This window comes from Acinetobacter sp. Res13-Abat-PEC15-P4-01 (assembly GCF_015676285.1).
Lineage (GTDB): Bacteria > Pseudomonadota > Gammaproteobacteria > Pseudomonadales > Moraxellaceae > Acinetobacter > Acinetobacter nematophilus.
Genome location: NZ_JADAIN010000006.1, coordinates 1 through 115,343, shown reverse-complemented (window position 1 = coordinate 115,343; position 115,343 = coordinate 1). Strand labels below are relative to the sequence as shown.

Here is a 115,343-nt window from a genome sequence, read left to right as displayed (position 1 = left end):
ACATTTTCACCTTTCCAACGGAAAGTATCTCCCAGACGATCAACAAACTGAGCATGACGGAAACCGATATCACGGACCAAATCGCCAGTGATAAAATAAGCATCGCCTTGTTTAAAGACATCCTTCATGATCACGGATTTGTTCTTTTCTGGGTCTGTATAGCCATCAAAAGGAGAACGTTTGGTAATTTTACCGATCAATAAGCCCACTTCGCCTTTTTTGACTTTTCGGCAGTAGCCATCTGCATCACGTACTGCTTCATTACTTTCTTTATCAAACTGTACAATGGCATAGGGAGTAGGGGAAAAACCAACAGTGTTATCAAAGTTGAAGATATTGCTGAAACCCACATTGCCTTCACTTGAGGCGTACAATTCAAGTATTTCTTCAATCCCAAAGCGCTGTTTAAACTTGTTCCAGATATTTGGACGCATGCCATTACCGATCATTTTGGTGACTCGGTGTGAATGATCAAGTTCGGATGGTGCTGCATCCATGAGATAGCGACAGAGTTCTCCCACGTATCCAATTGCAGAAGCGTTGAACTTTTTAACATCTGACCAAAATGCAGAGGTTGAAAATTTACGGCGGATAGCCAAAGCCGAGCCACCTGCAATGACACCGCACCAACACACCACCATACCTGTTGCATGATAAAGCGGTAAAGTACAGTACATTACGTCATCTTCACCTAAATTTAAGATGTGACCATATGTCCCATAGGCAAGCGTCCAACGACTATTGGTAAATACAACAGCTTTAGGCAACCCCGTTGTTCCTGAGGTATAGATGTAAAATAGTCCATCTTTGCCTTTAACATTGTGGGTTGTTGCAGGATTGAATTTAGGAAATGCATCAATTTTTTGTGCAAGATTGATATAGCCTTGCGGTGCGTTACCAGATTCTTTCAGGGTATCTTGATCTGCAAACCAGTGCAGGCGATCTGAAGCGATATTTAAATCTTGACGAACTTCATCCACAGCAGCACGACATTCCTCTCCAACCACAATTGCCACGGGATTAACGAGGTTGACACTGTGTGTGAGTACTTTGCCTGTTTGTGAGGTATTTACAAGTGCGGAGGTCACACCAATTTTTGCTAAAGCAATCACTGTCGCAATCAACTCTGGACGATTTTCGATCATCACGGTGATCACATCGCCTTTTTTTATACCAAGAGAAAGATAGAAATGCGCAATTTGATTTGCCCAAGCATTCAGCTCTTTATAGCTGTAGCGTTGATTTTCAAATAATAACGCATCTCCATATGGATTACGCTTGACCGCTCGTTCAAAAGCTAGACCTAGCCCGGCAGGGGTATTGGGCGTTCTGATATAAGCTTGTTTAAGTCCAGTCAGGATATTTGGAAGCTTATTGATGAGCTGTGGTAAGCGCTCGGCTACATCAGCAAATCCGATGAGATCGGTCTGTGTTGTTTGACTCATATCAATCCTATTTTTTTTTCGTAATCCAATACAATTTCTTAGCGTGTCATTGAGCTGCATAAGGTACGTATCAAATTTCATGTCATGTCTGTGTTGAAGTAAACATGTATAAATGATCAGTAGATACTATTTTCAGTTCCAGATCCAAGCATCAGAGCGGAAATAAAAATCACCTTATCGTTTAGACATTTGTCTTTTTAATCGTTTAAGACTAGTGCAATCAACCTAATCTGACAAATGTCTTTAAAATCTATTCAAAATAGCAAAAAAACCTAGCCATCGAAATGACTAGGTTTTCTTTAATCGCTACATTTTAAGCAAATTTACTTGATTACTCAGCAGCTGGCGGTGTCGCTTTTTTAGGTGGACGTCCACGAGGGCGACGAGGGCGGGCAGGCTTATCTTCTGTCGCAGCAACGTCTGCCTTGGATGTTGCTGTCTCATCAGAAGCTGCTGCTGTATCTAAAGCCAAAGCTTGCTGTGCTTTTTGCGCTTTTTCCGTTGCAGCTGTTGCGCTTTTTGACGGTTTCGCCGCTACTGTTTCAGTTGCTGTAGTTGATTTAGCAGCAACAGGTGCCACTGTGGTTTCCACAGTGTTTTCTGTCTGTGCTTTTTCTTCAACAGTTTCCGGTGCAGAAACCTCTCCAGTTGCTGTCTCTTCAGCTTTAGCTTCCGCTGGCGCTGCAGGTTTTGCTTGTTCTTGATTTTGCTCAAGTTCAGCTTGATGTGCTTGCTTTGCCTGCACCGCAGCTTGTTTGGCTAAACGACGACGTTCGCGAGGATCATTTGCTACACGGCGGTCATTTTCAGGTTTTGGCGGTGTTAAATCTAACACTTCTGCGGGTTGTGCTTCTGGCGCTGCTTTTGTAACAGCAACATCACGTGTCACAGGTTGTTTCGCTGGTTCAACAGTTTCTTGAACTGTTAAGGTTGCAGAATACTCTTCTGTGAATTTAAGCAACGCACGATTGAATGTTGGAATTAAACCAAATTGTTCAATCAGTACCGCGCAATCATCACCATAGACATGGCGAATCAAAGAACCCACAGAGTACTGATTTAACATCGGTACTTGAGAAGGTCTGATCTTAGGTGCGGCAGCTTTTGCTTGTGCTGCTTCACGCTGTTGACGGCGTTTTTGACGAGGATCATTGCTCGCACGTTGAACAGGCTGCTGTACTTCAGTTGTCTCCACGCTGAGTTGTGGCTCAGCCTGTACGCTCTGATTTTCTTCAGCAGGTATAGCCACAGGTTGAGTTTCAGCAGAGCGAGGTGCTTTTGCTACGGTTTCGCCTTTTTCATGACGATCATGTTTCTTCGCTTTCGCAGGTACTGTGGCTTGTTGCGGTGTCAATGCAACAATTTCACTTTGGGCCTGATCCAGATTAACCACCAATGCAGTGGTCATCGATGCATGTTGAGGTGCATCAATAACTTCAACTTTGGGTTGTTTGTCTTGCGGTTGAGCTAACTCTACAGACGCGTTGTGAGATGCAGCTTGTTGCTCATCATTAAATACGCTGTTGTCGCGGTGACGATTCGGACGATTTGGACGCTGTTGATGATTGCGATCACGGCGCGGAACAGCCTGTTCATTATTTGCCTCTGCATGTTGATCATGCTGTGGGCGTTGCTGCTTTTGTTGACGGCGTTGATCACGTTGCTCCTGACGCTGTTCTTGGCGTTGCTCTTGACGAGTCACCTGAACCACTTCTTCGATCACTTGATGTTGATCATTCGCCTGTTCACGAGACTCTTTGTGCTTGTTGCGATTTTTGTTTTTATTATTACGTTGAGATTTTTCTTCTTTCTCAACATGCTTTTCATATTCACGCGGTTCTGATTTTTGAACTGGTGTATGTGAAAGATAAGCATTGGTTTCAGGAACAATCTGAGCTTCAATTGCTGCTGTTGAAGCATGCTGATTGATCTGACCAAACTGACCACGGCTGACAGCACCGCCATTAATCATTTGTTCAATCGCTGCTGCTGCATTGTTTGCAGTACGTGATTGGTCAATGGTTGCGGCTTGTTTTTGTACAAACAAGTTTTCTAACCATGCGCACGGACTTGATGATGTTTGAGCAATTTGTGCCTGAACCGCTTTTTGAGCTTGAGCAGGTTGCTGCTTTCTATTTTGTTTATTGTTTTGGGCTTGGGCAGGTGCAGTATTTTGCTGAGTCTGTTCTTCTTCCAAATGCCATTCAGAAGATTGATAACCCAGTTCTTTTTCACTTGAACGTGTTGCTTCTGTACGCTCATAGCTTGTTGGCGCAAAACCTTCCGGATTATATGAAATTTCGTAATGCGGTGTTTCTAAATGCGGGTGAGGGAGTACAGTCACGCGCACATTTGAGGTCTGCTCTAAGTAAACTAGGCTGTGACGTTTCTCATTCAACAAGAATGCCGCGATTTCAACAGGAACTTCAACTTGAACTTCACCATGACGTTCACGAAGCGCGATTTCTTCAACCTTACGCATGATTGAAAGAGAAAGTGAACGTAAGTCGCGAACCATACCTGTACCATGACAGCGCGGGCATACATAACCTGTTGCTTCTTCCAGTGATGGGCGTAAACGCTGGCGGCTCATTTCCATTAAACCAAAACGTGACAATTGACCAAACTGGATACGTGCACGATCACTTTGTGTTGCTTCACGAAGTTTGGCTTCGACCATACGTTGGTTACGTTCTTTGGTCATATCGATAAAGTCGATCACAACCAAACCGCCGATATCACGTAAACGTAATTGGCGAGCAATTTCTTCTGCAGCTTCTAAGTTGGTGCTTAACGCAGTTTCTTCTACGTCGTGACCACGCGTTGATTTTGCTGAGTTGATATCAATTGAAACCAAAGCTTCAGTTTGGTCAATGACAATCGAACCACCTGAAGGAAGCTTGACTTCACGTTCATAAGCCGTTTGAATTTGGCTTTCAATACCAAAGTGAGCAAACAATGGTTCATTTAAGGTATAGGTTTTGAGTTTATCCAATTGATTTGGCATCACCGCTTTAACAAAGTTGTAGGCTTCGTTATATGCTTGCTCTGAATCAATTAAAATTTCTGCTACATCATCACGTAAGTAATCACGAATGGCACGGGTAACCACACCTGCTTCTTGATGGACAAGCATTGGTGATGGACCTGAGTTGGCCGAGTTTTGGATTTGAGCCCAAAGATCCAATAAATGCTGCAGGTCGAGTTGCAGTTCTTCTTGTGAACGACCAATCCCCGCGGTACGAACAATGACACTCATGCCACGTGGTGTGTTTAATGAAGCCAACATCTCTTTCAATTCTTCACGAACTGATCCAGAAATTTGACGACTGATACCGCCACCTTTTGGATTGTTTGGCATAAGCACCAAATAACGACCCGCCAGAGAAATATAAGTTGAAAGTGCGGCACCTTTATTGCCACGTTCTTCTTTTTCAACTTGCACTAAAAGTTCAGTGCCTTCTGTAATCAACTCACGGATATTTGAAGTTTGGCGAGGATCTGCTTTGTAGTAACTATTTGCAATTTCGCGCATCGACAGGAAACCTTGACGACCTGCACCATATTCTACAAATACAGCTTCTAAAGAGGGTTCTACGCGAGTGACATGCCCTTTATAAATATTGGCTTTCTTTTGCTCACGGGTACGATTTTCTAAGTCGAAATCATAAAGACGGTGACCAGTGATGAGTGCAACGCGAACTTCTTCTGCATGTGTTGCATTAATCAACATACGTTTCATGGGTGTAACACCTAATAGTGATTCACACCAACAACTCGCTATCTGTTTAAGTGAAGCGAACATCTGAATATTGGATCAAAACTCAAACCATCAGTACATCTATATGATTTCAGTAATGAACCCACTTGTTTTGAGCAAGCTTGGGCTTTTGATACCTGTATTGATGCTGCAATACTTCTTTAATCTTTGCACAATTAAAGTTTTTGAGGCTTTCACTGGTACTGAAAGTGGTGCATTGGATGACTGATTTGTTTCGTCTTTCACTGTCACATTGCTCGAAGAGCATCTCAACTTTGGTGAGAGCGTCTTGATACGGAATGATCATCGTATCTTTACAAATTGTGCAGTTCCAATGCCTCAAACACTTATGTCCTGAAAAACACTCTAAAGCGACTTGTCTGATGTGTATCAGTTTATGTTTAAAAACCAACGTCTGGGTTGGCGACATATATTTTTAAACAAACCGATTTCTGTACTTAAAGTACAATTAAACGCAACAGTTTGTCTTTTTGCCGATATAATAAAGCCTTCGGCGTCGGCATATTCTTTTGGGACCTTTCCGTATCTGTCGTGAAGTTTACCTTTTATATTCCATTTTCAATGGGTGAAAGGAACATAATAAACTTCACTTACGGTGGTATCCGTGCGCTGACTATAGCAAACCTTGAATCATCTGCCTATGGGCTATACACTTATTTTGTATGAAATGTATAGTCTAAATGATCAGTTTTTAATCAAATTTTAGTTTTTTATTGGATCACGTAACTGTATGAATTCTACGCAACAATGGCAAAGTGTCACTTGGTTTGAAGTGGACGAACATCAAGAAGGTCAACGCATAGATAATTTCTTGTTTACGCGTCTTAAAGGTGTGCCAAAAAGTCGGATCTATCGCTTAATTCGTGAAGGACAGGTACGCGTCAATAAAAAACGCATCAAGGCTGAAACCAAGTTGGCTATTGGTGATCAAATCCGTGTTGCACCTATTCGATTTGAACAGAAAGACGAAACCGATGCTCCAGTGTCTGATAAAGTCGCCCAGAGTTTACTCAGCCGAGTGATTTATGAAGATGAAGGGCTGATGGTGGTCAATAAGCCCTCTGGAATTGCTGTACATGGCGGGAGTGGCGTCGCATATGGCTTGATCGAAGGCTTGCGTGCAGCAACAGGCAAAAAATATTTAGAGCTGATTCACCGTATTGACCGTGATACTTCAGGCTTGGTGATGGTGAGTAAAAAACGCAGTACTTTGAAAACGCTGCAAGATTTATTACGTGAACATAAAATCCAAAAAACTTATGCCGCAATCGTGAAAGGGCAGGTCAGTCTTGACCGTCAGCTTATTGACCAACCATTGTTGCGTTATGAGTTATCCAATGGTGAACGCCGCGTACGTGTGTCAAAAGAAGGTAAAGAATCCAAGACGCAATGGAATGTCGCTGAACGTTTTATGCATGCCACCTTGGTCTATGCTTCGCCGCTTTCAGGACGTACCCATCAGATTCGTGTGCATGGTTTAAGTATCGGTCATCCTTTGGTTGGGGATGAAAAATATGGTCATGAAACAGAATATCGGGGACCGAATCCGCGTCGATTGTGTTTACATGCCATGCGTTTGGAAATCCCGGGCTATCCTGTGATTGAAGCACCTTTACCGGAAGATATGCAAAGTTTGGTGGCGCAATTAAGAGCACAAAAGAAAGACTAGTTGAACCCTGTTCTTTCACTTTTTAACATGTGGAGATCTGATGGTCGAAATTTCCACATGTTTGGCATGAGTGATGACGTTAACAAGCAAGGATGAAAATAAATCAATATCACCTCTCATGGTCTGTGATACGGTAATCTCTATCGGGGAGACTTAAAACCCCGAATCAACGCAACACATATTGGAAGTAATTCATGCAAAAGCCTGTAGAACTGATTGTCTTTGACTGGGATGGAACATTATTTGATTCAGTTGGGCAAATTGTTGAAAGTTTAATGTTTGCTGCGAAAGTTTATGATCAGCCCTTAACACCTGAGGCGGCTAAAAGCATTATTGGTTTAGGCTTGCCTGAAGTGGCTCAAGTGCTGTTTCCTCAAGTTCCAGCCTTACATGAAGATATTTTGAAGTGCTATGGCGATCATTATGTTGAACACTCTAAAGATGATCAGTGGTTCGCTGGTGTTTCCGAGATGCTGTACGATTTAAAAAATCAGAATATCAAATTGGCTGTGGCAACAGGAAAAAGCCGTCGTGGTCTGGATCGGGTCTTGGCTCAAACACAAAGCCTTGAATTATTTGAAGTCACACGTGCAGCCAATGAGACTAAATCTAAACCAGATCCTTTGATGTTGACTGAAATTTTAAATTACACGGGGATTCATGCTGAGCAAGCGATTATGGTGGGAGATACCTCATATGATTTGGAAATGGCACAAAGAATTGCGATGCCGCGTGTGGGCGTGAGTTATGGCGTACATCGCATTGATGTGCTCAAGGCATTTAATCCATTGATGATTGCCAACAATGTGACAGTTTTACATGAATTTTTAAAGACACAAATCAATACTTCAGAGGTTGCTTAGCTGGCGATATACGTTGTTTGCTTTTGGCAAACAACGTCAGCTTATTTAAAACGTATATAACAAGAAAATTTCCTATGAGCCGTTCTATTCGATTATTGACACTGTTACAGCTTTTACGTGAACAGCGTTACCCGATTACTGCACAACACTTGTCCACACATCTAGATATTAGCGTAAGAAGTGTGTATCGGGATATTGAGAGTTTACGAGATCAAGGGGTTCATATCGAGGGCAGTGCCGGATTAGGATTTCAGCTCAAGGAAAACTTTTTGCTTCCTCCGATGAGTCTGGATGAAACAGAGATTGAAGCCGTGTTTTTGGCCTTGCATTGGTTAAAATCCGTTCCTGATCCCGCATTAAAAAATGCCTCACACTCGGTTTTAACTAAACTCAATGCAGTACTGCCGAAAAATAAACAAGAATTGATGAATGAAACCATGTTGCGTTCAGTGAGCTATTGGCTTGAAGTCGATGAGAAAATTGTTGAACAGGTACGCTTGGCAATCCGATATCAGGTCAAAATTGAAGTGAACTATCTCGATGAAAAACACAATATTTCTACGCGAGTAGTCTGGCCATTTGTGTTGGGATATTTTAACGACAAAATGTTGTTGGCTGCATGGTGTGAGTTACGGGAAGATTTTCGTAATTTTCGTTTAGACCGCATACAGGAAATGAAAGTGACTGACACTATTTATCCTGAGTTTAAGCGCCATCTTTTTCACGCTTGGTGGCAAAAAGAATTACAAAAGCAATCAATGATGAAAAGCTCCTGACAAAAACTGACAATGCCCACGCTTATATTACAAGAACCACAATAAAGGAATGGAAAAAATGGGCTTAAAACTATATAGCAACGCACAGTCTAGAGGTCTTGTTGTTGAGTGGCTATTGATAGAACTCGGTGCTGAATTTGAAAAAATTGAGTTGGCTTTTCATACTGAGATGAAATCAGAATCTTATCTGAAAATTAATCCATTTGGCAAAGTACCTACTTTGGTTGATGGAGATGTCGTGATTTATGAAATGGCTGCAATTTGTGCTTATTTGGCAGATAAATTTTTTGATCAAGGACTTGCGCCTGCATTGGATGATCCGAAGCGTGGTTTATATTTCCGTTGGTTGTTTTTTGCTGCTGGCCCGTGGGATGCAGCGAATACCGATCGCGCATTCAACATTGAGATCGGCGATGAACAAAAAATGCATATTGGCTATGGAAATTTTCAGGACACTTATACGGCTTTAATTCAAGGCTTGGAACAGGCTCAGCCTTATTTGTGTGGTGAGCAATTTACCGCGGCAGATGTCTTTGTCGGTTCCATGTTGTTTTGGCAATTGAAAATGGCGTTGATTGAAAGTCACCCTGTCATTGAACAATATATTGATACAATCAAAAATCGGAAAAACTTGAGAAACCCGCAAGCGCTTTTTGTGGATTGATGCTTACAAGAGCCAAACTCAGTGTGGAATCATGCTGGGTTTGCTGCTTTTATCTTTGATTTACAGGAGAGTAATCTGATCGTCATGATCTTAAATTTAAAAAAAAAGAAGAAACATTTATAGGTTGTAGCTATTGTCATAAATAAAATAAGTATTGGCATCGCAATGCCATTTTCCCTGATGCTTAAACTGTTTAAAAAAGTACACGTTTTAAAAAGAGTAGTGACCAGATGCAGTAAAACTGCACCGATTGATCTGGCTCATTAAAAGCACAATCTCCAATTGATTGGATGTGAGATTTAGTCCTCTAAAACGGTATGAAGTCCAATTTTGCAGTTTAAGGAAACATGATGTCGAACGCTGTTGAAACATGCATTGAATCTGTTGCTTTGGCTTTAAGAGAAGCGGAGTTGCTCAAGGTAGCAATTGCACCCGTGCTTCCTCAATTAGGTGACCAAAGTGCTGATGTCGATATTGCATACGCTGTACAGGAAGTAAATACACAACGGGCACTCAAAGAAGGACGCCGTTTGGTGGGACGGAAGATAGGCTTGACCTCAAAAGTTGTGCAGGCTCAATTAGGTGTAGATCAACCTGATTTTGGAATGCTATTTGCGGATATGGCATATGGTGATGGTGAGGCTATTCCTGCCGGTCGTTTGATCCAACCCAAGGTTGAAGCTGAAATCGCCTTGATTATTGATCGAGATCTGACTCAAGAAAAACATACCTATGCAGATATTATCAGTGCAACACGATATGCCTTACCTGCGATTGAAGTGGTTGATAGCCGAATCGAAAATTGGAAAATCTCATTAATCGATACTGTCGCAGACAATGCCTCTTCTGCCGCTTATGTTTTAGGTTCACGCCCCGTTCCACTCGATAATTTAGATTTAGTCAACTGCAAAATGACCATGACACGGGCGGATGAAGTCGTGTCTCAAGGACAAGGCAAAGCCTGTTTAGCCAATCCACTGAATGCAGCAGTCTGGCTTGCGGATGAAATGGTTCGCCGTGGGCGTCCATTATTGGCTGGAGACATTATTTTAACGGGTGCATTGGGTCCGATGGTGGTTGCCCACCCGGGTGATGAGTTCCATGTTGAAATTGAAGGCTTTGGTGCAGTCACTGCCGTTTTCGCTGCTGAATAAAGTGCTTAAGCGCGTTTTAAAGAGAATGAGTGTATGAAAAAGATTAAATGTGCATTGATTGGTCCGGGCAATATCGGTACGGATCTGCTTTATAAATTACAGCGTAGTGAATTTCTAGAGCCTGTATGGATGGTGGGAATTGATCCTGCATCAGAGGGTTTAGCACGTGCTGCAAAAATGGGCATAAAAACCACCGCAGAAGGAGTGGATGGATTACTGCCTCATGTGATTGATGATGAGATTAAAATTGCTTTTGATGCGACTTCCGCCTATGTACATGCGGAAAATAGCCGTAAGTTAAATGAACTTGGGGTGTTGATGATTGACTTGACTCCAGCGGCAATCGGTCCTTTCTGTGTGCCACCTGTCAATCTTGACGTGTTGTTAGATGCTGGCGCGGTACCCAATGTCAATATGGTGACGTGTGGTGGTCAGGCAACAATTCCGATGGTGGCTGCAATTTCACGTGTGCAGCCCGTTCAGTACGGTGAAATCATTGCTACAGTTTCTACCAAATCTGTAGGACCAGGAACACGTAAAAATATTGACGAGTTTACCCGAACCACAGCAGGCGCAATTGAAAAAGTAGGTGGCGCTCAAGCAGGCAAAGCGATCATAATCATCAATCCTGCTGAACCTCCATTGATGATGCGGGATACGGTTCACTGTTTGGTTGAGGGCGAGCCAGATCAGGCAGCAATTACCGCATCTGTACATGCAATGATCAAGGACGTACAAAAGTATGTGCCTGGTTATACTTTAGTCAATGGTCCTGTCTTTGATGGTCAGCGTGTATCTATATTCTTGGAGGTTCAAGGTTTGGGAGATTACCTGCCTAAGTATGCAGGTAACTTGGATATCATGACGGCAGCAGCTGCGCGTACAGCAGAAATGTTTGCAGAACGAATTCTTGCAAAAAATACCCCTACCCTCGAAGCATAAGGAGTGCAACCATGTCTAAGTTGATGATTCACGATATGACCCTACGTGATGGTATGCATCCAATGCGCCATCAAACCTCGATTGAACAAATGATTGCCATATCAACCGCATTGGATGAGGCAGGTGTACCTTTAATTGAGGTAACCCATGGCGATGGTTTGGGAGGTAATTCAGTGAATTATGGCTTTGCAGCAGCAACTGATGAAGCCTATTTGAAAGCTGTGATTCCACAGTTAAAACAAGCAAAAGTTTCAGCACTTTTACTTCCCGGGATCGGTACTGTTGATCATTTAAAAATGGCACATGATGTTGGTGTTTCTACAATCCGTGTGGCAACCCATTCCACAGAAGCTGATGTATCAGAGCAACATATAACCGCGGCACGTAAATTAGGCTTGGATACGGTTGGCTTTCTGATGATGGCACACATGGCATCTCCAGAGAAACTGCTCGAAGAAGCGCAAAAAATGGTGTCTTATGGTGCAAATTGTATTTATGTGACTGACTCTGCTGGTTATATGCTGCCTCAAGATGTCACAGATCGAGTAGGGCTTTTGCGTGCCAACTTAGCTGCTGAAATCGAACTGGGCTTTCATGGTCATCATAACTTAGGCATGGGGGTTGCCAATACAGTCGCCGCAGTAGATGCTGGCGCAATCCGTGTAGATTTGGCTGCAGCAGGTTTAGGCGCTGGTGCTGGAAATACGCCACTGGAGTTATTTGTGGCTGTTGCCAATCGTATGGGGCTGGAGACAGGTGTAGATTTATTTAAAGTACAGGATATTGCTGAAGAGTTGGTTATTCCGATGATGCTTCAGCCGATTCGTGCAGATCGTGACGCAGCTACTTTAGGATATGCAGGGGTATATTCATCGTTCTTGTTATTTGCAAAACGTGCTGAAGCAAAATATGGCGTGTCGGCTCGAGAAATCTTATTGGAACTCGGTCGCCGTGGTACAGTCGGTGGTCAAGAAGATATGATCGAAGATTTGGCATTAACCATGTCAAAAGCAAAACATGCCAGTGCATAAGCCTCTTTGGACAATAAAAAACGCCCAGATCGGGCGTTTTTTATTGTCAATCATCAGCAAAACTTTTTGATGATGTAGTGAAAGGAATAAAACATCAAAATAATGCTTGTCTGACTGGATTGGTTTGCTGTTTTAAATATCGTTTATTTATTTAATATAAACGCTATTTCTTATAAATAAGTAGATGAAAACCAGTATTTTAAAATTCGTGTTAAACATAAAAACACTAATGAATTTTATATTTTAAGAATATGTCTGGATTTTAACGATAAATGAAAGATTATTTTTAGTTTAAAATCATTAAATGCAATATGGTCTTTAGCTGGCTTATTGCTAAAAAGTATTAAAAAAAGTGCCTGAAAATAATTAAACCCGCAACTGATGATTAAATGTCGAATTCATCATACTGTAGTCTGATTTTTTCCATACATGGAGTTGCGCAAGATGGCGGAATGAATTTTGTTTGAATGGAAAACAATCATGCGTCGTCAATCATTATGGATAGCAATATGTACTGTAACAACAGTATTAGGGACGTCTGTAGCTTATGCAGACTTTATTGATGATCGTCAAGTTCAGCTTAAATTTCGAAATTTCTTTTTGGATCGTCAATTAGATCAGCCCAATAGCAGCAAACCACAGGACTTTGGCAGTTGGTCGCAAGCAGTCACACTTGATGCTAAATCGGGTTATGCAGAGCTGGGTCCTTTAAAAGTTGGGGTTGATGTTTTAGCCCAATATGCACTCCGTTTGAGTGGAGATCGAGGTGATAACGATTATGTCATGCCGTTTGATTACCATGATAGGCATCAAGCACGCGATAATGCTAAGTTTGGGGCAACACTGAAAGCCAAAATCAGCCAAACTGAATTAAAGATAGGTGAAATCCTGCCCGTGTCTCCTGTTGTACATTTTGATCCATCCCGTCAGTTACTCACCACATTTGAAGGGGCTTGGTTGGAATCAAAAGAACTTAAAGATAGCAAACTCACCTTAGCCTATTTAAATGGTGTCAATGCACGCTATGAAAATCAGGTGCATGACTTTGGTTTATGGCCAAATGAGTTGAACACCGATCAAGGCAAAGTGCATTCGGGTACAAGTAAAGGAATGTGGATTGCAGGGATTGATTATCAATTTCGCCCTGATCTCACTGCGAGTTATTTCTATGCTGATGTTGAGAATATTTATCGCCAGCATTATCTCGGCATTGCTGTAAATAAACAGATCAATGAACAGCATAAACTTGCAGCACATGTCCGCTATTTTGATCACCAGGACTCAGGGGATGCGATTTATGGTGCAATCGATAATCAGGCACTTTCACTCAAAGGCGCTTGGACATTTGATCAGCACAGTGTTGATGTCGGCTATCAACAAATCTTTGGCGAGACGGGCAATGTGAATGCAATGTTTCCGACCCTTTCCGGCTGGGTGCCACAACCTTATTTGGTCAATTGGTCAGTTGCCAGTTTTATCCGCAAAGATGAACGTTCTTGGAGTCTCGGGTATACCTATGATTTTAAAGACACCATTGCTCAAGGTTTAACTGTGACTGCTCGCCACTATGATGGTTCAAACATTAAAAATAACAATGGAACCCGGGGCAAAGAGCAGGAAGATAATCTTATTGTAAATTATGTAATTCCTGAGGGAAAACTGAAAGGTCTGGGTTTTCAATGGATGTACATCAATGTGAATTATGCCAATGTTCCTGGATTTGTCGATTTGCAGGAGCATCGTGTAGCAACCAGTTATAGCTATCGTTTTTAATGATCTCCAATGTAAAGGAGGGTTGCATAAGTAGCACTCCTTTAACTTGGTATAATTTAAATAAATTTTTTAAAAACAAATGTTTAAATTATCGTTTTTTTGTTGATTGTCATCGTTATTAAGTATCAATTTTAGCTTCATAGACAGGTAAGATTAAGTTTTAGAGCAAACTTTTGAATCTGTATAGATGCGTTTTTAGATGGATTCAGCCCATAGATCAGGTTGTATGAGGAAGTAGTGATGAGCACTGTACAAATCCCGAATTATCAAACAGATACTTTTTTTGGTTTAGAGGATAAATGGATTGAAACAGCCGATGGTGAATTAACTCACTATCACGAAGTGGGTAAGGGTACACCGATACTTTTTTTACATGGTTCAGGTACAGGTGTTTCAGCCGCAGCCAATTGGTGGTTGAACCTTCCTCAGATTGGTGAACAGGCACGTTGTATTGCCATTGATTCCATTGGATACGGACAGACCGTTGTTGCGCCCAATACAGCTTATGGTATTCGCGCTTGGGTAGATCATGCGATACGTACTCTAGATGCATTGGGCATTGAAAAAACATGGTTGGTTGGAAACTCTTTAGGGGGATGGTTGGCTTTTCAAATGGTCTTGGATTATCCAGAACGTGTGCTTGGAATTGTTTCAATGGGGACGGGTGGAGCTCAACAAACTGCCGCATTGAAGGCCCATGCCAATCCAGTTCTGAGTGAAGAAGGGATCAAAAATACGTTGTCGATGTTTGTGGTGGATAAATCATTAATCACTGATGAATTGGTAAAGGTTCGTTTTGAAGCAGCAAAAAATGATTATGCTTCTGCTCGCTTAATGGATGTGGTGGCTGCACGTGACCGTGATCGTTTTGAATTTCCTTTGGACTTTGAAAAAATGAAAGACATTACTGTGCCTGTGTTATTGATACATGGAGTACAGGATGTGGTGATTCCAGTATCACGTTCCTGGGATATTTTAAACACGGTTCCCCATGCAGATGCGCACATTTTTAGTCAGTGTGGACATTGGTCACAAGTTGAAAAAGCAGAAGAGTTCAATACAGTCATTAAAGATTATTTGGCTGCACGCGGCATCAAGTAATTTGACCAATTGTAGTATTTAATCCACAGTTATTGTATTTGCCTAAAAAAATGTAAAGTGTGATTTTCTTAAAACGCCTGATGACATACATCAGGCGTTTTATGTGGAAATGCTAGATCCCCGTCCATGAACAATTAAATCAAACTTGCAGCAACATTGATACAGATGGCTAAAATGGTGGTATTGAATCCATATGCCAGCAGGATATGTAAAATATTTAAAACACGCATTGGGCGAGATGTAATCGACACATCTGCAGTTTGTGCAGAAGTACCAATCACATAACTAAAATATAAAAAATCAGGATAAGTTGGTTCAGGAGTTTGGGGAAAGTCCAACCCTCCTTGTTGATGTTTTGCTACTGCTAAATAATAGTCATGGGCATAATGAATTGCAAAAACTGTGTGCATAAATAACCACGCAGAAATAATGGTTAAGATTGCCAAAACCAAATGCCCAAATTTAGATAAAGTATGATGTGGCATATGGGTAAGTTCAATCACGATGGCAATAAAGCACATGACCAAAGCAAAAATAACTAAAAGTAAAATGATCCACTTACTGGCATCTTGTTGCTGTGCTCGTTTGAGAATATGTGCTTGAGAGGTCGACCACAGTGTTTTCAGGGTAAGCAGCAGATAGATCATGACTGCAATGTTCCAACTGGATAACAGTCGTGTTGACCAAGACCAATCTGTAATAAAACCAAATACAACATACAACATCATGGTGAAGAGAAAAGCGATAAAGAAGTAGGGGCGAGATCGAATACCAGAACGAATATGGTGAAATGTTGATAGAGCCACAGTATTCAACCTCTGGGAGTATTGTTGTGATATTCAGCAGTATCTTAGCTGAAACCTGATCAGATGATTAGACTTAAGTTGTAGTCTGGCTATCTGACTGTAGCATGATCAACCGCCAAAGAGACTTTTCCCAAGTACTCTCTTAGCATTTAAAATGAGGGTAAAAGGACTGTATCGGATAACTTGGTGAGGATCTGGGTTTTAGATTCGCCACCATTATTCGGGGAAGAAATAATGGTGTGGCAAGGGGTATTTACAGCCGACTTAAAAACAGCGGATTTCATTAAGGCTTAAGCATCCGAACGGTTAATGTCGAGATAAAACACTTTGGTGAGTAAGGCGATAAATTTTTGTACTGCTACAGCACTGCCGTTTTTTCTATAACTGACATACAAGTCCAAATAGGGGAGTTCAACATCTAAAGGTCGAATGATGGTGTTACTCATGGTTAAGGGGGCGATATAGCCTGGCAGAATGGTACAGCCCAATCCCATTCCAATCGAGTTGATATTAAATAGAATATTATCTGCTTTTTGAACAATGTTGAATTCAATATGATGCTGTTTGGCAAAATCCAGAATCGTATTGTGTAAAGTACCTGACTGTTCTTCTGCCGGGATAATAAAATCAATCCCATTTAAAGCTTTCACTGGAATGCGTTCATATTTTGCCAATGGGTGGTCTTTAGGTAAAATAAAAATCAGTGGTTCACGTAATACGAACTTGCTTTCAATTTCATCATTATGAAAGTTATGACGGGTAAAGCTGATATCTAACTCACCCTTTTTAATAGCGCGCATCTGTTCAAGATTATTTAAACTCAACAACTCAATTTTTAAGTCAGGATTTTGCACCCTTAAATTGGGTAGGACATAAGGAAAAACTTTCATCTCAGCAACGGGAACAAAGCCGATACGTAGTAATTGTTGTTTCGCCTTGGATACTTGTCTTGCCATAGCAACAGCTTTGTCTGCTTGTGCCAAAGTCAGCCGCGCTTGCTCAAGAAAAACAGCACCTTCTTCAGTCAATTCAACTTTTCTTTTTGTCCGATGTAAAAGCTTTACACCCACATCTTCTTCAAGATCTTTGATCTGCTGGCTGAGTGAGGGTTGTGCGGTATAAAGTCTCAATGCTGCTTTACTGAAGTTAAGTTCTTCAGCCACAGTAATGAAATATCTTAGGTGTCGTAATTCCATATAACTCGTCCAAAGAATAATCCAAAAAATGTCTTACTAAGATTTCGCAAGAGTATAATCTATAAACAATGATGAGGTGAAGATGATTGTAGTATTTAGAAAATAAATGAACTATTAAAACCCATTGCTATTTTAATATAGAAAATCATCTGAGGAATAATTCATAAAACATATTAATTAAAACAAAATAAATATTTCCCTAAAGCTCATTTCAACAGCGATGATTTGTGCAAAGTTGAGTCAATTTATGTATGACCCCACGTTTGTCGCAGGAGAGCTTTCATGAGTGGAAAAATTGATGTGCGTGAAATCGACGCTTTAGTCGATGCACAAAATGGACGTATCTCGCCATCGATCTATACAGATCCAGAACTATACGAACTCGAACTTGAACGAATATTCGGTCGTACTTGGTTATTCCTTTGCCATGAAAGCCAAATTCCTAAAGCAGGTGATTTTTTCAATACTTACATGGGTGAAGACCCGATTATTGTCGTCCGTCAAAAAGATGGCTCAATCAAAGCACTTTTGAATCAATGCCGTCACCGTTCAATGCGCGTTAGCTTTGCTGACTGTGGTAACACACGTGCATTTACTTGTCCTTATCATGGTTGGTCTTACGGGGTAGACGGTTCACTTAAAGATATTCCTTTAGAAGACCGTGCTTTTCCTCAAGGCGCCTGTAAGGAACATTGGGGGTTGATTGAAGTAAATCGTGTTGAATCCTACAAAGGCTTGATTTTTGGCTGCTGGGATGAATCTACTCCCGATTTAATTGATTACATGGGGGATATTGCCTGGTATTTGGATGGCGTGATTGACCGTCGTCCAGGGGGAACAGAAATCATCGGTGGCGTACACAAATGGGAAATCGAATGTAATTGGAAATTTGCCGCAGAACAGTTTGCATCTGATCAATACCATGCATTGTTTTCTCATGCTTCTGCAATCCAAGTTCTTGGAGCAAAACCAGATGATGATGCATCTAAGCAATTGGGGACTGCGCAAACGGCTCGTCCAGTCTGGGAAACCGCAAAAGATGCGATTCAATATGGCTCAAGAGGACATGGTTCAGGATTCTTCTTTACTGAAAAGCCCGATGCAAACGTATGGGTCGATGGCGAAGTAGCGAACTATTTTCGTGAAACCTTTGAAGAAGTTAAAGCACGTTTAGGCGAGGTTCGAGCTTTACGTCTGGCAGGTCACAATACCATGTTCCCAACCATGTCTTGGTTAAACGGAACCGCGACACTTCGAGTATGGCATCCAAGAGGACCGAATAAAACTGAAGTTTGGGCATTTTGTATTGCTGATGCGGAGGCTTCTCAAGAAGTCAAAGAAGCATTTGAACGTTCTGCAACACGGGCGTTTGGTCCAGCAGGTTTTCTGGAACAGGATGACTCTGAAAACTGGATTGAGATTCAGAAAGTATTGCGCGGTTATAAAGCGCGTAACAACCGTTTGATCATGGAAATGGGACTCGGCAATGAAAAAGTCCGAGAAGATGGTATTCCAGGCATCACCAATTATATTTTTTCAGAAACCGCAGCACGTGGAATGTATCGACGTTGGGCAGATTTACTGATTCATGAAAAATGGGAAGACGTTGAAGCTGCTGCAGATGCTTATGAACAGGAGCTTATCAAATGAGTCTAGTGAGCTTGGAGCTTCAACATCAAATCAGCCAATTTTTATATCGTGAAGCCAAATTACTTGATGATTGGAAATTTAGGGATTGGTTGGCAATTTTTGCCGAAGATGTTTCTTATACCTTAAGAACCACACCGAACGCACAAACCCGTGATCGTCGCCGTTCAGTCGAACCGCCAACCACTTGGGTTTTCAATGACAATAAACATTTATTGGAGCGTCGCATAGCACGGCTTGAAACCGGTATGGCTTGGGCTGAGGAACCTCCATCAAGAACTACCCATATGGTTTCTAATATTATTGTTGAGCCTACAGATGTTGTTGATGAATATGACGTATACGTGACATATCTACTCTATCGTACTCAGAAAGAAAAAGATGTGACGATCTATTGCGGTAAGCGCCATGACAAGCTTCGGAAGGTTTCCGGTGGTTTGGGATTCCAAATTTTTAATCGCAAGATCACCTTAGACCAAGTGACTTATAACTCTCACAACTTGAGTGTATTTTTCTAATGAACAAGATTTTTGTATGCCAAATTGATGAATTGGATGAGGGTGAAGCGCTTAAAGTCGCTTGCCATGTCAATGGAATCGAGGCGCTGGCAGTCTTCAATAATGGAGGGGAGTTTTTTGCCATGAATGACCGTTGCTCACATGGCAATGCCTCAATGTCAGAAGGCTATTTAGAAGATGATGGAACCGTGGAATGTCCATTGCATTCAGCTCGATTCTGTTTAAAAACAGGTCAAGCCTTGTGTTTGCCTGCAACTGATGCGATTCAAGTTTTTCCCGTAGTGATTGAAGACGGTGCAGTATATGTAGAGATGGCTGGAGCTTAGATATGGGATGGCTTGAAGGTGAAGTCGCCCTGATCACGGGCGGAGGTTCTGGTTTGGGCTTAGCACTGGTTGAGCGCTTTTTGGCGGAAGGTGCAAAAGTTGCGGTACTCCAACGTTCCCAAGCAAAAGTAGATCTTTTAAAGCAACGCTTTGGTGATCAGGTTGAAACGATTGTGGGCGATGTTGCGCTGTTTGCAGATAACGTTCGTGCAGTTGAAGCCACAGTGGCGCGTTTTGGTAAATTGGATTGTTTCATTGGGAATGCGGGCATCTGGGATCATTATGCAGATATCGTGCATATGAGTGGTGCACAGCTAGAAACCGCTTTTGATGAAATTATGGGAATTAACACCAAATCGCTGATTTTAGGCGCTAAAGCTGCTTTAGATGAACTGGTCAAATCCGAGGGTTCGATCATCTTTACCTTATCAAATTCAGCCCTCTATTCGGCTGGTGGTGGTCCGATTTATACCGCTTCCAAACATGCAGGGGTGGGCGTAATGAAAGAATTGGCTTATGAACTTGCGCCCAAAATCCGAGTTAACGCAGTTGCACCTTCTGGTATGAATGTAAATATCAAAGGTGCTGCGTCTTTAGGACAAGAAAATTTAGGACTCTTGGACGCACGTGATCCAGAAAAAATTGCACGAGGCATGCCTTTAAATTTCTTGCCTGAACCTGAAGACATGACGGGAAGTTATGTACTGCTCGCCTCACGCTCCAATAATCGTCCATTGACTGGGGTGTTAATCAATGCTGAATGTGGTCTGGGAATCCGTGGGTTACGTCAACCTCGCGCAGGTTTTTTTGACCACTGATTTAAAGGATGAAAAAGGCAACTGGCATTTCAGTACAGCCTTCTGTTTCGGAGTTAAACATGAGCGTTAAACTTATTTGTGCTTCGCATAGTCCACTTATGGAGTTTGCATCGCCTGCCGACAAGCGCCAAGAGGATGCTGTTCGATCAACTTTTGAAAAGTTGGCTCAGGATGTGGAAGCCTATCAGCCTACATTGATCATTAGTTTTGGGCCTGATCACTTTAACGGTTTTTTCTATGATCTGATGCCTTCTTTTTGTGTTGGAATTCGTGCGACTGCTGCGGGTGACTGGGATTATGGTAAAGGCAATCTCAAACTGAATGTACCTGAACATACGGCAGTAGAGTTAGTGCGAAAAGTATTGGATGAGGGGGTAGACATTGCATATTCTTATCGCATGCAGGCAGACCATGGGGTCACACAGCCTTTGCATTTTCTCTGTCAAGGGCAACTGGATCGTTACCCCACGATCCCCATCTTTGTCAATGGTGCAGCAGCACCTATGCCAACAACCCAACGAACGCTCGCATTAGGGCGTGCTGTAGGGCAATTTATTCAATCGTTAAATCTTGAAAATGAACGTGTACTCATCTTAGGTACAGGTGGGCTTTCACATGATCCACCGACACCACAAATGGGATCTGTATCCGCTGAGGTTGAAGAGTTTTTGATTTGTGGGCGTTATCCAACTCAAGCAGCCCGTGATGCACGTCAGGCGAAAATCATTTCAGTAGGACAGCGGCTGGCAGCAGGTGATCAATCAATCTCTGTTCCTTTAAATCCTGAATGGGATATGCATTTGCTTGAGTTATTTAAAAATGCTGATTTTAAAGCAATAGAAAAAATGACTGAAGCAGATATTCGTCAACAGGGCGGACGTGGAGGTCAGGAAATTCGATCATGGATTGCCGCATTTGCAGCACTTTCTGAATTAGGAGGTTATGACATGTGCGTTCACTGTTATGAACCGATCAGTGAGTGGATTGCTGGATTCGGTATTGTTTCAGCAGAATTAATCAAGTAATAAGGAAAAAACCTATGAATCATGAGTCTGTTCAGACAGTGGTTATTGTCGGAGCTGGCCAGGCAGGTGCAAATGCTGTCCTTGAACTTCGATCTCACCAATATCAGGGTAGAATAATTCTGATTGGAGATGAACCCCATTTGCCTTATGAACGTCCTCCTTTATCTAAAGATGTCATTCTGAAGCCTGAACAAACCAAGATTGAAATCCTTTCCGAAGAAAAATTGGCAGCACTGAATGTCGAGATCATTCGGGGGAATGGCGTCGTTAAAATTCACCCTGAAGCACATACTGTAGCGTTAAAAAATGGTGATGTAATCACATATGACAAACTGTTACTTGCAACAGGGGGGGCTGCACGTCGTTTACCTGGTTTTGATGCACTGGGACAACATGTCTACACCTTACGTAATCTTGAAGATTCACAAGCTTTGGTTCCAGTACTGCAACCTGGACGCCGTATCATTCTGATTGGCGGGGGGGTCATTGGATTGGAGTTAGCGTCATCAGCTCGTTCTAAAGACTGCCAAGTGACAGTGATAGAAATGGGACCGATGGTTATGGGACGCTGTTCGCCTCAAATATTGAGCGAATTTTTATTGTCCCAACATCGTCAAAATGGTGTAGATGTACAGCTTGAAACTCAAATTACGGACTGTCGACTTGAACGCACAGTGGATGGTGAAGAGGTCGTGGTAAATCTTGCAAATGGTCAAGAGCTGCGCGCTGATGCGGTGATTTATGGTATTGGAATTGTGCCAAATGCCCAACTGGCAATCGATGCGGGTTTACAGGTTGATTCTGCAATTCAAGTCAATGAACATTGTCAAAGCTCGCAGCCTGATATTTATGCAGCCGGAGATGTTGCGACTCAACTGCGTGCCAATGGAACATATCAGCGCATTGAAACCTGGGAAAATGCCAATATACAAGCGGCTATCTTTGCGCGCCATATCATGGGTATTGAACATCCGGTACCGAATCCTGCATGGTTTTGGACCGATCAGTTCAACATTAATTTTCAGTTTGCCGGTGATATGACTGCAACTGAGTGGCATATTCGTGGTGAAATGGATCAACATAAAACCGCAGAGCACTGTTTTGTAATGTTTGGCGTGAAAGAGGGCAAAATCGTGGCAGGTATTACGGTCAATGCAGCTAAAGAAATGCGCCATTTGAAAAAAATGATTGCGAAAAAAGCACTGTTTTCTACGACCAATCATCTCGATTTAACGCAGGATTTGAAAAAGCTGGTAGCTTAATTCAACAAAGCTTCTAAATGGTGATGTGTGAAAAATCAATTAAGATGACGTTGGTTCTGTTCAACGTCATCTATTCATGATTTGGTTACTCGGTTGAATGGATTACTTTCGCAGTTTCAAATGCAAAATTGGAAAGGGATTACCTTCCGCATCAAGTTCAGAGCGCGCCACCTGTTGAAAATTATGCTTAAGATAAAAGTCCAAGGCTCGAGTATTTTGTTGATTGACATCCACTTCATCTGCACCTAATTCAAAAGCTTTTTGAATCAACAGTGAGCCAATACCTTGATCAAAAAAAATAGGGTTTACAAATAACATTTCAATTTTTTGATAAGCAAGCCCCATAAAACCTGCTATTTGCTGTTCGCGTTCCACATGAAACAATTTTACATGATCAAAGTAATGGTGCTGAATGATTAATGCTTTGATTTGTAGAATATGCTGTTCATTTAAAAAGTCATGCGTTGCACGTACAGATGCCTCCCAAATTTCTAATAATTGTGGATAGTGCTTTGAATGCGTCATTAGAATAGGGTTTAAATCAGATTGCATAAAAAGATTCACTCAATTGTGAAAAGCAACAAAAAATAAAAATAAATCACAAGTTGTTTGGTTAATATGAGGCAAGATAGATATAAAAATCAAATTGATGTATTTGATGATAAAAAGCAGGACAATAAATGTCAGATTCCAACAAAATTGTTGTATATGCAGCACTTTTGGGCAATTTAGCAATTGCTTTGGTAAAGTTCATAGCCGCTTATATCACCAATAGTTCGGCTATGTTGAGTGAGGCTGTTCATTCTGTCGTCGATACACTCAATGAAATTCTATTATTGTATGGCTTAAAGAAATCTCAGCAACCTGCCAACTACAAGCATCCTTTTGGCTATGGTCGAGAGTTATATTTTTGGGCATTTATTGTTGCTTTGTTGGTGTTTGCGTTAGGTGCAATGGTTTCAATTTATCAGGGTATTCAACATATTCGTCATCCAGAAGTTATAGAATCACCGTTGGTGAATTATGTTGTACTCGGATTTGCAATGTTGTGTGAAGGTACTTCGTGGTTTATTGCCTTAAAAAGTTTTAAGAAAATGAAAGGGAAAATGGGCTATTTTGAAAGTTTTCGGCGTAGTAAAGATCCCACTACATTTACGGTGCTTTTTGAGGATTCCGCAGCATTGATTGGATTGATCATTGCCTTTATTGGCATATTCTGCGCGCAACAGTTCAATTTACCCATATTGGATGGCGTTGCTTCAGTATTGATCGGTGTGGTTCTTGCAATCTCTGCTTTACTTTTAGCCAGAGAGACTAAAGGACTACTGATGGGTGAAACTGCGGATCCAAAACTACGTCATAATATATTGGAAGTTGCTCAGCAAGACCCAGCAGTCTATTCAGCAAATGGTGTATTGACTGAACAGATGGGGGCTCATCAGGTGATTGCATCATTAAGCTTAGAGTTTAAAGATGATTTAACCTCAGATGAGATTGAAGCCTGTGTCAACCGAATTGAAGTAAAGATTAAAAGTATTCATCCCGAAATCGTGGCATTATTTATCAAGCCACAAACACAACAAGTTTGGCTTGAAAGAATGAAAGGGCGTTTAGAGTAATCATGTCGAAACAAGAGCCAATTATCCGTTTGGACGATAAAACGGTACAAGACCATACAATGCAAGAGAAGACAATTCAATCTGAGCATATAGAGCAATTGCATTATCGAATTGATACTGAAAATTGTTTGTCACATACCTGGTATAAACCCGTGTTTAGTGTAATTGGTTCTAAGCAGCACAATGGTGAACGGTTCTTTAATGAAATACGTAAACCACAAGGACGTAGCCGTTGGGATCTTATGAAATGGCTGGGAACACGTAAATCCTATACCTGGAATGTAGACACTCAAAAAGAAGCCACAGAATTTTATGCAACTAAGCGCCTGCTTCCACAGAATCGACCAGAAGTCGATGATCACGATTGGCAAGTCTGGTTTGTGAGTCATGCCACGGTACTGGTACAAATAGGTCCTTATAATTTCCTGACGGATCCTGTCTGGGCAGATTATGTCAGTCCAAAACATGGACGTGGTCCAAAACGCGTTATTCCTGCTGGGATTGCTTTAGAGCAACTACCTGAAATCCATGCTGTTTTGTTAAGTCATAACCACTATGACCATATGGATTTAGCAACATTAAGATGGTTGCATAATAAATTTGCAATGCCGATTTACACGGGTTTAGGCAATGCGTGTTATTTACCTAAAGAATTCCATGTGATTGAAATGGATTGGTGGCAGTCTGCACTATTTAAAAACTTAAAAATCGTTTATACACCAGCACAACATGGTTCTGGTCGTGGTTTACGCGATCAGAACATTGCCTTGTGGGGGGGATTCTCAGTGCTGTCTGAACATGGTCATTTGTTCTTTGCAGGTGATACTGGCTATGGACCACATTTTAAAGAAATTCAGAAACGCTTAGGTGTACCACGTATTGCATTATTGCCAATTGGCGCATACGAGCCACGTGCGCTGATGAAATATATGCATATGAACCCCCAGGATGCATTTCAGGCGCATTTGGATTTGCAAGCCAAACGTTCTTTGGCGATTCATTACCGTACTTTTCAATTGACTGATGAGCATCGTGATCAGCCCGAACTTGATTTACAAAAAGCCATGAAGAATTCATCAAAAATGGTTAATCCCTTTTACTGTATTCGTGAAGGACGGAAATTGGTCGTCTAGTCTATATCTATGATTGAGATAAAAATAGCTTTAAGTGCAATCGTGCTGAGCCTAATGTTCACTTCAGTTGCGGCCAAACCTGTAAAACTTGCAGCAACTGACGCAACAGATTGTGTTTCAGATGAGCTGTGTGCTGTTGCGGAGCAGTTGACGATGGCAACATCTGAAGCCGGTTCATCATCGAATGACGCTGAACGGATCAAGCCTCTTCATGAAAAATATGATTTGGATACAGGGGATGAATGGAAATTGATTCACCAGCATGCAGATACTCAGTTTTTTGAAAGTATCACCACCATATCCGATGGTAATCAACTGATCCAGGCTTGGGTGAAAAGTGTGAATCCGAAAAAACAATATACAATTAATTATTATCAACTATTATGTAAGGATCGGACATTCACCCGACTTGAACAATTTAAAAGTCGAGATGATCAGGATTATAAACGGGTTAAGCGAGTAGAGCATTACCGTCAAACACAGTCTTTTGATCAGGCAGGTGAATTACTTCCAGTTTTAGAAAAGTTATGTTTGTAGATTAAAATAATATTTATTCCTGATTAAAAATGAGGGAGTTGAATAATGAATAGAATTCAAGGTTTCGTGCTGTCACTGGCACTATCTGGCACTGCTTTTGCAGAGAACCAAAATATCAAGATTAATCAAACTGCATTTGAATTGAAAAGCGTATCAAATCAAGATGATGATGGCTATATACGCAATGATATTGAACTCTATCGAAAAGGCAAAAAACTTTTAACACACACCTTGGATGCAGCATCTGGCGACTGTAGTATTACTCAAATTGAACTGGGGGATTATGCAGTTAAAGATAATCAGCTCATTTTTTATAGTTACTGGGCTGCCGCAGATCGACAGGGGATATGGACCTATCCCTATGGCGTACGTAAGCAAACCTATGCTGTGGACGCACAGGGGAATGTCAAATTGATAGATGCTGTGCTTTATATTGAGGATGTTATCGGTGATCCACTCAGTACAAATCCGGATGAAGAATATCTGCAATTTTTACATCGCTCTCCAAAAAACAGACAACAGCAACGTACCTTGAATGATTATATCCAGACCATGCAAACCCAATATCGGGGGCGTTTTGTACATGGACAAGAGCGAACGTTGCTGATCAAGGAAGTCAAAACACAATTAGCGAAACACATTGCGCGTGAAACGCAGGGGTGGAAACAAGAGTTTGGTCGCAATGTCCGTATGTAAATCTATAAATCTTTAGGGATATTCAAAAGCTGTAATGCAACGATGGACAGTGCAGCCATGGCTGTATTCATTATGAAAGGATTAAAACCTTGGACAAAGTAGTGAGGATAGACAACTGCAACCACGACAATAAAGAACAGCATTGCCACGATATTTAAATAATGGAGCATCTTTGATTGCCTAAAAATTAGAAAGAGTACACCAAAGATGATTTCGCCAATTCCAGAGAGTTCGATCAATCTGGGAATCGATAGAAATTGAATCCCCGTAAATTGCCAAAACTGCTGTTCTTCAATAACCTTAAAAATGAGTTTAGGTACCAGACCTTGATAAATCCACAATACAGCTAAAGTGATGTGGATACTCAACAAGGCGCGATTAATTGTCTGAAGTGGATTCATAAACAACATGTTCCAAAAAATGATGTTGATGATGTGAAGAAACGAATTGACATTGATCTGTTGTACCGAATAGACGATAGCGATTGAAAGCAATTTGGCGATACATAAAGTCTCGGATAAACTTTGGAATTAGATAACCAATTTTTAAACCAGAAAACGGAAGCCCTAATTCTTCGATGACTTTTAAAAATGCTGTAGACTCGCTGATTGCCTGTCCATTTTTAATCACCAACATGGTGTCAAAGTGTTCAGTCGGCATTTGATAATATTTTAAGATGGCTTGACCCAGTGGAGATTGAACGGAAGCCAATTTAAATCTTGCTTGAGTATCGTGCTGAATTAAAAACTTTGCCCAAGCATTGCACAGCACACAAACTTCATCAAATAAGATCATGTCATATTGTTGAATGATATCTTCAATTTTCAGTTGCATGCTTTCACTCTCGATTGGAGTTTCTTTCAATATAGTTGATTTATAGACAATGAAAAACCACCCGACAGGTGGTTTTTCATGTTTCGGTCAATTATAGGAAACCAGGATGCCCTTTGGCTGGGTCGCTGTCTCTAGCAGCTTGTGCATCAGCAACGGTGAGCCCCAATGCTTTTGCAACGCCTTCGCCATATGCAGGGTCACAAGCATAACAGTTACGGATATGACGATACTTGATGAAGTCTAGGGCATCGCCCATCGCACCCGCTGTATTATCAAACAATGCTTGTTTTTGTGTATCATTCATTAAATTGAACAAGGCACGAGGTTGGCTGAAATAGTCTGCATCATCCTGACGGAAATCCCAATAATCGGCATCACCACTGATTTTCAACGGTGGCTCTTTAAACTCAGCCTGTTCTTGCCATTGACCAAAACTATTCGGTTCATAGTGCGGTAAGCCGCCATAGTTGGCATCTACACGACCTTGACCATCACGATGATTGGAGTGAACAGGACAGCGTGCGGCATTGACCGGAATCTGTTGATAGTTCACACCAAGACGATAACGTTGTGCATCTGCATAGTTAAAAAGTCGTGCCTGTAACATACGGTCAGGTGAAACGCTGATTCCTGGGACTAAATTACTTGGTGCAAATGCTGATTGCTCAACATCCAAAAAGAAGTTTTCAGGATTTTTATTGAGCTCAAATTCACCGACATCAATCAATGGATAATCTGCGTGGGGCCAAACTTTAGTCAGGTCAAATGGATGATATGGAACTTTCTCTGCATCTGTTTCTGGCATGATTTGAACTTGAAGTTTCCATTTTGGAAAGTTTCCATTTTCAATCGAATCGAATAGATCACGTTGATTACTTTCACGGTCTTTTGCCACGACTGCTTCAGCTTCGGCATCAGTTAGATTTTCAATACCCTGTTGTGTACGGAAATGAAATTTCACCCAAAAGCGTTCATTGTTAGCATTGATGAAGCTATAAGTATGACTGCCAAAACCATGCATATGACGGAAACTTTTTGGAATCCCACGGTCAGACATCACAATCGTAACCTGGTGTAGTGCTTCTGGCAGTAAGGTCCAAAAATCCCAGTTGTTGGTTGCACTGCGGAGGTTGGTTTTTGGATCACGTTTTACCGCTTTATTTAAGTCAGGGAATTTACGCGGATCACGCATGAAAAATACCGGAGTGTTATTTCCAACAAGATCCCAGTTACCTTCTTCAGTGTAGAACTTTAATGCAAAACCACGAATGTCTCGTTCTGCATCTGCTGCACCGCGTTCACCTGCAACCGTGGTGAATCGGGCAAACATTTCTGTTTTCTTACCAATGTGTGAAAATATTTTAGCGCGTGTGTACTGTGTGATGTCATGAGTGACGGTAAATGTACCAAAAGCACCAGAACCTTTGGCATGCATTCGACGCTCAGGAATCACCTCACGGACAAAGTTAGCGAGCTTTTCATTTAACCATAAATCTTGTGCAAGCAGAGGACCTCGTGCGCCTGCCGTCAAACTATTCTGGTTGTCTACAACAGGCGCACCAAAAGCAGTTGTCAGGTGGGTCACAGGGCATTTTTTTGAGTCTTGGCTCATTCTATTTCTCCATTTTTAATTAATCATGTATTCATTTTTGAATAGATGGAATAGATAAAGAATATTCGCTATTACATGACATTAACTGTATTTGAAAAACCAATATAGTGAACAATTGTTAAATCTATTTGTCCTTAAATTAAATGATTAATCTTTTAATTTAAGGCACAGTACAGTGTTGGGTATCTGCTTTAAGTAGACAGCTTCTATACGAAGCATTGCGTGCTTTTAAAAGAGATAGCTATACTTTAAGTTGAACTTTATTATTTGTAAAATTGATAAAAATATTTTATTTGATTTGTTTTTGCGATTGTTTGTGTTTGGTCTCTAAAAATGACTTTATCAATATTTAATCAATGTTAGTCATGCTGAGTAAATAATGTAGTATTGTTATAGATATCTCATTTTTACCTTTTAAATCCCATCATAACTTAGCGATTTTCCTTATTTGAAATGACACCAAGATGTTGAAGGATTTCATTTTCTAAAGTTCCCCAGGCGTTAAATTCAGGTTCAATCAGCAGTGTTTGCGAGACAAAACCATAGCAAATTCGTTGTACATTTAGGCTGATCTGTTTAAGTTGTTCATCATCCTGAATAAAAGGCATCAATATGTTTTGCCACATCTCTACCATCATGGCATAGCTTTTTTGATAGGTTTCTATACTTGAAACCTGCCGTTCTAATAAAAAAGACTGCGCCCATAAAAACTGTTGGGATTGAATCTGCTCAAGTTGAAAGTGAATGATGTGCGTTAAATAGTCAGAAAAACTCAAATCTGTGGATAAGTCGTATCGGCTTTGTGCATAACTTTTAATAGACTCAGCATTGCTTTTGACATGCTGATAAATGGTTAATGCAATCAAATCTTGTTTTTTAGAAAAATACTCATAAAAGGTACCTAAACCAACACCGGCAATGTCTGTGATTTCTCGAATGGTAATTTTATGGGCAGGACGTTCATGCAAAAGCCGAACAAAGCTTTCAATCAACGCTTCTTGCGTGATACGGGCCCTTGATTGGCGAGGTTTACGACGTACATTGATTGCAGGTAAAGCCATAAAAATAATCCGAACGTCCTTGAAGATATTTTCTTCTATACTGAATGTAATTGGTTAAAACAACAAGACAGGATTTTCAGGATGAACACACTACAGAATTGGCAAACCCATGAAATCAGTAACCAGTTTGATGAGTTGCAGACTTACAATCTATTTGAAACGGATTTGGTTTTGCAGGAAATACTGCAACGGTATGGCAGTACTGATCAGCAAAATCTCAGCAAACTTGCTCAAATTGTGGGTTCTACTGAGTATTATCAATATGCCGATTTAGCCAATCGTCATACACCTGAACTACATACATTTGACGCTCGCGGTCGCCGCATAGATTTTTTGGAATTTCATCCTGCATGGCATCGATGGATGAAGCTCAATCGTCAATTTAATACTCATGCCCATCCATTTAACCGTTCGCAATCCAACAGCAAATGGGTAGATTGGGCAGCACGTTTCTTTCTCAGTGGGCAAGTCGAGTGCGGCAACTTATGCCCAAATTCAATGACTTTAGGCAGTATTCCACTGATCCAGAATGAGCCTGAATTGTGGGCAAAAGTCGGTGAGAAACTACTATCTACTGAATATGATGAACGAGATTTGCCGATTGCCCAAAAAAAGTCAATTTGGTTGGGTATGGGGATGACTGAGAAGCAAGGCGGTTCAGATGTTCGGGCCAATCAAACTGTCGCTGTGCCTGTTGCTGAATCAGGTCGTGGACAGGCTTATTTATTGACGGGGCACAAGTGGTTCTTTTCAGCTCCCATGTGTGATGCACATTTGGTGGTTGCGAAAACTGAACGAGATGGCTTGGCTTGTTTTTTTGTGCCTCGTTGGTTGGAAGATGGCACGAAAAACAACATCCATGTGCAACGTTTAAAAGACAAAGTGGGTAATCGCAGTAACTCAAGTTCAGAGGTCGAATTTAAAAATGCTTGGGGCATCATGATCGGAGAAGCAGGGCGCGGTATTCCAACCATTATTGAAATGGCAAATTATACCCGTTTAACCTGCTCAGTGGGTTCAAGTGCGATGTTAAGACAAGCATTGGTACAATGTATTGCCTACACACGGCAACGTAAAGCTTTTGGTAAACATCTGGCAGAACAACCTTTGATGCAAGCGGTGTTGGCCGATTTAGCCCTGGAAACTGAAGCCGCTATGCAACTGAGTTTCCATCTTGCACATTGTTATGAAAGTGATGATGAATTATCAGTCGCTTGGAAACGCATTATGACCCCTGCTTCGAAATTCTGGATATGCAAGCGTACAGTTGAGTTGACTGGCGAGATGATGGAGGTTTTTGGTGGCAATGGTTATGTCGATACAGGAATTATGGCGCGTATTTTTAAAGAAGCACCCGTAAATACAATTTGGGAAGGTTCAGGTAATGTGATGTGTTTAGATGTGTTGCGTGCCATTCAACGTGATCGCGAATCAATCGAGACATTATTTGAGTCTTTTGCAAAAGTAACATCCCTGAATTCTATTTTACAGGCAGAGTTGCAGGATTTATTTCAATTATTCAGTACACTACAGGCAGACGATTTACAGTTTTCTGCACGTGGTTTGGTCAGCCGTTTAGTGATTTTGGCACAGGCTATTCTACTTAAGCAATATGCACCTGATTTTGTCACTGATGCTTTTATAGCAACGCGTTATCGTCCGTTCTATGGGAGAGTCGTGGGCATGATTGATGCAAAATCAGTAGATGTGGAAAGATTATTGGATAGGGCTTTGGCTTAATTTATTTGGACATGTAAAAAGGGCATTATATAAATAATGCCCTTTCTTTTAGGCGACTTTCATTAAAGCTCAAGCATGAAATGAATCATTGAAATTACTTCTGTTTTTTCAGCTTTTTCTTGAGCTTTTTCAATTTACCTTCGTGTTTAGAGATTTTTTCCAAACGTGCTTTGATTTTCTGCTTTAAAGATTTAACTTGCTTAGACATCATGTTACTCCTTCGTTTGAGTATCCGTTGGCTGATGTTTTTTGATAAAACTACGGATAAATTTTCTTAACTCACGTGCTGCGCTGGTATCCATTGTTTCACAGAGCTGTAAAAACTGATCGCGTTCAGCACTGTTTATGCGAATTAAGAGTTGACCATCTTTTTTATTCACCTTTGTCTTTTTGGGTAATTCAGCCATGACGTATTCATCCCCAAAGGCGATAATCAAAAATGTATATACAAAGTATATGCTTTTCAGGAATTAAGCAAATTTATATTGTTGAAAATATTTAATATTTTGTTTTTTATTGAAAGTTGTTGTAATTGAAATTTTATTTCAGTAAGTAAGTCACTGTTATCGCAGTTGATATCTTTAAATTCAAAATGATGTGTAAAAGCGCAAATCAACAGTGGATTACAAATGGATGGACATAAAGTTCCAGCAGGTTATTTAACCCGTGATTTGGTGAGTTTAGACAGCGCCTTGCTGAGTGTATGGTATATGCAAGGAATAGATTTTAGACCAAACCCATTGATCTAAAATGGGGTTGGTGAATGGAGGGAATTCAACATTTCATCAAGACGGTGAATGAGATTTAATCAGCTCAACTCGGCGATTTAAAGCTTTACCGTTTTCTGTTGAGTTTTCTGCAACCGGTTGAGTATCACCAAAACCTTTTGCAGTTAATCGATTTTGTTGAATCCCAGTATTAGCGGTGAGTGCTTTAACAACAGCATTTGCGCGTTGTTCCGACAGGATTTGATTGTGTTTGGCATCACCTGAACCATCGGTATGACCGTGAATACTTAATTTGAGTTCAGGATTATTTTTTAACAGTTGAATCACTTGTGCTATCTGAGGCTGCGATTGAGGCAGAATATTGGCTTGATCCGTGGCAAAGTTGACCTCGATATTGACCTTACTGTCTTTATCTAAAGCTGTCTTTAATTGATCTGAATTTAATACTTTTGCTGTAATTTCAACAGGTTTTGTTTCAGCCACCAATAAACCGGCATTTCCATTTCCTGTTTGAGTAAGTTGAAACCAGATATTCTTATTCGCTTGGCGGACGACGAAAGTCTGTGTTGGATTGTTGAAAATATCACCTAAGCCAGCAACATAATCCACTTGGAATTTTTGTGGAAGCTTGTCCAATTCTTGTTGAGGAATTTTACTCACTGTAATTTGCTTGCCCCCCAATTGTTGAATTACATTTTCCAGATTACGTTGTAATTCTAAAAAGCTGCCTTCTTTGTAATCCTCATTTTGTTGAATGGCCGCGCTATACAATTTCCCTTCAATGTTTTCAATGTGCTGACCGGTCCAAAACGGTATTCTTTCAAAATTTACCGTGGTTGCATCATGAAACTGATAACCATTTGGCAAAGAAATATATGGAAACTGCCCAAGTGTAATATTTGAAATTGGAATCTGTGAAAGATCAAAAGTATTCTCAATCGATTCGGTTTTTACTGTTTCAGGAGTGACAGAACTTGCACTTGATGCGGCTGTTATGACTTCAGCTTTCTCAGGTTTACTACATCCGATTAAGCCCAATGTTGGAAACACCAACAACAGTAGAAAGCTTGATAATTTTTTCTGCTTGAGCACATTATTCTCCATTTTAACTTATGAGCCGATATTGTATTGAGTATGTTTATATTCAAATTTATCTGCATACTATAGAGAACAGAGCTCAAGAGTTGTACGTGATTTTTAATTTGATTTGTAAAACTTTAATTAAGCTCAAGATATCTGTTGAAGATTAAAATCATGTTTCAGCTCAATCCAAAACATGACTTTGATAGGATCTATAAAAGCAACAGCTATAAAAATAGTGACAAAGTTGATTAATTTAAATACTTGTATTCTGCATAAAAAAGCGTAATATCACACTCCCACTGATGATGTGGTGAACCATAAAATAGGTAAATAAAATGGCAAAGAAGAAACTCATGCCAGAGGTTGTGATTCACAACTTTGTGGCAAAACACATGCATGAAGTCAACAAGAGCCAAGTGTTTGTAGATCGTAAAAAAAATGCAAAACGTGGTTATGAAAAACACAAAAAGGGTCGATATTCTGATGATTATCGACTTTTTTTATGGACTGTGATTTTTGCCTAAACTCAAGAAAATAGAATAAAAACTAAATATTCACTAAACGATTAGATTTTACCATGTCAGCTAAGCCATGATGTTTAAAGTAATACTCCATCCAACTTTTCACCATCAAGGGATTATTCATCGCCACGACTTCTTCGAGTAGCTTTTGCGCATCACTCATTGAAACGTGACAAATCGCTTTACGCACACGCAAGATATTGCTTGAACTCATTGATAACGTATTGAAGCCCATTGCCATCAGTAGAATTGCAGACAATGGATCTCCGGCCATTTCTCCACAGATACTGATCGGCTTTTCGTATTTATGGCACTCTTGAACCAAGCGTGTTAAAGCACGCAGGATAGAAGGGTGGAAATGAGAGTAAACACTTGATACACGTGGGTTATTCCGGTCAACTGCAAGCAAGTACTGGATCAAATCGTTTGAACCCACCGAGAAGAAATCCACCAATTCAGCAAATTCACCAATTTGTAGAAGTACACTTGGCACTTCAACCATGATGCCAATTTTAGGCTTGGTAATCTTAACCTGTTCTTCTTCTTGAACTGCTATCCAGTCACGCTCAAGTAAATAGAGGGCTTCTTCAACTTCACTGACACTGGTGACCATCGGCAGTAAAATATGAAGATTATTCAAGCCAATGCTGGCTTTAAGCATGGCACGAATTTGCGAAGAAAAAATTTCAGGGTGGTCAAGGGTAAAGCGAATGCCTCGCCAACCCAGAGCTGAGTTTTCTTCTTCAATTTGGAAGTAAGGTAAGTCTTTGTCAGCGCCAATATCCAGCGTACGCATCACTACGGGCTTATTGGCAAAGTGACTCAACTGCTGACGATAAATGGCACGTTGTTCTTCTTCGCCAGGAAAGCGCTCGCGTAACATAAACGGAATTTCAGAACGATAGAGCCCGACCCCTTTGGCACCACGTTGAACACCACGAACCACGTCAATCATCAAACCAGTATTGACATAAAGCTTTACAGCCACACCATCAGGCGTTATGGCATCTTTGGTTTCGTATTGCTTTAAATCTTTGGCAATTTGTTCTTCTTCTTTTTGAATCTCTTTGTATCGTGTACGTAAACGGCGTGGCGGATTAACAAAAACACGTCCTTGATATGCATCCACAATCATTTCAACATCATCAAGCGTATTTACAGGTAATTCAGTTACACCCACTACTGTTGGGATACCGAGTGCACGTGCGACAATCACCATATGTGAGTTGGCTGCACCTTCGGAGGTAACGATTGCTGCAATCTTATCGACAGGAAGCTCAACCAATGCTGCCGTGCTGATCTCATCTCCAATCAGAATACTTTCAGAGGTGATTTCCTTATGACTGGTATCACCTTCTTGTAAGGCAGCTAAAATTCGACGCCCAAGATCTTTAAGATCGGAAACACGTTCACGTAAATAATCATCTTCCATTTGGGCAAATAGCGCGACATGACGGTCAATCACATGCTTTACTGCTCCTTGTGCCCAACTTCCATCGCGAATAATCTCTTTGATTTCTGCAGGCAAAGCATTCTCATCCAGCATGCGTAAAAACACACTAAACAATGCCCGTTCTTCAGCCATCAATGAGTCTTGCATTTTGTCATCAAGAGATTGAATTTCTTCACGTACAGAAGCAATTGCATGATCTAAAAGCTTGAGTTCTTCACTGATGTCATCGGCATCACGATCTGGAACAGCGGCAAGGTCCGCAGGAGGATAGAGAATAATGGCACGACCCAGTGCAATTCCACCTGCACCCGATGACCCTTGGAAAGTTTTATAATTAGATGAGTTGCTCGGCTTACGGAATACATCAATATTCCCAACAGCATGAGCATGGGCAATAACACCTGACAGCTGTGCACACAAAGTCACTAAAAAAGATTCCGCCGCCTCGCTAAAGTCTTGAGGTTCAGTATTCTGAACCACCATGACACCCATCACTTTACGGCGATACATGACGGGTACACCCAGGAACGAATTATAAATTTCTTCCCCAGTTTCAGGGAAGTAGGCAAACCGCTCGTGTTTGAATGCATTGTCCAAATTGACAATTTCTTCACGTTGACCGACTAAGCCAACAAGACCTTCCCCTAATTGCAGGGAAACATTGCCCACAGACTCTTGGTTTAAGCCTTTGGTCGCCATGAGTACATAGCGTTGATTTCGTTCATCTAACAGATAAATGGAACAAACATCTACATGCATTGCTTCAGAAACTTGATTGACCATGATTTCTAAAGACTCATGCAAACTGACCGATGCATTGATCTCTTGTACAATGCGTCTTAAAGTGTCCAGTTGCATGTTCGACATAGATCTATGCTCCTAATCTAAGCTATGGTTTAAAGCGTTTTCATCAGTATTATTTATAACAGCACTACTTTGAAAAATCATTCACATTTTTGAAGAAATTTCAGGGGTGTAGTGTGGCATTTGCATACATAACTCCATCATCGCCTTTCGATAAACATCACGTTTAAAATTCACCACTTGACCAAGCGGATACCAATAACTGACCCATTGCCATTGATCAAATTCTGGCGGATCAGAGAGATTCAACTGAATATGTTTCGTTGAAGCTGTGAGTTTGAGTAAAAACCATTTCTGCTTTTGTCCAATACAAATCGGATCGGAGTCCGAACGAATGTATCGAAGTGGCAAACGATAATGCAACCAGTCGTCTGTCTGGGCAATTATTTGGACGTGCTCGGGTAAGAGCCCAACTTCTTCACGTAGTTCTCTAAAAAGAGCTTGCTCAGGAGTCTCTCCAAATTGGATACCTCCTTGAGGAAATTGCCATGCATTGTGCCCAATGCGCTTTGCCCATAAAACTTGTCCAATATCATTTGCCAAAATGATCCCGACGTTGGGTCGGAAACCTTCTGAGTCGATCATTTGGCTACCTAAAATTTGTTAATTTCATCTGACTTTATATATGGGGACTGACACTCTTTTGTCCAACTCGATAAAGTCAAAGTAATAATGTTGTAAAATTGCTATGATCTTAACGAATTTCTATCGACTAGCGGTGATAGATTTACAATTTTTTTCTTAAATTTCAGTTTAAACGAGTATTTTCATGAAATTGGCGCTGTTTGACTTAGATCACACCTTATTAAATACAGATTCGGACCATTCTTGGGGAGAGTTTTTGGTCAATGAAGGCTTGGTTGATCCTGTTCACCATCGTGCGATGAATGATCAGTTTTATGAAGATTATAAAGCAGGACAACTTGATCCGATTGCCTACAATGAATTTGTTTTTGAGTTTTTAACTCAACATGACAATGACTATTTAACTGAATTACATCAGTTGTTTATGAAAAAAGTCATTCGTGCCCAGATGCGTCCGAAAGGTTTTGCTACGATTCAAAAGCACAAAGATTTAGGACATGCCTTAGTGGGGATTACCGCTACTTCTGATTTTATCACTGCACCTATTTTTCGTGAATTTGGAATTACTGAAATTATTGCCACCAATGCAGAAATTAAAGATGGACAATATACGGGTAAAGTAACCAATGTCCCATGTTATCAAAAAGGCAAATTGGTACGTCTGGACCAATGGCTTGAGGGACGTAATGTGACTGAATCTTGGGCATATTCAGACTCGATCAATGATCGCTTTTTGCTGGAGTACGCAGATCATGCGATTGCCGTAAATCCGGATGATCGTCTGGAAGCCTTAGCCAAACAACAAGGCTGGGACATTCAGGATTGGTCGATCTAATCGGGTTTGTCGGTCGATAACAGCACTTCGGTGCTGTTTTTTTATGACTCTCTAAAACTTTGATATAAACCATCCCGCAGAATGTTCTGTCCTTCAAAACCACCGCAGCAATAAAAATCCAGTATGGTTCAGGATAAAAAGACACCTTTATTTATGGATAGAGATACATGTGTATGCTGGAGTGATTCAATCCGTGTTTTAGCTTAAATTTTGCTCATGTCAATGAGTTGAAAATGCTGAATTGGATGTTAAATTTGATCTGTTCATTAATTGTAAATATTTTTACAAATGAATATTTTGTACTTCATTTTCAGTGTAAAAATGCTATGTTGATCTGAGAATTTTTCAAAACTGATGGAGATTATATAATGAGCCAGACACGTCCAAGAATGACCAATTTATTTGAACAACTTGGCTTAGATTCTAGCGAAGAAGCAATTCAAGATTTTATTGAAAATCATCAGTTAGATGCAGACACATTTTTGACTAAAGCTGACTTCTGGACTGAGGCACAACGCCAGTTTTTAGATGAAAAATTGAGTTCTGATGGGGAGTGGGCGACTATTGTTGATCAGTTAAATGAGTCTTTACATGAAGATTCAGTCAAATAAGACTAAGGACATTCTCAGCTTCTTCAAGCGCTCATTACTCATATAATGAGCGCTTTATTTTTGCTTATTTCATCATTTCAATTAATTCCTGAACGGCTCTGGATTGAGTACGAGCAGGATGCCAAACCATTCCCAACTGACGGTTCATCTCGAAATGAAGGTCTAACTGTTGCAAGTCTTGATTGAGCAGGGTCTTTGGCAAAACAGACCAACCTAAACCGATTGAAACCAGCATTCGAATAGACTCTAAAGGGTTATTGCTCATGGTGATTTTAGGTTTTAAGCCTTTCTTTTCAAATTCAGCTAGGGTGATCTGGCTGGTATAGGTCTGTGCGGCAGGCAATAAACTTGGGTATTCAATTAAATCTTGAAGTTTAAGATTTCTTTTTTGTGCCAACGGATGAAAAGGAGCCACAACGAAAACCAAAGGATCATTCCAGATGGTGATATAACTTAAACGTTCATCCCCCTGCGGTGGAAGGGTTAAAAAAGCAAGTTCCAAGTCACCTGCCAACACTTGTTCATGCGCTTGTTCAGAATCGACAAAATGTACGTCCAGTTTAACTTCTGGAAAGTGCTGTACATATTTCTTTAAATGCTGTGGTAAATGATGTAAACCAATGTGGTGACTGGTTCCAATTTTGAGTTTTCCTCGTACTTCACCTTGTTCATGACTGAGAGTATGGTGAATATCGCCCAATTCATTCAACCAGTTTTTTACCTTGGGCAATAGCGAATGTGCGGCATGAGTTGCTTGAACACCACGTCCTGCAGATTCAAATAATTTGACGCCGAAATATTCTTCTAAACTATGTATTCGTTTGGTCACGGCAGGCTGGGTAATAAACAGATGTTCTGCTGCCATCGAAATAGAACCAGTTTCCATAACTTTGACAAAAGCTTCAAAAGCAGCGAGATTCATAATATTTCCATCCATAAAGAATTTTTATGTTTAATTCATTATTGAGAAATTTTAAGAATTAATCAAAGTAATTTTCACTTTTTTTCAATTTGGGTGATTTGTGTCTTCACTTGCTTACCATGATAAAACTTTCATACAGGTTTAAGCTGTACACAGCTGAGTCGACTGATTTATAGTGTGGGAATAAAAATAACCAAGGAAATATTATTTGAATCCATCTCCTCGAATCACCCTTGACGACTTTCAACAACGCACTCGTGACACATTGCCAATATCTTGGATAAGATTTCTTGTCATTATGCTGATTCTCGGAGCAATCAGTTTATTATTTTTATACTTCTTCCAGATTTATTTTCTGGTCATTCTTGTGGGAATGATCGGTATATTCTGGTCGAGAGCGCGTTTGAGAAGACTGCGAAAAGTCCGGACATGGAATAACTTTAAAATTCCTGCCGAAGTCTGGCGGGTATTTGGACAGCGACATCCCAATATTTCGACATCATCCTATCCTTATATTGAAGAGGGTTTTAAAGATTATTTAGCAATTCATCTTTTACGTAAAGATGCCTATGCCATGCCTTCTCATTCTGTAGATGCCCTATGGCATATATTGATTGAGGAGTTTGATGCATTTTATCAAACAATGTGTATGAACTTTTTAGGGTATGAGTTGATTCATCAACCCCATGATCCCTTACCGACCGAAAAACAAAGAGCAGCACAGAAGCAGCAATTGCTCAATACATGGCAAAGTACGTGCCATTTACATGGTTTAAATCCAGAAAAAACGCAAATTTTACCGAGATTATTTCAGATAGACGGACATATTCGTTGGGAAAAAGGGCTGATTTTCAGTTTGCCTTTTATGATTGGAATGTATAGCCAAATGATGAGCTCAACATCAGATGCTTCTTCTACGGCAACCACATCGTCTTGCTCATCCTCAACCTCGTCATGTTCTTCAAGTTCCTGCTCTGGTTCGAGTTCTTCACATGATTCTGGGCATTCACATGGTAGTGGTTCGGATTCTTCATCTTCCTGTAGTAGTTGTAGTAGCTGTGGAGGAGGTGGTGGTGACTAGGACCTCTTGCCACAGTCAATTTATCTAGACTTTAACTTCTGCTCTTTGAGCAACTTTTTGATCTCTTTTATTCCAGACCTTTTCATGGAAAAAGAATGCAAAGGCTTGAACCGTAGGTTCGAGTAAACTTAATGTCACAGCCATCCAAAAGTTACCTGTCACCACATAAGCCACCAGCATTGCAACAGTGATATGCATAATGTAGTAGCTTAATGTTTTCTTGAAAACGCGTTGATTGTTTTGTAAGAAGTTTTGGATATTTGCCATCAGATTCACCACTTATTGATTCATTATTTAAATAATAATCATTATCAATTGTAATGTAAAAAGGTTTTTTTGACTCAAGCTGATTGGATTTATAAATAAACATAAAGAATAATTGAAAAGAATTTACCAACAACCTAGATTAATCTGTAACAGAGCGGTGATTACTTTTATCATTGCTTTCAAATGCTCTGAAAAAATTGAAAGCTGAGTTACTGTAGCATTGATGATCAAGCAGATTGATTTTATGAGAGATTCAGGGGCTGACGAGCAATAAATTTTTAACTTCATTGCGGTTATCTAAAATGAATCTTGAATTTTGGCCAGGCTCTTCATTTCAAGATATGATTTTTTGAACCGTATGAATAGAGCATGATTTCAAGTCATTTATCTGGCAAAAAAATGGTATGGAAATGGCTGCAAAGGATTCCAAAAAGTTTTTAAACTGATAAAAATGATAAATTAGATTTATGTAAAAACGTGGTTATAATCGACATTAATGAAAGAATTACCCAGTCCAGTGGAGCACATCGACATGGCAGGCGAAAACCAAAAAGCAAAAACCTTATATGATAAATTATGGGATGACCATCTAGTAAAACAACGAGATGATGGCTCTGCATTGCTTTATATCGATCGTCATTTATTACATGAAGTAACCTCTCCTCAAGCATTTGAAGGTTTACAGCTTGCTGGCCGTAAACCTTGGCGTTTAAGCGCCAATGTTGCAACACCTGACCATAATGTACCGACTTCAACCAAAGAGCGTTCGGAAGGAATTGCTGGAATTGAAGATGATACGTCACGTATCCAAGTGCAGACTTTGGATGATAATTGCAAAACCTTCAATGTGGTGCAATTTGACATCAATGATGTTCGCCAAGGGATTGCGCATGTGGTTGGACCGGAACAAGGTTTAACTTTACCAGGAATGACAGTGGTATGCGGCGACTCGCATACGGCTACACATGGCGCATTTGGCTGCTTGGCACATGGAATCGGGACTTCGGAGGTTGAGCATGTTTTGGCAACCCAGTGCTTAGTGCAAAAGAAAATGAAAAATATGCTGGTCCGTGTCGATGGTACATTGGGTCAAGGCGTGACACCGAAAGATGTGGTTTTGGCCATTATCGGTAAGATCGGGACTGCTGGTGGTACAGGTCATGCCATCGAATTTGGTGGTCAAGTCTTCCGCGATATGTCGATTGAAGGTCGTATGACTGTTTGCAATATGGCAATCGAAGGTGGTGCGCGTGTCGGTATGGTTGCCGTTGATGAGAAAACCATTGCGTACGTAAAAGATCGACCTTATGCACCACAAGGTGAGCAATGGGATGCAGCGGTAGCGTATTGGAATACTTTGCATTCTGATGATGATGCACACTTTGATACGGTTGTCGTTTTAAATGGTGCAGAAATTGAGCCACAAGTATCTTGGGGAACTTCGCCTGAAATGGTGATTCCTGTTTCTCAAGCGGTTCCAACGTTAGAACAGGCCAAAGATGACGTGCAACGCAATGACTGGACTCGTGCTTATCAATATATGGGTTTAAATGCAGGTCAGGCATTGGCAGATATTCAATTGGATCGTGTCTTCATTGGTTCATGCACCAACTCTCGTATAGAAGATATCCGTGCCGCCGCTGCTGTAGCCAAAGGTAAAAAAGTGGCTTCAAGTATCAAGCAAGCGATGGTGGTGCCGGGTTCTGGTTTGGTGAAACAGCAAGCAGAAGCTGAAGGTTTAGATAAAATCTTGATCGAGGCCGGATTTGAATGGCGTGAACCGGGTTGCTCTATGTGTTTGGCAATGAATGCGGATAAATTACAGCCTGGTGAACACTGTGCATCGACTTCAAACCGTAACTTTGAAGGTCGTCAGGGGAATGGGGGGCGCACTCATCTTGTGAGTCCGGCAATGGCAGCAGCTGCGGCGATTGCAGGGCACTTTGTCGATGTTCGTTCATTCTAAGCTGGGTTAAGGAGCAAATTATGAAAACTTATACCGTTGAACAAGGTATTGTTGCACCATTAGACCGTGCCAATGTAGATACAGATTTAATTATTCCAAAACAGTTTTTAAAATCGATTAAACGTACGGGTTTCGGTGACAATTTATTTGATGAATTGCGTTATTTGGATGAGGGTTATCCGGGGCAGGATAATTCTAAGCGTCCTAAGAATCCGGATTTTGTTTTAAACCAGCCACGTTATCAAGGTGCATCCGTTTTAATTTCTCGCGCAAACTTTGGTTGTGGTTCAAGTCGCGAGCATGCGCCTTGGGCGTTAGAAGAGTTTGGTTTTCGTACCGTGATCGCACCAAGTTATGCAGATATCTTTTTCAACAACAGTTTTAAAAATGGCATGTTGCCGGTCATTTTGTCTGAAGAGATTGTTGATCAATTATTTAAAGAGTGTGCTGCTACTGATGGTTATCAGCTCACGATAGATTTGGAAGCACAGGAAGTACGCACACCAAGTGGTGAAGCATTCAAATTTGAAGTAGACCCATTTCGTAAGCATTGCTTATTGAATGGTTTGGATGATATCGGCTTGACTTTACAGGCAGCAGATGAAATTCGTGCCTATGAAGAAAAAACTAAACAATCGCGACCTTGGGTATTTGCTGAAATTCAAGCCTGATTTTCGGTGAACATTTTACACGTAGCGTGAATCCCCAACTCTTGATAACATGCAGTGCATAACAAAATGAATGTTGGCTCGGGAATGCAAGGTTGGGGTTGAGCGATGACTAAGTTTTTAGGTCGTGGTGTTTTAATCAGTTTGACAGGTTTAATCCTGAGTGCATGCCAATCAGCACAAATGGTTGATTTGGTCCGTATTAAACAAGCTGAAAAAAATCAGATGAGCCAAAATACAGTTTCAGTTTATTGCTCAGGCGCAGAGCATTGTGAATTTGCGCGATTAAATGATTTGATTATCATGCAGGAAAATACACAGCGTGTGAATCGTAAAGCCATTGATAAGGGTTATCTAAGATTAACAGGTAAGCCTTTGGATCAAATTGGTGTGTATTTAACGATTCCACCGCAGCAATATGAAATGGTGGTTAGATTCTATCCGATTACCAAAGACCATGCTGAAGTTTTCCATGTGATTCATGATTTTAAAGCAAATCAAAAATATACATTTAAAATGTATCGCCAAAGATCACAGGGTACAGGAAGCTTATTGAATGTTTCCTCACCCACGCCGCTTTGTGTCGACATGCTTCAAGAAACTCGAACAATTCGCCGTTTCTGTCGTCCTCATAATGCAGTGACAGGTGTAAGCGAATTTGTTGAACAAAAAATTTAATCTCAAATCAGTAGAGATACTGAATATAAATGGAACTGCAAATGTCTAAACAAATTTTGATTTTGGCAGGTGATGGTATCGGTCCAGAGATCGTTGCCGCTGCTGAAAAAGTACTTACGCGTGTCAATGAAAAATTTAATTTAGGTTTAACATGGGAACATGGTTTATTGGGCGGTGCTGCAATTGATGCACATGGCGAACCTTATCCAGCAGTGACAGCAGACCAAGCAAAAAAAGCAGATGCAATTTTACTCGGTGCAGTGGGTGGTCCAAAATGGGACACGATTGAACGCTCAATCCGCCCTGAACGTGGGTTATTGAAAATCCGTAGTGAATTAAACCTATTTGCAAACTTACGTCCTGCAATTCTCTATCCACAGTTGGCGGATGCTTCAAGCCTTAAGCCTGAAATTGTAGCTGGCCTGGATATTTTAATTGTTCGTGAACTCACAGGGGGCATCTATTTTGGTCAGCCACGGGGTATTCGTGAGCTTGAAAATGGTGAGAAGCAGGGGTTTAACACCGACGTCTATGCAGAGTCAGAAATCAAGCGTATTGCTAAAGTTGCTTTTGAAATGGCGAATTTACGGGGGGGTAAAGTCTGCTCGGTGGATAAAGCCAATGTTCTTGAAGTCACTGAGCTTTGGAAACAAACGGTTACAGCATTAAAAGAAGCGGAATATCCGAATATCAATCTTTCGCATATGTATGTAGACAATGCAGCTATGCAATTGGTACGTGCACCAAAGCAATTTGACGTGATTGTCACAGGCAATTTGTTTGGTGATATTCTTTCAGATGAAGCTGCGATGCTCACAGGTTCGATTGGTATGCTTCCATCTGCATCTCTGGATGAAAACGGCAAGGGAATGTATGAGCCGTGCCATGGTTCTGCACCTGATATTGCAGGACAAAACGTAGCCAATCCGTTGGCAACAATCCTTTCTGTTGCCATGATGCTTCGCTATACCTTCCGTGAAGAAACAGCTGCAAAAGCAATTGAAGATGCTGTAGGACAAGTTTTAGATCAAGGCTTGCGCACTGGCGACATTATGTCTGAAGGAATGACCAAAGTTGGAACAACCGAGATGGGTTCAGCGGTAGTCACTGCAATAGGTTAATTGTTTGTTCTCAATGTTCTTCCAAAACACAGCCTAGGCTGTGTTTTTTATACGTAAAATTGCCCAGTAAAATTAACATGCACGCCCCGTATATTGAACAGATTCGGCAATAGCATTGTTTAATTTAAAGGTGACTCTGCAATTAAAGTTGATGTCATAACTGGGTGTACCTGCCGTGTCATAGCGAATGACAGGCATTCCCATCGCATTTGAACCCACAGTTGCATTGCTTCCTGTCATAGGGATATTGATAGGACGAAGGATGGTATACGTTAATGTGTCAGTGGTGGTTTGGATGTGATCACTGACTTGATAACCTAAAGCTTTAAAGTTTAGCTCGGCTTGTATTTCACTGCTTGATTTACCAATAAACTGCTGTAAATATTGATCTAAATTTTCAGGTCGGGTGTCGACACTCTGACAGCCTGCAATGCTGAAAGTAATCGACACACACGCATAGACGTATAAATATTTTTTCATCAGCTTCACCCAATCAAGTGAGAGTTTGATTTGAAAGACTCAATGCAATGAGTTTAATCAATATATGGATCAGTGTCTGTAGACAGATTGCGAAATCGGATTTACTCCCAAAAACTTAAATTTGTAATCGTATCCAGTAAAAAAGCCGAAAATATTGAAAACAGAGCAATAAAAATTACACGAGCGCAAAAATACGTGCCTTGTACAGGATTATAAGTAGATTAAATTTGAGGTATGTTGGTCGCGATGTATATTCAGGAACAGATTTTAGCGTCAACGACGCAATAACTAGACAATAACAATGTATCGTAAGCCAGATGATATATTTTATAGATATTGAAAAAGCCACCTCATAGTGGCTTTTGCTTACACTAAAACTTAGCGTGCACGATAAGTAATACGACCCTTAGTTAAGTCATAAGGTGTCATTTCTACTTTTACATTATCGCCAGTTAAAATACGAATATAGTGTTTACGCATTTTACCAGAAATGTGAGCAATCACTTCGTGACCGTTTTCTAAACGTACACGGAACATAGTATTAGGAAGCGTTTCGGTGACAACGCCTTCGAACTCGATAAGTTCCTCTTTATTGGCCATAGCCTACCTGATGATCAAATTGGAAAGGCGCAAATTATAGGCAATTTTTTATAGAAAAACAAGATTATTCGGTATGGGAAGGTGGCAGATGACTTGAAAATAAGCGAACATCTTGTTAAACAATTTCTACAAAAAATAGCGGATAAATATTGTCAGTTCGGTCAATCGACGGTAATCTAAATCAAAGGTTTTAAGTATAAATGAATAACATACAAGGAAGGGCACTGCGTGAGCCAGCTAACTGATGCTTCGGTTGTTTTACGATTAGGCTATCAAGCGATCCGTCGTGCAGGATTGCCGACAGAAGAAATATTATCAAAGGCAGGTGTGGCATTGGGTCAGGTTGATCAAAATGCACGAACACCATTAAATGCACAATTTGCGTTTTGGGTGGCTGCTGAGGAAGTCAGTAACGATCCAGATATTGGTTTACATCTCGGAGAACATTTACCCCTTTACCGTGGACAGGTGATTGAACATTTATTCATTTCAAGTGAAAACTTTGGTGAAGGACTCAAACGGGCACTCGCATATCAACGTCTGATCAGTGATGCTTTCCATGCGAAGCTGGTGGTTGATGATAATGGACGATGTTATTTAACCAATGGTGAACAGCCTTGGGGCGAAAATATTGTCAATCGTCATTTTTCTGAGTGCGCCATTTCGGGCATTTTACGCTTCTTTAAATTCATTACTGAAGGACGTTTTGAACCGATCTATATCGATTTCAACTTTTCTCAAGGTGCCTCTGATGGAGAGTACTATCGTGTTTATGGCTGTCCTGTGAGTTTAGGGCAGAAAGAAACGCGTTTGTATTTTGACCCTGCCATTTTAGACTATCCATTGTGGCAAGCTGAACCCGAACTTTTACAGTTACATGAGCAGTTAGCGATTGAAAAGCTTCAAGAACTGGCGCGTTATGATTTGGTCGGTGAGGTTCGCCGGGCAATTGGTTCAACTTTGGAGAGCGGTGAAACAACTTTAGAAACAGTGGCTGCTCAATTGAGTATCACTCCTCGTCGTTTGCGTACCCAGCTGTCGGAAGCCAATACCAGTTTTCAGCAAATTCTTTCAGATTACCGCTGTCGTTTGGCCAAAAAACTCTTGGCCAATACCAATGAAAGTGTTGAACGTATTGTATATCTCACAGGTTTTTCTGAGCCAAGTACTTTCTACCGAGCGTTTAAACGTTGGACCAATGAAACACCTGTTGAATATAGAAAGCGTAAACAACGTTAAAGAATGGCTTTCAATGACTGAAAGGCTTGGTATTGTTTAATATTCAAAAAAATCCTTCACTAGAGAAGGATTTTTTATGCCTAAACGAAAAGATTATTCAGGCATATTTAACCAATGAGGTCCTAGAGGGGGGCGGGGCAATTCAAACTGTTCAGGATAATCTGCATGAATGAAATATAAACCATCAGGAGGGGCGGTAATTCCAGCTGCTTTACGGTCCTGTGCTGCAAAAATCTGGTCAATGTGATCAATTTCATACATGCCCTGACCAATTTCAAGCAGGCAGCCCATAATATTGCGGACCATGTGATGCAAGAAGCCATCAGCCTGAATATCCAGAACCAGATAATTGCCATGGCGAATTAAACGACAGTGCTTGACATGGCGTACAGGCTGATTGGACTGACATGCTGCAGCACGGAAACTTTCGAAATTATGCGTTCCTTCAAATTTTGCAGCCGCTGCAATCATTTTATCCACATCAAGTGGGTAATAAGCGTGGGTTACTTGTTTATGCAATAAGGCGGGGCGATTTGCCGACTGATATACAACATAGCGATAACGGCGTGCTTGAGCTTTAAAACGCGCATGGAAATCCATATCCATTTCTTTAATCCATTGGATGGAAATATCCTTGGGTAATTGGCTATTAGATCCCATTAACCAGCCACGCATGGGACGAATTGCATTGGTATCAAAATGAGCAACCATATTGGTGGCATGAACACCTGCGTCGGTACGTCCGGCACCATGTAAGATAATCGGTTCGTCAGCGATGGTGCTCAGTACTTTTTCCATTGTCTCCTGAATACTACGTACGCCAGGCTGTTGAGTTTGCCAACCTTTATATCGAATGCCACAAAACTCAATACCAATTGCAAAGCGTTGCATAAATACCTCTATTCAGGATGATCATACCAATGGTTATGCCATTGTTGCGAAGTCGGGTATTGTAAATAAATTTTCAGAATTTTGGCATAAAGATCTGCTTGACTGAGCGCATCACTGACTAAAATTTTTGAGTCCTGAATCCATTGGCTAATTGCATAGCGTTGATCCATGCCGCCTAGAGGAACTTGAGTGGATAAAATAATTTGGCAACCTTTGGTCTGTAAGTTTTTAAAACTTTGAATAATGCCTGTATCAACAGCCAAATTTCCAACCCCATAAGCTTGGATAATTAAAAAGTGCGGTGGATGTTGAGCGAGGGTGTTGAGATTATTTTTAAACTGTAATAATTCAGTCGGCACCATCATCCAATTTACAATATTCAATAATCCGGCTTTTTCAATATGTGATGGTTGGATTTGAAGAATAGACGAGTCCTGATGAATAGGCTCTTCTGCTTTTAAGCCTCTGAATGCATCCAAAGCAGTACTATGGGTTTTTAGCGCAGTCTGGGCATGAATCACTTGATGGAAGAATGCAAGATAAACACCTACAGGTAATTTGGTGACGGCATCAAGTGCTGTATTTAAATTATCAATTGCATCGGTAAACTCACGTGTGTCATTGCCTTGAAGATTGAGTAAGGGGTATTGGCTCCCTGTAATAATGACATGACATGATTGAGCTAGAAAACGAGATAAAGTCGCCGCAGCATAGCTGAGGGTATCGGTCCCATGAATCACAACAAAATGCTCGAAACTTTGTCGTTGCAAGCTTTGAATTTGTTGAACCAGCATTAACCAATCAAGAGCAGTACATGCACTACTGTCTTTAATACTGGCTGCTTTAAAGCATTCAATTTTCAGTTGAGGCGGGAGAATCCGTTTGAGCTGTGGAATGAATTCATGTTCAGACATGGGAGCTAACGGCTCGCCAATGCATCCAAAAGTTCCACCCATGTAAATTAAAGCAATTTTTTTGTTCATAATAAAAAGCAGCCATGAATGACTGCTTTATCTTAAATCGCTGAACGATGTCTGACAATTCGTATTATCAAATTAAAACAGACCATAACTTCATGAAGCAATTTGGCTCAGTAAATTCTGCGATTGTTGGCGTTGCTCAGCCGTATATACAGACTCATCCTGCGACAGTAATGCACGTGCTGAAGCATAAGCACCGAGTTGGATATATTGTTGGGCTAGATCCAAATTGAGTTGAATTTCATTAACTTGGGCAAGTTCTGGAAATGAAGCTAATAGAGGATCAGTTGTTTCAACAGGCGTAACTGCTTCAACTTGATCCGGGACTTCTAAATTCAGTTGGGAAGCAAATGATTCAGGTTCAGACGTTTGTGATTCTGCTTCTAGATCAAAATGGAAAGCAGGCTGTGTCTCAACAGACGTTTCAGCTTCTGTTGGTGTCAATTTAAATTCAAATGCCTGAGGCGCTTCAGTCTGTTCCTTTTCAGGCGTTGCAACCGGTTCAGCAAAATCCAGTTTAAATTCAGGTGCAATTTCAACTTCGACTGGTTTTTCAACAGGCGCAACAGTGGGCTCATTAGCTGTAAAGCTAAATTCCAAAGGTGTTATTGTTTCTTTTGCAGTCTCAGTTGTTGGTTCAACTGTTTCGAAAGAAAACTCTACCGTAGGCTGTGCCTGTGGAGTTGAATCTAAATTAAATTCCAGTGGTTGTACTGGCGGCTTTTCTTCTGATTTTTCTTGAGCGACTGACGCATTGAATTCAAGTGTCTCAACATCATCGCGAATAGGCGTTTCTGAGTTTGCAGCAGCTGGTGTTGCTGGAGTTGTTTCTATATTGCCAATCAAGGCATCAAATGCAGCAGTATTTTTGACTTCTGGAACCACAGGATCTGGTGTGGGTGGAACAAAAGCAATCGACTCAATCGGACTTTCAGTCTGAGTTGCTTTTTTCTTTTCTTCAGCCTGGGCAACAATATCGTCAAGACCCAAGGAGCGAATATGGTTAATCAATTGATTCACTGCAAATTCGTCTTTTTGTGCTAAATGCACATCCAGAAGATAGAGATATAACTCATGCTGCGCATTATCTTGATTGAGTGCTTGATTGATTTTAGCTTCAGCCGAAAAATAGTTTTTTGCAGCAATCAGTTTTTCGATACTATTTTTTAGTTCAGGACTTAATGGTTTTGTTGCTTGCTGCACCACCACTTCATTTTCAACAACAGCCGTACGTTGTTTTTGTGAGGTACGTGCAGTACGTGCTACATTCTTTTTTGACGATTTTTTATTATTGGTCTTTTTGCTCGCCGTATTGGTATTTTCTTTGTTGGCATCTTCTCGTTTCTTTAAAACGATGGCAACCACCAACAGTAAAACAAATGGAATCACATACAACAACATTTTATTTCCCCTTCATTGAGCACAATGAATCAATTTCCTTAATATATCCTAACTATTTGGCTTCTTTACATTTTGCTGTTGTAATTGCTGTTGCAATTGAGCAAGCCGAGCATTTAATAATTGAATTCGCTGATTCTTTTCTTGTAAAGCCGATGCAAGTTGGGTCACATTCTTCTGTAATTTAACTGTTTTTTCACGAGATGTCATAACTTTTGTGGATAATTCAGCAGTAGTCTGATTCACCTGTGTATTTTGTTTTGCAGAACCTTGCGCAGAAGACTGTTCATTATCTGCTACTAAACTCATCTCCGCCTGATCTAAACGGTATTTGGCAGAACCAGACTGCTTTTTGGCAATCTGAGGCGCCACAGGTGGAACTTTAGATTGAATTTGCGGAACTTGTTGATAGCTTGCAGCTAAATTCAGTGCAACACCTCGACGGATACGATTGATGTCACCTTGAATAAAGGCATCTGCATTATTCTCTTTGATTTGACGCATCACTTCCGGAACACTCTGGTGGGTTTCTGCTGCGATACGAGATGCAATCTTCCAAAGTGATTCGTTGGCTCGCACAACATGTCTTGGCGCTTTGTCTAAATTCTTATTGGCTGTCGGTTTATTTTGTTTGAGTGCTTTTTGAGTGTCCGTTTTAGGCTTGACCGCATTGGCTTTTTCAGATTTATGTTCAGCAGGTGCTTTTTTGGGTTCCGCTTTTGGTGTTTGGAACTGGGCTGTTTGAGTCTGTTGGGGTGGTTTTTCAGGCTGTCCAATAGGCTTGGATGGAATCACGACTTGTGGATTTGCAACAGCAGTAGCGTGAGTTTCATCTTTATTGATCGCTACAGGTGGGGTGTTTGGCGAAATTTCACTATGGTTCACCGCAGTTTTTTGTTCAATCTTCAATGCAGGAGGTGCAATAACACTGATTGCCAATGCTTGTTGGTTATCCGGTGCTATATTGGATTTTTTGCTTGTTGGCGGCGTTACTGTCTGTGGTGTGGAGACTTGATATTGAGTGCTGGTTGGCAAATTCAATGCGATGTCTTTTTCACTCACAATAATTTGAGGATTAAGCGGTTTTTCTTTGGTATTGGCATTCACCATCGGTGCGGGAATGTTGTTGCGTCCACGTGTTAAAGGTGTTCTTACTTGCTGGATATGTGTAGCACTGCCTTCTTTAACCTTAAGTAAGATATTCAGTTCAGATTCAATGATGGGACGAGAAGAAGTAATGACGATAACCCCAGTCCCGTCGCCAGAACGACGCGTATAAAAGTTTAAATGTCCGGGCGCCTGTGTGGTCATTCCAATATGTTGGATGTCGTCTGCATCTGCCAGACCCACTTCTATTTTTTCATTGGGATTGGCATTGCTGAATTTCATTTCTGCGTACAGAAGATCCCCAGACCCCGATTGAACTTGAATCGGATCTATCGTAATCGCACTGATTGTTTGCGACGTCATGATGGCTAAAATGGCAATTTTTAATTTGTTATATACAGTCATCTCTATCCATTGCTCTGACAAAGTTCAAGGCATCTCAATGATACAATATTTCGCTGTAGTCTATATGTAAATTATTAACATTAGAGTTACACAAATATAGTTACATAAAAAAGCCGATCAAGATAGATCGGCTTTTTCAATGTTTAAGGCTTTTTTGTGACTTTAAGCATTTTTATAGTCAATTAGAATACGTAACATACGACGTAAAGGTTCAGCTGCACCCCAAAGTAATTGATCACCTACGGTAAATGCACCTAAATATTCTTTACCCATATTTAACTTGCGCAGACGACCAACAGGAACAGAGAGCGTTCCTGTGACTGCTACAGGAGTAAGATCGTTCATTGATGCTTCACGTGTATTGGGTACGACTTTTGCCCATGGGTTAGACTGACGAATCATATCTTCAATTTCATCAAGCGGAACATCTTTCTTCAATTTCAGGGTCAAGGCTTGTGAGTGACAACGCATTGCACCAATACGTACACAGTGACCATCAATTGGAACAATTTGAGCGTTGCCTAAGATTTTGTTGGTTTCAACTTGACCTTTCCACTCTTCTTTTGACTGACCACTTTCAAGCTGTTTGTCAATATAAGGAATCAAAGAGCCTGCTAAAGGTACGCCAAAGTTGGCTTTGGGAAAGCCTTCCCCCCGTTGTAATTCAGCAATTTTACTGTCGATATCTAAAATTGCAGAACGAGGGTCATCCAACAGGTCTTGAGTATTGTTATATAAGTAACCCATGCCTGTAATCAATTCACGCATATTCTGCGCGCCAGCTCCAGAGGCTGCTTGATAGGTCATCGCGGTCATCCATTCCACCAAGTTGTGTTGGAACAATGAACCCATGCCCATCAACATCAATGAAACCGTACAATTCCCACCGACAAAGGTTTTGATGCCATTGACCAAACCATCTTTAATGACATTTAAGTTCACTGGGTCAAGGACAATGATTGCTTCATCATCCATACGCAGTGTAGATGCGGCATCAATCCAGTAGCCTGACCAACCTTCAGCCTTAAGCTTTGGGAAAACTTCAGAAGTATAATCGCCACCTTGGCAGGTAATAATGACATCCATTTGCTTCAGACTGGTAATGTCCGTCGCTTCCATAAGTGCTGGAGCAGTTTTACCACCAAAAGCAGGGGCTTCACCACCTGCATTACTGGTAGAGAAATAGAACGGCTCAAAATGAGCAAAATCATTCTCTTCAACCATACGTTGCATAAGGACAGAACCAACCATCCCGCGCCAACCGACCAGACCTACTTTCATGTCACTTTGCCTCGGTGCGTTAAAAAATTAAAAGGGGTTTGAGTGTATCAAAAGGACGTGTAACTGCAATAGCATACACAATGAAAACACAACTATATTGTGCAATATATCTTGTTTATGATACATGCAAAATTGATATTAATTTATGAATCATTCAAAAATTAAGAATATAAGAGTGACAAAATATGATTTGGATAGAAATCCTTGCCGTGATCGTGATTTGGCTCAGCTTCTGGTCACTGATTCCACGTGATGAATGGTGGTTTAGGGGGGCTGATTTTCCACGACTACAGATTCTATGTGTGGGTTTGACTGCTTTGGTGTTGTTGCTATTTTGGAATGCACCTTGGGACCTGACGCGTGAGATTATTTTAGTATTATTGATTGCTGCTTTGGCTTTTCAACTAAAAATGGTTTTGCCCTATACCTTTATCTGGAAAAAACAGGTTGAACAGGTACAGCAAGACCAATTGAATCCAGAGCAGCAAATTTCAGTTATTGTTTCAAATGTACTTACACCCAATCAGCAATATCATCTGCTGATTGAGCAAATCGAAAAACATCAGCCTGATCTTGTCCTTACGCTCGAGACTGATCGGACATGGCAAAATGAGTTGGCGAAGATTGAAAAAGACTATCCTTATCGTGTTCCTGTTCCATTAGATAATTTGTATGGAATGCATCTCTATAGCAAGTTAAAACTGGTCGATAGTGAAGTTAAATTTATTCTGAGCAATGAAATTCCTTCAATCCATACCACAGTCATTTTACCTTCCGGGCAAGCTGTACAATTATATTGTCTGCATCCAAAGCCACCCAGCCCAACAGAAGCCAAAGACTCAACTTTACGAGATGCTGAACTATTGATTGTTGGCGATCAAATCAAGGATTTAGATGAAAGCTGTATCGTGATGGGGGATTTAAATGATGTGGCTTGGTCTCGAACCACACGTTTGTTTCAACGCATCAGTGGGTTGCTTGATCCTCGTGTGGGGCGTAGATATATCAATACCTTTCATGCCGACTATAAGTTTTTAAGGTGGTCATTGGATCACTTATTTCACAGTACAGATTTTGCCTTGGTCCATATGGAGCGGTTGCCGCATATTGGTTCAGATCATTTCCCAATCTATGTGGTGTTACAGTCAAGTCATATTTTTGAACAAAGCCAAGAGGAGTTGGAACAAACGGACTCTGATGAGCAGGAAGCACAAGAAGCTATTCAGGAAGGTGTTGAAAAAGCAGAAAAAGAAGAGAAAAAAGTGACTGATGAATTGGCTCAAGACTATAAAATGGACATGTCATTGTCTAACAAGAAATCTTGAAAATGGCGATTTTTTGTAAGCAATTTCTTACGTGGATTTAGTCTCTAAGCGGGTAGTATCTGAACACGATTCGTTTTAATCTTTACTCATCGACACAGGGAATGAGAACGGAAAATCTCACTAAGGAAGACGAAGTCGATGGAGCAATCATCAAGGATTTGATGTTGGAATGGATAACCACAGTAAAATAACAATAAGATTTGAAAGCACAACCTCATAAACCCGAGTTTTGCAGGATGCAGAACTCGGGTTATGCTTTATTTATGGTATATAATTTGCGACAGACAAGATCGAAAATAAAAATTGAGTCCTTATGTTGCTATCAAAAATCCAAGAATTTGCACTGAGTCTTAAACATTTTACAGGCTTAAGTAGTGATGCTTTGTTTGTCTATGCAGGTTTAATCATCTACTTTATTGTTGCTGCAATTCATAAACGCCAACTGAAATCCAATATTGCTATGATCATCACTGTCATTCTGGCTTTTAGTATTGAGATTTTTAATGCGCGAGCAGATATTTTTGGTAAGGGGTATTGGCGAATTTGGAGCAGTATTCACAATATCGTCAATATGATTTTTTGGCCCTATGTGATTTGGGCAATGGCTCGCTTTAGAATATGGAAAGGTTGATAAGTTCGATCTAAAAAGTATATGTATTGATTTTCAAATTTTTAAATACCTGACCGGAATGTTGAAACAGAATCAAATGAAAAAAATAATGGTGGTTTTTTACTTGAATTTAATTTTAGCAGGCTGTGAAAAGCAGAGTGTTGAGATTAAACAGCCTCAAGAAATTGAACAGCGCCAAGAGGACAATCAGAATTTAAATGATTTACAATCCAGCGAGATTTGGGAGCTTCTCAAACACCGTATTTATCGTTGTGAGCAACCTTGTTCACGCAAAGATTTGACTGAAATCAGTTTTTCTCAAGCTCCGTCTTATTATTTGCTCATCACTCAAGATCAAACAGGATTTATCGAAGCATTGAACTCAACTCAAGATGGCATACAAATGAGCATTCTATGGGATGATGGTTCAGGCAAGTCAAAAAAAGAAGATTTAGAAATCATATCACTGGATAAGCAACAGCTCAAAATGAGAGACCAATATAGCCATATCAATACATATCAATTTGTGAAATTTGATGATGATTGAATCGGCTATATTGGTTAGCCCATGTTTGAAACGATATTGCAGGATATTTAACTTTGCTTTTCGATTTTAAAATTCGAGTCAAATAAAAGTAAGAACTTAGTAAATTTTCTCATAACCTTTTGGACGTGTTTTAAAACGACGATGGAACCACATATATTGTGTTGGTGCGATCCGAAGTTGGTTCTCGATGATTTTATTGACACGAATGGCGTCATCCAATTCATCTTCACTCGGTAAGGGCTCGACAGCAGGTTCAATCAAGACATGATATTTGGGGTTTTTAATATCACCATGACGATAAAAATATAGTGGAATTGCTACAGCTTTCGATATTTTTAAGAGGCGTCGATGTGCGGTTACTGTGGCCGCAGGTGTACCAAAAAATGGTGCCATCACGCCTTGTTTCAGTCCAAAATCTTGATCAGGGCTGTACCAAATCGCATCACCTTCTTTGAGATGGCGAATCAATCCGCGCATATCATCATGATCAATCTGAGCCTTATAAATGGTCGCACGGCAACGATAAATCAACATGTCCAGCAAGGGGTTGTTCTGCGGGCGATACACCACATCAGGTTCAAAAAATTGCGCACACAAATAGCCGCCTGCATCCAGCATTGTACTGTGTGTACCTAAAAGCAGTATGCCCTGACCTTGTTGTTTTGCAGTTGTAATATGTTCTAAGCCTTCAATGCTGACACGATTTTTAAACCACTGGGGGGAATACCATGCATTCAGCGTTTCAAAAACACCTATCATTTGGTCTACAAAAACTTGTCTTGCATTTTCAGTCACTTGCTCTGAAGACCATTCTGGAAAACAGATTTCCAAATTACGCACAGTTGTTTCACGGCGTGATTTAAGCCGATTAAAGGCAATATTTCCTAAGATCGTAGCAAGTCGATGTTGAATTGCCCAAGGCAAAATCGCAAGCAACATCAAGAAAATTATTGCAATCCATATTCCCCAATATTTTGGATGTAAAAATGCCCAATAAAATTTTCCAGGTTCGTATTGAAGCTTTTTACTCATAGCAATTTTGTAAATTTGGGGGTGGTTAAAACTGAAAGAAGTGTAGCATGAAGCCGTTTAAAGAAGAAAACTCAAGATGTGAATCATCATCAAGGGTGAGCAAGGATGTAAAATGAAAATTATTCGATTAGTTCAAGGTGACATTACACTGCAAAAAGTTGATGCGATTGTAAATGCTGCAAATACCTCTTTACTTGGTGGCGGCGGCGTAGATGGTGCAATTCATCGGAAAGGCGGGGATGCAATCTTAAATGATTGCCAGAAAATTCGTGCCAAACAAGGGGGATGCGCAGTCGGTGAAGCTGTAATCACTACAGCTGGAAAATTACCCAGTCGCTTTGTCATTCATACTGTGGGACCGACGTGGCAAGATGGACAACACGGAGAAGCCCAACTGCTTGAAAAAGCCTATACCAATAGTCTGAAACTGGCGGAACAGTACCAGTTGAATACACTGGCAATTCCCAATATTTCTACAGGAATCTACCATTTTCCAAAAAATCACGCTGCATCGCTTGCGATCAAAACCACGGCAGATTTTTTGTTGCAGGCATCGCATTTACAGGAAGTCAATTTTGTCTGTTTTGATTTAGAGAACTTTAAAATCTATCGGCAGCTTCTTGCTGAGATTGAGCAAAATCAATTCCAGATTTTAGGTATATAATCATGATCAATCATCATTCTCGACCATTTGATCATGAGAGATACTTACTTAGACAGTTGTAAGGCAACACTTATATTTCTTGTGGTTCTCGGACACTTCCTCGAACGAATGATTGGATGGGATGACCCATTTAACCATGCCTTATTGGGGATCATTTATTTTATACACATGCCTGCATTTATTTTTATTTCAGGCATGTTATTTAACGAAAAAAAATGGCGGAAGAATATTTTATTTTTTATTTCGCTGTATTTACCTTTTCAAATTTTATTTCCTGCCTTTGATGCCATCTGGTCTGGGCATTTCCAAATCAACTGGAATGTATTTGAACGACCTTACTGGATTCTATGGTATCTGTTGGGAATGATTGCATGGACAATGCTTACCCATTTTTTGATAAAAACAAAATTTCCCCTGTTGATTGCATTGATTCTTGCTTTATGTATTGGCTTAAGCCCTTGGAACAATTATCAATATTCAATTGGACGAATTTTTACTTTCTTGCCCTTTTTTGTTGTTGGTGCACTATATGGAAAAGAGATTTTAGTCAAAATTCAGCAAAATCACTTTAGCCAAGTTGTGAGCCTATCACTTTTAGGGGCGATTGCTATTTTGGTCTATTTTACGCAACTGAATCCATTTTGGTTATATGGCAGTTTGAGTTATTCGCAACTTAAAGTCAGCATACCTGTAGGAATCGGAATGAGATTAGCATGTCTGCTCATTTCATCACTGGGGATTTATGCAACTTTTGTATGGGTTAGAAGTTTAAATCAGCACTTTGTACACTTGGGGCAAAATACACTGGCTGTTTATCTATTACATGGATTTGTAGTGATGTTGGTTGCACGTTATTGGCAACTGAATTTTAACCTTTTTATCGAAGTGAGTGTTTGTATCATTTTATCTGTTTTGACCTGTTGGATTTTACAACAGTCTATGTTTGATGCAGGATTAAGAAGATTATCATTGTGGCTGATCAAGCCCGTTGAAAAATTGGGGTTTAAGTAGAGCAAAAGTTTTAAAATGACCCCTATCTATATCTTTAGCTCTAAAAATTTAAAAGCTACATCACTGATGTAGCTTTTAAGCATGAGGATCATTGATTTATAAAGTGTTTAAATTCACTCGATTATTTAGTTGCGGCTTTATCCTCTACTTTTTTTGCTGTTGCTGATTTATGCGCAGCAGCTTGATGTTTTTTGGCATGTCCAGCTTTATGCTGTTTTTGAAGCTGATGTGTTTTAACTGGTTGAGATGAATGTTGTGCTGGTGTTGCTGCCATTGCAGAACCTGCAAAAACTGCTGTTGTAAATGCTGCAATAAGTAATGATGTAACTTTTTTCATGATCATATTCTCACTAAATAATTCGAGATCTGAATTAGATTCGATAGTTGTATATTCAGGCATTTGTATGGAAACATCATGAAGTGCTTGTAGCGAAAATCAGTATAAATGCAATGATATGGCGCGTGATGATAGAGAAATGGTAAGTGCTTTGATTTTTTAAGATTTATTTAATTTTAATTCGTAAAGTATTGCCTTCATTTTTGATCAATACTCCATTTCAATGAATGTATTGAAATAGGGGGGATGATGACCTGATGTATTTCCCTTCTTTGAACATCATGTCTGATTAGTGATAGCATGGATTGGAAAAAACAAATTGGTCTTCATTCAGAAAAATGAAAATATTGATCACCGAAAAGGTCTATTACTTTTTAAGCGTCTATGGATGGTCAACTGTTATTGTTGTTTTTATCAAATTGGCATTGTCTGATTTTCAATTATGGCAATATCATGATTTGATTTTACTGATTTTAGCTGTTCTCATTTTAGTTATTCATTATTTCATAAAAATAAAGCATGGTGTGATTGACACTTTTCTAGAAGAAAAGCGATTACCGATGAAAATTTATATTCCGATAAATAAAGCCAGTTTTATACGAATTCCTGATTTTATCGGCTTTGTTCTTTGGCTATTTGCACTATTTTCAGTGATGTTGCACTGGAATATTTGGCTTGTATGTTTTTTAATCAGCTTGATTGGATTACTCTTGATTGAGCATCCTCATGTCTGGTTTAAAGATTCATTTGATTGGAATCAACGTATTGAAAAAATTAAAAATCAGCATGAAACATGCATAGATGGTTTATTTCGCTATTCTGCCCATACAGATAGTTTTACTTTTTATAATGAAAATCAAGTTTATACTGTCAAATGGACTGATATCCAAAGGATTGATGCGGTAATGCTTGATCAATTCAGTCATCAGGAAGTGCGATTATTTATTTTGACGCCACAAAGAATTCACATGATTGATGAATCAATGGCGGGCTATACAAAATTTATTGCGAATTTATCTGAGCGCTTACCACTTATCAATGAGTATTGGCTATTTCTACTCATGGAAATGCCTGTTGCGACAATAGTGCCAATCTTTCAACAGGATTAACTCAAAAAAAACTCCGCAGATTTACGGAGTTTTTTTGGAAGAAACAATAAAAAATTAACCTTTGGTCATTTCTTCAAGTTGATCCCAGCGTTCCATTTTTTCCAAAAGCAGATCATCGATTTCAGCCAAACGTTGAGAGGCTTGAGTTGCAGCATCAGCATCTGTGACAAACCATGAACCATCTGCGAGTTTTTCTGAGAGTTCAGCCTGTTCTTTTTCCAATGCCTCGATTTCGGCAGGCAACTGTTCCAAAGCACGTTGGTCTTTATAACTCAGCTTAACTTTTTTGACGGGTGCTTCAACAGCCGCAGTCGCTGCCTCGGCTTTGGCAAGGGCTTTTTTAACATCACTCTTTTGGTCTACAACTTTTTGATCAGGGCGCTGTTCAAGATAGTCTTGATAACCACCAATATATTCATCAATATTGCCTTTACCATCAAATACCCAGGTTGATGTCACCACATTGTCCATAAAGGCACGGTCATGCGAGATCAACAACAAGGTGCCCTTGTATTCACTGAGCATTTCTTCTAGAAGTTCAAGTGTAACCATATCCAAGTCATTGGTTGGCTCGTCCATGACAATCAAATTGGCGGGTTTAAGCAAGAGTTTTGCAAGAAGAATACGGTTTCGCTCACCACCTGAAAGGGCTTTAACAGGTGTACGCGCACGCTCAGGAGAGAACAGGAAATCTTGTAAATAGCTGTAGATATGACGACGGCTGCCATTCACATCGACATGGTCTGAGCCTTCAGAAACGTTGTCTTTAACCGATTTTTCAAGGTCAAGCGCATTGCGTAGCTGATCAAAATAGGCGACTTCTAATTGGGTGCCCGTTTTAACTGAACCCGTATGTTCAATCTCACCAAGGATGGCTTTGACTAAGGTTGTTTTACCAACACCGTTATCGCCCACTAAACCGATCCGATCACCACGCAGAACCAAGGCAGAGAAGTCTTTGATGATTGGATAGCCATCATATTCAACCCGTAAATGTTCAATATCGAAGACCAGTTTACCTGAACGGTTGGCTTCTTGCGCCGCCATGCTGACTTTGCCCTGTTGTGAACGACGTGCTTTGGATTGTTCGCGTAAATCTTTTAATGCACGTACACGACCTTCATTTCGTGTACGGCGAGCTTTAATGCCCTGACGAATCCAGGCCTCTTCTTCAGCCAGCTTTTTGTCAAATAAAGCATTTTGTTTTTCTTCTGCTTCCATTTGTTGGGCTTTTAAGTCGAGGTATCTCGAGTAGTTGCCTTCATAACTGCGCAAAATACCACGGTCTAATTCAACGATACGGGTTGCAATACTGTCGACAAAAGCACGGTCATGTGAAATAAATAACAGCGTGAGATTATTTTGATCGAGTAAAAATTTTTCTAACCATTCGATACTTTCGACATCCAAATGGTTGGTTGGTTCATCAAGCAATAAAACATCGGGCTGTGTGAGTAAAGCCCGTGCCAATAAAACACGACGTTTACGACCACCAGATAAATCTGCCAGATCAGCTTCTGGATCTAGCCCCATTTTGCTGAGAATAGCATTGACTTTGGTTTCTAAAGCCCAGCCATCCAGTAGATCAAGCTTGTGCTGCAAGTTGCCCATACGGTCACAAGCATCCATATCACCTAATACACAAGCATCACTCGCTTCATGGTATTCTTTGAGGACTTGAGCAGCTTCACCTGCGCCCTCAGCGACAATATCCGCGACCTTGCCAGAATCCATGGGTACATCCTGAGCAAGCATGGAAATGGTGATTCCGTTTTGTAAGGCAATTTCACCTTGATCGGGTAATAAACTTCCCTCAATCAGTTTGAGTAAAGTAGACTTACCTTCACCGTTACGGCCAATCAAACAGACTCGTTCGCCACGTTCTAAATTGAAGTTTGCGCCATCGAGCAGGGCAGGTCCACCAAACGCAAGTTGGACATCCCTTATAGTAATATAGGCCATACGGTTTCCTAAACATCCCACAGTGAGGACTAAAAATGACTAAACATAAAAATCTTGATGATCAGGCGTCATTTTCCGCACCTATCGAAGATTTGCAAGTCCGAATTGCATTTTTAGATGATTTAGTCGAACAATTAAATGATCAAGTTGCGCAACAGGGCTTGGAAATTGCTGATTTAAAAAAACAAATGCAGTTACTGTATCAGCGGGTAGAGTCTGCTGATTTGTCAGAAGGTATTGCGGCTTTTGATCCAATGACCAATCGTCCACCCCATTATTGATAAAACTGAATCAGTGCTGAAAGCTGCTGATATGATTTTAACTGTTTTTGCATTTACACGATTATCCGTTAGGCTGGCAAAGGATTTGCATAACGTCATCATTCATAGATAAGGTCAAGATGGATCATGAACTTAAAAAACCTTGAAGCATTTTATTGGGTGGTGACTTTAAAAAGTTTCAATAAAGCGGCGACCAAACTTCAAACGACACAGCCGGCAATTTCACAAAAAATTACTGCGATTGAAAATGATCTTGGCTTTAAAGTGCTGGATCGCAGTGCCCGCCAGATTAAAGCCACTCATAAAGGAACAACTTTATTCAAATATGCTGAAAAATTCATGCGGCTTGAAACAGATTTGGTTGCTGAGCTGACTGAAAGTCAGTATTTGACAGGGACCATTCGTTTAGGTGTCTCTGAAACCATCGTACACACATGGCTAGTGGAATATATGGAACAGGTTCAAAAAGAATTTCCTAAAGTTTCTATCGAAATCGTGGTGAGTTTGACCCCAGACCTGCAAGAAGGTGTACGTGTAGGGGATTTGGATATGGCTTTTTTACTTGGACCTACCTTACCCTTTGAGTGTATTGAACGTTCACTGTGTGATTTTGAATTAAGTTTTTTAGCATCTCCTTCCTTTAAAGGAGGCATCGGTCAAATGTCATTCAGGACATTGATGTCTCATACTATTTTGACTTATCCAAGAATTACCTATCCTTACAAAGAGCTGAAAGCCCGCATGAAAGAACAGGGCATCGATGAGCCGCTTTCAATCACCAGTTATTCACTGGCAACTCTATTACGTTTGGCCGAACAGGGTTTAGGGATCGCTGTAGTGCCTAAATTGACCGCACTCAAAGAAATTTTAGAGGGGCGTTTGGAAATATTGGATACTCCAATTCAGCTCAAGACTTTTCATTTCACCGCAATTTATACCCAGGGAAATAATACCGCTTTAAAGGAAAAGCTAACGGATTTGGCGGTGTTGATCTCCGATAGAGCAATGAAAAAGTTGAATGATAAAATTAAAAATTAAGTAATCTTTGTTGGAATATCTAAAATTTATGGAATCAATTCAGCTTTGAAATTTTTTCAAAGCCTGCTTTTTTGATAATCAGAACTTATCGGAATCTATAAAGAATCATTATTATAACAATAATGTTAAAATAAAATTCATTAAATTCATTATGTTATGTTTTTATTGCCGATCTTTAAGGATGATTGTTCTGGTTCATTTCCTGTGCTTTTATTTCAAATATGGATTTGGTAGAGCACTACCAAAAAATCTTCAAGATTTAAAGAATAAAAGAATTTCATATTTTCAGAAAAAAATGATGTTCTTTGTTTAACTTGAAATAGCGTTGATTAAGCTCAAATGGATGAGGAACGCATACATGTCTTTATTGAAATCTTCTATATTATCTGACCGTCAATGGGCTATCGTTGCATCGATATTTATGATGGCAACGTCTGCAATGGGTCCGGGATTCCTTACGCAAACTGCTGTATTTACAGTGAAATTGGGTGCAGCATTTGGCTTTGCTATCTTGATTTCTATCCTGATTGATTATGTGGTTCAGCAAAACATTTGGCGTGTGGTGACGCTAACCCAAATGCGAGCCTCTGATATTGCCAACAAGGCTTTACCTGGAAGTGGCTATTTACTTGCATTTTTGGTCATTCTTGGCGGCTTCTTCTTCAGTATCGGGAACATTGCAGGTGCAGCACTGGGCTTGAATGCTTTGTTTGGTTTAGATACCAAAATTGGTGGCGTAGTCAGTGGTGCGTTGGCGATTCTTATTTTTGCTTCCAGAAAAGCCACATTGGTGATGGACAAAAGCATGATTGTTTTGGGCTTACTCAAAATTATTCTGATTGTCATTGTGGCCTTTATTGTCATGCCGCCCGTGGGACAGGCTGTTCAACAAACTTTTGCACCTGACCAAATTGATTTTGCGATTATTACCACAATTGTGGGCGGTACAGTCGGAGGCTATATCTGCTATGCAGGTGCACATCGTTTGCTCGATAAGGGTGCTGTTGGTCCAGAAAATATTGATGAAGTGGCTAAAGCAGCAACCAAGGGGATCGTTGTTGTTGGGATCATGCGTTATGTGTTGTTCCTGGCATTTTTAGGTGTGGTGGTGAGTGGTGCAACAATTGATTTAGCCAGCCATGATGCCAATCCAGCAGCACAAGCATTTCAATATGCGGCAGGTACGTTTGGATTTAAACTGTTTGGCTTGATTTTCTGGGCAGCAGGGATCAGTAGCACCATCGGCGCAGCCTATACTTCGGTTTCATTCGTTTCTGCATTTAAAAAGAATCTAACAACCAAGCAAACCAATTACATCACGATTAGTTTCATTTCATTGGCACTGTTACTTTATGTGATTTTAGGTGCAACACCGGCTGGATTATTGATCTTTGTGGGTGGGTTTAATGGTCTGGTTTTACCGATTGGTTTGACGATTTTTGTTTATGTTGCTGCATGCCGCAAGGATCTCATGGGCAATTATAACTATCCAAAATGGTTATTGATTTTAGGTGTGCTGACCTGCTTACTGACATGGTGGATGGGATATATGTCTTTTACTACGGTATTTAATTATCTCACCAAGCTGTAATCAATCTAACACTCAATTAAAAGGAACTACGCTGATGTTTGTCGATTTAAATAGTGATTTGGGTGAAAGTTTCGGCTCATGGAAAATGGGTAACGACGAGCAGATTTTACCTGTGGTCAGTAGTGCCAATATTGCTTGTGGTTTTCATGCTGGTGACCCATTAGGGATATTACAAACATTAAAGCAGGCTGTGCAATTGAATGTCTGTATCGGTGCGCATGTTGCCTATCCTGATTTGGTGGGTTTTGGTCGCCGCAATATGGATTTGTCGCGGGACGAGTTGATTGCCGATGTTCTCTACCAAATTTCTGCATTGGATGGGCTTGCCAAAGTGGCTGGTTCGACAGTGAAGTATGTTAAACCCCATGGCGCACTTTATAACACGATTGCCAAAGATGCAGTTCAGGCGGAAGCAGTCATTGCAGCGATTAAAATGTATAACCCTTCGCTGGTATTGGTCGCCTTAGCAGGGTCTAATCTGGTCAAGCAGGCACGTCAAGCAGGTTTAACAGTGGTGTCCGAGGCATTCGCGGATCGTGCTTATAACCGAGATGGCTCTTTGGTTTCACGCCGTTTGGAAGGTGCAGTGCTGCATGATGCTGATTTTGTAGCACAACGTGTGGTTTCTATGCTGAAAAACGGTGGGGTTGAATCGATTGATGGGGTATTTACCCCGATCCAAGCCGATACGATTTGTTTGCATGGTGATACCGCAGGTGCATTAGAGATGTCTGCTGCCATTAAAGCTGAACTGTTAAAAAATGATATTCAGATTCGTTCATTTTGTGCATAAAGGAAGATACAGATGTTCAAAAATATCAAAGTTGATCCATCGCAACTAAAAGCGACTCGGGAAGCAAGAAAGCAGATTCGTGCAGGTTTTGATCGACCGACTGCAGGTATGGCACCAGGCATGACACAGGTGAATATGATTTCTGTACCTAAAGATTGGGCCTATGATTTCTTGTTGTACGCCCATCGTAATCCTCAAAGCTGCCCCGTTTTAGATGTTTTGGAAGAAGGGGTATATGCCACAAAGTTGGCGTCTGATTCCGACATTCGAACAGATTTTCCGCGCTATCGAATTTGGAAAGATGGCGAGATGGTCGATGAAGTGACCGATGCGACTGAGATCTACAATGCCCATCCGGATCTGGTGACATTTTTAATTGGCTGTAGTTTTTCTTTTGAAACCGCGTTGCAAGATGCAGGTATTGAAGTCCGTCATATTCATGACAAAACCAATGTACCCATGTATTTGAGCAACATTCGCTGTGTGCCAGCAGGGCGAATGTCGGGCAATATGGTGGTTTCCATGCGTCCCATTCCTTCAGACCAGATTCCAGAAGCCGTAAAAATCACTGCCCGTATGCCGAGTGTACATGGCGCACCTGTGCATATCGGGCATCCTGAAAGTTTGGGTATTCAAGATATCAATCAACCTGATTTTGGTGAAGCATCTCGTATTGAAGCAGGAGAGATTCCCGTGTTTTGGGCATGTGGTGTTACACCACAAGCGGCAGTCATGAACTCTAAAGTTCCATTTGCAATTAGTCATGCACCTGGACACATGTTGATTACCGATATTCCAGATCGTGTCTGGATGGGTTAAAAAAGAAAGGATCAGTAAATGCGATTTTTATCAGTAAATTCCGATAGTTTCTTGATTGAACTGGTCAGTTTGCAAGAGACTTTGGCGTTATACAGCAAATTGCAAAATTTACATGTGAAAGGAATCAAAGATTTAATTCCAGCAGCAAAGACGATTTTGGTCTTTTTTGACGAGATCAACACTGACTTTAAAACGTTATCGGCTTTAATCGGTACCTTAAATATAGATTTAGATGTTCAACGACATTGCCAGCAAGTGATTATCCCCATCCGTTATGATGGTGAAGATTTAGCGCAAGTAGCTGAACTACAGGGCTTATCGGTCGCAGATGTAATTCGTAAACATCACCAAAGTACGTGGGATGTGGCATTTATTGGCTTTGCTCCTGGTTTTGCCTATATGAATAGTCCTGACCAACCGTTTACGGATATTCCGCGTTTAAAAACGCCCCGTAAAAAGATTCCATCAGGCTCTTTAGGCTTAGCAGGTCAATATTCAGGGATTTATCCAAAAGATAGCCCTGGTGGATGGCAATTGATTGGTACAACAACGGAGAAAATGTGGGATTTGGAGCGATGCAATCCTGCACTGTTAAGACCAGGAATGACTGTGCATTTTGAAGATGTGACACATCATCCTATCACTGTAGATGTACCAAAACAGATCGTCTCAGTACAAGCCACCGGTTCACAACTGCCCTTATTTAAAATTACAGCATCTGGATTGCAGACTTCGATACAAGATGAAGGGCGTTTTCAACAGACCAATATTGGTGTGGGGACAGCAGGTGCAATGGATACTGATTCTATGCACAGCGCCAATCGAATTGTTGGTAATCCAACCGAAACACCAGTGCTTGAGGTCTTAAATGGGGGCTTAAAAGCAAAAATGCAGCATTCAGCGGTTATTGCTGTGGCTGGTGCAATTTCAAATATTCATGTGAAATTCGCAGATGGTCAAGCCGCTGATTTTGAATGTTATCAGCCCATTGCATTAGATTGTGGTGATGAGTTTCACATACAAACTCCTCGCGCTGGTCTACGAAATTATCTTGCAGTTCGTGGTGGTTTCGACATTCAGCCTGTTTTAAATAGCTGTTCTTTTGACAGTTTAGCAATTCTTGGTCCACGCCCCTTAAACGTAGGGGATGTGCTTTACCAAGGTCAAGTTGTCCCATCCAATATCACGCTCAATGACGTGGCAAAAACCAATCTCCCTCAACTTGGTGACACGGTTGAACTGGATATTGTGATGGGACCCCGCACGGATTGGTTCGATCCAGACAGTATCGAGAAACTGTGTAATCAACCGTGGTTAGTCACCAATGAAAGTAACCGTGTCGGTTTGCGTCTGCTGGGTCAAGACCCGCTCAAACGTAAAGTGACCCAAGAGTTGGAAAGTGAAGGGACCTGTATCGGTGCTTTGCAAATCCCGCCTAATGGTCAGCCAGTATTGTTTATGAATGATCACCCACTTACTGGCGGTTATCCTGTGATTGCTTCGGTCGCTAAACATCATTGGAATCTGGTAGCGCAAATACCTGCAGATTGCCATGTCAAGTTTAGAAAAATTGCCGAATTTGTAGAGATAGAGAATTGAAATGAACAAGCAAAATTATGCCAATGAAAAACTATTAATCGCCAATCGTGGTGAAATTGCCGTACGTATTATCCAAGCATGTCGTGATATGGGTATTACGTCTATTGCCATGTATGCAGATGATGACATGGGCAGCTTACATGTTGAACTTGCGGATGAGGCATGGGGTTTAGCTGGAGCAACAGCCAAAGAAACCTATTTAAATATCGATGCAATCATTGATGTTGCAAAGAAATCCAAAGCCACGATGGTACATCCTGGTTATGGTTTTTTATCAGAACGTGCAGAGTTCGCTCAAGCAGTGATTGATGCTGGTTTAAAATGGGTCGGTCCATCTCCAACCGCGATTCAAAAGTTAGGGGATAAAATTGAGGCGCGTAAAATCGCAGCTTCAGTAGGTGCACCCTTGGTTCAGGGTACCCAAGATCCATTGAACAATGCAGAAGAAGCATTAGCTTTTGCCAAACAGCATGGTTTGCCTATTGCGATTAAAGCGGCATTTGGTGGCGGTGGACGCGGTCTCAAAGTGGTCTGGAAACTTGAAGAAGTGAAAGAACTCTATGAGTCTGCGGTTCGAGAAGCAAAAGCGGCATTCGGTCGCGGTGAGTGTTTTGTCGAGCAGTATCTGGACAACCCGCGTCATGTAGAAGCTCAGGTGATTGCTGATCAGCATGGTCATGTGGTGGTGTTGGGTACGCGAGATTGTTCTCTGCAACGCCGTAATCAAAAACTGGTCGAAGAATCTCCTGCGCCGTTTATCAGCGATCAGATTTATCAAGAAATTCTCAGTTCTGCAAAAAATATTTGTCAGGCAGCAGACTATGTTGGTGCAGGAACCGTTGAATATTTATTAAGCCAAAATGGCACATTGTCATTTCTTGAAGTCAATACTCGTTTGCAGGTCGAACATCCTGTGACTGAGGAAACGGCACAAGTAGACTTGGTGGTTGAACAAATCAGAGTTGCATTAGGTGAAGAACTGTCTATTCAAGACACGCCAAAAGCGCGTGGGCATGCAATTGAGTTCCGAATTAATGCCGAAGATCCGAGTCGTGGTTTTATTCCGGCATTTGGTACATTAAGTTTATTTGAAGCGCCATTTGGACATGGCGTGCGCGTAGATACGGGAGTGCGCACAGGCTCGCTGGTTTCAAGCCATTTTGACTCTTTAATGGCCAAGCTGATTGTGACTGGCTCAACCCGTGAGATCGCAATTGCGCGTGCAAGACGGGCATTAAAGCAATTTAAAATCGAAGGTGTTGCATCTGTTCTGGATTTTCATCGTGCTGTATTGAATGAACCTGATTTTACCGATGAATTTAAGGTACATACGCGCTGGATTGAAAATGACTTTAAGCAGGTACTCAAACCTGCACAGCGAAGTATTCCTCAACATCAGCAAGCGATGACTTTGAGCTATATTGAGATTGATGGGAAGCTACATCGTCTCGGATTACCCGCAGGCATGTTTGCTCAAAACACCACTTCTACTGCACAACAGTTGGAGCAGAAAGCAGAACTCGAGATTAAACCTGAACATTTGCCTGCACCCATCAATGGCGCCATCATGGCATGGAAAGTCCAATCAGGCGAGCAGGTCATTGAAGGGCAAGTGGTGGCGATTATGGAAGCCATGAAAATGGAAGTCCAAGTTTTAGCGCATCAAAGCGGTCAAATACAAATATTGGCAGAGGTCGGTACAACATGCCAGGCTGATCATGTGATTGCCACGATTCAATAGCCCCCATGCATGTGCAATTAAATCCGAACGTAAAAATTGGAAATTTATAGTTAAATTTCCAATTTTATTTGACCTTTTACTGAAAGCCCGTTGTAATGCACGCCACTGTTTAATCGCAAACCTTTGATCATGCCGCATACAGTTGTTCTTTTTGACCTTGAAAATAATATGCCCACGGCACACACGCTGGGCAAAATGGTAGCGCATTACACTACATTATATCTTTTCAATCGCACTGGACATTTTGATTATTCACTGGCTGATCTCACTGAGCTTTCCAGTTGGATCAACAGTGGGCAAGTGGTGATTTTAGATGTGCCTGAAGCGGCTCAAAAAGAATATGAATATGCCGTGATTGCAGGGCAATTGTTGGCGCTTTTAACGCCAGATACACAGATCGAAATTATTTCAGCTTCGCCAAGTTCTACAGTGCTGTTGGACATCATCCGGAATGTACATCTCGATTGCCGTCTTGTTCAAATCGAGTCGACAGGTCAATTGCCAAGTCAAAAACGACAGCTTCCGAGTCTTGAAACAATTCAAAAAAAACCGTATTTACAAATGGTTAAAAAATACTGTGATGCTTTGGGAAAGATGACAGGAAAGCCGAACACAGTTGTAAAATTACGTAATTCGGTTGCCAGTACTTTGCAGGTTGTGCCAGAAAAAGCCCAGCATCTTGTAGGAATGCTGATCAATTTAAGAATTGTGAAATGTTTTGATCAACAAATTTCCTATCGGAAAAAAGTCTTAAAGCAGTGGATCAGTCTAGATGTTGAAAATTCAAATTCTCCTGATCAAACGGATCAACAGTTCGACCAACAATCACATATCAAATTACATAAAATCGATCAAATTTTAGAAAGCTTACATGCGTATCCACAGCAGGTAGATGATCAAGAATCAATTGAAACAGTGCAGCAGGGGCTGTTTAAAAATTTTGAGCAGATTGATCCTGTTCAAATTGAAGTGATTCATAAACTGAATGATTTAAAAACATCGAAACCCAAAGATATTTATGCCTTGCGTGATCTATTGGAAAAAATGTTCCCTCAATCTGATGTTCGTTTATTGCTGAAAGAGCTGATTGAAAAAGGCTATATTTATTGGAATGGACATGAAGTGGTCTATAGCCATGAAATGTATTTGAATTGATGCTGTTTATTTAAATGGATGAAAGAAATACCACAGCGTATCTCTCTCATTTATTTTCTGAATTTATTGATTGCGACACTTTATAAATTGGCGACACCACCATCAATCAATAATTCAGTTCCCACAACAAAACGAGACTCGTCAGAAGCAAGATAAATAAAGGCGTCGGCAATTTCTGTTGCTGTGGCAAGCCTTTGAAGAGGGACTAAATTTTCAATACTGGTCTTTAATTGTTCGGCTTCAGCGGGACTGTCTGCAACTTTATTGAGTGCAGGGGTGAACGTTGGTCCGGGAGAAAGCAGATTAAAGCGTATTTTATGATTTAACAGTTCTCTTGAAAGTGTTTTGACCAGAGAGCGTAAAGCGATCTTTGAAGCAGCATATACACTGCTTTTTTCTAGCGCGATATGAATGCTGGTCGAACCACACAAAATCACTGAAGTATTAGGGTTGATCATCGGAAGAAGGCTTTGGATCAAAAAGAAAGGACCTTTGAGATTGGTATTGAATATCTCATCAAATTGTTCAACGTTCCATTGACCAAACTGCTGATGGTTTACATTGCCTGCATTGATATAAATCACATCGAAGCTCAAGGAGAATTGCTGTAATTTTTCGATAAAATCATGCTGAGAATTCAAGTCAGCATGATCACATGCAAAACCCATACTTTGCGATCCGAGTTGATGTTGGGTTTGGGTGAGTTGATTTATATTCCGTCCAGTAAAGATCACCCGAGCACCTTCTTCAATTGCCCGTTGTGCGGCAGCAAAGCCAATTCCACTGGTTGCACCTGTGATTAAAACAGTCTTGTCCTTTAATCTCATTTTTTCACTATAATGTCACTAAGAAAAACGTATATTGTGAAAATTTACCCGCAGATGTAAGAACTTACCAAATGGTAACTAAGTGGCTGTTCGGTTTGAAACAGGCTGAAATCAGCCTTGATAAATTGTAGCTTTATGTAAGGTGAAAAATGACAACTGTGCAATATGAGCAAAACTGTTCGATTATGCGATTCGTTGTAATCTTTTCCGGTAAGTGGGTCTTGCCGATTGTCTATCATCTTATACACGCTCAACATCCTGTACGATTTAATCAATTACAGAAAGCTTTAGCTCCGATTCCACAAAAGGAGCTTTCAAAACAATTGAAGCTTTTGGAAGAGTGTCAACTGATCTCAAAACAGATCTATCCGGAAATTCCGCCGCGTGTGGAATATCAAATTACTGCATTGGGAAAATCACTGGAAAGTTCGATTCGCGCATTGGGCGATTGGATGATGTTTTATGAAAAAAATAGAGATGAAAAATAAGACATTAAACTGACTTTAAACTTACAGATTCGTTGTAATTTTAATTTTAAACTTGCGTTTTATATTCAGCTTATGCAACTCTAATATAGGAATTAAAAGGTGAACTATGGAACACACTGGTCTTTGGGTTGCGCTCGTTATCATTGTTTTTGTTTTGGGCTCAATTTTTGGCTTACGCGTAAGCCCGAGAGAAAAAGCATTGGGTTTAATGCGAGAAAAAGCCCGTAAGATGGGGTTGCATCCGCGTTTGGTGGCTGCGCCAGAGTGGACAAAAATCCCGATGGCAACAGAATCACGTGCAAGTATGGTGGCTTATTATAGTGTACTTATTCCAGATGCACGTTTGGCGCTGATGCGTGCATGTGTCGAAGATGAAAAGCTTCATGTGATTCAAGGTGATGAGAAATTTAATGATTTTCCCATTGCATTAAAAGGGATTTATGCTATTGATATGCAGGCAAATTGTGTAGGGCTTTATTGGGACGAAGAATCTGACCTTAGAGCAACACAACTTGATGATATGAAAGCATATTTACTTAAATTGGCTGAAATTTAACTTTATAATAGGAACAGTGGTTTATTATGGCGAACGCTCCTCGGTCCACATCCAAAAGCACTACAGCAAACTCTCCTGATGCTGGTAAAAAGCGTGCATTAGTGATTGTGGAGTCGCCTGCAAAAGCGAAAACGATTAATAAATATTTAGGCTCAAATTACATTGTCAAGTCATCCGTAGGTCATGTCCGTGACTTACCTACAGGTGGTTCTGGCAAAACAGCAGAAAAAAAGCCTGCTACACGAACTAAATTGACAGAAGAACAGAAGGCTGAAAAAGCACAATCCGCTCTGATCAACCGTATGGGTGTTGATCCAGAACATGGTTGGAAAGCCAAATATGAAGTGCTTCCTGGTAAAGAAAATGTGGTTGCAGAACTCAAAAAGCTCGCCAAAGATGCAGATGAAATCTATCTTGCAACGGATTTGGATAGGGAAGGGGAAGCGATTGCCTGGCATTTAAGGGAAGTAATTGGTGGTGATGACAGTCGTTACCATCGTGTGGTTTTTAATGAGATCACCAAAAATGCCATTCAAGAAGCATTTAAACAGCCGACACGTTTAGATTTAAATCGTGTCAATGCACAACAGGCTCGTCGTTTCCTCGATCGAGTGGTTGGCTTTATGGTTTCTCCTTTGTTGTGGGAAAAAATTGCGCGCGGTTTATCTGCGGGGCGCGTACAGTCTGTTGCAGTGAAATTGGTGGTTGAGCGCGAACGTGAGATTCGAGCTTTTGTTCCAGAAGAATACTGGCAAGTTTTTGCGGATACAAAATCTAAAACAGATGAGATTCGTTTAGAAGCCGTCAAACAGGCAGGTAAGGCATTAAAACTGCAAAACAAGGCGCAAACCGATGCTTTGTTGAATATTTTAAAAGATGCTGAATATAAAGTTGCAACACGTGAAGATAAACCGACCAAGGTTAATCCAAGCGCACCCTATATCACATCTACACTGCAACAAGCAGCAAGTACACGTTTAGGGTTCTCTGTAAAGAAAACCATGATGCTTGCACAACGGCTGTATGAAGCCGGTTTTATTACCTACATGCGTACTGACTCAACTTTTTTAAGTGACGATGCAGTCAGTATGGTGCGTCAGCACATCGAAACAGAATTCGGTGCAAAATATTTACCAGCCAAAGCCAATCGTTATGGTAACAAGGCAAATGCACAGGAAGCACATGAAGCGATTCGTCCTTCAAATGTCGCTCTGAAAGGCGATAGTTTGGCTGGTGTAGAACGTGATGCACAACGTTTGTATGATTTAATTTGGCGCCAATTTGTGGCGTGTCAAATGACACCGGCAGAGTATTTATCTTCGACGATTTTAGTAGATGCGAATGGTGTAGAACTCAAAGCCAAAGGTCGAACTTTAGTATTTGATGGTTTTACCAAAGTTCGTGGTCAAAACAAATCTGATGACGATGTTTTATTGCCTGCGGTTAAAGTAGGTGAAATTTTAAAACTTGAGAAACTTGATCCTTCTCAGCATTTCACTAAGCCACCTGCACGTTTTACTGAAGCATCATTGGTCAAAGAACTTGAAAAACGCGGTATTGGTCGACCATCAACATATGCTGCGATTATTTCAACGATTCAGGATCGTGGTTATGTTAAACTCGACAACCGCCGTCTTTTCGCAGAGAAGATGGGGGAAATTGTTACCGATCGTTTGGATGAGAATTTCAATAATCTCATGAATTACGCTTTTACAGCGGATCTGGAAGGTCAGTTGGATAAAGTTGCAGATGGCGAGCGCAATTGGAAAGAGCTGTTGGACAGTTTTTATGGCGATTTTAAAAAGCGTTTAACCACAGCTCAAGGTGAGAATGGCATGCGCCGTAACTTACCTGTAGAAGTTGAGGCGGTACATTGTAAAGAGTGTGATCGCCCTATGCAGATTCGAACCGGGACGACAGGTGTATTTCTGGGTTGTTCAGGTTATAACTTACCGCCGAAAGAGCGCTGCAAGGGTACTTTGAATCTAACTCCTGTCGAATCACTGGCAGCACTTTCTGATGATGATGGTGCTGAAACTGCCGATTTGATGTCGAAAAAACGCTGTCCAATTTGCGGTACTGCAATGGACAGCTATGTCATTGATGGTGGTCGAAAACTGCATATCTGTGGAAACAATCCAGACTGTGATGGTTATGAACTTGAAGAAGGCGAGTTCAAAATCAAGGGCTATGATGGTCCAACCATTCCATGTGACAAGTGTGATGGCGAAATGCAGTTGAAAAATGGTCGATTTGGTCCATACTTTGCGTGTATGAGCTGTGATAATACCCGTAAAGTATTAAAGAACGGTCAACCTGCGCCGCCACGTGTAGATCCAATTAAAATGGAACATTTGCGTTCAACCAAACATGATGACTTCTTTGTTCTTCGTGATGGTGCTGCGGGTCTATTCTTGGCTGCAAGTAAGTTCCCGAAAGTACGTGAAACACGTGCACCTAAGGTGGCAGAATTGCGTTCAGTTGCAGATCAACTTGATCCAAAATATCAATTTATTTTGCAAGCGCCTGATCAAGATCCTGATGGAAATCCGACATTGGTGAAATTCAGTCGTAAGAATCAAGCACAGTATATTGGTTCGGAAACACCAGAAGGAAAACAAACCAAATGGTCGTTGCTTTATCAGGATGGAAAATGGGTTGAAGCCTAAGTTTTAAAACTGATTAAAAGATGCTCACAAGGTGGGCATTTTTTATATCAATTATGATTAGAAACTGTATGATAAATAAATGAATAAAAAACTAGAAAATTGGGGATGTTGTGGAAAATACTAAAAAATTTGCGGTTTTAATTGATGCCGATAACTCATCTGTGAACTCCATTTCTTCGGTATTGGAAGAGGTGGCGAAATATGGGATTGCCAGTGTAAAGCGTGTTTATGGGGATTGGAGCAGTGATTCCCTGAAAAAATGGAGAGAAGTGTTGTTGCCGCATGCGATTACACCCGTACAGCAATTTGCATATACCAGTGGAAAAGATGCTACAGATATGATTCTGATCATTGATGCGATGGATTTATTATACGGCGGCGCATTGGATGGTTTTTGTATTGTATCCAGTGACAGTGACTTTACTCCTTTGGCTTCAAGAATTAGAGAGAGCGGTTTAGTTGTTTATGGTTTTGGGCGTAAGAAAACACCTGAGCCATTTAAAAAAGCCTGTGACAAATTTATTTCGATAGAAAATTTAATTGCTGAAGAGAAAGAAGAAGACAAACAAAGTGTTGAAAATAAAAATAATGAAAATACCAGAAAAACTTCTTCAATCGAGAAAGAAGAAACTAAACCCCCATTGGATAAAGCAACTTTAAATTTGATTTACAAAGCGGTAAAAGACAACTCAGATGACAATGGTTGGGCATATCTAGGTTCTATTGGCACCTATTTGAGTACAGTCAAGCCAGATTTTGATACTCGTGACTATGGTTATACGAAATTATCGGGACTGATAAAAGCTGTGGAAGTTTTTGAAACAAAAATAGAAGGTAGTCAAATGTTTCTTAAAAAACGAAAAAAGCAGAGTTGAATTGAATGTGGAAAAAACTTCGAATTGCAATTTTATTGATGATCCTGCTGATGGTTGGAGTGAATGCTTGGCGAGATATGAATCAAGATTGGACAAAGCCGATTGTGGTTTTACTGCATCCGATCAATGCAGATGGACAAGTCTCTACGTCCTATTATATACAGCAAATCTCTGTCGATGATTTACAGGAGATGACGCATTATTTGGCGCAACAATCGTTGCTTTTCCGTGGACAAGCGACGTCGTTTCATTTCCAGCTGGGGCGTGAGTTGAAAACTCCTCCACCAAAATTTCCTGACTCTACAAGTATATTGAATACGATATTATGGAGTTTAAAGTTTAGATTCTATGCGTGGAAACAACATCAAGGAGAGGATGGTGCACCGTCTGTAACTTTATATTTGAATTATTATGACCCAAAGTTGCAGAAAGTTTTAAAGCACTCTACTGCCTTGGAGCGTGGACGTATTGGCTCAGTCAACTTATTTGCTTCACAAAGGCAGAGCTCCAGTAATCAAGTTGTTTTGGTGCATGAACTCTTACATACTTTTGGTGCACAGGATAAATATGATCTATCGACAGGGCAGCCGCTTTATCCGACAGGTTATGCAAATCCTGAGCAAGAACCGCTTTACCCACAGCAACGTGCAGAAATCATGGGAGGATACATTGCACTTTCCCAAAGCAAAAGCAAAACACCTGAGCGTTTAGCAGATACCATGATCAGCCGTTTAACCGCACAGGAAATGGGATGGGTAAAATAGTATCCAAGCAGATCCTTTAATTTTGTTTCTGGGGATGGTCGAATAAATTCTGTGCTTTAGATGCAGATTTTATACAGACAAGATGCTGAATTAGATCAACAATCAAATCAATGAATAACAAACAAGAGAAAAATATGCGTACAGTCGGAAATGATTTAGTTCGTCACCAACTCCATGAAAACCGCAAATGGTATCTTTTACTTGGGGCATTGTTGGTTATCTTTGGCTTGGTGTTATTGGCTTCATTGGGGATGGCAACACTCACAGTTATTGTACTGTTTGGTGCATTGATGATGATTGGTGGGATTTTACACCTCATTGCAGCATTTAAAATTTTTGATGGTGGATTCCGTTGGCTTTGGGCATTGTTTGGGGTGCTGTATCTGATTGCTGGATATTATGCATTTAAATCACCAGTGACTACCGCAGTGGTGCTGACCAATCTTCTGGCAATTGCTTTATTGATTGGTGGTTTTATTCGTATTTTTAATGCGTTTATGCTTAAGCCGATGTCTGGATGGGGGTGGACATTATTTTCAGGTTTATTGACTTTGGCAACTGGGGCAATTATTTTAGCATCACCAGATGCGCCTTTCTGGGTGCTTGGATTGTTCTTGGGCGTTGATATTTTATTTCAAGGAGTGAACTATCTTACTTTTGCCGCAGCAATCAAACATATTCCTCCGGCAAGTCATTAATTTAAGCGCTGCTCACTGCGATGAACACTAAAAATGCCTGATGTACTGCATCAGGTATTTTTATTTTGCTGTTCCAGTCTATGAAATTTGATCTTTATCAGACACCAGATCTAAAACAAATGTTTTCCACTTATTCAGGTGCAACGCGATATTGACTGGAAATTGCGATGCGATTCCATGTATTAATCACAATGGCAATCCATTCAATTGCGGTAATTTCAGCACTGGATAAATGCTGTGTTGCCTGTTCATAAGTTTGATCAGGAAAATGATGCTCGGCAATCAATGTAATTTCTTCAATTAAAACTAAAGCCGCACGTTCTTTTTCATTAAAATACTCGCTTTCACGCCACGCGCTGATCAAGGCGATACGATCGATAGTCTCACCTGCTTTAATCGCATCTTGTGTATGCATACGAACACAAAAAGCGCATTGGTTGATTTGAGAAGCTCTTAACTTCAATAAATGTGAAAAACCGATATCGAGTCCAGCTTGTTGAACTTTCTGCATAGACAAATTCTCCAGTTCAAGTACTGTCTTATAGAGTTCTGGTGCGGTTTTACCGAGATTTATACGTTGCATAGCGATGATTTCTTGTGTGTTAATTTTTCATTTAACAGTTTATCTACCCTAAAAAAATGGTTATGTTATTTTTTGAATCTCACCAAAATAAATTTTCTCATGACCAAAATTTTTGTTCTTGCTCCAGACTCATTTAAAGAAAGTATGACGGCTGATCAAGCCTGTTGGGCAATGCAACGCGGTATCAATACAGCGATTGCTGATGCACAGTGTATCCATGTGCCTATGGCGGATGGTGGTGAGGGAACTGTTGATGCACTCGTCTCTGCACGGAATGGTCGTAAAATACACTTTGAAGTCACGGGCCCTCTGATCGGTCAAAATATTCAAATTTATTTAGGTTTAATTGATGAGGGTAAAACAGCCGTTATTGAAATGGCGATGGCGAATGGTATTCACCTGATCGAAAAGTCCCAACGAAATCCTTTAGTGACAACAACAATAGGGACAGGTGAAATGATTAAAACTGCCTTGGAATTGGGCGTGTCCAAAATCATTATCGGTTTAGGTGGGAGTATCACCAATGATGCGGGTGCAGGTATGGCGCTGGCCTTGGGTGCAAAATTTTTAGATAAAAATATGCATATTGTGGATGTCTGTGGTGGGCAACTGGAGCAAATCGAGACCATTGATATTTCGCAATTGGATCAGCGTTTGAAGCAGACAGAGATTGTGATTGCCAGTGATGTGACGAATCCTTTATGTGGAGCATCCGGTGCTGCTTATGTGTTTGCCCCACAAAAAGGAGCAACGCCTGAGATGGTTGAAAAGCTGGATTGGAATTTAAGATATTTTGCGGATTTGGTGAAACAGCAATTAAATATCGATGTTGCCGATGTAGATGGGGCGGGTGCAGCAGGCGGTTTAGGCTTTGGTCTGATGGTATTTGCAGGTGCAAAAATACGTTCAGGCGTAGACATTGTGATTGAAGAAACTCAGCTGGCAGAAAAGATTGCGAAAGCTGATTATGTTTTGACAGGAGAAGGTGGTATAGATTTTCAGACCAAGTTTGGTAAAACTCCTTTTGGAGTGGCGCAAGTTGCAAAGAACCTGAATAAACCTGTGATTGCTTTTGCTGGTTACGTGGGGCAAGGGGTTGAGGAATTATACACCGAGGGTTTTAGCGCAATTTTCGGCATTGTTGATGGTGCATGTGATTTACAAACAGCATTGAAGCTGGGAGAGAAAAATTTACAGCGCTGCTGTGAAAATGTCATTCGGTTGCTCAATGTCTAGTCTGGTCTTGCAGATAGATTTGCTTTGGTATTTTAAAAATGCAAAGCATATTGCATTCTGTGGTATTTTTTGCATTGATTTAAACGTCAATTCATGACTTGATACGAGGGTTTAAATGCATATTTTAGGACAGCTCTGCTAAACTAACGACCATCCATACAATGATGAGTAAAAATGAGTTTAGCCAACCTGATTGATGAATTAAACCCTCAACAAAAACAAGCTGCTACGACTGGAACAAAGCATAGTCTAGTGCTTGCAGGGGCAGGTTGTGGCAAAACCAAAACGATTGTTGCTCGTGCTGCATATCTGATTGATCAAGGTATTCCTGCGAATCAAATCCAGATTTTGACTTTTACGCGCCGTTCTGCCAGTGAAATTGTAGCAAGAGTCGAGTTGGCGTTGGGGGATCAGGCGAAAGGATTACGGGCCTCAACATTCCACACGTTCTGTATGTATTTATTGCGCCGCGCACCCAAGGCATTTGGTCTGGATCAGTTTTCAATCATTGATCGTGATGATCAATTGATGTTGTTCCGTCTGATTCGCGGTAAAGATGATAAAAAAAATCCGAATGCTTTACCGAAACCACAACAACTTTGTGATTTATATTCTTTTGCTCGCAATACACGCCAAAAACTGAGTTTGGCTTTAGAAAAACAGTTGCCTGAGTTTTTAGACGATAAAGATCAAATTGCTGAAATCATGAAAGAGTATGAAAGCCGTAAACGTGCTCGTAGCTTTCTGGACTATGATGATATCCTTGCTGTTGTTGGATCGGCTCTGGCACAATCTGAAGGATTGGTTGAGTATGTGGCAAGTCTATGCCAATACATGCTGGTAGATGAAATGCAAGATACCAATCCCTTGCAGTGGGCAATTTTAGAACCTTTGAAAGAAAAAACCTCATTGTTTTGTGTTGGCGATGATGCACAATCGATTTATGGGTTCCGCGGTGCAGACTTTGAAAATATTCATCATTTTAAAGATCGAGTGGCAGATGCAGAGATTTTCAAATTAGAAAAAAATTATCGCTCTACCCAAGAAATTTTAGACCTTTCAAATTGGTTGTTGGAGCGAAGCCCAATTCATTATGATAAAAAACTTGAAGCTTACCGTGGCGAAGGGCTTAAACCACGTATGCATGTTTTTCCAAATGAGTTTGATGAAGCAAAGTGGATTGCAATAGATATTAAAGAGCGCCATTTGTTGCAAGGCTCAGCATGGAACGATCATATGGTCTTGGTGCGTTCGGCTTTTGCTGCCAGACATATCGAAGCTGCATTTATTCAAGCCAATGTGCCTTACCGTTTTATCGGGGGAATGAAATTACTTGAAACTGCACATGTAAAAGATCTGCTCAGCCTATTGCGTGTGATTGCCAATCCGCTTGACGATATCGCGTGGATGCGTTTTTTAACCCTGTGGAATGGCGTCGGTGATGTAGGCGCAAGTAAGCTTGCTCAACAGCTGTTACTTGATCCTGATATTGAAAGTATTACAGAGAAACTTGAGAAATTTGGACGTATTCCAGATCATACCTTGCTGATCATGAAGCAAATGAGTGTGTTGAAGACTGAAGTTGAAGCTTGTGTTCGGCTTGGTGTTGAAGCAATCCTTAACCAGTTAGAAGAAAATTATGCTAAAAAGGACTGGCATAAACGCGTGGGTGATTTTGATCTGGTGAAACAGCTTGCTTCTAAACATACGCAATTAAGTGAGTTTTTAGAAGAGTACGTACTAGACCCCGTCTCGATTAGTGAGATCGAACGTCAGTCACAGGATGATGTGGTGACAATGATTACGATTCACTCTGCAAAGGGGACTGAACAAAAAGTCTGTTATGTTGCCAACGTATCCGCAGGACAATATCCGCATGCACGCGCACAAGGTAATTTTGATGAAGTTGAGGAAGAGCGTAGAGTCCTTTATGTGGCACTCACCCGTGCACAGAACGAATTGATTTTAACCAAGCAGAATTTAAACTTTTGGGCACATCGTCAGACGGATGAACAGGGAAGAGAAATCGAAAGTTATTTCTTCAATGATTTGACTCGAAATTTATGTACAACAGAAACCCATTACAGACAACGCGAGCAAACAGTTAAAAGTGCTTTAATTGAACGGCAAGCGATTAATTTAGATTTTGGCATTGATCTGGATTAAACTATGACAATTGTGTTTTCATTCAAAAAGTAGGTAGGCGAGTGCTTTTTGATGTTTTTTGCCTCGTTTATATTTAAGGTTGTGAGATGAAAATTTTAGTTCGTAATTTAGAACGTACTGTGACCGAAGCAGAATTGCTGGAACTCTTTAAACAGTATGGTGCAATTGATTCATGTACTTTGGTGTTGGATACAGAAACAGGTAAGTCAAAAGGCTTTGCTTTCGTGGAAATGCCGAATGGTCGTGAAGCAATTAAAGCGATTAAAGGGTTGAATACTTTACGTTTACATGGTCACGGGATTCGTGTGAAAGCTGCGGAAGAAAAGCCAAAAACTTAATCTAACAAGGAGCAGGAATGCTCCTTTTTTATATAAAGTGATGGTTGAATAGATCACGATCAATTTATTTGTGTTTTCTGTATGGTTGAGTGAACTATTTTGATGAGCTTCTTGCTATTCATTTTATTGACATTCAACATGGATAAAATTTATTGTGATTTCTGTGCAATAAAGATTAAGCTAAGTCGAATATGTTGACACTTCACAGATGCTTGCGACAGTGGACATTTTTTCATGCCTTGTTTATGTCGTTTCAGTCGATAACGCAAGGTATGGTTGCAATCTCAACAGACGCTATGTAATAAATGCCAAAATCTTAGGGAACATCCATGTCACGTGTAGCTCGCTTTCATGCAGACCGTACCAATCAAAAACTTTATTTTGCCCGTCTCTCATGTATGCAGGCAGAGCAGACAGAAAATGTTCAGCAAGCCCAAGCGCAGCGTGAAGCAGCGGTATTTCATCTGCATGGTGCGGTTCTGGCTTTTTTACAGGAACTGGTTCGCTATTATCGATTAAATGATTTATCTCCTACTTTGAAGTCGATTGAAGAAAACATGGCTGCCAAAGGGCAGGTATCACCTGAAGTTTTGGTGATGCAGAAGTTGGCAAAGGAAGGATTTATTGCAGAGCTTAAAAGAGCTTATCGTTTGTGCCAATACGCACCTGAACCCAGTGCACCGGAACCAGAGGATGAAACATCATCTAATTTAATTATTAAAGTGACGCAAACACCACAAGCTTGGTTGCCTGATACTAAAATTTTGAGAGAATGGCACCGTGATTTATCACAGCTTATTGATGGTTTTCGTAATGAAATGGTTGAATTCTGATCTTTTTGATCAGATTCACTTGAAATTTTGTTTTAAATGACTATATAAAATATCTACAAGATGCAAAGTGCATTCAGTGCTTTGCCCCATGTTGAGCATGGAGGATTTATGTCTATTGAACAGTTAAAAGAGTTATTTGGGAATCAAGAAGCTATTTTGGAGTTAGTACAACTCGAAGGTGGTGAGTTGGCATTGCGTAATGCAGGTTCTGAGAAAGATCCATTGGTCACGATTCAGTTTAATGAGGAAGTGAAGGCATTATTGGGTGACCAAACCCCAGCGATAGCTCAGCAAATGATTCAAGCTGCATTGTTTGCCTTGCTTGAAAAGCAAGCGGATGAGTGGCATGCAGAAGTTGTTGATGTGCAGCCAAAATATATGAGCTAAAGTTTGTTTTGCTAGAAAAAGTACAACAAAACGCACTTTAAAGTGCGTTTTTCTTGGTCTTGCTTTGAACTCAGCTAAGATCTCAACAAAGATTTAATGCGTCGGCTCATGATGATGTGCAATTTGAATTTGATTTAAAATATGGTTGCTCATATTTTTAGCCATTTCCTCTTTTGCATAATAGACTTCACCGATATTGTCTTTACGAATGACCTCAGCTTCTTCTTTATTCTCAGCACAAACCAAAACTTGAATTTCTGGATTAAGTAATTTTGCCGTGTCGACAATTTTATGGATATCGACAATATCCATGGGTGAAATAACCAAGAGTCTTGCATGTTGAATATGGGCTTGAATGAGAACACTCGGTTCAGTGGCACGACCAGAAACCGCAGCGATGCCTTTTTCACGCAAGTTTTCTACAATTTCACGATTTTCTTCTGCAATCACCACCTTAATACCATCTTGCATAAGTGTCTTGGTAATGCGACGTCCGACTTCACCATGACCTACGATCACCACTTGGTCACGTAAGTAAGCCTGATCGACTTCATCAGGAAGCATTGCCAATGGGTCGCCACTGCGTTCAAGCAAGCGCGCTAAATGTGAGCGTTCACGAATCCAGTTCTGTACAGGCTCAATGGCTGAAAACAAAAATGAGTTGAGGGTAATCGAGAATAATGCACCTGCCAAAATCAAGTTTTGTGCTTCAGGGCTCAATAATCCAAGTGATAAGCCGAGCGTGGCAAGGATGAATGAGAATTCCCCGATTTGTGCCAAACTTGCACCAACAGTCAAAGCGGTATTGATCGGATAGCGGAAGAATAAAACCAAGGCCATTGCTGCCAGCGTTTTACCAATCATAATAATGGCAATAACCACTAAGATATGTAAAGGTTGTTCAATAATAATGCGTGGGTCAAACAGCATTCCTACAGAAACAAAGAAAAGAATCGAGAAAATTTCTCTCAATGGTAAGGTTTCTTCTTCCGCACGATGGCTAAAATCTGATTCTTTTACCACCATCCCGGCAAAGAATGCTCCCAACGCCATAGACACGCCAAAGATCGCGTATGAGCCATAAGCAATTGAGACTGCTGCTGCAACTACAGTGAGGGTGAAAAGCTCTCTAGAACCTAAACGAGCGACATATTGCATGATCATAGGAACGAGTCGTTTGCCAACAATCAGCATAAAGGCAATAAAGCCTGTCACTTTTATGAGGGTGATTCCCAATGTCATCCAAATGTTCTGATCTGATTCATGTCCTGCGATTGGATGTCCGCCGAGAAGTACTGCCGTCGCTGGTAGTAAGACCAAGACCAACACCATAACCAGATCTTCAACCAATAACCAACCCACAGCGATTTTGCCGTTTACTGAGTTTAGTAAGCCTTTATCTCCCAGTGCCTTGAGTAAAACGACGGTGCTGGCACAAGACAAACTTAAACCAAAGACCAATGCAGACCCAAAACTCCATCCCCAAATCAAGGAAACAGCGATTCCCAATAATGTTGCAACTGCGATTTGTAAAATTGCCCCTGGTAAAGCAATTCGTCTGACTTGCATTAAATCATTGAGTGAAAAGTGCATGCCTACGCCAAACATCAAAAACATCACACCGAGTTCAGCAAGCTGATTGGCAAGTGTAATGTCTGCGACAATTCCAGGTGTATTGGGACTAATGATAATCCCTGCAATTAAATAACCAATCAGAGGTGGAAGGCGTAAACGTGCAGCGATATAGCCAAAAATGAGGGCTATACCAAAACCGACTGCAAGTAAAATAATCAGATCTACGTCATGAGGCACTAAATACTCCTTAATATTGAGGAGAAATCATTCAAAAAATCATTTCTAGAAGGGTATGGTTCGTTGTGAAACCATAGAAAATGCACGAATAGTGCCAAATTTATTGAAGATTTTAACAAGCTGAAGAAAAAAAAGGCAAAAAAAACGACCCAAATGGATCGTATTTTTTAAGAAAACTAAAATTATTTAATTTTAGCTTCTTTAAAGATAACGTGTTGACGGATTTTTGGATCAAATTTTTTGATTTCCATTTTTTCCGGCATAGTACGTTTGTTCTTAGTAGTGGTATAGAAATAACCTGTACCAGCAGTAGAAACTAGGCGAATTTTATCACGCATGGTTCAGACTCCTTAGATCTTTTGACCTTGAGCACGTAGGTCAGCAACAACCTTTTCAATGCCCAATTTGTCGATAATACGCATACCTTTAGTGGTTAAACGAAGACGTACGAAACGTTTTTCGCTTTCTAACCAGAAACGGTGGTGATGCAGGTTCGGCTCGAACCGGCGTTTAGTTTTGTTGTTGGCGTGTGAGACGTTGTTACCAACGACTGGACGCTTGCCGGTAACTTGGCAAACCTTAGACATGGTGTAACTCCATTGATTTAGCCAACAGCAAATCTGTATGGCCAGTCAAAATAAAACGGATTGAATTCATTCAAGGGGCGTTTTATACCAAAATTCCGCTTAAAAGACAAGCGGAATTCGTCAAAACGCAATCTGATCTATTGTGATAGATCATGCCTTGATCAGTTAGCGTAAGAAAGTTTTCTCTAAAATTTTATTTAGGGGTTTATCGTAAGGCGCTAAGATGAATTTTAAGCTAAAGAGCTTAGGAATAGACATCACTGAACGTTCATGTGATAAACCAAAGAAACCTTCTGGGCCATGATATTTGCCCATACCCGAAGCACCAACGCCACCAAATGGTAGATCGTCTTGTGCAACATGGGTCAGTACGGCATTTTGACCGAAATGTCCTGAATGAGTACGTTGAGAAACGTATTCAGCACGAGCATTGTCAAAGTCGAAATAGTATAAAGCAAGTGGACGAGGTCTGCCATTAATAAAGTCAATCACATCGTCGATTTGATCATATTCCATGATTGGAAGGACTGGACCAAAAATTTCATTCTTCATAATATCCATCGTAGGCAAGACACCTGTTAAGAATGTTGGGGCAATTTTTCGGACTGTAGTTAAATCCTCATGATTAGGATTAATCTCAGTAAATTGAGCACCTTGTTGACGTGCATCTTCTAAATAACCTTGGATGCGATTGTACTGTTTGTCATTGATGATACTGGTGTAGTCCTGATTGTCTCGCAAGGTCGGGTACATTGCTGTCGCGATTTCTTTAAATGAATCAATAAATTCAGCTGTTTTACCTTTAGGCAGGAACATATAGTCAGGTGCAACACAAGTTTGACCTGCGTTCCAAAGCTTGCCAAATGCAATTCGTTCAGCCACCAATTTTAAATCACTGGATGGGTGTACAATCACTGGCGATTTACCACCCAGTTCAAGAATGACAGGCACAAGATTCTCTGCTGCTGCACTCATGACTGTTTTACCAACATTGGTAGAACCTGTAAAAATGATTTTATCGAATGCTAAATGCGAAAAAGCATCGGAAATTTGCCCACCGCCGTTCACTACTGCAACCAACTCTTGTGGAAATGCCTCTGATAGTGCATTTTCAAGCACATAACCAAATTGAGAAGATGAACTGGAAATTTTTAACATGGCGTGGTTACCCGCCGCCAAGGCGCAAATCAGTGGTCCAACGGACAGTAACAACGGATAATTCCATGGCGCGATGATTCCGATCACGCCTAAAGGTTGATATTGCACCCATGCTTTACCAGGTTGGTGTAACATAGACACATGACGCTTAGATGGCTTCATCCATGCTGTTAAATGCTTGCTATAATATTTAATTTGCTCTAAACAGGTAAGTAGTTCACCGATTTTAGTTTCACTGATTGAACGATTGCCGTAATCTTGGTTGATTGCATCTGCAAATTGATCTTGATATTTTACCAAAACTTTTTTCAAGCGAGCTAAACGTTCAATACGCTCTTTTGCAGTAGGCACAGGATAACGCTGATAGGCAGCTTTCTGTTGCTCAAGAAGATCATGCATACGTTGAACTTCAGGTGAATAGGAAGTCATTGAATCTGTTTTTGTATGACTGTTCATGACAAACACCATTTACGAATAGGTTAATATAATATATTTTTTAGAGTAAATACTCTAAATAGTCAAGTCACTTTATGTTAGCTTGTGCTAACGGTTAAAAATGGTAATAGGATGTCAAGCTCCAAAACTTTGAAAACGAAAGATCGAATTTTGCAGATTAGCCTGCAACTTTTTAATGAACGCGGAGAGCGTGCTGTTACGACCAATCATATTGCAGCTGAGCTTGGGATTAGTCCTGGAAATTTGTATTATCATTTTCGAAATAAGCAAGAAATCATTAAAGAGTTGATGGAGCAATATCAAAAAGAAACTTTGGATATGCTTTCATTACCCGATGACCGTATCGTCAATGCCAATGATAAAATCCGTTATTTCCAAGTGTTGAGCAGTCAGCTGTGGGAATACCGTTTTTTACATCGTGATGTCTATCATTTAATTGAAAATAATGAAGATTTTAGAAAAATATATCCCCGTTTTGCCGGTAAAGTGATGCAGCAGGGACAAAAAATTTATCATGCTTTTGTTCAAGCCGGATTGATGCAGATGACAGCATCTGAAATTGAAGCATTGATTATCAATATTTGGATTGTGCTTACCAACTGGACGAACTTTCTTTATATGTCGGGACATTTGAGTGATTCTAATCATTTGGATGAAAAATGGATTTGGCAGGCTTTACGCCAAATGGTGTTTTTAGAAGGTCCTTACTTACGGGGTGAAAGTCGTGAAACCTACGAGCGCTTGTTGGAAAGTTTTGGTTCTTCAGAATTATTTGCAAGTTTATCGGCAGTAAAACACGATTGATGCCGAATCAAGATTGAAAGCTGCTAAAAAAGCGTTAGAATACTCGGCTGTTTTAAACTAATTTATAAGTGATATCCTTCAACATGAACATGACTACTGCCAACACAGCACGTCTACTGATTACTTGTGAAGACAAGCCAGGAATCGTGCAAGCTGTATCGAGCTTTTTGTATCATCAGGGCGCAAACATCACCGCGCTTGATCAATACGCAACTGAAGCTCAGGGCGGGCGTTATTTCATGCGTGTTGAGTTTGAGCTAGACCATTTGCAATCTCGTCGTGAAAGTTTGATTCAGACTTTCGCAAGTAATGTTGCTGAGCGTTATGCGATGCATTGGCGTTTAAGCTTGGTGAGTGACATTAAGAAAGTCGGCATTTTGGTTTCTAAAGTTGACCATGCGCTACTGGAGTTGTTGTGGCGCCATTCGCGTGGTGGCTTGCCTTGTGAAATTACTCAAGTGGTGTCAAACCATGAAGATTTGCGTGAGTCTGTAGAGAACTTTGGCATTCCTTTCCATGTGGTTCCAGTCAATAAAGAAAATAAGCGTGAAGCATATGCGCAGATTGATGAACTGATGCAGGGCAATGACTTGTTGGTGCTTGCACGATATATGCAGATTCTTGATGAAGAGTTTGTACAAAAGTGGGAAATGAAGGTGATCAATATCCACCATTCATTCTTGCCTGCGTTTGTAGGTGCAAATCCTTATAAACAAGCCTATGAAAAGGGTGTGAAGTTGATTGGGGCGACTGCACATTATGTCACGGCTGATTTGGATCAAGGTCCGATCATCGAGCAGGATGTAGAACGCGTTAACCATGATTTTACAGTTGAACAATTACGTGAATTGGGGCAGGATGTCGAGCGTAATGTGCTGGCAAGAGCTGTAAAATGGCATCTTGAAGATCGTATTATTGTCGATGGCAACAAGACTGTTGTATTTCAATAATATGTGAATGTTGTTTAATTTTTTTAAGATGAAATTGGGATGTTTTATGCATCCCTTTTTATTTTTTTATTTGTAAAAACGATAAAAAACGCAAAAAAAGCAGTTGCAAATGAAAACACTTCTCATTTATGATTGTTGCACTTTAATTGTTCTATCCGATGAGCTTAATCTGTAAATTGATTGTTTTACAGTTTACTCAATTTTAGGTATTTAGATTCTTATGAGTCAGTCTTCCTCTGCACCACTTCAAACGCCACCACCGATGAAGAAAAAAGTCCTTGTTGCTGTCTTGGCAGTTGTTGTTGGACATGTTGGTGTATTGTGGGGAATCAGCAACATGAAGGCTTTTGAATTACCTCAAATAAAGAAAGAACCTTTAAAAATCAAATTTTTAAAGCTGAAAGAAGATGCTCCACCACCGCCTCCACCTCCTGTTGAACAGATCAAGCCTAAAGTTAAACCAAAGCCGGTAGAGAAGAAAGTCGAACCGAAACCGGTGGTCAAGCCGAAAGTCATTGAGCAGAAAAAACCTGTGGAAAATGATGATCGGGCAAGAAAGCTTGAAGAGCAAAAACGTCTGGAAGACCAGAAGCGTTTAGAGGATCAAAAGCGTTTAGAAGATCAAAAACGCCTAGATGAGCAAAAGCGTTTAGAGGATCAAAAACGTTTGGAGCAACAGAAGCGTGAACAAGAGGAACGTGACCGTCAGCGTCGTGAGCAAGAACAACGGAATACGCCACGTAATGTCAGTGACGGACAGGTATCTTGGAGTCGCAGTCCTCGAATTGCAAAAGAACAGCTACTTAAACTGATGTCACCAGAAGATGGGACAAAAGTTGTGAATTTAGAAATTACTGCAGATGCAAATGGAAATATTACCAATGTCCGTATTATCCAATCGAGTGGTAATTCAAGTTTAGACAGTTACGTTGTTAAACAGACACAATCTGCAAAATTTAAAGCCTACAAAGAAAATGGCACTGGTGTACCATTTAAAATTAGGCAGGATTTTGCGTTGTCAGTCTCTAAAAAATGATTTTTTTTAAGAATTAGGAAATGTGCATATGAACTTTTCAGTTTATTGGCAACATGCTGATGCGGTCAGTAAAACACTGTATTTCGTGTTATTGGCAATGTCTATTGCAACGTGGACTGTGTTCATTTTGCGTATTTTAGGCACGCGTCAACTCAAGCAGGTTGCTCAAGACCATCTCGCTCAAGCGTTGAGTGCATTAAAGGCAAAACTTGCACCACTTAGTTTTGACCAGCGTAAAGCAGTTGCAGAACAAGCTTTGTTACGTCAAATCTCGGTTGAAAAAGCCAGTGCTGAAAAGGGTGTCTCTGTTTTAGGTACGATTGCTTCACTTGCACCATTTGTTGGTTTGTTTGGTACAGTGTGGGGGATTTTCCATGCTCTGGTTGCTGTCGGTAAAAGCGGTCAAGCGGGTCTGGCTCAAGTTGCAACACCTGTTGGTGAAGCGTTGATCATGACGGGTCTTGGTCTTGCAGTCGCAATTCCTGCGGTATTGGCATATAACATTTGTGTGCGTTTCAATCGTACTTTGTCAAATGAATTACAAGATCAGGCACATGGTCTATTGATTGATACAATGTTGCAGCAAGAATCTTCAACGAAAAAAGTTGAAGCTGAGGCGACAAATAAAAGTTTAGTGGGAGGTCAAGCTTAATGGCTTTTCAACTGGGAGAAGACAACGATTCTGGCATGAATGAGATGAATCTCATTCCGCTGATCGATATTATGTTGGTATTGATGATCATCTTCTTGGTGACAGCAACCGTTGCTAACCCATCGATACCGTTAACTTTACCGAAAACCACAGCTGAAGTGAATGCTCCACCTCCTGAAGCCATTACGATTAGTATTAATCAGCAAGGCGAAGTGGCTTGGAATGATCAAATCATCACTTTAGATGAATTATCGAAACGATTTGATGAAGCTGGACAGAAACCTGTTAAACCCGCTGTTCAGTTAAGAGCTGATAAAGAATCGCGTTATGACACTGTTGCACAAGTAATGTCGCGTGCAAGTGAGGCAGGACTCAATGATCTTGCATTTATGAGTGATAATTAACCAAAATTAAGATATTTAAAAAGTTTTTGAAACCTCCCTGATGGGAGGTTTTTTTATACGGATTTAAATCCTCTAAATTTAAAAAAACTTAATCTTTGAGCAAGTCCTGGAATTGACTGTGTAATTTAAGTAACTTTGGTGGAATGGCAAAATTACAATATCCCTGCGCAGGATTACGGGCAAAGAAATTTTGATGATATTCTTCTGCAGGATAGAACGTTGGAGCAGGGCTTAACTCTGTAACTATATTCAGCCCGTCCGCTTTGAGCTGTTCAATAAAGCTTTCAGACTCAACCTTTTGCTGATCATTGAAGTAATAAATGACAGAACGGTACTGTGTACCAATATCATTGCCTTGACGGTTTAACGTGGTAGGGTCATGTATCGCAAAAAATACAGTGAGCAGTTGCTGATAACTGATTTGCTGTTCATTGAAATCAATCAAAATCACTTCAGCATGATTGGTATCTCCATTGCAAATCGACTCATAGGTAGGATGGGTTGTATGCCCGCCAGCATAACCGCTTACGACCTTTTGAACACCTTTAAGCTGTAAAAAAACGGCTTCTGTACACCAAAAACAGCCACCACCGAATAAAGCCTGTTGCATTGAGGAATCCTTTTATTATTGAATGGGAAAAAATATGATCTAAATGATCATAGCGTGAAAGCTGTGATTATGTCATATCACTATTTCAGAATGGATAAGACGACAACCTGATTAAGTTGATCGCTCAGGGGAAATTGTAGCTAAATTTAGAATCAAATAAATATAAATAAATTGTCAAAGCTTATGGTATTCGTGTGAGTAAAAGGCATTTAAAAAGAATGTTCTTGATATTTCAACCCAATACAAGGTTGAGATTTACCTTATATTTGTCATTTTGATTTGTGCAAACTACTGATATGAAATCAAGAAAAAAATAATTCATGATACTTTTTTGAATTGAGTTAGGTCTAAAAGCTATTGTTTAGCCTGAAATCTGTTGTATTGGATCGACTCGGAATTAGGTGGGGTTTCACACAGACTTAAGTTAATTCCATTCTAAATAATGAAGATTTTTAAGTGCGTTATTTAATTTTCTTTGCTTCTCACTATTAATTAAATAAGGGTGCTGACTATTTATTAAAATCGGATAATCTTCTTCAATATCATCAGTATATGTTGCTAACCATGGTGGATTTATACCAAGAAGCTTTAATCGTTTAAGTTTTTCTTCGTGCCTACAATGGATTCCACTAATCCATCCCCCCATTTTATTTTTTAGTGGTGTCCCAATAACATTTATATTTAAACCTAAAGTTTTGAACAATTCTTGTGTTAGAAGTTCTGGTGCTGCAGTCACTATGATGATTTTTCGATCAGCTTTTAAATGTCTTTTTAATTCAGAAATACCTTCATCAAACCAATATAAATTTGTATTAGAAGAACTATTAACTTCAGTCGAGAAGATTTTGAACCTTTCTATCAGTTGATTTCTATTCAGCCCGAATGTCGCGATCCATAAAAAAAATGAAGCTCCAATAGACTTATATTTCTTAACTTTCATTAGAGGAAGCGCTATAGGCATAATAGAAATTGCCCCAATAAACCTGAGAGGATGTGATTTTAATTGTTTCATTAACCAGACTCTTGTAGAGTCTGTTGAGAGAAGTGTCCCATCTAGATCAAAAACAACAAATTCCATAGTTTGTTTTATATCCATTTCAGTTATTTTTCTAAATTAACATATCACATTTTATGTGATGGATTTTTTCTTTTTGAATCAATATGATGAATTAAGCCGTTCTAAGGCTTGGCGCTATAGAACGGCTTTTTTATGATTATTTACGTTCGACAATCTATCAATACGCAATGCTTCTCAACGATATTTATCTTAGTGAAACGATTATTATTCGTCGTCTAATAAGTCCATTTGTTTGGCAATCTGGTAAAGATTATTTGAACGATTGCCTGTACGACAGAACATAAGGACTGGCTTTGGAAGCTCATTAAAACGGTTTGCAAACGTTCTCACATCTACTTCTGTAATCTGACCTGCAACCACAGGTAAAAATACATAATCTAATCCCGCGGCACGTGCTGCTTCTTCGATTTGTGCACTGGTAGGCTGTTCTGGGCCACCCTCTAAATCAGGGCGGTTATTGATCACAGACTTAAACCCCTTTTCTGCAACTTGAGCAATATGTTCTGGACCAATTTGACCTGCGAAACCAACATTTTCACTCATTTTGTCACTCCTATATTATTTAGAATCAAATATGCTATATATAATAGCATTAAGCTCAGAACTGAGTTTGGACTACAAAAGATTTATAAAAGAAATATCTATAAAAGATAACGCAATGGAGTGTGTATGTACGCATATACAGTTGAACCACTGTATGTCCCCATCGGGCAAGAAGTTATAGCCGCAGATTTTTATCGTCCTAAAAATTTAAAGAAACCTGCTGTAATCATTATGGCACATGGCTTTGCTTGTCTTAGACAATTCAAATTGATTGCATATGCACAAAAATTTGCCCAAGCTGGTTATGCTGTTGTGTTGTTTGACTATCGCTTTTGGGGGGGGAGTACAGGCTTTCCCCGTGAACTTATTTCTTTGCAAAATCAGATGGAAGATTGGAAAACGGTTGTTAATTATGTGGCAACGCAAAAGAAAATAAATTCTAAGAAAATTGTATTGTGGGGAACATCGCTGAGTGGTGGCTATGTACTGAGTCTTGCCAGCGAAATGAAAAATGTTCAAGCGATCATGGTGCAAGTGCCTTATGTAGACGGTGCGGAAACGGCAAAATCATTCCCGATTCAACAATTACCTAAAGCTTTAAAAATATCCAGTCAAGATTATATGGGCGCAAAGGTAGGAATGCTTCCTAGAACTCTGCCTGTGGTGCATCCCTTTGATTTATGTTTTATTCCGACCAAAGACAGCTACCATGGTTACATGTCGATTGTACATCCGGACTATTTTTGGAGTGGCGAAGTTCCTGCACGTGTTTTCTTTAATTTAATTCGTTTTAGACCGATTCAGACGGTAAGACGTATAAATATTCCAGTGTTGTTTATTGCATCTAAAAAAGACAGTTTTATTCCGATAGAATCCAGTCGTGAAACGGCAACAAATATCGCACCTTTTGTGCAATATCATGAGTGGGATATGGCACATTTTGATATTTATCACGGGAAATGGTTGGAAAAAGCAATTTTGACCCAATTAGACTTTTTACACCAACATATAGGAGTAAGCTAGATGATCATTGTATGTCCATCATGTGGCGCAAAAAACCGTGTTCCTGAAGATAAGTTGAATGCGCAGCCGAGTTGTGGGCAATGCCATCAAAATCTTATACCTCTTGCTCCAATTGAATTGAATGAACAGAATTTTAGCAATTTTGTGAGTCATAGTGACCTGCCTATTCTGATTGACTTATGGGCTGAATGGTGTGGTCCATGCAAAATGATGGCGCCTCATTTTGCGCAAGTGGCAGGGAGTAATTCCAATGTGGTTTTTGCCAAAATTGATACAGAAGCGAATCCCCGATTGAGCAGTGCATTTAACATTCGAAGCATTCCAACCTTGGTTTTAATGAATAAAACTACAGAAGTTGCTAGAATTAGCGGTGCGTTACGGGCTAACCAAATACAAGAATGGTTAGATCAACAATTGAATGCCCTTAAGTAATTCACGGGCTCGGAGTTATTGTGTCAGATTCTCATGTAAAACCTGAAGGTACACTGTCTTTACAAACGATTGCCATGCCAGCGGATACAAACTGGAGTGGAGATGTTTTTGGTGGTTGGATTGTTTCACAAATGGACTTGGCTGGCGCAATTCATGCAGAACGTTTTAGCAAGGGGCGTTGTGCAACGATTTCAATTAATCAGATGACTTTCCTTGTTCCAGTGAAAGTTGGTGACGTGATTAGTTGTTATACCAAGATTTTAAAAGTAGGCAATACTTCAATTCAAATGCAGATTGAAGTGTGGGATAGTCACGACAGCTCTCGCGCTGCCAAACGTGTGACAGCAGGTGTGTTTACTTTTGTTGCTGTAGACGTTACAGGCAATAAACGGCAAATTCCTGAGGATGTAAAACAAAAGCATCTCGCATCACAAACGGCCTAATGACTATAAAAAAAATCCCAACATGTTTGGGATTTTTTTATAGCCTCGGAAATAGAGCCGCTGTTTTAAAACATGGTGTTTTGATTGACACTTGTCTCAGGAACAGGTTGCCGTACATCCCAGTGTTCAACAATTTTGCCTTTTTCGAGTCTAAAAATATCGATGATCGCAACCCCACGATCTTGTGTATTCAGTGTTGAGTGTACGTGCAAGAAAACTAAATCTCCTTCAGCAACTGCTCGTTTAATGACGCTTTTTGCTTCAGGATTGTCTTGGAAATATTGTGTAAAGTAATTTACAAATGGAGCTTTGCCATCAGGAACACGTGGATTGTGTTGAATATATTGATCACCAATATAACGATCAGCATAGGTTTTGACTTGATGTTTCTGAAACACACCTTCATAAAAATCAGTCACAATGGCTTTGTTTTTTTGCGCCTGTTGAGTTGCAATCACAGATGTCGAATTGTTTTTAAGATCAGCTGAGACTTGATTTTGAGCGCATGCTGTAAAAAATAAAACAGGGCCCAGTATGACAGACAGTACAATTAATTTATGAGGGGTATTGGGTTTCATGATTATTCTCAATATTTCAAGATGATGTTCAAACATCATCTTGATGAGTAAATATTGATGAATATAGTGATTAATCGTCTTTCGTTCGGGGGAATTTAGTAAATTCTATACTTACTGAACAGTAAGTTTTATTTACATTTACTTATTTTTCAGGCGATCTTTAGATACCCATGCCCAAACCATTTGGCATTCTACAGGCTCTTTTCCAGATTCATCCATAATCGTAACTGGAACTAGCGTTTCACCCTTTTCAGAAGTTTGCATTTCTAAAATCTGTTCAGGACTTAGGGTTGCTGTTGCTGTCATATCACCTTTAGATGGACGTTTATAGTCAATATGCATACTTTTGATCAATACAATTGAGCTATCAGGAACATTCATTCCTGTCACAAAGCCTGTTGCTGTTTCTGCAATTAATGCCATCGCCACAGCATGTAGTTGACCGATATGATTTTGCATAGCGCGATGGTTCTTGATTTCCACCACAACTTTTGAATGGCTGACTTCCAAGTATTTGATGTTGGCGGTGCCTACCATAGGAACAACCCGACCAAAGGCTTTACTCCAGAGCGTACTACGAATGCCTTTCGGGAATTTAGAAGTCGCTTTTACAAGTTTAGATAAACGATTGGTCTGAGTCATGTCGTAACCTATAAGGGCTGTTAAAGAGCTTAGTCTTTGAAGTTATTAAATTGTAAAGGTACACCGAACTGTTGTTCTTTTAAAAAAGCCATAACTTGCTGTAAAGTATCGCGCTTTTTATCCGTTACACGGATCTTGTCACCTTGGATAGAAGATTGCACTTTGACACCACTTTCTTTAATGGCTTTATTAATTTTTTTTGCGGTATCTGAGTCAAGTCCATCTTTGAGTTTGATCACTTGAACAACATTTTTACCGGAAGCGGTCATTTTTTGAGGATCAAGTGCCTGAATATCTACTTTACGTTTAAAGAAATGATTTTCAAGCATGCTGTAAACCTGCTCACATTGGAAATCACTTTCAGTTGAGATTTTAATCTCTTTGGCTTTTTCATTGATTTCGATAGAAACATCCTGACCGCGGAAATCAAAGCGTGTTGCGATTTCTTTTTGGGTGTTTTGAACAGCATGATTGACTTCAAAAATCTCTAATTCTGAAACAATATCGAAAGATGGCATAGTTTAGACCTTTACAAATAGAAAGAATATCTGAGATGCTAGGGATGTTTTCTTCATTTGCCAAGTGTTGTTTACATCAAAGGAGTGCACAATGATCCGTAAATTAGAAATTACAACATTTGAGTTCCCAGAAAATGCCGTAATCTGGGATGTTCGTGACGCAAAAGCCTTTGCCGAAGGTCATGTGAAAGGTGCTGTAAATCAGCCCATCGATAGCCTAAATGCAGAGATTTTGACTCAAGTGAATTCGGATCAGTCCATCTACATATTATGTGGTGGTGGAAGTAAGGCACCTCGTGCTGCTGAAAAATTAGAAAGTCTAGATGGTTCTCGCGATTATGTCGTGCTTATGGGCGGTACTCGCGCTGCACGTGATGCAGGCTTACCATTGGAACAAGGTTCGTAAAAAAGCGCCGAAAGGCGCTTTTTTATTTCCAGTAAACCTATAGATTGATCAGCATTATTTTGATTTGAAGTATGGCTTTTTGGTTTTTTCTTTTTTATTGAAGCGTTTGACATCCAATTTTTTCAAAAGCATTTCCGGCACAGGGCAAGCTTCGTTTAAAATCATGGCAATTAAAACTTCACTACACAGCGGTGCAAATAAAAAGCCTTTAGAACCCAGTCCTGAAAAAGTATAAATTTCTTTATCGTTATCAACTTTTCCAAGTAAAGGAAAATAATCCAGACTTTGTGCACGTACTGAAGCACGACCATGCCATTGCTCTACTGGCAGGAGTGTTTCTGCATATTGTGGAAATACACTGTGGATAAGATCATAGTTATGCACATGGTCTTCAGTCAATACTTCACTATCTTCCCGTTGTGGATAGAAAGAAGCACCCAGAATCAATTGTTGGTCATCAAGCTGCATGCAATAACCACCATAGCTATAAGCATGTTTGGGATTGAGTTTATTTGAACTGTTGTTGAGCCAGCTCACTTGTCCGCGGATCGGTTTGAGAATGGGAAAGTGTTCAAAAAATTGCCGGCTGTTTTTGGCACAGCAAACAATCACATGATCAAAATCGCCCAGATGGCTGTGCTGATGATCGCATAAGGTCAATCGATGAACATTTGATTGAGTAATGTTTTCGATTTTTGCATATTTTAACTGAATCAGAGGATGTTCAAGAATTTGATCTTTGAGTTGCTGTGGATAGACTGAACCTGCTTGAGTCAGCTGTAAACTTTTGAATTGAGTGTGCAGATCAAGTTGTTCCGCGGTTTGCGCTTTAAGTAAATTTTGAGGATATTCATTCGCTAATTGAAGTAATTCATCAGGATTTTTTTGTGCGAGTTGCTGAACGGCAATCGGACGAAACGCGTTAAAATTTCGATAATGACGAAGTGCATGTTGCCAAGACAAAGTCATTAAATGTTCTGCACTCTGTTCAATCGGGCTGAGTTTGGGATTGAGTAGGGCCAAAGGGTTACCTGATGCACCTGCTAAGGGGGCTGATTGCTCATAAATCGTGACTTGATGTCCGCGTTGGGCAAAACCCCATGCACAACTTAATCCTGCAATTCCTGCTCCGATAATTGCAATTTGACGTTGATTGGAAGATTGCGATGGATGCTGTCGATAGTCTTGTTCTATACGCTGAATGGAAAAATCTTCAGATGCATTCCAAACAGCTTTTAACATCTCGCGTTTATGTCCAAAACCACGTGGTCGCGAAATGCTGATGCCATGTTCTGTTAAACCGCGTTTCAATACACCTGCAACACTGAACGAGGCAAATGTAGTCCCAGGATCAGAAAGTCTGATGAGATGATTTAACACATTGGCTTCCCACATGTCAGGATTGCAGGAAGGTGCAAAACCATCTAGAAACCATGCATTAACGGGGTGTGTTTTGGCAATAACGGGAAAAACATCATGCGCATCACCTAACCAAAGATCAATTGAAAACCGTGATTCGGGAAAGTTTAAACGATGACATCCTGCGATCGGCAATGGATATTGTTCAATTAATTGCTGTGAAAAAACATCGAGTTCCGTCCAGACCGCTAAAGCACGGCTTAAATCTGGTTTAGACAGCGGGAACTTTTCTACACTGATCACATGTAAGTGGCTGTGATTATCAGGGCGTACCTGTTGCCAAAGTTGCCATAGCGCTAAAATATTGAGTCCGGTACCAAAACCTGTCTCACCTACACAAAAATATTCAAAGTCACACAACGCTGCAAGGCGTGTTGCAAGATCATTACCATTTAAAAATACGTGTCGTGTTTCAAGCAGTCCATTATCTTTTGAAAAATAGACATCACTAAATTGTTTAGAAATTGGAACTTCAATTCCATCAATGCATTGCCAATCTAGATCGGCAGTTTGAATGGCATTTGACAACGTAGATTACCTTTTTAAAGTTGAATTGCTAGGAGTTGATCTTTTAGATCATGAATATTTTAATGGCTCAATTTTACGACAATCGATGGCATATCGACTTGATCGTTGAGAGTTTGATTATAAACGCAATGGACTGATTTAATTAAAAAACGAACACCATGGCTGTCAAAAATACCCTGTAGCTTGAGAGTCTTGTTTAAAACCAGCATACAATCGAAATGAACTATTTTGCCCAAAACGCAAATATCAAAAGTTACTGTAATAAGATTTTGATCAGGATTTTATCTCGTGATCTATCTGATGATATTGGAAATATTTGAGCAAAACGTATCAGGTCAATAATTTACCACTGGCGACGACGTTTGGTGTAGATATAACTTGCAATTAAAAAGCCAAGTAATACCCCAACGGCAATCGTTGCTGCACCATATAAAAACATTTGCGCACTTTGTTCGCTTTGTAAGACTTGAACTTGTACACCAAGATTATCATTTTTCAGCTGCAGTTCTTGGTTTTGCGCCAATGCTTCTAAATTGGCTTTTTCAAGCTGCTGTAAACGTGTTGCCTGGTCTTTGACTAAAGCCTTGACTCTAGCTTCTTGGGATGCTTTTTCTTTAACGATTTGTTCTGCTGTTAAAGGTTTATTTTCTTGCGCCTGTGCTTGGGTCTGAGTCGTGGCATTTGCACCAGCAACAGCAGGAATAATATTCGGTTTAGGAGGCGCGACAGTTGGATTCGCCTGAGAGGAAGGCGCTGCTGCCGTTGCTTGAGTTGTGGGTGCCTGTGTTGGCTCTGCCCATAACATAGGGGAGAGCAGTATCGTAGAACTTAAAGTCAGACGAAGTAAGCTTTGGACGACAACGCGCATTTTGTTATCCCTTAGGTAAGGCTTTATTGAATGGCTTAACATCGATATGACGATAAATTCCTTCTTTAAGGAAAGGTTCGTCTTGTAACCATTCATCTAGAGCCTCACGGCTGTCAAAATCAAGAATCATCGTACTGCCATAAAAACCTGCCTGTGGATTTTCACGATCAACAGGCATCGCTCCAGCAACAATAACGCGACCTTCTGCATCTAATTTTTCTAGTCGAGCCAAATGCTGTGGACGTATAGCAAGACGTTTTTCTACTGTACCTTCTTGATCAGTACACGTAATTACAAATAATGGCATGATATTTCTCAATTTTTCTAAAACACTTTATTCGTCGCCTGACTTGAAGTGTTTTCGTAATATAACAAACTGGATAATGATAAAGGAAAACATCACAATCATGTCACCAAATGCTGTAAATTCTCCCCAATATTTGCCACCTGCAAATAAAAAAGCAAAGAAGACATGTAAACCTGACATCACAATGAACATTGCTGCCCAAGCAAAGTTTAAATTTTTCCACCCTTTTTCAGTCAGCTCTAAAACAGGACCAAATAATCGTTGAATGAGTGGTTTTTTATCTTTACCAAAATAAGGTGAAAGTAAGAAAGCGCCTGCAAAAACTAAATTTAAAATCGCAGCTTTTAAGCGAATATAGAAGTCATCACTTAACATTAAAGTGATTCCCCCAAAAATCACCGTCATGAACAAAACAAACCATTGTTGTTTATCTAAGCGGAACTTTTGTGAAATAAACAACGCACCATAGACAACAAGCATTGAAATAATCAAACCTGTTGTTGCGACGAGAATGTTATTGTTATTTACACCACCTGTTGAGCCGATCAACTGGAGTAAGGGATGATCTACATCTTTAGGATCAACCGTTTTGTATAAATAAAAGAAAATTATGAGGGGCACAAAGTCTAAAAGTGCTTTCATGTTAAAGTATCTAGTCTGTTCAGGTTGATGGGATAGTATAAAAGATGCAAGGCATAGATTTACATACTCACAGTAATATTTCTGATGGAACTTTAACCCCTGCATTGCTGGTTGAAGCTGCCATCGAGAAAGGCATACACACGCTTGCATTGACGGACCACGATAGCATGGATGGCTTAATACAAGCTGAACAATTTGCAAAAAATCAACCAATTCAAATCATTTCAGGTGTAGAAATCTCGAGTCAGTGGTCTAGACCTGCCACAAAAAAGAGCTATGGTGTGCATATTGTTGCACTCAATATGCAAAATCCTGAACCACTGCAACAGCTTTTAACTGCGCAGAAAAAGATTCGGGCTGAGCGGGCAAAGGAAATCTGTGATTTATTGATTCCTTTGATTCAACAAGATATTTATGCCGATGTTGTGGCAAAAGTAGATGGAGAGCCTGATCGAATTACACGCACGCATATTGCCAAGACTCTGGTTGAAAAAGGCATTGTACAGCGTGCCCAGCAAGCATTTGATAAATATATCAAGGAAGGCAAGAAAGCTTATGTGAAGTTTGATGGTTTAGGTTTGGCAGAAACCATTCAGGTGATTCATGAAAGTCAGGGCTTCGCGGTATTGGCACATCCAACACGCTATGATTTATCTGCAACCAATATTCGTTTTTTAATTGAATTATTCGCTCAACATGGTGGCGATGCGGTGGAACTTCCACCTGCGATTGAAAGTGCTTCTACACGCCAAATGGTTGATCGAATGATTGCAGAACATGGTCTCAAGGTTTCAGTCGGGAGTGATTTTCATGGAGAGAACATGCCTTGGATTAAATTGGGCAATATTCCACGCGTAAAAGAAGGGCAGATCGGGATATGGGAAAGTTTTCGATAATAGCCGGGTCTGAAAACTTAAATATCCTGATGAGGATTGCTTTGATGAATTAAAAAATCCCTCTCGTGAGAGGGACTTGATTTTGATTGAACATCAATCTTCTTTTTCAGTATAGGGATTTTCGAAGCCAAGTTTGTTTAAGATCTCGATTTCCAATGTTTCCATCTCTTCAGCATCTTGATCTGAAGTTTCATGATCATAGCCCATCAAATGCAATGTTCCATGAACCAACATATGGGTAAAATGTTCAATCGGTGTTTTTTGCTGCTCGATGGCTTCTTGCAATACCACCGGGATACAGATGATTAAATCACCTAAAGGTAATGCATCCAACAGAGGTAGGACCTCTTCAGGGATATCACTTGGAAAAGACAGCACATTGGTAGGTTTGTCTTTTTTACGATATTCAAAGTTCAACTGATGGCTTTCGTCATGATCTACGCAAGCGATTCCAATTTCACAATTTTGATCAACTTCGATATGACGTAAAGTGGTCTCAATGACTTTCTTTAAATAGGCACGTTTGAGCACCAGAGCAGGTGCTTCAAACGATTGTTGTAACGATAAGCTAAGTTTCAAAAACAGTCCTTAAACATTTTCCTGATTTGGGGCAGTTGCATCTTGATGTTGAGCATCTGCCGCAGAATCGTTTTCAGCAATTAAGGCTTCTTGACGTGCTTTGCGTTCAGCACGCGCTTCAGCACTTAAACGGTATTGCTCACTGTCCCATCCTTCATAGGCTTCGACAATCTTTTGTACCAACTGATGACGAACCACATCACGAGAGTGGAAGCGAGTAATATGGATTTCTTTGATTTTTTCGATGATACGTAAGGCATGTGCGAGACCAGACTGTTGTCCTCGCGGTAAATCGACCTGTGTAATATCACCAGTGATGACTGCACGGGAGCCAAAACCTAAACGTGTCAAAAACATTTTCATCTGTTCTGGTGTGGTGTTCTGCGCTTCATCTAAAATCACGAATGAATGGTTTAACGTTCGACCACGCATATAGGCAAGCGGTGCTACTTCAATGACTTGACGTTCAATCAGTTTAGCAACTTTTTCAAAGCCAAGCATCTCGTAGAGAGCATCGTAGAGTGGGCGCAAATAAGGGTCGATCTTTTGACTTAAATCACCGGGTAGAAAGCCCAGTTTTTCACCGGCTTCTACAGCAGGGCGAACCAAAAGAATACGCTGAATCTCGTTGCGTTCGAGCATGTCGACAGCGGCAGCAACGGCGAGATAGGTTTTCCCTGTACCAGCTGGACCAATCCCGAAAGAAATATCACTTTGCAAAATGCGTTGTACATAACGCTTTTGATTGGCACCACGAGGATTGATTCGACCTTTACGGGTTTGCAGCCAGACTTCATCTAAGCCTGTATGCTCATTGTCCGAAAGGTCTTCTTGTAACTCACGGTCAGTTTGACTGCCTTGAATCATTAAATGGATGGTATCAGCACTGATTTCTTGAGAGAGTTCGGCTTCTGCATGCAAGCGCTGCAATAAACCCTCTGCTCTCTCAACTGCCTCTAATTCACCATCAATATAAAAGCTGTCACCACGGTGTGAAATACTGACATTTAAACGTTGTTCGATTTGTTTCATATGACCGTTATAAGCACCCAGCATGCTTTTTAAACGTTCAACAGAAATACCTGGAAAAGCTACTGTACGTCGAATCGCTGCAGTCAAGAGATATCCTTTTTAAAAGTAAAGTCTATACCCTTACATTACGCCACGTCAGGCTCAAGATTCAAGAGTTCTCCGTAAACTAAATTTAAGGTCTTAATCTCCGTAATCTCAATCTCTGCAAAGCGTCCGACCCAAGAGGCATCACCTACAAATGTTACTAAACGTGTATTGTCGGCTGTACCCACCAATAAATTCGGATCTTTGTTAGATACATTTTCAACCAAAACGCGCTGAATGGTACCTAACATGGCATCTGTTTTACGGATACTGGACTGTTTAATCCAATGTTGAACTTTGGCTAAACGTTCTTTTTTTACTTCGTCAGTTGTATCATCGGGTAATTCAGACGCAGGTGTACCGGGGCGTTTTGAATAAACAAAACTATAAGAATGGTCAAAGTCTAGATCTTGGATAAACTGATAGGTCTCTTCAAAATGAGCATCCGTTTCCCCTGGGAAACCAATGATGAAATCTGAAGATAAATGCATGTCAGGGCGAACTTTACGAAGTTTGGCAATTTTTTCGATATAAACATCAATGGTGTGGTTACGTTTCATCGCTTGTAACACATCATTTGAGCCACTTTGCACCGGTAAATGCAAATGTGAAACCATTTGTGGTAAGTCGCGATAACACTGGATCAAATCATCATTAAACTCGAGCGGATGTGAGGTGGTATAACGTAAGCGACCAATACCTGGAATTTCTGCAACAAGACGCAATAAATCTGCGAATGTGCAAATTTCGCCTTCAAAAGTCTCACCACGATAGCCATTCACATTTTGACCCAACAGGCTAATTTCACGCACACCTTTTTCAGCCAAACCTGCAATTTCTGCCAAGACATCATCCAGAGGACGAGATACTTCTTCGCCACGTGTATAGGGAACTACGCAAAATGAACAATATTTCGAACAGCCTTCCATGATTGAAACGAATGCTTTGTAGCCCTCTACGCGCGGTTCAGGCAAAAAGTCGAACTTTTCAATATCTGGGAATGAAATATCTACCAGCTTGATTTTATCTTTTTTGGGTTTTTCGATTTGATCAACGTGTTGATCCAACATTTGCGGTAAACGGTGCAAAGTTTGTGGACCAAAAACCATATCCACATAAGGCGCACGTTTTTGGATGTTGTCGCCTTCTTGTGAAGCCACACAACCACCAACACCAATCACAAGATCAGGATTTTTTTCTTTGAGTTTGCGCCAGCGTCCTAATTCAGAAAATACTTTTTCTTGCGCTTTTTCACGGATTGAACAGGTATTCATCAGTAGAATATCTGCATCACTTGGATCGCTTGTGAGCACATAACCATGTGAGTCGCCTAAAAGATCTGCCATACGGTGACTGTCATACTCATTCATCTGACACCCTTGCGTTTCGATATACAGTTTTTTAACTGTACCGTCGGCTGGGGTGTGCTGTGGCTGGGTTACAGTGTTTTCTGAGGCAGCTTTGGCACCATTTGGAATGAAGGTTTGAACCGTCATGGAGGGGTCTATCCTATGAATAAAGGGAATTTAAAATTCGCATTGAGTTTGTTATTTTAACAGACTCACAAAAGGCGCGCTATTTTACAGCATTTAAATGGGATTCAGGGAAATATTTAAGCAAGATTGGTATGTTAGCAACAAGGGAGAGGGCGTAAACAAAAAAATCAAAAAAAGGGATAGATTATTAATGATGAATCATAAGGTTACATAACACAACAGTAGAAATGGATTAGAATAATTAAACTAGGCACAAATAAGTGCATCAGCAAGTCAAGGCACATCATGCAGGTTGAGAGAAAAACGGTGTTAAAGCAGCAACTTAAGCAAAATAAATTAAAACTTTATCTTTTAGGCGCAGTTGCATGCACAAGTCTGCAAGTGGCTTATGCGGCTGAAGAGCAGTTCAATGATGCTTTGCGTAATGCGAATAATGCGAGTGCTTTAGAACAGTACCGGGTTTCAATGCAAAATGATGCTTTAGGTTATTATCCTGAATATTGGATGCTGAATGCTAATCTTGCTTTTCAACCTGCTGGCAATATTATTAGTTTTGCACAGCGCTACCCACAATCGGCAATGGCTGAAAAGTTGGCAGCAGATTATGTCGAAGAAAAAGTCAAACAAGCTGACTTTTCAAGTGCCCAACCTGTATTGCAATATGTAACAAATCCAGATCAGGCAGAACGTTGTGCCGTTGCTCAAGTTCGTGCCAAAACTGGGGATTCATTGGTTTTTGCAGAGTTTAAAGATGTTTGGCTTGCAACCAACACTCAACCTGAGTCATGTAATGGTTTGGGGCGCATGATGCTGTCTAGCCCACTCATGACTACGCAAGATCGTCAACAACGCCTTTATGCACAATTAAGAGCAGGGCAATCTGGTCTAGCGATTGCGACAGCCCAATCAATCGGTATTAATTTATCATTAACGCAAATGAACCAGATTCAAGCGAATCCGCTCAACTACTTATGGTCAGCGCCGAAAACGAATGTGCAAGATTATGCTTATTTGGTTTATGCATTGGGACGTGCCGCAGATACGGATTTAACCAGTGCTTTACAGTCTGTGCCCAGGTTGGTTCAAGGTGTGCCTGAAGATGTGCAAAAATATCTTTATCGTACGGTGGGCTATATTGGTGGCACAACCGTCATGAAAAATAATTTTAATCGTGAAGTGTTGCAAAATTTTGATGCCAGTTATGGTGTGCCTTTTAGCGCTGAAGAAGCTGAAGTTTATGCACGCCAAGCGATACGATTTGGTTCGTGGGAAAGTGTAATTCGTGCGATTGACAGTATGAGCGTAACGCAGAAGCAAGAAGATCGTTGGCAATATTGGTTGGCTCGTGCGTCTGAACAACGTAATGATGCGCAATCGAAAAGAGCGGCACGAGAGATTTACCAGCGTTTGGCAATGTCGGGTGATGACTATCACAATCTACTTGCTAAAGATCATTTGGGGCAAAAATATAATGATAGCCCCGCAAGAGAGCAGCCCTCGACAGACGATCAACAACGTTTAAATAGCGATATTCATTTCCGTCGCGCGTTTACTTTACGCAATATCAATGCACCGGCAACCTATACCAATAGAGAATGGAATTGGGCAGTACGTCAGGCATACTTGAAGCATGACGATGGATTGCTGCTTGCTGCAGCAAAACGTGCAACAGATATGGGGTGGTATGATCGAGCAATCTATGCCGCTGAACGTACAGAGAAAAAGCATAACTATACCTATCGTTATGCAACGCCACATCAATCTCTAGTCGTAAGTCACAGCCGGAATGCAGGGATTGATCCTGCTTGGGCATACGGTTTAATGCGCCAAGAGAGTCGTTTTGTTACAGCTGCCCGTTCACATGTTGGCGCAGGCGGTTTAATGCAGATCATGCCAGGCACGGCAAAATTAGTGGCGAGACAGATGGGTGAAACGTATAATCCGGCTGCACTCAGTGATGCCAATACCAATATTCGTTATGGTACTTTCTATCTGTCGATGATTCATGGGCAATTAAGTAGTAACCCTGTGTTGGCAACAGCAGGTTATAACGCAGGACCAAATCGTGCTAAGCGTTGGCAACCTGATTATCAAAATCTTTCAGCAGATCAGTATACGGAGTCTATTCCTTTGAATGAGACTCGTGACTATGTAAAAAATGTGATGACCAATGCTGCGCATTATGGAATTTTATTAGGGCAAGGACCTCAAGCCATTGAAAGTCGTATGCCTGTGATTCCAACTCGTGTATCGCAATAATCGCTTTGAACTTGGATGAAACTTTGTTGGTAAATCAATGATTTTCAATATCTTGCGTAAATTAAAGAAGTTTTGCATAGCATTGACCGTATGCTGTGCAGGATTTTTTTTGGTCAATGTGCCGTTACATGCAGCACCGCAATTACAAGGTTATGTGATGCAGGTGCAATTGACGCCAGCGGTTTGTGCATTAGATTCGTCAAAGCAAAGGCAACGTAAGTGTCTGGAAGGCTATTCATTGACCATTTCGGGTTTATTGCCTGAAACAACTGAACGCAATTGCACAACCAATAGTTCTGCCAGTTTAACGCCATTACAGGCAAAAGTTGTTGCACGAGTAATGCCAGAGGAAAATGCCCGTATCCAGCTCTGGCGGAGTGTGGGCGGTTGTGTACCGATGAATGCCAGTCAGTATTTTAGAACAGTTATCAATTTGGCTGATCGGCTTAAAATTCCTGCAGATTTAACCAGTTCAGAAAGTAAAAGCGTTCAGCATAATGCCTTAAAAACACAATTTGTGAGATTAAACCCGGGAATGAACAACGATAGTATTCGCTTTACTTGTCAGAGTTCATCATCAAATCCTGTATTAACTGAAGTTCAAGTGTGTTATCGGGTCAATGGGCAGTACAAACAATGCTCGAATCATATTGTTTCAAATTGTCCAAATACATTCTCCATCAAAGGGACATACTAGTCGCTGTGGGTATTTCATATTACGGGTCTTGTTATCGCTAAAAAGCAGATATAGTCACCCACACAGCTGAATTGTCGATAGAACCCATTCTTTTTGAGATATTTTATTTATATTTCCTATCATACTTTTGTTGAAATTCATTCTCTTTTACATGCAAGTGTCAAAGGATTGGAGTACAATCTTTGCCGTTTATGATAATTCGATTAAAACGGATTTAACCGTTTAATCACATTAACGATCCTCATTGGAGATAATTACATGAAGCAACCTGTTCGCGTTGCCGTTACTGGCGCAGCTGGTCAAATCGGTTACAGCTTATTATTCCGTATTGCTAGCGGTGAAATGCTTGGTAAAGACCAACCCGTTATTTTGCAATTGTTAGAAGTTCCATTTGAGAAAGCTCAAGCTGCGCTTAAAGGCGTAATGATGGAATTAGATGACTGTGCTTTCCCATTATTGGCTGGCATGATCGGTACTGATGATCCAAAAGTTGCATTTAAAGATGCTGACTACGCGTTATTGGTTGGTTCACGTCCACGTGGTCCTGGTATGGAACGTGCTGACTTGTTGAAAGTGAACGGTGAAATCTTCATTGGTCAAGGTCAAGCACTTAATGAAGTAGCAAGCCGTGATGTAAAAGTTCTTGTTGTAGGTAACCCTGCAAATACAAATGCTTATATCGCAATGAAATCTGCTCCAGACCTTCCGGCGAAAAACTTTACTGCAATGTTGCGTCTCGACCACAACCGTGCGTTAACTCAAATTGCTCAAAAAGCTGGTGTTGCTGTAGCGGACATCAAAAATCTTACAGTTTGGGGCAACCACTCTCCAACAATGTATGCTGACTACCGTTTTGCAACTGCAAATGGTGAAAACTTGAAAGACAAAATCAACGATGCTGACTGGAATGCAAATGTATTCCTTCCAACAGTTGGTAAACGTGGTGCTGCGATCATTGAAGCACGTGGTCTTTCTTCTGCTGCTTCTGCTGCAAATGCTGCAATCGACCATATGCGTGATTGGGCGTTAGGCACAAATGGCGAATGGGTAACTATGGGTATTCCTTCAGACGGTTCTTATGGTATTCCTGAAGGCGTAATCTACGGTGTTCCAGTAACTTGTGAAAATGGCGAATACAAACGTGTTGAAGGCTTAGAAATTGATGCATTCAGCCGTGAACGTATGGACAAAACCCTTCAAGAACTTGAAGAAGAGCGTGCTGCAATTGCGGATATGCTTAAATAATTAAAAATTTAATCTGTTTCAGATGAATTTTGAAAAGCACTCTATTTAGAGTGCTTTTTTATTGGTTAAATCCGGCACAGTACAATGCGACAATGTGCGTTAAAGCATATTTTGATTGATTTTTAATCACAATTTGAAACAAGAAAACTAAAATTGAAACTATCTTTTATCAGGTCTTTCTTATAAGTTAATTGTATATCTAATGACAAATAAACTTATATAAGGAGGGCGATATGCTCAGGACGAACAAACCATCCTTAGAGTTACTGTTTTCTCAACTGGGTTTAGCCAATAGTGCAGCAGCGATTGAACTTTATGTGCGTACCCATCAGCTGCCTGCAAATGTTTCATTGCATGAAGCGCCATTTTGGAACAAATCTCAGCGTGATTTATTAATCAGTCATTTGGTGCAAGATGATGATTGGGCAATTTGGATTGATGAGTTAAACCAGCAACTCCATTTAGATGCATATAAACTACAAACAGCTTAAAGCTTTTAACTTTTCCCAAGCGCAACAAAAAGATGGCTACAATAGCCATCTTTTCTTTTGGAGGGTTGCGATTTTATATCATGTCATGAATGACCATAGACCCAATGCTTAGTGCAATTTATTTTGAATCATTTGACTAAACCAGGCTTCATTTCTGACAGGTTTGAAAGCATGATGTTGTCGAAGTAGCGCTAAATCAAAATCTGCGGTTTTGATATATTTATTTAACCAATGACGGGTTAAGGCAAAATCTTGCTTACTTACACAGGCATAAGCCAACATAAAGTAAATATCAGCATGCTCATGTTGCGTCATCGGTTTTAAAATTTGTTGAGTGATCAAGGCGTAACGCGATTCTTTGGTCAGTTCAAAGTAAATCATATAGGCTTTGGCCAAATGCAAAGAAAGCTGTATGTACAATGACATTGGCATTTCTTCGTATTCCAAACGCGCAGTTTCAAGTAATACAATCGCTTCTTGTAGGAAGTGAATTTGTTCCTGCTTTGAATGACTTTGCGTGACTAACTGTAAACGTAGATCACCACGTTCAAGTGCAAGTTCAGGGGTATTGCCTGACAAATACAATTGATCAGTTTCACCAATTCGCGAGATGATTTGTTTTGTATTATCAAACATATGCTGAATCCTCTTAATTTCTACACTCTATTATGAGGTCTATTTCAATAATTTAAAGCTGATGGATTTGAGATAGAGCGTTGCACTATTGAACACTCAAGACCAAAATGTCGAAATCTATTCAATAAGCCTACAAGCTTTTATAACCCAAATAACCGGCAATATGGCTGATCTTTGGACTAAACAAACTAAACAATTTACAGGATATGAGAGTCACTTCTGAGCCATGCGGTAATTGAAAGTCGTTGATGTTTAGCTTCAAGGACTTCATGTAATAAGTCACTTTGGAACAAGGCGATTCGATTAGGTTTGGGTTCTAAAATATGCCATACATTGTTTTTGTCTAGTAAATGTAATTTGCCCCCCCAGTCATCCTGCCATTCATCATGCAAATAATAGACTGTAGAAATCATACGACCATTTTTGCCTTGAGGATTATCTCGATGCAAGGCGTAAAACTCGCCTGCGTTATAGCACGCAAAATGTGCTTCAACCTCTTTAATTCCCATATAAAATGCAGCATTGAAAATTTGAGAGAGTTGCTGAAGCGTGTGGATATGATGTTGAGCAATTTCTAAATCCTTGTTGATCCATAAAATATGATCACTGCGAATCTTGCTGATTACACCATTTTGAATTGCTGCATCACGGAAACGATTTAGATTTTCAGTACACTCTTTAATCAGTTGTTGTACATAGTCTGCTGGGTATGCATGGTCAATAACGGTAAATCCATGTTGATCTAAATCATCAAGAATTCGATCAACATTCCATGACTTTGGGAGAGAAAGAGCTTCCATAAATGACCAAAAAAATAGTGTTTGAAGGGCTGTCGCTATATTAGAACAAACGATGGGCAGTGAAGAAATATTTTTTCGTGTTAAAATAACCATTGAACTCAGGAATTAATCGAAACATGAATTACCGTCACCATTTCCATGCAGGCAACTTTGCCGACGTCATGAAACATGTGTTATTGCTTCAACTATTGACACGTCTAAATACTAAAGACAAACCATATCGTTATATCGATACACATGGTGGTGCGGGCAAATACGATTTATCCACATCAGAAGCGCAAAAATCAGGTGAGTTCCTGACAGGTATTCACAGGCTCGTTAAGCTTGATGATTCAATTAAGCGTAATGCCCCAGAAGGTGTAAAACAATATCTGAAAGTGGTTGAAGATATGCGAGCAGGTGCTGGAAAAGGCGCTTATCCAGGTTCACCCTGGTTCGCACTTGAAGCAATGCGAGATATAGATAAAGCGACCATTTTTGAAATGCAGCGTGATGTGTTTCAACAATTGTATTTCAATATTCGCGATAAACGTGCGGGTTTACATGAACGTGATGCATATGAAGGTCTTTTAGGGGTAATTCCACCGAAAGAAAAGCGTGGTTTGGTCATGATTGATCCACCGTATGAGCTTGAACGTAAAGATTTTCCACAGTTGGTTGAATTAATTGCTGCTGCCCATAAAAAATGGTCTACGGGGGTATTTGCAATTTGGTATCCAATCAAAGATCGTGCCATGATTGAGCGTTTTGAAAAAAAAATGATCAAAACGGGCATCCGTCGTCAGTTGATTTGCGAAGTTTGTGTATGGCCTGATGATACCCCTGTCGGCTTAAATGGCTGTGGATTGTTGGTCATCAATCCACCATGGAAATTCTCTGAAGATGCTGATGAAGCACTACAATGGTTATTCCCTCATTTACGTATGAGCGAAAATGGTGGACATGCAGCAGTACGTTGGTTGGTGGGCGAGTAATTCATTTATAGCGATAGCTAGAAAAATGATGCGAATTACAAATTATGACGAAATAATTTGAGTAATTCGCATCAATTTCACTTAGAAATGAATGTGATAAAATCTTAGGTGAGATATCAACCGCTCCAAAATAAGAGCCATAGATAGGATTCAACAATGACAAATATAAATAAACCAGAAAGCCCAAACTCTTCGAGCCAGGACCTTGGATTCGATGGCATCACTTTTGAGGTTGAAGAGGAAGAGCATACCCATGAAGGTCAAAAAGTAAAACGTCGCGGAATCTATTTGTGGCCAAACTTAATTACAACTTCAGCGTTGTTATCGGGTTTCTATTCAATCATAGCCAGCATGAATGGTGATTTTACCCAAGCGATTTATGCCATTTTCCTTGCAGCATTATTTGATGGTCTGGATGGTCGTGTGGCGCGTGCGATCGGGGCTCAAAGTGCTTTTGGTGAGCAATTTGATTCACTCTCGGACTTACTGGCATTTGGTGTCGCACCTGCTATTTTGATGTATAGCTGGAGTATGCATGATTTAGGTCGAATCGGTTTGGCAGCTTGTTTTGTTTACACAGCCTGTGCTGCATTTCGTTTAGCACGTTTCAATGTGCAAATTGGTGTGGTCGATAAACGTTATTTTATTGGTGTTGCCAGTCCATTGGCTGCGATCATTATTATTGCATGGGTTTGGGTTGGGCAAGATTTCAGATATATTTTTGATCTTAAAGATAGTGCTATTCAGGCAACGAATGCTTTTGTCATCATTGCGGTTGGTTTACTGATGATTTCCAATATTAAATATTATTCATTTAAAACCGTGGATCGTAAAAGGGTCCCTTTCTTTGTATTGCCGATCGCTGTATTTATCCTTGCTGCAATGACTTATAATATTCCTGTAGGCATCTTGGTGATTTCAATTATCTATGCTATTTCTGGTTTTGTAACCACATTTTTGGCAAGAAAGAATAGCCTTGAATAAAATATAAAATAAAACTTAAGGTCAGGAGCTTGATATGCGTTTGTTTCAAGATTTCTTAGATCAGTCTAAACAACTGAATCAAGCTCAAGAGCCGATTGAACTTTTTTATCATCCATCCAAAGATAAATATAAAATTACCCACCAGAAGCTGGTTCTGGTTAATCTCCCTGCACCCTTGCACTATCTCAATTTTTTTAGTTTGATTGGACAGCCGAATAATTCTGTTTTTTGCAATCAAAATGAAATCCTCACCACAGCTTTAGATACAGCTACTTTATTGGCCAGTACCAGTGCGCATATGGTGGGGCAGTTAAGTACATATTCCATTCAACACGATTGCCAGTTTCAAATCGATGATCAGTGCAAAGTAAAATTTGAGTTTGGTCAAAAAGAACAGGTCTTTGGGAAAATTCCAAATTTTGTCATGCAAAGACAGGATAGTGAATTGAGTTTTGATTTAAAAATAACCACGTTGCCTTTGGTTTCACATTTCATTCACTTGAAGTTTGGTTTTGCTGAGCATTGGTCTTTGGTTGCGCATTGCGAAGGTTGTATTCAATACAAAGATCAAAAATATGCTATTCAACAATATGCAGCATTTGAATATATGCGCATGGTGAATTTTCCATACCTTCCTTATGCGCTTTATACTTATCAATTGATTCAATTAAGTGACGAACTTCAAATCATTTGCGTCTATAGCTGCGATCAAATGAATAATGTTTTACAGTCCCGTATCTATATGCGTAATATCCAGACACTTGAGGCCAAAATGTTTGATCGGCAAGTGGTATTCAATATTCAGCGTGTTTTTCCTAAAGTTAAAACTGTAAATCAACAAGAAATGTATTTGCCTAGAGAGTTTGAGTGGCAATATCAAGATGAAAATATTTCTATCAATATCCAAGCCCAAAGTCGGGGAGATTATAAATTTGGTTTGGCAGCAGGTTATGTAGGAAGTTTTAGCTACCAAATACAACTGAATGGGCAAACATACCAAGGTGAAAGTGGCTATTGTGAATATATCGATTGCCGTCCTTTAAAGTGGCAGGAAATCGATAAAGAAAATAAATTATCCAGTAAATCGAGCCAACCTGCGCTCATTATGCTTAAAAAATAGATAAAAAAGCCAAAAAAAGGGTGGATTTGAGGAAAAAACACCCATCCGAACACAAAGATTAAAAAAAGGGGTTGTGTTGGTTGTTAAATGCTGTAGAATGCACATCCATCGGCGGTGATGAAGATTAAAACTTCTGATAAAACAATGACTTGGTTGAATTGATTAAGTTGGGTTTTAGAAGGTAGGTTTAGAAAATAATTTGAAATCACAGTTGACTTTCTGGAGATAGAGAGTAATATAGCCGACCTAGCTTGATGCTGACGAAGCATGAAGAAGATCATTAAGAGAATATGAAGAACAACTTGTGTGGATTTTTACTGATTGATT

117 protein-coding genes and 1 pseudogene (1 of these 118 running past the window's edge) are annotated in these 115,343 nt (G+C 40.3%); 72 read left to right on the top strand and 46 right to left on the bottom strand.

Going from position 1 to position 115,343, the window contains the following annotated elements; genetic code table 11:
• Both IMO47_RS01245 and IMO47_RS01240 read right to left on the bottom strand, forming a co-directional pair.
• A protein-coding gene (locus IMO47_RS01245; RefSeq protein WP_196076636.1) for a long-chain-acyl-CoA synthetase crosses the window boundary here: on the bottom strand, window positions 1-1,445 show its 5' portion. Its footprint begins 397 nt before the window's first position; only the first 1,445 of its 1,842 coding nucleotides appear in the window; the start codon lies at window positions 1,443-1,445; its stop codon lies beyond the left edge, outside the window.
• 331 nt (window positions 1,446-1,776) lie between these two features.
• On the bottom strand, window positions 1,777-5,187 hold the full coding sequence (locus tag IMO47_RS01240) for an Rne/Rng family ribonuclease (RefSeq protein WP_196076635.1): 3,411 nt from the start codon (window positions 5,185-5,187) through the stop codon (window positions 1,777-1,779).
• A gap of 115 nt (window positions 5,188-5,302) precedes the next feature.
• On the opposite strand from IMO47_RS01240, the gene IMO47_RS19830 reads away from it, so the two are divergent.
• From IMO47_RS19830 to IMO47_RS01195, 10 genes are all read left to right on the top strand, one after another.
• Window positions 5,303-5,434 carry a hypothetical protein gene (locus IMO47_RS19830; RefSeq protein WP_265092640.1) on the top strand — a complete coding sequence of 44 codons (132 nt, stop codon included), beginning with the start codon at window positions 5,303-5,305 and terminating at the stop codon, window positions 5,432-5,434.
• Between the two features lie 522 nt (window positions 5,435-5,956).
• Window positions 5,957-6,895, top strand: coding sequence for an RluA family pseudouridine synthase (locus IMO47_RS01235; RefSeq protein WP_196076634.1), 939 nt, complete (start codon window positions 5,957-5,959; stop codon window positions 6,893-6,895).
• 194 nt (window positions 6,896-7,089) lie between these two features.
• On the top strand, window positions 7,090-7,758 hold the full coding sequence (locus tag IMO47_RS01230) for an HAD-IA family hydrolase (RefSeq protein ID WP_196076633.1): 669 nt from the start codon (window positions 7,090-7,092) through the stop codon (window positions 7,756-7,758).
• Between the two features lie 74 nt (window positions 7,759-7,832).
• Complete coding sequence (locus IMO47_RS01225; protein WP_196076632.1) at window positions 7,833-8,534, top strand: YafY family protein; 702 nt, start codon at window positions 7,833-7,835, stop codon at window positions 8,532-8,534.
• Window positions 8,535-8,592: 58 nt separating this feature from the next.
• A complete protein-coding gene (locus tag IMO47_RS01220) occupies window positions 8,593-9,198 on the top strand; it encodes a glutathione S-transferase family protein (RefSeq protein WP_196076631.1) in 606 nt (201 codons plus the stop codon).
• Between the two features lie 350 nt (window positions 9,199-9,548).
• On the top strand, window positions 9,549-10,352 hold the full coding sequence (locus IMO47_RS01215; RefSeq protein WP_196076630.1) for a fumarylacetoacetate hydrolase family protein: 804 nt from the start codon (window positions 9,549-9,551) through the stop codon (window positions 10,350-10,352).
• Between the two features lie 33 nt (window positions 10,353-10,385).
• Complete coding sequence (locus tag IMO47_RS01210; RefSeq protein ID WP_196076629.1) at window positions 10,386-11,294, top strand: acetaldehyde dehydrogenase (acetylating); 909 nt, start codon at window positions 10,386-10,388, stop codon at window positions 11,292-11,294.
• Window positions 11,295-11,305: 11 nt separating this feature from the next.
• A complete protein-coding gene (dmpG, locus tag IMO47_RS01205; protein WP_196076628.1) occupies window positions 11,306-12,325 on the top strand; it encodes a 4-hydroxy-2-oxovalerate aldolase in 1,020 nt (339 codons plus the stop codon).
• 480 nt (window positions 12,326-12,805) lie between these two features.
• The gene (locus IMO47_RS01200; protein ID WP_196076627.1) at window positions 12,806-14,098 is read left to right on the top strand and encodes an OprD family outer membrane porin; all 1,293 of its coding nucleotides are present in this window, start codon (window positions 12,806-12,808) and stop codon (window positions 14,096-14,098) included.
• A gap of 240 nt (window positions 14,099-14,338) precedes the next feature.
• Entirely contained in the window at window positions 14,339-15,199 is an 861-nt protein-coding gene (locus tag IMO47_RS01195; protein ID WP_196076626.1) for an alpha/beta hydrolase, read from the top strand.
• Between the two features lie 134 nt (window positions 15,200-15,333).
• Here the strand turns inward: IMO47_RS01195 and IMO47_RS01190 are convergent, their stop codons facing one another.
• Window positions 15,334-16,005, bottom strand: a complete 672-nt coding sequence (locus IMO47_RS01190; protein ID WP_196076625.1) for a DUF1345 domain-containing protein — start codon at window positions 16,003-16,005, stop codon at window positions 15,334-15,336.
• 290 nt (window positions 16,006-16,295) lie between these two features.
• Entirely contained in the window at window positions 16,296-17,201 is a 906-nt protein-coding gene (gene hcaR / locus IMO47_RS01185) for a DNA-binding transcriptional regulator HcaR (protein WP_196076624.1), read from the bottom strand.
• A 282-nt stretch (window positions 17,202-17,483) separates the two neighbouring features.
• Between hcaR and hcaE the strand changes: the two genes are divergently transcribed.
• From hcaE to hcaD, 6 genes are read left to right on the top strand one after another with little or no spacing between them, the layout of a single operon-like run.
• A complete protein-coding gene (hcaE, locus tag IMO47_RS01180) occupies window positions 17,484-18,851 on the top strand; it encodes a 3-phenylpropionate/cinnamic acid dioxygenase subunit alpha (RefSeq protein WP_196076623.1) in 1,368 nt (455 codons plus the stop codon).
• The gene (hcaF, locus tag IMO47_RS01175) at window positions 18,848-19,366 is read left to right on the top strand and encodes a 3-phenylpropionate/cinnamic acid dioxygenase subunit beta (RefSeq protein ID WP_196076622.1); all 519 of its coding nucleotides are present in this window, start codon (window positions 18,848-18,850) and stop codon (window positions 19,364-19,366) included. The genes hcaE and hcaF overlap by 4 nt, the downstream gene beginning before the upstream one ends.
• Window positions 19,366-19,692: a 3-phenylpropionate/cinnamic acid dioxygenase ferredoxin subunit gene (gene hcaC, locus IMO47_RS01170; protein WP_196076621.1), complete on the top strand. Its 327-nt coding sequence runs from the start codon at window positions 19,366-19,368 to the stop codon at window positions 19,690-19,692. Before hcaF ends, hcaC begins: the two co-directional genes overlap by 1 nt.
• Window positions 19,693-19,694: 2 nt before the next feature.
• On the top strand, window positions 19,695-20,510 hold the full coding sequence (gene hcaB / locus IMO47_RS01165) for a 3-phenylpropionate-dihydrodiol/cinnamic acid-dihydrodiol dehydrogenase (RefSeq protein WP_196076620.1): 816 nt from the start codon (window positions 19,695-19,697) through the stop codon (window positions 20,508-20,510).
• A gap of 59 nt (window positions 20,511-20,569) precedes the next feature.
• Entirely contained in the window at window positions 20,570-21,535 is a 966-nt protein-coding gene (locus IMO47_RS01160) for a 3-carboxyethylcatechol 2,3-dioxygenase (RefSeq protein WP_196076619.1), read from the top strand.
• Window positions 21,536-21,549: 14 nt separating this feature from the next.
• Window positions 21,550-22,797, top strand: coding sequence for a 3-phenylpropionate/cinnamic acid dioxygenase ferredoxin--NAD(+) reductase subunit (gene hcaD / locus IMO47_RS01155; RefSeq protein ID WP_196076618.1), 1,248 nt, complete (start codon window positions 21,550-21,552; stop codon window positions 22,795-22,797).
• A gap of 102 nt (window positions 22,798-22,899) precedes the next feature.
• On the opposite strand, the gene IMO47_RS01150 is transcribed toward hcaD, so the two are convergent.
• Window positions 22,900-23,349 carry a GNAT family N-acetyltransferase gene (locus tag IMO47_RS01150; RefSeq protein ID WP_196076617.1) on the bottom strand — a complete coding sequence of 150 codons (450 nt, stop codon included), beginning with the start codon at window positions 23,347-23,349 and terminating at the stop codon, window positions 22,900-22,902.
• 128 nt (window positions 23,350-23,477) lie between these two features.
• Between IMO47_RS01150 and IMO47_RS01145 the strand changes: the two genes are divergently transcribed.
• From IMO47_RS01145 to IMO47_RS01130, 4 genes are read left to right on the top strand one after another with little or no spacing between them, the layout of a single operon-like run.
• Window positions 23,478-24,416 (top strand): cation diffusion facilitator family transporter, encoded by a 939-nt coding sequence (locus tag IMO47_RS01145; protein ID WP_196076616.1) that lies wholly within the window; start codon window positions 23,478-23,480, stop codon window positions 24,414-24,416.
• 2 nt (window positions 24,417-24,418) lie between these two features.
• Window positions 24,419-25,549, top strand: coding sequence for an MBL fold metallo-hydrolase (locus tag IMO47_RS01140; protein WP_196076615.1), 1,131 nt, complete (start codon window positions 24,419-24,421; stop codon window positions 25,547-25,549).
• Window positions 25,550-25,603: 54 nt separating this feature from the next.
• Window positions 25,604-26,086: a hypothetical protein gene (locus IMO47_RS01135; RefSeq protein WP_227552196.1), complete on the top strand. Its 483-nt coding sequence runs from the start codon at window positions 25,604-25,606 to the stop codon at window positions 26,084-26,086.
• Window positions 26,087-26,131: 45 nt separating this feature from the next.
• Window positions 26,132-26,782 (top strand): hypothetical protein, encoded by a 651-nt coding sequence (locus tag IMO47_RS01130; protein ID WP_196076613.1) that lies wholly within the window; start codon window positions 26,132-26,134, stop codon window positions 26,780-26,782.
• Window positions 26,783-26,784: 2 nt separating this feature from the next.
• Here the strand turns inward: IMO47_RS01130 and IMO47_RS01125 are convergent, their stop codons facing one another.
• The 4 genes from IMO47_RS01125 to IMO47_RS01110 form a co-directional block, all read right to left on the bottom strand.
• Window positions 26,785-27,183, bottom strand: a complete 399-nt coding sequence (locus tag IMO47_RS01125; RefSeq protein ID WP_196076612.1) for a DoxX-like family protein — start codon at window positions 27,181-27,183, stop codon at window positions 26,785-26,787.
• Window positions 27,161-27,616, bottom strand: a complete 456-nt coding sequence (locus IMO47_RS01120) for a thiol-disulfide oxidoreductase DCC family protein (protein WP_196076611.1) — start codon at window positions 27,614-27,616, stop codon at window positions 27,161-27,163. The genes IMO47_RS01125 and IMO47_RS01120 overlap by 23 nt, the downstream gene beginning before the upstream one ends.
• Window positions 27,617-27,707: 91 nt before the next feature.
• Window positions 27,708-29,228, bottom strand: a complete 1,521-nt coding sequence (locus IMO47_RS01115; protein WP_196076610.1) for a catalase — start codon at window positions 29,226-29,228, stop codon at window positions 27,708-27,710.
• Between the two features lie 431 nt (window positions 29,229-29,659).
• Entirely contained in the window at window positions 29,660-30,289 is a 630-nt protein-coding gene (locus IMO47_RS01110) for a TetR/AcrR family transcriptional regulator (protein WP_196076609.1), read from the bottom strand.
• Window positions 30,290-30,370: 81 nt separating this feature from the next.
• Here IMO47_RS01110 and IMO47_RS01105 point away from each other — a divergent pair, with 81 nt between their 5' ends.
• Entirely contained in the window at window positions 30,371-32,029 is a 1,659-nt protein-coding gene (locus IMO47_RS01105) for an acyl-CoA dehydrogenase family protein (RefSeq protein WP_196076608.1), read from the top strand.
• Window positions 32,030-32,241: 212 nt separating this feature from the next.
• On the opposite strand, the gene IMO47_RS01100 is transcribed toward IMO47_RS01105, so the two are convergent.
• Together IMO47_RS01100 and IMO47_RS01095 are read right to left on the bottom strand one after the other, a co-directional pair.
• Complete coding sequence (locus IMO47_RS01100; protein ID WP_004718119.1) at window positions 32,242-32,436, bottom strand: hypothetical protein; 195 nt, start codon at window positions 32,434-32,436, stop codon at window positions 32,242-32,244.
• Between the two features lie 378 nt (window positions 32,437-32,814).
• Window positions 32,815-33,849, bottom strand: coding sequence for an OmpA family protein (locus IMO47_RS01095; RefSeq protein WP_196076607.1), 1,035 nt, complete (start codon window positions 33,847-33,849; stop codon window positions 32,815-32,817).
• A 326-nt stretch (window positions 33,850-34,175) separates the two neighbouring features.
• Here IMO47_RS01095 and IMO47_RS01090 point away from each other — a divergent pair, with 326 nt between their 5' ends.
• The gene (locus IMO47_RS01090; protein ID WP_196076606.1) at window positions 34,176-34,364 is read left to right on the top strand and encodes a hypothetical protein; all 189 of its coding nucleotides are present in this window, start codon (window positions 34,176-34,178) and stop codon (window positions 34,362-34,364) included.
• A gap of 22 nt (window positions 34,365-34,386) precedes the next feature.
• Here the strand turns inward: IMO47_RS01090 and ptsP are convergent, their stop codons facing one another.
• Both ptsP and IMO47_RS01080 read right to left on the bottom strand, forming a co-directional pair.
• Complete coding sequence (ptsP, locus tag IMO47_RS01085) at window positions 34,387-36,681, bottom strand: phosphoenolpyruvate--protein phosphotransferase (protein ID WP_196076605.1); 2,295 nt, start codon at window positions 36,679-36,681, stop codon at window positions 34,387-34,389.
• 81 nt (window positions 36,682-36,762) lie between these two features.
• Window positions 36,763-37,263, bottom strand: a complete 501-nt coding sequence (locus tag IMO47_RS01080; RefSeq protein WP_196076604.1) for an RNA pyrophosphohydrolase — start codon at window positions 37,261-37,263, stop codon at window positions 36,763-36,765.
• Between the two features lie 184 nt (window positions 37,264-37,447).
• On the opposite strand from IMO47_RS01080, the gene IMO47_RS01075 reads away from it, so the two are divergent.
• Together IMO47_RS01075 and IMO47_RS01070 are read left to right on the top strand one after the other, a co-directional pair.
• Window positions 37,448-38,098: an HAD family hydrolase gene (locus IMO47_RS01075; RefSeq protein WP_196076603.1), complete on the top strand. Its 651-nt coding sequence runs from the start codon at window positions 37,448-37,450 to the stop codon at window positions 38,096-38,098.
• Window positions 38,099-38,466: 368 nt separating this feature from the next.
• Window positions 38,467-38,709: a DUF2789 family protein gene (locus IMO47_RS01070; RefSeq protein WP_196076602.1), complete on the top strand. Its 243-nt coding sequence runs from the start codon at window positions 38,467-38,469 to the stop codon at window positions 38,707-38,709.
• A 64-nt stretch (window positions 38,710-38,773) separates the two neighbouring features.
• Here the strand turns inward: IMO47_RS01070 and IMO47_RS01065 are convergent, their stop codons facing one another.
• On the bottom strand, window positions 38,774-39,631 hold the full coding sequence (locus IMO47_RS01065; protein ID WP_196076601.1) for a LysR family transcriptional regulator: 858 nt from the start codon (window positions 39,629-39,631) through the stop codon (window positions 38,774-38,776).
• Window positions 39,632-39,839: 208 nt separating this feature from the next.
• On the opposite strand from IMO47_RS01065, the gene IMO47_RS01060 reads away from it, so the two are divergent.
• Window positions 39,840-40,712 (top strand): hypothetical protein, encoded by an 873-nt coding sequence (locus IMO47_RS01060; protein ID WP_196076600.1) that lies wholly within the window; start codon window positions 39,840-39,842, stop codon window positions 40,710-40,712.
• Window positions 40,713-40,736: 24 nt separating this feature from the next.
• Here IMO47_RS01060 and IMO47_RS01055 read toward each other — a convergent pair whose 3' ends face one another.
• The gene (locus IMO47_RS01055) at window positions 40,737-40,979 is read right to left on the bottom strand and encodes a DUF2061 domain-containing protein (protein WP_196076599.1); all 243 of its coding nucleotides are present in this window, start codon (window positions 40,977-40,979) and stop codon (window positions 40,737-40,739) included.
• A gap of 532 nt (window positions 40,980-41,511) precedes the next feature.
• Here IMO47_RS01055 and leuC point away from each other — a divergent pair.
• The 4 genes from leuC (at window position 41,512) to leuB (ending at window position 45,412) form a co-directional block, all read left to right on the top strand.
• A complete protein-coding gene (gene leuC, locus IMO47_RS01050; RefSeq protein WP_196076598.1) occupies window positions 41,512-42,945 on the top strand; it encodes a 3-isopropylmalate dehydratase large subunit in 1,434 nt (477 codons plus the stop codon).
• A 20-nt stretch (window positions 42,946-42,965) separates the two neighbouring features.
• Complete coding sequence (leuD, locus tag IMO47_RS01045; RefSeq protein WP_196076597.1) at window positions 42,966-43,616, top strand: 3-isopropylmalate dehydratase small subunit; 651 nt, start codon at window positions 42,966-42,968, stop codon at window positions 43,614-43,616.
• A 105-nt stretch (window positions 43,617-43,721) separates the two neighbouring features.
• Complete coding sequence (locus tag IMO47_RS01040) at window positions 43,722-44,291, top strand: hypothetical protein (RefSeq protein WP_196076596.1); 570 nt, start codon at window positions 43,722-43,724, stop codon at window positions 44,289-44,291.
• Window positions 44,292-44,332: 41 nt separating this feature from the next.
• The gene (gene leuB, locus IMO47_RS01035) at window positions 44,333-45,412 is read left to right on the top strand and encodes a 3-isopropylmalate dehydrogenase (RefSeq protein ID WP_196076595.1); all 1,080 of its coding nucleotides are present in this window, start codon (window positions 44,333-44,335) and stop codon (window positions 45,410-45,412) included.
• A gap of 72 nt (window positions 45,413-45,484) precedes the next feature.
• Here the strand turns inward: leuB and IMO47_RS01030 are convergent, their stop codons facing one another.
• The gene (locus tag IMO47_RS01030) at window positions 45,485-45,892 is read right to left on the bottom strand and encodes a hypothetical protein (RefSeq protein WP_196076594.1); all 408 of its coding nucleotides are present in this window, start codon (window positions 45,890-45,892) and stop codon (window positions 45,485-45,487) included.
• Window positions 45,893-46,270: 378 nt separating this feature from the next.
• A complete protein-coding gene (infA, locus tag IMO47_RS01025; RefSeq protein WP_004718087.1) occupies window positions 46,271-46,492 on the bottom strand; it encodes a translation initiation factor IF-1 in 222 nt (73 codons plus the stop codon).
• A gap of 228 nt (window positions 46,493-46,720) precedes the next feature.
• On the opposite strand from infA, the gene IMO47_RS01020 reads away from it, so the two are divergent.
• Complete coding sequence (locus IMO47_RS01020) at window positions 46,721-47,731, top strand: AraC family transcriptional regulator (RefSeq protein ID WP_196076593.1); 1,011 nt, start codon at window positions 46,721-46,723, stop codon at window positions 47,729-47,731.
• Between the two features lie 93 nt (window positions 47,732-47,824).
• Here IMO47_RS01020 and truA read toward each other — a convergent pair whose 3' ends face one another.
• The 5 genes from truA to asd all read right to left on the bottom strand — a co-directional run bounded on the left by truA (window position 47,825) and on the right by asd (window position 53,793).
• Window positions 47,825-48,622 (bottom strand): tRNA pseudouridine(38-40) synthase TruA, encoded by a 798-nt coding sequence (gene truA, locus IMO47_RS01015; protein WP_196076592.1) that lies wholly within the window; start codon window positions 48,620-48,622, stop codon window positions 47,825-47,827.
• Between the two features lie 8 nt (window positions 48,623-48,630).
• The gene (locus IMO47_RS01010; protein WP_196076591.1) at window positions 48,631-49,605 is read right to left on the bottom strand and encodes an asparaginase domain-containing protein; all 975 of its coding nucleotides are present in this window, start codon (window positions 49,603-49,605) and stop codon (window positions 48,631-48,633) included.
• Between the two features lie 90 nt (window positions 49,606-49,695).
• Window positions 49,696-51,003: a hypothetical protein gene (locus IMO47_RS01005; protein ID WP_196076590.1), complete on the bottom strand. Its 1,308-nt coding sequence runs from the start codon at window positions 51,001-51,003 to the stop codon at window positions 49,696-49,698.
• A 48-nt stretch (window positions 51,004-51,051) separates the two neighbouring features.
• On the bottom strand, window positions 51,052-52,512 hold the full coding sequence (locus tag IMO47_RS01000; RefSeq protein ID WP_196076589.1) for a hypothetical protein: 1,461 nt from the start codon (window positions 52,510-52,512) through the stop codon (window positions 51,052-51,054).
• A 162-nt stretch (window positions 52,513-52,674) separates the two neighbouring features.
• A complete protein-coding gene (gene asd, locus IMO47_RS00995) occupies window positions 52,675-53,793 on the bottom strand; it encodes an aspartate-semialdehyde dehydrogenase (protein WP_196076588.1) in 1,119 nt (372 codons plus the stop codon).
• Between the two features lie 185 nt (window positions 53,794-53,978).
• On the opposite strand from asd, the gene IMO47_RS00990 reads away from it, so the two are divergent.
• The 3 genes from IMO47_RS00990 to IMO47_RS00980 all read left to right on the top strand — a co-directional run bounded on the left by IMO47_RS00990 (window position 53,979) and on the right by IMO47_RS00980 (window position 56,275).
• Window positions 53,979-55,118: an endonuclease/exonuclease/phosphatase family protein gene (locus IMO47_RS00990; RefSeq protein WP_196076587.1), complete on the top strand. Its 1,140-nt coding sequence runs from the start codon at window positions 53,979-53,981 to the stop codon at window positions 55,116-55,118.
• A gap of 313 nt (window positions 55,119-55,431) precedes the next feature.
• Window positions 55,432-55,749 carry a hypothetical protein gene (locus tag IMO47_RS00985; protein WP_196076586.1) on the top strand — a complete coding sequence of 106 codons (318 nt, stop codon included), beginning with the start codon at window positions 55,432-55,434 and terminating at the stop codon, window positions 55,747-55,749.
• 103 nt (window positions 55,750-55,852) lie between these two features.
• Complete coding sequence (locus IMO47_RS00980; RefSeq protein WP_227552195.1) at window positions 55,853-56,275, top strand: hypothetical protein; 423 nt, start codon at window positions 55,853-55,855, stop codon at window positions 56,273-56,275.
• A 96-nt stretch (window positions 56,276-56,371) separates the two neighbouring features.
• On the opposite strand, the gene IMO47_RS00975 is transcribed toward IMO47_RS00980, so the two are convergent.
• On the bottom strand, window positions 56,372-57,307 hold the full coding sequence (locus tag IMO47_RS00975; RefSeq protein ID WP_196076585.1) for a lauroyl acyltransferase: 936 nt from the start codon (window positions 57,305-57,307) through the stop codon (window positions 56,372-56,374).
• A gap of 112 nt (window positions 57,308-57,419) precedes the next feature.
• On the opposite strand from IMO47_RS00975, the gene IMO47_RS00970 reads away from it, so the two are divergent.
• Both IMO47_RS00970 and IMO47_RS00965 read left to right on the top strand, forming a co-directional pair.
• Window positions 57,420-57,971, top strand: coding sequence for an O-acetyl-ADP-ribose deacetylase (locus IMO47_RS00970; protein ID WP_196076584.1), 552 nt, complete (start codon window positions 57,420-57,422; stop codon window positions 57,969-57,971).
• A gap of 33 nt (window positions 57,972-58,004) precedes the next feature.
• Window positions 58,005-58,982, top strand: coding sequence for an acyltransferase family protein (locus tag IMO47_RS00965; RefSeq protein ID WP_196076583.1), 978 nt, complete (start codon window positions 58,005-58,007; stop codon window positions 58,980-58,982).
• Between the two features lie 121 nt (window positions 58,983-59,103).
• On the opposite strand, the gene IMO47_RS00960 is transcribed toward IMO47_RS00965, so the two are convergent.
• Window positions 59,104-59,319 carry a hypothetical protein gene (locus tag IMO47_RS00960; protein WP_227552194.1) on the bottom strand — a complete coding sequence of 72 codons (216 nt, stop codon included), beginning with the start codon at window positions 59,317-59,319 and terminating at the stop codon, window positions 59,104-59,106.
• A gap of 338 nt (window positions 59,320-59,657) precedes the next feature.
• On the opposite strand from IMO47_RS00960, the gene IMO47_RS00955 reads away from it, so the two are divergent.
• The gene (locus IMO47_RS00955; RefSeq protein ID WP_196076581.1) at window positions 59,658-60,428 is read left to right on the top strand and encodes a hypothetical protein; all 771 of its coding nucleotides are present in this window, start codon (window positions 59,658-59,660) and stop codon (window positions 60,426-60,428) included.
• A gap of 54 nt (window positions 60,429-60,482) precedes the next feature.
• Here IMO47_RS00955 and IMO47_RS00950 read toward each other — a convergent pair whose 3' ends face one another.
• On the bottom strand, window positions 60,483-62,390 hold the full coding sequence (locus tag IMO47_RS00950; RefSeq protein WP_196076580.1) for an ATP-binding cassette domain-containing protein: 1,908 nt from the start codon (window positions 62,388-62,390) through the stop codon (window positions 60,483-60,485).
• A gap of 35 nt (window positions 62,391-62,425) precedes the next feature.
• On the opposite strand from IMO47_RS00950, the gene IMO47_RS00945 reads away from it, so the two are divergent.
• From IMO47_RS00945 to IMO47_RS00910, 8 genes and pseudogenes are all read left to right on the top strand, one after another.
• Window positions 62,426-62,671: a SlyX family protein gene (locus IMO47_RS00945; RefSeq protein WP_196076579.1), complete on the top strand. Its 246-nt coding sequence runs from the start codon at window positions 62,426-62,428 to the stop codon at window positions 62,669-62,671.
• A gap of 126 nt (window positions 62,672-62,797) precedes the next feature.
• On the top strand, window positions 62,798-63,709 hold the full coding sequence (mumR, locus tag IMO47_RS00940; protein WP_196076578.1) for a LysR family transcriptional regulator MumR: 912 nt from the start codon (window positions 62,798-62,800) through the stop codon (window positions 63,707-63,709).
• 339 nt (window positions 63,710-64,048) lie between these two features.
• Window positions 64,049-65,300, top strand: a pseudogene (locus IMO47_RS00935) (NRAMP family divalent metal transporter).
• A gap of 34 nt (window positions 65,301-65,334) precedes the next feature.
• Complete coding sequence (locus IMO47_RS00930; RefSeq protein ID WP_196074469.1) at window positions 65,335-66,093, top strand: 5-oxoprolinase subunit PxpA; 759 nt, start codon at window positions 65,335-65,337, stop codon at window positions 66,091-66,093.
• A 12-nt stretch (window positions 66,094-66,105) separates the two neighbouring features.
• Window positions 66,106-66,912 carry a putative hydro-lyase gene (locus tag IMO47_RS00925; RefSeq protein ID WP_196074470.1) on the top strand — a complete coding sequence of 269 codons (807 nt, stop codon included), beginning with the start codon at window positions 66,106-66,108 and terminating at the stop codon, window positions 66,910-66,912.
• Between the two features lie 18 nt (window positions 66,913-66,930).
• Window positions 66,931-68,511 (top strand): urea amidolyase family protein, encoded by a 1,581-nt coding sequence (locus IMO47_RS00920; protein WP_196074471.1) that lies wholly within the window; start codon window positions 66,931-66,933, stop codon window positions 68,509-68,511.
• A 1-nt stretch (window position 68,512) separates the two neighbouring features.
• Window positions 68,513-70,252, top strand: a complete 1,740-nt coding sequence (locus IMO47_RS00915; protein ID WP_196074472.1) for a biotin carboxylase N-terminal domain-containing protein — start codon at window positions 68,513-68,515, stop codon at window positions 70,250-70,252.
• A 129-nt stretch (window positions 70,253-70,381) separates the two neighbouring features.
• The gene (locus IMO47_RS00910) at window positions 70,382-71,407 is read left to right on the top strand and encodes a hypothetical protein (protein WP_196074473.1); all 1,026 of its coding nucleotides are present in this window, start codon (window positions 70,382-70,384) and stop codon (window positions 71,405-71,407) included.
• A gap of 80 nt (window positions 71,408-71,487) precedes the next feature.
• Here the strand turns inward: IMO47_RS00910 and IMO47_RS00905 are convergent, their stop codons facing one another.
• Window positions 71,488-72,234, bottom strand: a complete 747-nt coding sequence (locus IMO47_RS00905) for an SDR family oxidoreductase (protein ID WP_196074474.1) — start codon at window positions 72,232-72,234, stop codon at window positions 71,488-71,490.
• A gap of 149 nt (window positions 72,235-72,383) precedes the next feature.
• Here IMO47_RS00905 and IMO47_RS00900 point away from each other — a divergent pair, with 149 nt between their 5' ends.
• From IMO47_RS00900 to IMO47_RS00875, 6 genes are all read left to right on the top strand, one after another.
• A complete protein-coding gene (locus IMO47_RS00900) occupies window positions 72,384-72,722 on the top strand; it encodes a helix-turn-helix domain-containing protein (RefSeq protein WP_196074475.1) in 339 nt (112 codons plus the stop codon).
• A gap of 106 nt (window positions 72,723-72,828) precedes the next feature.
• Window positions 72,829-73,278: an ammonium transporter gene (locus tag IMO47_RS00895; RefSeq protein ID WP_196074476.1), complete on the top strand. Its 450-nt coding sequence runs from the start codon at window positions 72,829-72,831 to the stop codon at window positions 73,276-73,278.
• 26 nt (window positions 73,279-73,304) lie between these two features.
• Entirely contained in the window at window positions 73,305-75,947 is a 2,643-nt protein-coding gene (gene topA / locus IMO47_RS00890; RefSeq protein ID WP_196074477.1) for a type I DNA topoisomerase, read from the top strand.
• Window positions 75,948-76,057: 110 nt separating this feature from the next.
• Entirely contained in the window at window positions 76,058-76,822 is a 765-nt protein-coding gene (locus IMO47_RS00885; RefSeq protein WP_242052582.1) for an NYN domain-containing protein, read from the top strand.
• Between the two features lie 5 nt (window positions 76,823-76,827).
• A complete protein-coding gene (locus IMO47_RS00880; protein WP_196074478.1) occupies window positions 76,828-77,586 on the top strand; it encodes a hypothetical protein in 759 nt (252 codons plus the stop codon).
• A gap of 134 nt (window positions 77,587-77,720) precedes the next feature.
• Window positions 77,721-78,284, top strand: coding sequence for an HdeD family acid-resistance protein (locus IMO47_RS00875; RefSeq protein WP_196074493.1), 564 nt, complete (start codon window positions 77,721-77,723; stop codon window positions 78,282-78,284).
• A gap of 130 nt (window positions 78,285-78,414) precedes the next feature.
• Here the strand turns inward: IMO47_RS00875 and IMO47_RS00870 are convergent, their stop codons facing one another.
• Window positions 78,415-78,867 (bottom strand): carboxymuconolactone decarboxylase family protein, encoded by a 453-nt coding sequence (locus IMO47_RS00870; protein ID WP_196074479.1) that lies wholly within the window; start codon window positions 78,865-78,867, stop codon window positions 78,415-78,417.
• 99 nt (window positions 78,868-78,966) lie between these two features.
• Here IMO47_RS00870 and IMO47_RS00865 point away from each other — a divergent pair, with 99 nt between their 5' ends.
• The 5 genes from IMO47_RS00865 (at window position 78,967) to IMO47_RS00845 (ending at window position 83,827) form a co-directional block, all read left to right on the top strand.
• Window positions 78,967-80,103 (top strand): glycerate kinase, encoded by a 1,137-nt coding sequence (locus IMO47_RS00865; RefSeq protein ID WP_196074480.1) that lies wholly within the window; start codon window positions 78,967-78,969, stop codon window positions 80,101-80,103.
• A 174-nt stretch (window positions 80,104-80,277) separates the two neighbouring features.
• Window positions 80,278-82,269, top strand: a complete 1,992-nt coding sequence (locus IMO47_RS00860) for an ATP-dependent helicase (RefSeq protein ID WP_196074481.1) — start codon at window positions 80,278-80,280, stop codon at window positions 82,267-82,269.
• Between the two features lie 86 nt (window positions 82,270-82,355).
• Window positions 82,356-82,607, top strand: a complete 252-nt coding sequence (locus IMO47_RS00855) for an RNA-binding protein (protein ID WP_196074482.1) — start codon at window positions 82,356-82,358, stop codon at window positions 82,605-82,607.
• A 329-nt stretch (window positions 82,608-82,936) separates the two neighbouring features.
• On the top strand, window positions 82,937-83,440 hold the full coding sequence (locus tag IMO47_RS00850; protein ID WP_196074483.1) for a DUF6586 family protein: 504 nt from the start codon (window positions 82,937-82,939) through the stop codon (window positions 83,438-83,440).
• Window positions 83,441-83,548: 108 nt separating this feature from the next.
• Window positions 83,549-83,827: a hypothetical protein gene (locus IMO47_RS00845; protein WP_004826658.1), complete on the top strand. Its 279-nt coding sequence runs from the start codon at window positions 83,549-83,551 to the stop codon at window positions 83,825-83,827.
• 93 nt (window positions 83,828-83,920) lie between these two features.
• Here the strand turns inward: IMO47_RS00845 and IMO47_RS00840 are convergent, their stop codons facing one another.
• From IMO47_RS00840 to IMO47_RS00825, 4 genes are all read right to left on the bottom strand, one after another.
• Entirely contained in the window at window positions 83,921-85,639 is a 1,719-nt protein-coding gene (locus tag IMO47_RS00840) for a cation:proton antiporter (RefSeq protein ID WP_196074484.1), read from the bottom strand.
• Between the two features lie 182 nt (window positions 85,640-85,821).
• Complete coding sequence (gene rpmG / locus IMO47_RS00835; RefSeq protein ID WP_003654787.1) at window positions 85,822-85,977, bottom strand: 50S ribosomal protein L33; 156 nt, start codon at window positions 85,975-85,977, stop codon at window positions 85,822-85,824.
• Between the two features lie 12 nt (window positions 85,978-85,989).
• Window positions 85,990-86,226, bottom strand: a complete 237-nt coding sequence (gene rpmB / locus IMO47_RS00830) for a 50S ribosomal protein L28 (protein WP_000048256.1) — start codon at window positions 86,224-86,226, stop codon at window positions 85,990-85,992.
• Window positions 86,227-86,391: 165 nt separating this feature from the next.
• Window positions 86,392-87,840, bottom strand: coding sequence for a coniferyl aldehyde dehydrogenase (locus IMO47_RS00825; protein WP_196074485.1), 1,449 nt, complete (start codon window positions 87,838-87,840; stop codon window positions 86,392-86,394).
• Between the two features lie 111 nt (window positions 87,841-87,951).
• Here IMO47_RS00825 and IMO47_RS00820 point away from each other — a divergent pair, with 111 nt between their 5' ends.
• The 5 genes from IMO47_RS00820 to IMO47_RS00800 all read left to right on the top strand — a co-directional run bounded on the left by IMO47_RS00820 (window position 87,952) and on the right by IMO47_RS00800 (window position 91,686).
• Complete coding sequence (locus IMO47_RS00820; RefSeq protein WP_196074486.1) at window positions 87,952-88,644, top strand: TetR/AcrR family transcriptional regulator; 693 nt, start codon at window positions 87,952-87,954, stop codon at window positions 88,642-88,644.
• 83 nt (window positions 88,645-88,727) lie between these two features.
• Window positions 88,728-89,594 (top strand): formyltetrahydrofolate deformylase, encoded by an 867-nt coding sequence (gene purU, locus IMO47_RS00815; protein ID WP_196074487.1) that lies wholly within the window; start codon window positions 88,728-88,730, stop codon window positions 89,592-89,594.
• A 220-nt stretch (window positions 89,595-89,814) separates the two neighbouring features.
• Window positions 89,815-90,630, top strand: a complete 816-nt coding sequence (locus tag IMO47_RS00810; RefSeq protein WP_196074488.1) for an energy transducer TonB — start codon at window positions 89,815-89,817, stop codon at window positions 90,628-90,630.
• Window positions 90,631-90,658: 28 nt separating this feature from the next.
• Window positions 90,659-91,282, top strand: a complete 624-nt coding sequence (locus IMO47_RS00805) for a MotA/TolQ/ExbB proton channel family protein (protein WP_196074489.1) — start codon at window positions 90,659-90,661, stop codon at window positions 91,280-91,282.
• Window positions 91,282-91,686 (top strand): biopolymer transporter ExbD, encoded by a 405-nt coding sequence (locus IMO47_RS00800; protein ID WP_196074490.1) that lies wholly within the window; start codon window positions 91,282-91,284, stop codon window positions 91,684-91,686. The genes IMO47_RS00805 and IMO47_RS00800 overlap by 1 nt, the downstream gene beginning before the upstream one ends.
• Before the next feature lie 88 nt (window positions 91,687-91,774).
• On the opposite strand, the gene msrA is transcribed toward IMO47_RS00800, so the two are convergent.
• The 3 genes from msrA to IMO47_RS00785 form a co-directional block, all read right to left on the bottom strand.
• Window positions 91,775-92,296, bottom strand: a complete 522-nt coding sequence (gene msrA / locus IMO47_RS00795) for a peptide-methionine (S)-S-oxide reductase MsrA (protein ID WP_196074491.1) — start codon at window positions 92,294-92,296, stop codon at window positions 91,775-91,777.
• Between the two features lie 424 nt (window positions 92,297-92,720).
• Window positions 92,721-93,374: a haloacid dehalogenase-like hydrolase gene (locus tag IMO47_RS00790; RefSeq protein ID WP_196074494.1), complete on the bottom strand. Its 654-nt coding sequence runs from the start codon at window positions 93,372-93,374 to the stop codon at window positions 92,721-92,723.
• A gap of 204 nt (window positions 93,375-93,578) precedes the next feature.
• Entirely contained in the window at window positions 93,579-93,917 is a 339-nt protein-coding gene (locus tag IMO47_RS00785) for a TIGR01244 family sulfur transferase (protein ID WP_042085020.1), read from the bottom strand.
• Between the two features lie 126 nt (window positions 93,918-94,043).
• Between IMO47_RS00785 and IMO47_RS00780 the strand changes: the two genes are divergently transcribed.
• From IMO47_RS00780 to IMO47_RS00770, 3 genes are read left to right on the top strand one after another with little or no spacing between them, the layout of a single operon-like run.
• Entirely contained in the window at window positions 94,044-94,940 is an 897-nt protein-coding gene (locus IMO47_RS00780; RefSeq protein ID WP_196076679.1) for an alpha/beta hydrolase, read from the top strand.
• Window positions 94,941-95,372, top strand: coding sequence for a thioredoxin TrxC (gene trxC, locus IMO47_RS00775; protein WP_196076680.1), 432 nt, complete (start codon window positions 94,941-94,943; stop codon window positions 95,370-95,372).
• A 20-nt stretch (window positions 95,373-95,392) separates the two neighbouring features.
• Window positions 95,393-95,815: an acyl-CoA thioesterase gene (locus IMO47_RS00770; protein WP_196076681.1), complete on the top strand. Its 423-nt coding sequence runs from the start codon at window positions 95,393-95,395 to the stop codon at window positions 95,813-95,815.
• A gap of 65 nt (window positions 95,816-95,880) precedes the next feature.
• Here IMO47_RS00770 and IMO47_RS00765 read toward each other — a convergent pair whose 3' ends face one another.
• The 3 genes from IMO47_RS00765 to IMO47_RS00755 form a co-directional block, all read right to left on the bottom strand.
• Window positions 95,881-96,393: a nuclear transport factor 2 family protein gene (locus tag IMO47_RS00765; RefSeq protein ID WP_196076682.1), complete on the bottom strand. Its 513-nt coding sequence runs from the start codon at window positions 96,391-96,393 to the stop codon at window positions 95,881-95,883.
• Between the two features lie 138 nt (window positions 96,394-96,531).
• Window positions 96,532-97,035 (bottom strand): DUF4442 domain-containing protein, encoded by a 504-nt coding sequence (locus IMO47_RS00760; RefSeq protein ID WP_196076683.1) that lies wholly within the window; start codon window positions 97,033-97,035, stop codon window positions 96,532-96,534.
• Between the two features lie 29 nt (window positions 97,036-97,064).
• Window positions 97,065-97,553 carry a YajQ family cyclic di-GMP-binding protein gene (locus tag IMO47_RS00755; RefSeq protein ID WP_058968125.1) on the bottom strand — a complete coding sequence of 163 codons (489 nt, stop codon included), beginning with the start codon at window positions 97,551-97,553 and terminating at the stop codon, window positions 97,065-97,067.
• A 91-nt stretch (window positions 97,554-97,644) separates the two neighbouring features.
• Between IMO47_RS00755 and IMO47_RS00750 the strand changes: the two genes are divergently transcribed.
• Window positions 97,645-97,959 (top strand): rhodanese-like domain-containing protein, encoded by a 315-nt coding sequence (locus IMO47_RS00750; protein WP_196076684.1) that lies wholly within the window; start codon window positions 97,645-97,647, stop codon window positions 97,957-97,959.
• Between the two features lie 54 nt (window positions 97,960-98,013).
• On the opposite strand, the gene mnmC is transcribed toward IMO47_RS00750, so the two are convergent.
• The 4 genes from mnmC to IMO47_RS00730 all read right to left on the bottom strand — a co-directional run bounded on the left by mnmC (window position 98,014) and on the right by IMO47_RS00730 (window position 101,723).
• The gene (mnmC, locus tag IMO47_RS00745; RefSeq protein WP_196076685.1) at window positions 98,014-99,906 is read right to left on the bottom strand and encodes an FAD-dependent 5-carboxymethylaminomethyl-2-thiouridine(34) oxidoreductase MnmC; all 1,893 of its coding nucleotides are present in this window, start codon (window positions 99,904-99,906) and stop codon (window positions 98,014-98,016) included.
• A gap of 343 nt (window positions 99,907-100,249) precedes the next feature.
• Window positions 100,250-100,774: a hypothetical protein gene (locus tag IMO47_RS00740; RefSeq protein ID WP_196076686.1), complete on the bottom strand. Its 525-nt coding sequence runs from the start codon at window positions 100,772-100,774 to the stop codon at window positions 100,250-100,252.
• 4 nt (window positions 100,775-100,778) lie between these two features.
• Window positions 100,779-101,081 (bottom strand): YciI family protein, encoded by a 303-nt coding sequence (locus IMO47_RS00735; RefSeq protein ID WP_196076687.1) that lies wholly within the window; start codon window positions 101,079-101,081, stop codon window positions 100,779-100,781.
• Between the two features lie 27 nt (window positions 101,082-101,108).
• Window positions 101,109-101,723 (bottom strand): inner membrane-spanning protein YciB, encoded by a 615-nt coding sequence (locus IMO47_RS00730; RefSeq protein ID WP_196076688.1) that lies wholly within the window; start codon window positions 101,721-101,723, stop codon window positions 101,109-101,111.
• Between the two features lie 44 nt (window positions 101,724-101,767).
• Between IMO47_RS00730 and IMO47_RS00725 the strand changes: the two genes are divergently transcribed.
• Window positions 101,768-102,619, top strand: coding sequence for a PHP domain-containing protein (locus IMO47_RS00725; RefSeq protein WP_196076689.1), 852 nt, complete (start codon window positions 101,768-101,770; stop codon window positions 102,617-102,619).
• Between the two features lie 93 nt (window positions 102,620-102,712).
• On the opposite strand, the gene ybeY is transcribed toward IMO47_RS00725, so the two are convergent.
• The 3 genes from ybeY to miaB are packed head-to-tail and all read right to left on the bottom strand — an operon-like array spanning window position 102,713 to window position 105,810.
• On the bottom strand, window positions 102,713-103,198 hold the full coding sequence (gene ybeY / locus IMO47_RS00720; RefSeq protein WP_196076690.1) for an rRNA maturation RNase YbeY: 486 nt from the start codon (window positions 103,196-103,198) through the stop codon (window positions 102,713-102,715).
• Window positions 103,199-103,207: 9 nt separating this feature from the next.
• Window positions 103,208-104,317 (bottom strand): PhoH family protein, encoded by a 1,110-nt coding sequence (locus tag IMO47_RS00715; RefSeq protein ID WP_196076691.1) that lies wholly within the window; start codon window positions 104,315-104,317, stop codon window positions 103,208-103,210.
• 38 nt (window positions 104,318-104,355) lie between these two features.
• Complete coding sequence (miaB, locus tag IMO47_RS00710) at window positions 104,356-105,810, bottom strand: tRNA (N6-isopentenyl adenosine(37)-C2)-methylthiotransferase MiaB (protein WP_196076692.1); 1,455 nt, start codon at window positions 105,808-105,810, stop codon at window positions 104,356-104,358.
• A gap of 285 nt (window positions 105,811-106,095) precedes the next feature.
• On the opposite strand from miaB, the gene IMO47_RS00705 reads away from it, so the two are divergent.
• The 4 genes from IMO47_RS00705 to IMO47_RS00690 all read left to right on the top strand — a co-directional run bounded on the left by IMO47_RS00705 (window position 106,096) and on the right by IMO47_RS00690 (window position 110,502).
• Window positions 106,096-108,069 (top strand): lytic transglycosylase domain-containing protein, encoded by a 1,974-nt coding sequence (locus IMO47_RS00705; protein WP_196076693.1) that lies wholly within the window; start codon window positions 106,096-106,098, stop codon window positions 108,067-108,069.
• Between the two features lie 37 nt (window positions 108,070-108,106).
• On the top strand, window positions 108,107-108,766 hold the full coding sequence (locus IMO47_RS00700; protein WP_196076694.1) for a ribonuclease I: 660 nt from the start codon (window positions 108,107-108,109) through the stop codon (window positions 108,764-108,766).
• Between the two features lie 258 nt (window positions 108,767-109,024).
• The gene (locus IMO47_RS00695) at window positions 109,025-110,011 is read left to right on the top strand and encodes a malate dehydrogenase (protein ID WP_004826724.1); all 987 of its coding nucleotides are present in this window, start codon (window positions 109,025-109,027) and stop codon (window positions 110,009-110,011) included.
• A gap of 233 nt (window positions 110,012-110,244) precedes the next feature.
• On the top strand, window positions 110,245-110,502 hold the full coding sequence (locus tag IMO47_RS00690) for a DUF2789 family protein (protein WP_196076695.1): 258 nt from the start codon (window positions 110,245-110,247) through the stop codon (window positions 110,500-110,502).
• A gap of 108 nt (window positions 110,503-110,610) precedes the next feature.
• On the opposite strand, the gene IMO47_RS00685 is transcribed toward IMO47_RS00690, so the two are convergent.
• Window positions 110,611-111,138 (bottom strand): hypothetical protein, encoded by a 528-nt coding sequence (locus IMO47_RS00685; protein WP_196076696.1) that lies wholly within the window; start codon window positions 111,136-111,138, stop codon window positions 110,611-110,613.
• A gap of 197 nt (window positions 111,139-111,335) precedes the next feature.
• Complete coding sequence (locus IMO47_RS00680; RefSeq protein WP_196076697.1) at window positions 111,336-111,938, bottom strand: 2OG-Fe(II) oxygenase; 603 nt, start codon at window positions 111,936-111,938, stop codon at window positions 111,336-111,338.
• A 116-nt stretch (window positions 111,939-112,054) separates the two neighbouring features.
• Here IMO47_RS00680 and rlmJ point away from each other — a divergent pair, with 116 nt between their 5' ends.
• From rlmJ to IMO47_RS00665, 3 genes are all read left to right on the top strand, one after another.
• Complete coding sequence (rlmJ, locus tag IMO47_RS00675; RefSeq protein WP_196076698.1) at window positions 112,055-112,912, top strand: 23S rRNA (adenine(2030)-N(6))-methyltransferase RlmJ; 858 nt, start codon at window positions 112,055-112,057, stop codon at window positions 112,910-112,912.
• A 156-nt stretch (window positions 112,913-113,068) separates the two neighbouring features.
• Window positions 113,069-113,896, top strand: a complete 828-nt coding sequence (pssA, locus tag IMO47_RS00670; protein ID WP_196076699.1) for a CDP-diacylglycerol--serine O-phosphatidyltransferase — start codon at window positions 113,069-113,071, stop codon at window positions 113,894-113,896.
• A gap of 34 nt (window positions 113,897-113,930) precedes the next feature.
• Window positions 113,931-115,016: a DUF6670 family protein gene (locus IMO47_RS00665; RefSeq protein ID WP_196076700.1), complete on the top strand. Its 1,086-nt coding sequence runs from the start codon at window positions 113,931-113,933 to the stop codon at window positions 115,014-115,016.
• Window positions 115,017-115,343: the final 327 nt, after the last annotated feature.

Excerpts from the sequence above, each read along its gene's own strand:
- IMO47_RS01090 (WP_196076606.1), top strand. The coding sequence starts at position 34,176 with ATGGCAAAGAAGAAACTCATGCCAGAGGTTGTGATTCACAACTTTGTG.
- IMO47_RS00850 (WP_196074483.1), top strand. The coding sequence starts at position 82,937 with ATGTCACGTGTAGCTCGCTTTCATGCAGACCGTACCAATCAAAAACTT.
- IMO47_RS00810 (WP_196074488.1), top strand. The coding sequence starts at position 89,815 with ATGAGTCAGTCTTCCTCTGCACCACTTCAAACGCCACCACCGATGAAG.
- leuC (WP_196076598.1), top strand. The coding sequence starts at position 41,512 with ATGGCAGGCGAAAACCAAAAAGCAAAAACCTTATATGATAAATTATGG.
- IMO47_RS01225 (WP_196076632.1), top strand. The coding sequence starts at position 7,833 with ATGAGCCGTTCTATTCGATTATTGACACTGTTACAGCTTTTACGTGAA.
- IMO47_RS00920 (WP_196074471.1), top strand. The coding sequence starts at position 66,931 with ATGCGATTTTTATCAGTAAATTCCGATAGTTTCTTGATTGAACTGGTC.
- IMO47_RS01055 (WP_196076599.1), bottom strand. The coding sequence starts at position 40,979 with ATGGCAAATATCCAAAACTTCTTACAAAACAATCAACGCGTTTTCAAG.
- hcaR (WP_196076624.1), bottom strand. The coding sequence starts at position 17,201 with ATGGAATTACGACACCTAAGATATTTCATTACTGTGGCTGAAGAACTT.
- IMO47_RS00910 (WP_196074473.1), top strand. The coding sequence starts at position 70,382 with ATGCCGCATACAGTTGTTCTTTTTGACCTTGAAAATAATATGCCCACG.
- miaB (WP_196076692.1), bottom strand. The coding sequence starts at position 105,810 with ATGACGGTTCAAACCTTCATTCCAAATGGTGCCAAAGCTGCCTCAGAA.
- IMO47_RS01110 (WP_196076609.1), bottom strand. The coding sequence starts at position 30,289 with ATGGCTTTACCTGCAATCAATGTACGTCGTAAACCTCGCCAATCAAGG.
- asd (WP_196076588.1), bottom strand. The coding sequence starts at position 53,793 with ATGAAAGTAGGTCTGGTCGGTTGGCGCGGGATGGTTGGTTCTGTCCTT.
- mumR (WP_196076578.1), top strand. The coding sequence starts at position 62,798 with ATGAACTTAAAAAACCTTGAAGCATTTTATTGGGTGGTGACTTTAAAA.
- trxC (WP_196076680.1), top strand. The coding sequence starts at position 94,941 with ATGATCATTGTATGTCCATCATGTGGCGCAAAAAACCGTGTTCCTGAA.
- hcaC (WP_196076621.1), top strand. The coding sequence starts at position 19,366 with ATGAACAAGATTTTTGTATGCCAAATTGATGAATTGGATGAGGGTGAA.
- IMO47_RS00805 (WP_196074489.1), top strand. The coding sequence starts at position 90,659 with ATGAACTTTTCAGTTTATTGGCAACATGCTGATGCGGTCAGTAAAACA.
- IMO47_RS01010 (WP_196076591.1), bottom strand. The coding sequence starts at position 49,605 with ATGAACAAAAAAATTGCTTTAATTTACATGGGTGGAACTTTTGGATGC.
- IMO47_RS00700 (WP_196076694.1), top strand. The coding sequence starts at position 108,107 with ATGATTTTCAATATCTTGCGTAAATTAAAGAAGTTTTGCATAGCATTG.
- IMO47_RS01240 (WP_196076635.1), bottom strand. The coding sequence starts at position 5,187 with ATGAAACGTATGTTGATTAATGCAACACATGCAGAAGAAGTTCGCGTT.
- hcaD (WP_196076618.1), top strand. The coding sequence starts at position 21,550 with ATGAATCATGAGTCTGTTCAGACAGTGGTTATTGTCGGAGCTGGCCAG.
- IMO47_RS01210 (WP_196076629.1), top strand. The coding sequence starts at position 10,386 with ATGAAAAAGATTAAATGTGCATTGATTGGTCCGGGCAATATCGGTACG.
- IMO47_RS00875 (WP_196074493.1), top strand. The coding sequence starts at position 77,721 with ATGCGTACAGTCGGAAATGATTTAGTTCGTCACCAACTCCATGAAAAC.
- IMO47_RS01100 (WP_004718119.1), bottom strand. The coding sequence starts at position 32,436 with ATGGCTGAATTACCCAAAAAGACAAAGGTGAATAAAAAAGATGGTCAA.
- IMO47_RS00945 (WP_196076579.1), top strand. The coding sequence starts at position 62,426 with ATGACTAAACATAAAAATCTTGATGATCAGGCGTCATTTTCCGCACCT.
- IMO47_RS01220 (WP_196076631.1), top strand. The coding sequence starts at position 8,593 with ATGGGCTTAAAACTATATAGCAACGCACAGTCTAGAGGTCTTGTTGTT.
- leuD (WP_196076597.1), top strand. The coding sequence starts at position 42,966 with ATGAAAACTTATACCGTTGAACAAGGTATTGTTGCACCATTAGACCGT.
- IMO47_RS01200 (WP_196076627.1), top strand. The coding sequence starts at position 12,806 with ATGCGTCGTCAATCATTATGGATAGCAATATGTACTGTAACAACAGTA.
- IMO47_RS00800 (WP_196074490.1), top strand. The coding sequence starts at position 91,282 with ATGGCTTTTCAACTGGGAGAAGACAACGATTCTGGCATGAATGAGATG.
- IMO47_RS01115 (WP_196076610.1), bottom strand. The coding sequence starts at position 29,228 with ATGAGCCAAGACTCAAAAAAATGCCCTGTGACCCACCTGACAACTGCT.
- pssA (WP_196076699.1), top strand. The coding sequence starts at position 113,069 with ATGACAAATATAAATAAACCAGAAAGCCCAAACTCTTCGAGCCAGGAC.
- infA (WP_004718087.1), bottom strand. The coding sequence starts at position 46,492 with ATGGCCAATAAAGAGGAACTTATCGAGTTCGAAGGCGTTGTCACCGAA.
- IMO47_RS01130 (WP_196076613.1), top strand. The coding sequence starts at position 26,132 with ATGAATAGAATTCAAGGTTTCGTGCTGTCACTGGCACTATCTGGCACT.
- IMO47_RS00880 (WP_196074478.1), top strand. The coding sequence starts at position 76,828 with ATGTGGAAAAAACTTCGAATTGCAATTTTATTGATGATCCTGCTGATG.
- leuB (WP_196076595.1), top strand. The coding sequence starts at position 44,333 with ATGTCTAAACAAATTTTGATTTTGGCAGGTGATGGTATCGGTCCAGAG.
- IMO47_RS00725 (WP_196076689.1), top strand. The coding sequence starts at position 101,768 with ATGCAAGGCATAGATTTACATACTCACAGTAATATTTCTGATGGAACT.
- IMO47_RS00765 (WP_196076682.1), bottom strand. The coding sequence starts at position 96,393 with ATGAAACCCAATACCCCTCATAAATTAATTGTACTGTCTGTCATACTG.
- IMO47_RS01075 (WP_196076603.1), top strand. The coding sequence starts at position 37,448 with ATGAAATTGGCGCTGTTTGACTTAGATCACACCTTATTAAATACAGAT.
- hcaE (WP_196076623.1), top strand. The coding sequence starts at position 17,484 with ATGAGTGGAAAAATTGATGTGCGTGAAATCGACGCTTTAGTCGATGCA.
- IMO47_RS00820 (WP_196074486.1), top strand. The coding sequence starts at position 87,952 with ATGTCAAGCTCCAAAACTTTGAAAACGAAAGATCGAATTTTGCAGATT.
- rpmB (WP_000048256.1), bottom strand. The coding sequence starts at position 86,226 with ATGTCTAAGGTTTGCCAAGTTACCGGCAAGCGTCCAGTCGTTGGTAAC.
- IMO47_RS00930 (WP_196074469.1), top strand. The coding sequence starts at position 65,335 with ATGTTTGTCGATTTAAATAGTGATTTGGGTGAAAGTTTCGGCTCATGG.
- IMO47_RS00905 (WP_196074474.1), bottom strand. The coding sequence starts at position 72,234 with ATGAGATTAAAGGACAAGACTGTTTTAATCACAGGTGCAACCAGTGGA.
- IMO47_RS01005 (WP_196076590.1), bottom strand. The coding sequence starts at position 51,003 with ATGTTGTTGTATGTGATTCCATTTGTTTTACTGTTGGTGGTTGCCATC.
- IMO47_RS00685 (WP_196076696.1), bottom strand. The coding sequence starts at position 111,138 with ATGTTTGATAATACAAAACAAATCATCTCGCGAATTGGTGAAACTGAT.
- IMO47_RS00965 (WP_196076583.1), top strand. The coding sequence starts at position 58,005 with ATGAGAGATACTTACTTAGACAGTTGTAAGGCAACACTTATATTTCTT.
- IMO47_RS01215 (WP_196076630.1), top strand. The coding sequence starts at position 9,549 with ATGTCGAACGCTGTTGAAACATGCATTGAATCTGTTGCTTTGGCTTTA.
- IMO47_RS01140 (WP_196076615.1), top strand. The coding sequence starts at position 24,419 with ATGTCGAAACAAGAGCCAATTATCCGTTTGGACGATAAAACGGTACAA.
- IMO47_RS00975 (WP_196076585.1), bottom strand. The coding sequence starts at position 57,307 with ATGAGTAAAAAGCTTCAATACGAACCTGGAAAATTTTATTGGGCATTT.
- IMO47_RS01070 (WP_196076602.1), top strand. The coding sequence starts at position 38,467 with ATGAGCCAGACACGTCCAAGAATGACCAATTTATTTGAACAACTTGGC.
- IMO47_RS00730 (WP_196076688.1), bottom strand. The coding sequence starts at position 101,723 with ATGAAAGCACTTTTAGACTTTGTGCCCCTCATAATTTTCTTTTATTTA.
- IMO47_RS00860 (WP_196074481.1), top strand. The coding sequence starts at position 80,278 with ATGAGTTTAGCCAACCTGATTGATGAATTAAACCCTCAACAAAAACAA.
- IMO47_RS01065 (WP_196076601.1), bottom strand. The coding sequence starts at position 39,631 with ATGAATCTCGCTGCTTTTGAAGCTTTTGTCAAAGTTATGGAAACTGGT.
- IMO47_RS00755 (WP_058968125.1), bottom strand. The coding sequence starts at position 97,553 with ATGCCATCTTTCGATATTGTTTCAGAATTAGAGATTTTTGAAGTCAAT.
- IMO47_RS00825 (WP_196074485.1), bottom strand. The coding sequence starts at position 87,840 with ATGAACAGTCATACAAAAACAGATTCAATGACTTCCTATTCACCTGAA.
- IMO47_RS19830 (WP_265092640.1), top strand. The coding sequence starts at position 5,303 with ATGAACCCACTTGTTTTGAGCAAGCTTGGGCTTTTGATACCTGTATTG.
- IMO47_RS01105 (WP_196076608.1), top strand. The coding sequence starts at position 30,371 with ATGAACACACTACAGAATTGGCAAACCCATGAAATCAGTAACCAGTTT.
- IMO47_RS01230 (WP_196076633.1), top strand. The coding sequence starts at position 7,090 with ATGCAAAAGCCTGTAGAACTGATTGTCTTTGACTGGGATGGAACATTA.
- IMO47_RS01235 (WP_196076634.1), top strand. The coding sequence starts at position 5,957 with ATGAATTCTACGCAACAATGGCAAAGTGTCACTTGGTTTGAAGTGGAC.
- IMO47_RS00925 (WP_196074470.1), top strand. The coding sequence starts at position 66,106 with ATGTTCAAAAATATCAAAGTTGATCCATCGCAACTAAAAGCGACTCGG.
- IMO47_RS00990 (WP_196076587.1), top strand. The coding sequence starts at position 53,979 with ATGATTTGGATAGAAATCCTTGCCGTGATCGTGATTTGGCTCAGCTTC.
- ptsP (WP_196076605.1), bottom strand. The coding sequence starts at position 36,681 with ATGTCGAACATGCAACTGGACACTTTAAGACGCATTGTACAAGAGATC.
- IMO47_RS00955 (WP_196076581.1), top strand. The coding sequence starts at position 59,658 with ATGAAAATATTGATCACCGAAAAGGTCTATTACTTTTTAAGCGTCTAT.
- IMO47_RS00985 (WP_196076586.1), top strand. The coding sequence starts at position 55,432 with ATGTTGCTATCAAAAATCCAAGAATTTGCACTGAGTCTTAAACATTTT.
- IMO47_RS00740 (WP_196076686.1), bottom strand. The coding sequence starts at position 100,774 with ATGCGCGTTGTCGTCCAAAGCTTACTTCGTCTGACTTTAAGTTCTACG.
- IMO47_RS00900 (WP_196074475.1), top strand. The coding sequence starts at position 72,384 with ATGACAACTGTGCAATATGAGCAAAACTGTTCGATTATGCGATTCGTT.
- msrA (WP_196074491.1), bottom strand. The coding sequence starts at position 92,296 with ATGCAACAGGCTTTATTCGGTGGTGGCTGTTTTTGGTGTACAGAAGCC.
- hcaF (WP_196076622.1), top strand. The coding sequence starts at position 18,848 with ATGAGTCTAGTGAGCTTGGAGCTTCAACATCAAATCAGCCAATTTTTA.
- IMO47_RS01145 (WP_196076616.1), top strand. The coding sequence starts at position 23,478 with ATGTCAGATTCCAACAAAATTGTTGTATATGCAGCACTTTTGGGCAAT.
- IMO47_RS01040 (WP_196076596.1), top strand. The coding sequence starts at position 43,722 with ATGACTAAGTTTTTAGGTCGTGGTGTTTTAATCAGTTTGACAGGTTTA.
- IMO47_RS00915 (WP_196074472.1), top strand. The coding sequence starts at position 68,513 with ATGAACAAGCAAAATTATGCCAATGAAAAACTATTAATCGCCAATCGT.
- IMO47_RS00855 (WP_196074482.1), top strand. The coding sequence starts at position 82,356 with ATGAAAATTTTAGTTCGTAATTTAGAACGTACTGTGACCGAAGCAGAA.
- truA (WP_196076592.1), bottom strand. The coding sequence starts at position 48,622 with ATGCAACGCTTTGCAATTGGTATTGAGTTTTGTGGCATTCGATATAAA.
- IMO47_RS00865 (WP_196074480.1), top strand. The coding sequence starts at position 78,967 with ATGACCAAAATTTTTGTTCTTGCTCCAGACTCATTTAAAGAAAGTATG.
- IMO47_RS00695 (WP_004826724.1), top strand. The coding sequence starts at position 109,025 with ATGAAGCAACCTGTTCGCGTTGCCGTTACTGGCGCAGCTGGTCAAATC.
- rlmJ (WP_196076698.1), top strand. The coding sequence starts at position 112,055 with ATGAATTACCGTCACCATTTCCATGCAGGCAACTTTGCCGACGTCATG.
- IMO47_RS00705 (WP_196076693.1), top strand. The coding sequence starts at position 106,096 with ATGCAGGTTGAGAGAAAAACGGTGTTAAAGCAGCAACTTAAGCAAAAT.
- IMO47_RS01160 (WP_196076619.1), top strand. The coding sequence starts at position 20,570 with ATGAGCGTTAAACTTATTTGTGCTTCGCATAGTCCACTTATGGAGTTT.
- IMO47_RS00780 (WP_196076679.1), top strand. The coding sequence starts at position 94,044 with ATGTACGCATATACAGTTGAACCACTGTATGTCCCCATCGGGCAAGAA.
- hcaB (WP_196076620.1), top strand. The coding sequence starts at position 19,695 with ATGGGATGGCTTGAAGGTGAAGTCGCCCTGATCACGGGCGGAGGTTCT.
- IMO47_RS01150 (WP_196076617.1), bottom strand. The coding sequence starts at position 23,349 with ATGCAATCTGATTTAAACCCTATTCTAATGACGCATTCAAAGCACTAT.
- IMO47_RS01120 (WP_196076611.1), bottom strand. The coding sequence starts at position 27,616 with ATGCAACTGAAAATTGAAGATATCATTCAACAATATGACATGATCTTA.
- IMO47_RS00750 (WP_196076684.1), top strand. The coding sequence starts at position 97,645 with ATGATCCGTAAATTAGAAATTACAACATTTGAGTTCCCAGAAAATGCC.
- IMO47_RS00895 (WP_196074476.1), top strand. The coding sequence starts at position 72,829 with ATGGAACACACTGGTCTTTGGGTTGCGCTCGTTATCATTGTTTTTGTT.
- IMO47_RS00760 (WP_196076683.1), bottom strand. The coding sequence starts at position 97,035 with ATGACTCAGACCAATCGTTTATCTAAACTTGTAAAAGCGACTTCTAAA.
- IMO47_RS00680 (WP_196076697.1), bottom strand. The coding sequence starts at position 111,938 with ATGGAAGCTCTTTCTCTCCCAAAGTCATGGAATGTTGATCGAATTCTT.
- IMO47_RS00845 (WP_004826658.1), top strand. The coding sequence starts at position 83,549 with ATGTCTATTGAACAGTTAAAAGAGTTATTTGGGAATCAAGAAGCTATT.
- IMO47_RS00690 (WP_196076695.1), top strand. The coding sequence starts at position 110,245 with ATGCTCAGGACGAACAAACCATCCTTAGAGTTACTGTTTTCTCAACTG.
- rpmG (WP_003654787.1), bottom strand. The coding sequence starts at position 85,977 with ATGCGTGATAAAATTCGCCTAGTTTCTACTGCTGGTACAGGTTATTTC.
- IMO47_RS00970 (WP_196076584.1), top strand. The coding sequence starts at position 57,420 with ATGAAAATTATTCGATTAGTTCAAGGTGACATTACACTGCAAAAAGTT.
- IMO47_RS01195 (WP_196076626.1), top strand. The coding sequence starts at position 14,339 with ATGAGCACTGTACAAATCCCGAATTATCAAACAGATACTTTTTTTGGT.
- IMO47_RS01080 (WP_196076604.1), bottom strand. The coding sequence starts at position 37,263 with ATGATCGACTCAGAAGGTTTCCGACCCAACGTCGGGATCATTTTGGCA.
- IMO47_RS00665 (WP_196076700.1), top strand. The coding sequence starts at position 113,931 with ATGCGTTTGTTTCAAGATTTCTTAGATCAGTCTAAACAACTGAATCAA.
- IMO47_RS01125 (WP_196076612.1), bottom strand. The coding sequence starts at position 27,183 with ATGAATCCACTTCAGACAATTAATCGCGCCTTGTTGAGTATCCACATC.
- IMO47_RS00785 (WP_042085020.1), bottom strand. The coding sequence starts at position 93,917 with ATGAGTGAAAATGTTGGTTTCGCAGGTCAAATTGGTCCAGAACATATT.
- IMO47_RS00960 (WP_227552194.1), bottom strand. The coding sequence starts at position 59,319 with ATGAAAAAAGTTACATCATTACTTATTGCAGCATTTACAACAGCAGTT.
- dmpG (WP_196076628.1), top strand. The coding sequence starts at position 11,306 with ATGTCTAAGTTGATGATTCACGATATGACCCTACGTGATGGTATGCAT.
- IMO47_RS01030 (WP_196076594.1), bottom strand. The coding sequence starts at position 45,892 with ATGAAAAAATATTTATACGTCTATGCGTGTGTGTCGATTACTTTCAGC.
- IMO47_RS00950 (WP_196076580.1), bottom strand. The coding sequence starts at position 62,390 with ATGGCCTATATTACTATAAGGGATGTCCAACTTGCGTTTGGTGGACCT.
- IMO47_RS01135 (WP_227552196.1), top strand. The coding sequence starts at position 25,604 with ATGTTCACTTCAGTTGCGGCCAAACCTGTAAAACTTGCAGCAACTGAC.
- purU (WP_196074487.1), top strand. The coding sequence starts at position 88,728 with ATGAACATGACTACTGCCAACACAGCACGTCTACTGATTACTTGTGAA.
- topA (WP_196074477.1), top strand. The coding sequence starts at position 73,305 with ATGGCGAACGCTCCTCGGTCCACATCCAAAAGCACTACAGCAAACTCT.
- IMO47_RS00735 (WP_196076687.1), bottom strand. The coding sequence starts at position 101,081 with ATGCCATTATTTGTAATTACGTGTACTGATCAAGAAGGTACAGTAGAA.
- IMO47_RS00870 (WP_196074479.1), bottom strand. The coding sequence starts at position 78,867 with ATGCAACGTATAAATCTCGGTAAAACCGCACCAGAACTCTATAAGACA.
- IMO47_RS01000 (WP_196076589.1), bottom strand. The coding sequence starts at position 52,512 with ATGACTGTATATAACAAATTAAAAATTGCCATTTTAGCCATCATGACG.
- IMO47_RS00790 (WP_196074494.1), bottom strand. The coding sequence starts at position 93,374 with ATGGAATTTGTTGTTTTTGATCTAGATGGGACACTTCTCTCAACAGAC.